The organism is Demequina sediminis (genome assembly GCF_039545075.1).
Taxonomy (GTDB): domain Bacteria; phylum Actinomycetota; class Actinomycetes; order Actinomycetales; family Demequinaceae; genus Demequina; species Demequina sediminis.
On record NZ_BAABRR010000008.1, the window covers coordinates 1 to 113237 of the forward strand.

General features: G+C 70.3%; 106 protein-coding genes and 3 tRNA genes (1 of these 109 running past the window's edge). 33 read left to right on the plus strand and 76 right to left on the minus strand.

Annotated elements, in window-relative coordinates; translation table 11 throughout:
* Positions 1-187: 187 nt before the first annotated feature.
* Positions 188-1201, plus strand: coding sequence for an IS481 family transposase (locus ABEA62_RS08295; protein WP_286216081.1), 1014 nt, complete (start codon positions 188-190; stop codon positions 1199-1201).
* 160 nt (positions 1202-1361) lie between these two features.
* Here the strand turns inward: ABEA62_RS08295 and ABEA62_RS08300 are convergent.
* A tRNA-Pro gene (locus ABEA62_RS08300) sits at positions 1362-1435 on the minus strand.
* Between the two features lie 148 nt (positions 1436-1583).
* Here ABEA62_RS08300 and ABEA62_RS08305 point away from each other — a divergent pair.
* Together ABEA62_RS08305 and ABEA62_RS08310 are read left to right on the plus strand one after the other, a co-directional pair.
* Positions 1584-2588 (plus strand): pyroglutamyl-peptidase I, encoded by a 1005-nt coding sequence (locus ABEA62_RS08305; RefSeq protein ID WP_345379581.1) that lies wholly within the window; start codon positions 1584-1586, stop codon positions 2586-2588.
* Positions 2589-2656: 68 nt separating this feature from the next.
* Positions 2657-3262, plus strand: coding sequence for a nucleoside deaminase (locus tag ABEA62_RS08310; protein ID WP_345379583.1), 606 nt, complete (start codon positions 2657-2659; stop codon positions 3260-3262).
* Positions 3263-3308: 46 nt separating this feature from the next.
* Here ABEA62_RS08310 and ABEA62_RS08315 read toward each other — a convergent pair whose 3' ends face one another.
* A complete protein-coding gene (locus ABEA62_RS08315; RefSeq protein WP_345379585.1) occupies positions 3309-4661 on the minus strand; it encodes an MFS transporter in 1353 nt (450 codons plus the stop codon).
* Positions 4662-4751: 90 nt separating this feature from the next.
* Between ABEA62_RS08315 and ABEA62_RS08320 the strand changes: the two genes are divergently transcribed.
* Genes ABEA62_RS08320 through ABEA62_RS08330 form a run of 3 tightly spaced genes read left to right on the plus strand, consistent with a single transcriptional unit; the run spans position 4752 to position 6910 of the window.
* Positions 4752-5675, plus strand: coding sequence for an alpha/beta hydrolase (locus ABEA62_RS08320; RefSeq protein ID WP_286216086.1), 924 nt, complete (start codon positions 4752-4754; stop codon positions 5673-5675).
* Entirely contained in the window at positions 5672-6442 is a 771-nt protein-coding gene (locus ABEA62_RS08325) for a glycerophosphodiester phosphodiesterase family protein (RefSeq protein WP_286216087.1), read from the plus strand. Before ABEA62_RS08320 ends, ABEA62_RS08325 begins: the two co-directional genes overlap by 4 nt.
* Before the next feature lie 51 nt (positions 6443-6493).
* Positions 6494-6910: a DUF1801 domain-containing protein gene (locus tag ABEA62_RS08330; RefSeq protein ID WP_286216088.1), complete on the plus strand. Its 417-nt coding sequence runs from the start codon at positions 6494-6496 to the stop codon at positions 6908-6910.
* A 15-nt stretch (positions 6911-6925) separates the two neighbouring features.
* Here ABEA62_RS08330 and der read toward each other — a convergent pair whose 3' ends face one another.
* From der to ABEA62_RS08385, 11 genes are read right to left on the minus strand one after another with little or no spacing between them, the layout of a single operon-like run.
* On the minus strand, positions 6926-8404 hold the full coding sequence (der, locus tag ABEA62_RS08335; protein WP_286216089.1) for a ribosome biogenesis GTPase Der: 1479 nt from the start codon (positions 8402-8404) through the stop codon (positions 6926-6928).
* A complete protein-coding gene (locus ABEA62_RS08340; RefSeq protein WP_286216090.1) occupies positions 8401-9099 on the minus strand; it encodes a lysophospholipid acyltransferase family protein in 699 nt (232 codons plus the stop codon). Before ABEA62_RS08340 ends, der begins: the two co-directional genes overlap by 4 nt.
* On the minus strand, positions 9096-9785 hold the full coding sequence (cmk, locus tag ABEA62_RS08345; RefSeq protein ID WP_286216091.1) for a (d)CMP kinase: 690 nt from the start codon (positions 9783-9785) through the stop codon (positions 9096-9098). The genes ABEA62_RS08340 and cmk overlap by 4 nt, the downstream gene beginning before the upstream one ends.
* A complete protein-coding gene (locus ABEA62_RS08350; RefSeq protein ID WP_345379590.1) occupies positions 9782-10837 on the minus strand; it encodes a prephenate dehydrogenase in 1056 nt (351 codons plus the stop codon). The genes cmk and ABEA62_RS08350 overlap by 4 nt, the downstream gene beginning before the upstream one ends.
* 6 nt (positions 10838-10843) lie before the next feature.
* Positions 10844-11206 carry a chorismate mutase gene (gene aroH / locus ABEA62_RS08355; RefSeq protein ID WP_345379592.1) on the minus strand — a complete coding sequence of 121 codons (363 nt, stop codon included), beginning with the start codon at positions 11204-11206 and terminating at the stop codon, positions 10844-10846.
* A 39-nt stretch (positions 11207-11245) separates the two neighbouring features.
* A complete protein-coding gene (locus ABEA62_RS08360) occupies positions 11246-11992 on the minus strand; it encodes a pseudouridine synthase (protein ID WP_286216096.1) in 747 nt (248 codons plus the stop codon).
* On the minus strand, positions 11992-12495 hold the full coding sequence (gene scpB / locus ABEA62_RS08365; RefSeq protein WP_286216671.1) for an SMC-Scp complex subunit ScpB: 504 nt from the start codon (positions 12493-12495) through the stop codon (positions 11992-11994). Before scpB ends, ABEA62_RS08360 begins: the two co-directional genes overlap by 1 nt.
* A gap of 38 nt (positions 12496-12533) precedes the next feature.
* Complete coding sequence (locus ABEA62_RS08370; protein ID WP_345379594.1) at positions 12534-13385, minus strand: segregation and condensation protein A; 852 nt, start codon at positions 13383-13385, stop codon at positions 12534-12536.
* Between the two features lies 1 nt (position 13386).
* A complete protein-coding gene (locus ABEA62_RS08375) occupies positions 13387-14211 on the minus strand; it encodes a ParA family protein (protein ID WP_425558003.1) in 825 nt (274 codons plus the stop codon).
* A gap of 24 nt (positions 14212-14235) precedes the next feature.
* On the minus strand, positions 14236-15153 hold the full coding sequence (locus ABEA62_RS08380) for a site-specific tyrosine recombinase XerD (protein ID WP_286216098.1): 918 nt from the start codon (positions 15151-15153) through the stop codon (positions 14236-14238).
* A 13-nt stretch (positions 15154-15166) separates the two neighbouring features.
* A complete protein-coding gene (locus tag ABEA62_RS08385) occupies positions 15167-16120 on the minus strand; it encodes a heme o synthase (RefSeq protein ID WP_345379598.1) in 954 nt (317 codons plus the stop codon).
* 160 nt (positions 16121-16280) lie between these two features.
* Here ABEA62_RS08385 and tkt point away from each other — a divergent pair, with 160 nt between their 5' ends.
* From tkt to pgl, 4 genes are all read left to right on the plus strand, one after another.
* Positions 16281-18344 carry a transketolase gene (tkt, locus tag ABEA62_RS08390; protein WP_286216100.1) on the plus strand — a complete coding sequence of 688 codons (2064 nt, stop codon included), beginning with the start codon at positions 16281-16283 and terminating at the stop codon, positions 18342-18344.
* Positions 18345-18499: 155 nt separating this feature from the next.
* On the plus strand, positions 18500-20017 hold the full coding sequence (gene zwf, locus ABEA62_RS08395) for a glucose-6-phosphate dehydrogenase (protein ID WP_286216102.1): 1518 nt from the start codon (positions 18500-18502) through the stop codon (positions 20015-20017).
* Positions 20014-20934 (plus strand): glucose-6-phosphate dehydrogenase assembly protein OpcA, encoded by a 921-nt coding sequence (locus tag ABEA62_RS08400; RefSeq protein ID WP_286216104.1) that lies wholly within the window; start codon positions 20014-20016, stop codon positions 20932-20934. Before zwf ends, ABEA62_RS08400 begins: the two co-directional genes overlap by 4 nt.
* Before the next feature lie 50 nt (positions 20935-20984).
* Positions 20985-21710 carry a 6-phosphogluconolactonase gene (gene pgl / locus ABEA62_RS08405; protein WP_286216105.1) on the plus strand — a complete coding sequence of 242 codons (726 nt, stop codon included), beginning with the start codon at positions 20985-20987 and terminating at the stop codon, positions 21708-21710.
* Between the two features lie 118 nt (positions 21711-21828).
* On the opposite strand, the gene ABEA62_RS08410 is transcribed toward pgl, so the two are convergent.
* From ABEA62_RS08410 to uvrA, 10 genes are all read right to left on the minus strand, one after another.
* Positions 21829-22191, minus strand: a complete 363-nt coding sequence (locus ABEA62_RS08410; protein ID WP_286216106.1) for an RNA polymerase-binding protein RbpA — start codon at positions 22189-22191, stop codon at positions 21829-21831.
* Positions 22192-22210: 19 nt separating this feature from the next.
* On the minus strand, positions 22211-22456 hold the full coding sequence (secG, locus tag ABEA62_RS08415) for a preprotein translocase subunit SecG (protein WP_286216107.1): 246 nt from the start codon (positions 22454-22456) through the stop codon (positions 22211-22213).
* Positions 22457-22543: 87 nt separating this feature from the next.
* A complete protein-coding gene (gene tpiA / locus ABEA62_RS08420) occupies positions 22544-23335 on the minus strand; it encodes a triose-phosphate isomerase (RefSeq protein WP_345379604.1) in 792 nt (263 codons plus the stop codon).
* A 5-nt stretch (positions 23336-23340) separates the two neighbouring features.
* On the minus strand, positions 23341-24531 hold the full coding sequence (locus ABEA62_RS08425) for a phosphoglycerate kinase (RefSeq protein ID WP_286216108.1): 1191 nt from the start codon (positions 24529-24531) through the stop codon (positions 23341-23343).
* A 102-nt stretch (positions 24532-24633) separates the two neighbouring features.
* Positions 24634-25638, minus strand: a complete 1005-nt coding sequence (gene gap / locus ABEA62_RS08430) for a type I glyceraldehyde-3-phosphate dehydrogenase (RefSeq protein WP_286216110.1) — start codon at positions 25636-25638, stop codon at positions 24634-24636.
* Positions 25639-25806: 168 nt separating this feature from the next.
* Complete coding sequence (gene whiA, locus ABEA62_RS08435) at positions 25807-26790, minus strand: DNA-binding protein WhiA (RefSeq protein WP_345379609.1); 984 nt, start codon at positions 26788-26790, stop codon at positions 25807-25809.
* 20 nt (positions 26791-26810) lie between these two features.
* Positions 26811-27758 (minus strand): gluconeogenesis factor YvcK family protein, encoded by a 948-nt coding sequence (locus tag ABEA62_RS08440; RefSeq protein ID WP_286216111.1) that lies wholly within the window; start codon positions 27756-27758, stop codon positions 26811-26813.
* Positions 27755-28675, minus strand: coding sequence for an RNase adapter RapZ (gene rapZ, locus ABEA62_RS08445; protein ID WP_345379611.1), 921 nt, complete (start codon positions 28673-28675; stop codon positions 27755-27757). Before rapZ ends, ABEA62_RS08440 begins: the two co-directional genes overlap by 4 nt.
* Positions 28672-30555 carry an excinuclease ABC subunit UvrC gene (gene uvrC / locus ABEA62_RS08450; protein WP_345379613.1) on the minus strand — a complete coding sequence of 628 codons (1884 nt, stop codon included), beginning with the start codon at positions 30553-30555 and terminating at the stop codon, positions 28672-28674. Before uvrC ends, rapZ begins: the two co-directional genes overlap by 4 nt.
* 9 nt (positions 30556-30564) lie before the next feature.
* Positions 30565-33405, minus strand: coding sequence for an excinuclease ABC subunit UvrA (gene uvrA / locus ABEA62_RS08455; RefSeq protein ID WP_345379616.1), 2841 nt, complete (start codon positions 33403-33405; stop codon positions 30565-30567).
* Positions 33406-33583: 178 nt separating this feature from the next.
* Here uvrA and ABEA62_RS08460 point away from each other — a divergent pair, with 178 nt between their 5' ends.
* Positions 33584-34009: a transcriptional regulator gene (locus tag ABEA62_RS08460; protein WP_286216117.1), complete on the plus strand. Its 426-nt coding sequence runs from the start codon at positions 33584-33586 to the stop codon at positions 34007-34009.
* Positions 34010-34067: 58 nt separating this feature from the next.
* A complete protein-coding gene (locus ABEA62_RS08465; protein ID WP_286216118.1) occupies positions 34068-34352 on the plus strand; it encodes a YciI family protein in 285 nt (94 codons plus the stop codon).
* A gap of 9 nt (positions 34353-34361) precedes the next feature.
* On the opposite strand, the gene ABEA62_RS08470 is transcribed toward ABEA62_RS08465, so the two are convergent.
* The 7 genes from ABEA62_RS08470 to polA form a co-directional block, all read right to left on the minus strand.
* Positions 34362-34496 carry a hypothetical protein gene (locus ABEA62_RS08470; RefSeq protein WP_345379619.1) on the minus strand — a complete coding sequence of 45 codons (135 nt, stop codon included), beginning with the start codon at positions 34494-34496 and terminating at the stop codon, positions 34362-34364.
* 27 nt (positions 34497-34523) lie between these two features.
* Positions 34524-35402 carry a TerC/Alx family metal homeostasis membrane protein gene (locus ABEA62_RS08475; RefSeq protein WP_345379621.1) on the minus strand — a complete coding sequence of 293 codons (879 nt, stop codon included), beginning with the start codon at positions 35400-35402 and terminating at the stop codon, positions 34524-34526.
* A 90-nt stretch (positions 35403-35492) separates the two neighbouring features.
* Entirely contained in the window at positions 35493-37562 is a 2070-nt protein-coding gene (gene uvrB / locus ABEA62_RS08480) for an excinuclease ABC subunit UvrB (RefSeq protein ID WP_286216120.1), read from the minus strand.
* Positions 37563-37604: 42 nt separating this feature from the next.
* Entirely contained in the window at positions 37605-38198 is a 594-nt protein-coding gene (gene coaE, locus ABEA62_RS08485) for a dephospho-CoA kinase (protein WP_286216121.1), read from the minus strand.
* A 124-nt stretch (positions 38199-38322) separates the two neighbouring features.
* Positions 38323-39810, minus strand: coding sequence for a 30S ribosomal protein S1 (rpsA, locus tag ABEA62_RS08490; protein ID WP_286216122.1), 1488 nt, complete (start codon positions 39808-39810; stop codon positions 38323-38325).
* Positions 39811-39963: 153 nt separating this feature from the next.
* Positions 39964-40986: a 6-phosphofructokinase gene (locus ABEA62_RS08495; RefSeq protein ID WP_286216123.1), complete on the minus strand. Its 1023-nt coding sequence runs from the start codon at positions 40984-40986 to the stop codon at positions 39964-39966.
* Between the two features lie 10 nt (positions 40987-40996).
* Positions 40997-43666 (minus strand): DNA polymerase I, encoded by a 2670-nt coding sequence (polA, locus tag ABEA62_RS08500; RefSeq protein WP_345379625.1) that lies wholly within the window; start codon positions 43664-43666, stop codon positions 40997-40999.
* A gap of 18 nt (positions 43667-43684) precedes the next feature.
* Between polA and ABEA62_RS08505 the strand changes: the two genes are divergently transcribed.
* The 5 genes from ABEA62_RS08505 to ABEA62_RS08525 are packed head-to-tail and all read left to right on the plus strand — an operon-like array spanning position 43685 to position 47763.
* Positions 43685-44101, plus strand: coding sequence for a PaaI family thioesterase (locus tag ABEA62_RS08505; RefSeq protein WP_286216124.1), 417 nt, complete (start codon positions 43685-43687; stop codon positions 44099-44101).
* A 55-nt stretch (positions 44102-44156) separates the two neighbouring features.
* Positions 44157-45227, plus strand: a complete 1071-nt coding sequence (locus tag ABEA62_RS08510) for a branched-chain amino acid ABC transporter permease (protein ID WP_345379628.1) — start codon at positions 44157-44159, stop codon at positions 45225-45227.
* Between the two features lies 1 nt (position 45228).
* A complete protein-coding gene (locus ABEA62_RS08515; protein ID WP_286216128.1) occupies positions 45229-46203 on the plus strand; it encodes a branched-chain amino acid ABC transporter permease in 975 nt (324 codons plus the stop codon).
* Positions 46196-47038 (plus strand): ABC transporter ATP-binding protein, encoded by an 843-nt coding sequence (locus tag ABEA62_RS08520; RefSeq protein WP_286216130.1) that lies wholly within the window; start codon positions 46196-46198, stop codon positions 47036-47038. Before ABEA62_RS08515 ends, ABEA62_RS08520 begins: the two co-directional genes overlap by 8 nt.
* The gene (locus tag ABEA62_RS08525) at positions 47035-47763 is read left to right on the plus strand and encodes an ABC transporter ATP-binding protein (RefSeq protein WP_286216131.1); all 729 of its coding nucleotides are present in this window, start codon (positions 47035-47037) and stop codon (positions 47761-47763) included. Before ABEA62_RS08520 ends, ABEA62_RS08525 begins: the two co-directional genes overlap by 4 nt.
* Before the next feature lie 341 nt (positions 47764-48104).
* Here the strand turns inward: ABEA62_RS08525 and ABEA62_RS08530 are convergent, their stop codons facing one another.
* Together ABEA62_RS08530 and ABEA62_RS08535 are read right to left on the minus strand one after the other, a co-directional pair.
* On the minus strand, positions 48105-49382 hold the full coding sequence (locus ABEA62_RS08530; protein ID WP_286216133.1) for an ABC transporter substrate-binding protein: 1278 nt from the start codon (positions 49380-49382) through the stop codon (positions 48105-48107).
* A 161-nt stretch (positions 49383-49543) separates the two neighbouring features.
* Positions 49544-50173: an ANTAR domain-containing response regulator gene (locus ABEA62_RS08535; RefSeq protein WP_286216134.1), complete on the minus strand. Its 630-nt coding sequence runs from the start codon at positions 50171-50173 to the stop codon at positions 49544-49546.
* 21 nt (positions 50174-50194) lie between these two features.
* Here ABEA62_RS08535 and ABEA62_RS08540 point away from each other — a divergent pair.
* Together ABEA62_RS08540 and ABEA62_RS08545 are read left to right on the plus strand one after the other, a co-directional pair.
* Positions 50195-50268, plus strand: a tRNA-Leu gene (locus ABEA62_RS08540).
* A gap of 184 nt (positions 50269-50452) precedes the next feature.
* Entirely contained in the window at positions 50453-50902 is a 450-nt protein-coding gene (locus ABEA62_RS08545) for a methylglyoxal synthase (protein ID WP_286216135.1), read from the plus strand.
* Positions 50903-50907: 5 nt separating this feature from the next.
* Here the strand turns inward: ABEA62_RS08545 and gtfA are convergent, their stop codons facing one another.
* The 21 genes from gtfA to ABEA62_RS08650 form a co-directional block, all read right to left on the minus strand.
* The gene (gene gtfA, locus ABEA62_RS08550) at positions 50908-52395 is read right to left on the minus strand and encodes a sucrose phosphorylase (RefSeq protein ID WP_286216136.1); all 1488 of its coding nucleotides are present in this window, start codon (positions 52393-52395) and stop codon (positions 50908-50910) included.
* A gap of 160 nt (positions 52396-52555) precedes the next feature.
* A complete protein-coding gene (pyk, locus tag ABEA62_RS08555) occupies positions 52556-53974 on the minus strand; it encodes a pyruvate kinase (protein WP_286216137.1) in 1419 nt (472 codons plus the stop codon).
* A 19-nt stretch (positions 53975-53993) separates the two neighbouring features.
* Positions 53994-55460: a glutamate synthase subunit beta gene (locus ABEA62_RS08560; protein ID WP_286216138.1), complete on the minus strand. Its 1467-nt coding sequence runs from the start codon at positions 55458-55460 to the stop codon at positions 53994-53996.
* A complete protein-coding gene (gene gltB, locus ABEA62_RS08565; RefSeq protein ID WP_345379635.1) occupies positions 55453-59988 on the minus strand; it encodes a glutamate synthase large subunit in 4536 nt (1511 codons plus the stop codon). Before gltB ends, ABEA62_RS08560 begins: the two co-directional genes overlap by 8 nt.
* A gap of 121 nt (positions 59989-60109) precedes the next feature.
* Positions 60110-61039, minus strand: coding sequence for a prolipoprotein diacylglyceryl transferase (gene lgt, locus ABEA62_RS08570; protein WP_286216139.1), 930 nt, complete (start codon positions 61037-61039; stop codon positions 60110-60112).
* On the minus strand, positions 61036-61836 hold the full coding sequence (trpA, locus tag ABEA62_RS08575) for a tryptophan synthase subunit alpha (protein WP_286216141.1): 801 nt from the start codon (positions 61834-61836) through the stop codon (positions 61036-61038). Before trpA ends, lgt begins: the two co-directional genes overlap by 4 nt.
* Positions 61833-63044, minus strand: a complete 1212-nt coding sequence (gene trpB, locus ABEA62_RS08580) for a tryptophan synthase subunit beta (protein WP_286216142.1) — start codon at positions 63042-63044, stop codon at positions 61833-61835. Before trpB ends, trpA begins: the two co-directional genes overlap by 4 nt.
* On the minus strand, positions 63041-63850 hold the full coding sequence (gene trpC, locus ABEA62_RS08585; RefSeq protein ID WP_286216674.1) for an indole-3-glycerol phosphate synthase TrpC: 810 nt from the start codon (positions 63848-63850) through the stop codon (positions 63041-63043). The genes trpB and trpC overlap by 4 nt, the downstream gene beginning before the upstream one ends.
* A gap of 73 nt (positions 63851-63923) precedes the next feature.
* Positions 63924-64160, minus strand: a complete 237-nt coding sequence (locus tag ABEA62_RS08590) for an HGxxPAAW family protein (RefSeq protein WP_286216143.1) — start codon at positions 64158-64160, stop codon at positions 63924-63926.
* Positions 64161-64189: 29 nt separating this feature from the next.
* Complete coding sequence (locus ABEA62_RS08595) at positions 64190-65773, minus strand: anthranilate synthase component I (protein WP_345379639.1); 1584 nt, start codon at positions 65771-65773, stop codon at positions 64190-64192.
* Positions 65770-66126 (minus strand): phosphoribosyl-AMP cyclohydrolase, encoded by a 357-nt coding sequence (gene hisI, locus ABEA62_RS08600; protein ID WP_286216145.1) that lies wholly within the window; start codon positions 66124-66126, stop codon positions 65770-65772. The genes ABEA62_RS08595 and hisI overlap by 4 nt, the downstream gene beginning before the upstream one ends.
* A gap of 95 nt (positions 66127-66221) precedes the next feature.
* Positions 66222-67985 (minus strand): ABC transporter ATP-binding protein, encoded by a 1764-nt coding sequence (locus ABEA62_RS08605; protein WP_345379641.1) that lies wholly within the window; start codon positions 67983-67985, stop codon positions 66222-66224.
* Positions 67986-67993: 8 nt separating this feature from the next.
* Positions 67994-69862, minus strand: coding sequence for an ABC transporter ATP-binding protein (locus ABEA62_RS08610; RefSeq protein ID WP_345379644.1), 1869 nt, complete (start codon positions 69860-69862; stop codon positions 67994-67996).
* Positions 69859-70629 (minus strand): imidazole glycerol phosphate synthase subunit HisF, encoded by a 771-nt coding sequence (gene hisF / locus ABEA62_RS08615; protein WP_286216149.1) that lies wholly within the window; start codon positions 70627-70629, stop codon positions 69859-69861. Before hisF ends, ABEA62_RS08610 begins: the two co-directional genes overlap by 4 nt.
* Positions 70629-71549: an FKBP-type peptidyl-prolyl cis-trans isomerase gene (locus tag ABEA62_RS08620; RefSeq protein WP_286216151.1), complete on the minus strand. Its 921-nt coding sequence runs from the start codon at positions 71547-71549 to the stop codon at positions 70629-70631. Before ABEA62_RS08620 ends, hisF begins: the two co-directional genes overlap by 1 nt.
* Positions 71550-71585: 36 nt before the next feature.
* Positions 71586-72995 (minus strand): Pup--protein ligase, encoded by a 1410-nt coding sequence (pafA, locus tag ABEA62_RS08625; RefSeq protein ID WP_286216153.1) that lies wholly within the window; start codon positions 72993-72995, stop codon positions 71586-71588.
* A gap of 15 nt (positions 72996-73010) precedes the next feature.
* Positions 73011-73193: a ubiquitin-like protein Pup gene (locus ABEA62_RS08630; protein WP_286216677.1), complete on the minus strand. Its 183-nt coding sequence runs from the start codon at positions 73191-73193 to the stop codon at positions 73011-73013.
* A gap of 9 nt (positions 73194-73202) precedes the next feature.
* The gene (gene dop, locus ABEA62_RS08635; protein WP_345379648.1) at positions 73203-74708 is read right to left on the minus strand and encodes a depupylase/deamidase Dop; all 1506 of its coding nucleotides are present in this window, start codon (positions 74706-74708) and stop codon (positions 73203-73205) included.
* 24 nt (positions 74709-74732) lie between these two features.
* Positions 74733-76139 (minus strand): proteasome ATPase, encoded by a 1407-nt coding sequence (gene arc / locus ABEA62_RS08640; protein WP_345379651.1) that lies wholly within the window; start codon positions 76137-76139, stop codon positions 74733-74735.
* Between the two features lie 2 nt (positions 76140-76141).
* Positions 76142-77137 carry a tRNA (adenine-N1)-methyltransferase gene (locus ABEA62_RS08645; RefSeq protein WP_286216158.1) on the minus strand — a complete coding sequence of 332 codons (996 nt, stop codon included), beginning with the start codon at positions 77135-77137 and terminating at the stop codon, positions 76142-76144.
* Positions 77138-77211: 74 nt separating this feature from the next.
* Positions 77212-78324 (minus strand): M50 family metallopeptidase, encoded by a 1113-nt coding sequence (locus ABEA62_RS08650; RefSeq protein ID WP_286216160.1) that lies wholly within the window; start codon positions 78322-78324, stop codon positions 77212-77214.
* Between the two features lie 85 nt (positions 78325-78409).
* Here ABEA62_RS08650 and ABEA62_RS08655 point away from each other — a divergent pair, with 85 nt between their 5' ends.
* Positions 78410-79252, plus strand: a complete 843-nt coding sequence (locus ABEA62_RS08655) for a RecB family exonuclease (RefSeq protein ID WP_286216162.1) — start codon at positions 78410-78412, stop codon at positions 79250-79252.
* Here ABEA62_RS08655 and ABEA62_RS08660 read toward each other — a convergent pair.
* Both ABEA62_RS08660 and ABEA62_RS08665 read right to left on the minus strand, forming a co-directional pair.
* On the minus strand, positions 79249-79863 hold the full coding sequence (locus tag ABEA62_RS08660; RefSeq protein ID WP_286216164.1) for a cache domain-containing protein: 615 nt from the start codon (positions 79861-79863) through the stop codon (positions 79249-79251). The two genes, ABEA62_RS08655 and ABEA62_RS08660, sit on opposite strands and share 4 nt — an antisense overlap.
* Positions 79864-79947: 84 nt before the next feature.
* Positions 79948-80637, minus strand: coding sequence for an HAD family hydrolase (locus ABEA62_RS08665; RefSeq protein ID WP_286216165.1), 690 nt, complete (start codon positions 80635-80637; stop codon positions 79948-79950).
* Between the two features lie 24 nt (positions 80638-80661).
* Between ABEA62_RS08665 and ABEA62_RS08670 the strand changes: the two genes are divergently transcribed.
* Complete coding sequence (locus tag ABEA62_RS08670) at positions 80662-81528, plus strand: PAC2 family protein (RefSeq protein ID WP_286216168.1); 867 nt, start codon at positions 80662-80664, stop codon at positions 81526-81528.
* Between the two features lie 57 nt (positions 81529-81585).
* Here the strand turns inward: ABEA62_RS08670 and ABEA62_RS08675 are convergent, their stop codons facing one another.
* Positions 81586-82446, minus strand: a complete 861-nt coding sequence (locus ABEA62_RS08675) for an undecaprenyl-diphosphate phosphatase (RefSeq protein ID WP_286216169.1) — start codon at positions 82444-82446, stop codon at positions 81586-81588.
* Positions 82447-82512: 66 nt separating this feature from the next.
* On the opposite strand from ABEA62_RS08675, the gene ABEA62_RS08680 reads away from it, so the two are divergent.
* A complete protein-coding gene (locus ABEA62_RS08680; protein ID WP_286216172.1) occupies positions 82513-83475 on the plus strand; it encodes an aldo/keto reductase in 963 nt (320 codons plus the stop codon).
* 28 nt (positions 83476-83503) lie between these two features.
* Here the strand turns inward: ABEA62_RS08680 and ABEA62_RS08685 are convergent, their stop codons facing one another.
* Positions 83504-83815 carry a primosomal protein gene (locus ABEA62_RS08685; protein ID WP_286216174.1) on the minus strand — a complete coding sequence of 104 codons (312 nt, stop codon included), beginning with the start codon at positions 83813-83815 and terminating at the stop codon, positions 83504-83506.
* Positions 83816-83857: 42 nt separating this feature from the next.
* Between ABEA62_RS08685 and ABEA62_RS08690 the strand changes: the two genes are divergently transcribed.
* Complete coding sequence (locus ABEA62_RS08690) at positions 83858-84127, plus strand: DUF5703 family protein (RefSeq protein ID WP_286216176.1); 270 nt, start codon at positions 83858-83860, stop codon at positions 84125-84127.
* Positions 84128-84149: 22 nt separating this feature from the next.
* Here the strand turns inward: ABEA62_RS08690 and ABEA62_RS08695 are convergent, their stop codons facing one another.
* The 6 genes from ABEA62_RS08695 to ABEA62_RS08720 form a co-directional block, all read right to left on the minus strand.
* Positions 84150-85448, minus strand: coding sequence for a M20/M25/M40 family metallo-hydrolase (locus tag ABEA62_RS08695; RefSeq protein ID WP_286216177.1), 1299 nt, complete (start codon positions 85446-85448; stop codon positions 84150-84152).
* Positions 85449-85468: 20 nt separating this feature from the next.
* On the minus strand, positions 85469-86869 hold the full coding sequence (locus ABEA62_RS08700; protein WP_345379663.1) for a glycosyltransferase family 39 protein: 1401 nt from the start codon (positions 86867-86869) through the stop codon (positions 85469-85471).
* Positions 86870-87029: 160 nt separating this feature from the next.
* Positions 87030-87117 (minus strand) — tRNA-Leu (locus ABEA62_RS08705).
* A gap of 102 nt (positions 87118-87219) precedes the next feature.
* Positions 87220-87366, minus strand: coding sequence for a GPGG-motif small membrane protein (locus ABEA62_RS08710; protein WP_286216181.1), 147 nt, complete (start codon positions 87364-87366; stop codon positions 87220-87222).
* 128 nt (positions 87367-87494) lie between these two features.
* Positions 87495-90902, minus strand: a complete 3408-nt coding sequence (locus ABEA62_RS08715; RefSeq protein WP_286216182.1) for an error-prone DNA polymerase — start codon at positions 90900-90902, stop codon at positions 87495-87497.
* Entirely contained in the window at positions 90895-92598 is a 1704-nt protein-coding gene (locus ABEA62_RS08720; protein WP_286216183.1) for a Y-family DNA polymerase, read from the minus strand. Before ABEA62_RS08720 ends, ABEA62_RS08715 begins: the two co-directional genes overlap by 8 nt.
* Before the next feature lie 325 nt (positions 92599-92923).
* On the opposite strand from ABEA62_RS08720, the gene ABEA62_RS08725 reads away from it, so the two are divergent.
* On the plus strand, positions 92924-93415 hold the full coding sequence (locus ABEA62_RS08725; protein WP_345379669.1) for a hypothetical protein: 492 nt from the start codon (positions 92924-92926) through the stop codon (positions 93413-93415).
* Between the two features lie 15 nt (positions 93416-93430).
* On the opposite strand, the gene ABEA62_RS08730 is transcribed toward ABEA62_RS08725, so the two are convergent.
* Entirely contained in the window at positions 93431-94129 is a 699-nt protein-coding gene (locus ABEA62_RS08730) for a hypothetical protein (RefSeq protein WP_345379671.1), read from the minus strand.
* Positions 94130-94314: 185 nt separating this feature from the next.
* Here ABEA62_RS08730 and ABEA62_RS08735 point away from each other — a divergent pair, with 185 nt between their 5' ends.
* Positions 94315-96165, plus strand: coding sequence for a glycoside hydrolase family 13 protein (locus ABEA62_RS08735; protein WP_345379673.1), 1851 nt, complete (start codon positions 94315-94317; stop codon positions 96163-96165).
* Positions 96166-96171: 6 nt separating this feature from the next.
* Here the strand turns inward: ABEA62_RS08735 and ABEA62_RS08740 are convergent, their stop codons facing one another.
* Positions 96172-96987, minus strand: a complete 816-nt coding sequence (locus ABEA62_RS08740; protein WP_286216189.1) for a TrmH family RNA methyltransferase — start codon at positions 96985-96987, stop codon at positions 96172-96174.
* 278 nt (positions 96988-97265) lie between these two features.
* Here ABEA62_RS08740 and ABEA62_RS08745 point away from each other — a divergent pair, with 278 nt between their 5' ends.
* A complete protein-coding gene (locus ABEA62_RS08745) occupies positions 97266-98267 on the plus strand; it encodes a DUF2157 domain-containing protein (protein WP_286216190.1) in 1002 nt (333 codons plus the stop codon).
* Positions 98268-98354: 87 nt separating this feature from the next.
* Here the strand turns inward: ABEA62_RS08745 and ABEA62_RS08750 are convergent, their stop codons facing one another.
* The 4 genes from ABEA62_RS08750 to glgA form a co-directional block, all read right to left on the minus strand.
* Positions 98355-99437 carry an SPFH domain-containing protein gene (locus ABEA62_RS08750; RefSeq protein WP_286216191.1) on the minus strand — a complete coding sequence of 361 codons (1083 nt, stop codon included), beginning with the start codon at positions 99435-99437 and terminating at the stop codon, positions 98355-98357.
* Complete coding sequence (locus ABEA62_RS08755; RefSeq protein WP_286216192.1) at positions 99437-99904, minus strand: NfeD family protein; 468 nt, start codon at positions 99902-99904, stop codon at positions 99437-99439. The genes ABEA62_RS08750 and ABEA62_RS08755 overlap by 1 nt, the downstream gene beginning before the upstream one ends.
* Before the next feature lie 72 nt (positions 99905-99976).
* Positions 99977-100762 carry an ABC transporter ATP-binding protein gene (locus tag ABEA62_RS08760; RefSeq protein ID WP_345379677.1) on the minus strand — a complete coding sequence of 262 codons (786 nt, stop codon included), beginning with the start codon at positions 100760-100762 and terminating at the stop codon, positions 99977-99979.
* An 11-nt stretch (positions 100763-100773) separates the two neighbouring features.
* Positions 100774-101976 (minus strand): glycogen synthase, encoded by a 1203-nt coding sequence (glgA, locus tag ABEA62_RS08765; RefSeq protein ID WP_286216193.1) that lies wholly within the window; start codon positions 101974-101976, stop codon positions 100774-100776.
* Positions 101977-102046: 70 nt separating this feature from the next.
* Here glgA and glgC point away from each other — a divergent pair, with 70 nt between their 5' ends.
* Both glgC and serB read left to right on the plus strand, forming a co-directional pair.
* Positions 102047-103288, plus strand: a complete 1242-nt coding sequence (gene glgC / locus ABEA62_RS08770) for a glucose-1-phosphate adenylyltransferase (RefSeq protein ID WP_286216194.1) — start codon at positions 102047-102049, stop codon at positions 103286-103288.
* Complete coding sequence (serB, locus tag ABEA62_RS08775) at positions 103285-103920, plus strand: phosphoserine phosphatase SerB (RefSeq protein ID WP_286216195.1); 636 nt, start codon at positions 103285-103287, stop codon at positions 103918-103920. The genes glgC and serB overlap by 4 nt, the downstream gene beginning before the upstream one ends.
* 50 nt (positions 103921-103970) lie before the next feature.
* Here the strand turns inward: serB and ABEA62_RS08780 are convergent, their stop codons facing one another.
* The 4 genes from ABEA62_RS08780 to fabG are packed head-to-tail and all read right to left on the minus strand — an operon-like array spanning position 103971 to position 106927.
* Positions 103971-104903 (minus strand): glycoside hydrolase family 88 protein, encoded by a 933-nt coding sequence (locus ABEA62_RS08780; protein WP_286216196.1) that lies wholly within the window; start codon positions 104901-104903, stop codon positions 103971-103973.
* The gene (locus ABEA62_RS08785) at positions 104900-105412 is read right to left on the minus strand and encodes a SixA phosphatase family protein (protein ID WP_286216197.1); all 513 of its coding nucleotides are present in this window, start codon (positions 105410-105412) and stop codon (positions 104900-104902) included. Before ABEA62_RS08785 ends, ABEA62_RS08780 begins: the two co-directional genes overlap by 4 nt.
* Before the next feature lie 5 nt (positions 105413-105417).
* Positions 105418-106185 (minus strand): enoyl-ACP reductase FabI, encoded by a 768-nt coding sequence (gene fabI, locus ABEA62_RS08790; RefSeq protein ID WP_286216198.1) that lies wholly within the window; start codon positions 106183-106185, stop codon positions 105418-105420.
* 37 nt (positions 106186-106222) lie between these two features.
* Positions 106223-106927 (minus strand): 3-oxoacyl-ACP reductase FabG, encoded by a 705-nt coding sequence (fabG, locus tag ABEA62_RS08795; protein WP_286216199.1) that lies wholly within the window; start codon positions 106925-106927, stop codon positions 106223-106225.
* Positions 106928-106990: 63 nt separating this feature from the next.
* On the opposite strand from fabG, the gene ABEA62_RS08800 reads away from it, so the two are divergent.
* On the plus strand, positions 106991-107791 hold the full coding sequence (locus ABEA62_RS08800; protein WP_286216201.1) for an SURF1 family protein: 801 nt from the start codon (positions 106991-106993) through the stop codon (positions 107789-107791).
* 37 nt (positions 107792-107828) lie between these two features.
* Here the strand turns inward: ABEA62_RS08800 and ABEA62_RS08805 are convergent, their stop codons facing one another.
* A complete protein-coding gene (locus ABEA62_RS08805) occupies positions 107829-109427 on the minus strand; it encodes an ABC-F family ATP-binding cassette domain-containing protein (protein ID WP_345379683.1) in 1599 nt (532 codons plus the stop codon).
* A gap of 130 nt (positions 109428-109557) precedes the next feature.
* Here ABEA62_RS08805 and ABEA62_RS08810 point away from each other — a divergent pair, with 130 nt between their 5' ends.
* The 3 genes from ABEA62_RS08810 to ABEA62_RS08820 are packed head-to-tail and all read left to right on the plus strand — an operon-like array spanning position 109558 to position 111680.
* Positions 109558-110241, plus strand: coding sequence for a biotin transporter BioY (locus tag ABEA62_RS08810; RefSeq protein WP_286216202.1), 684 nt, complete (start codon positions 109558-109560; stop codon positions 110239-110241).
* Between the two features lie 9 nt (positions 110242-110250).
* Entirely contained in the window at positions 110251-110958 is a 708-nt protein-coding gene (locus ABEA62_RS08815; RefSeq protein ID WP_286216203.1) for an energy-coupling factor ABC transporter ATP-binding protein, read from the plus strand.
* Complete coding sequence (locus tag ABEA62_RS08820) at positions 110955-111680, plus strand: energy-coupling factor transporter transmembrane component T family protein (RefSeq protein WP_286216204.1); 726 nt, start codon at positions 110955-110957, stop codon at positions 111678-111680. Before ABEA62_RS08815 ends, ABEA62_RS08820 begins: the two co-directional genes overlap by 4 nt.
* Here the strand turns inward: ABEA62_RS08820 and ABEA62_RS08825 are convergent.
* Entirely contained in the window at positions 111677-112102 is a 426-nt protein-coding gene (locus ABEA62_RS08825; protein ID WP_286216205.1) for a type II toxin-antitoxin system VapC family toxin, read from the minus strand. The two genes, ABEA62_RS08820 and ABEA62_RS08825, sit on opposite strands and share 4 nt — an antisense overlap.
* Complete coding sequence (locus tag ABEA62_RS08830) at positions 112099-112344, minus strand: type II toxin-antitoxin system Phd/YefM family antitoxin (RefSeq protein ID WP_286216206.1); 246 nt, start codon at positions 112342-112344, stop codon at positions 112099-112101. The genes ABEA62_RS08825 and ABEA62_RS08830 overlap by 4 nt, the downstream gene beginning before the upstream one ends.
* A gap of 136 nt (positions 112345-112480) precedes the next feature.
* On the opposite strand from ABEA62_RS08830, the gene ypfJ reads away from it, so the two are divergent.
* On the plus strand, positions 112481-113237 hold the 5' portion of the coding sequence (gene ypfJ, locus ABEA62_RS08835) for a KPN_02809 family neutral zinc metallopeptidase (protein ID WP_286216207.1). The gene runs 143 nt beyond the window's last position; the window shows 757 of its 900 coding nt (coding positions 1-757); its start codon is at positions 112481-112483; its stop codon lies beyond the right edge, outside the window.

The window sequence follows — 113237 nt, forward strand, 5'->3', positions numbered from 1 at the left end:
GCCGCCGACGCCACTCCGCACTCGGCTACCAGCGCCCCGACGAGGTCCACTACAGTTACCGACAGCCAGCCCTGGCAGCGTAAGAGAAACCACCAACTCCGCTGTCCGAAATCAGCGAAGCAGCCCATGGATCGTTTACACCTGTGTCGGGGCATCGTTTACACCCCTGGCAGTTTGACGATGGGCCATGGCGGATGGGGACAAGAACCGGGTCATCGTGCTGGCAATCGTCGAGGGCAGCCTGTCTGTCGCAAAAGCGGCCCGCCGCTTCGGTGTGACCCGCCAGTGGATCCACCGCCTCCTGACCCGCTATAGAGCCGGCGGACTCGAAGCGCTCGAGCCGCGTTCACACGCCGCGCATGCTCCCGCCGGGCGGATCCCTGACGACATGCGTGCCCGGGTCGTCGCGCTACGGGATCAACTCGTCAGCGGGGGACTGGACGCCGGTGCGGAGTCGATCCGCGACCGCCTCACCCGCGCCGACATTACCCCACCCGCGACATCCACGATCTACCGGATCCTGCGCGCTGCGGACCGAGTCACGCCGGAGCCCCACAAGCGACCCCGCTCCAGCTGGCAACGCTTCCAAGCCGCCGCCCCGAACGCCTGTTGGCAGTCCGACATGACCCACTGGCAACTCGGCGACGGCACCAAAGTCGAGATCATCTCCTGGCTCGACGACCACTCACAGTTCCTCCTGCACATCACCGTCCACCGCACCGTGACCGTCCGCACCGTCACCGACACCTTCCTCAGCGCTGGCCGAAACCATGGCCTACCAGCATCGACGCTGACCGACAATGGCCGGATCTACACGACCAGACTCGCGGGCCACCACGGCGGCCAGGGCCACTTCGAGCACCTGATCGACTCCCTCGGCATCGAACAGAGGAACGGCCGCCCCGGCCACCCCCAGACCCAAGGCAAGATCGAACGCTTCCACCAGACCCTCAAACGTTGGCTCACCGCGCGAACCGACGCCACCACCCTGGACGCCCTGCAAGCCCTGTTGCGCGCCTTCCAACACGTCTACAACCACGAACGGCCGCACCGCGCCAACGACCGCCGCACCCCCGCCGAGACCTACGAAGCAGTGCCCAAGAACGCACCCCGCGTCGGTCTACTCGGCAAGTTCTGGCGAGTGCGCCACGACACCGTCGACACCGTCGGCGTCATCACCCTGCGGCGCCGCGCTCGCTGACACACGAGTGCTCGTTCCTGGACGCTTTCGTGCACCTGTGTGTCAGCGAAATGACCTTGCGTTGCGGGGTGGCCGCAACCGTCCCTGCCCGCCGCGAAGAGGGCGACGAGAAAGGGCCGCCCTTCCCGGCATTTACCAGGAAGAACGGCCCTTCGTCACGTCGGGCTGACAGGATTTGAACCTGCGACCCCTTGACCCCCAGTCAAGTGCGCTACCAAGCTGCGCCACAGCCCGTGACAGCCAGATAATGCTACCGGACAATCGGGGGTGCCTTGCACCATCCGGCGCAATTCGGCGCGTCGCGCCTGGCCACACGCGGCGGGACACGCGTCCGTCACACCCGGCACATGAAACGGACACGCGGCGCCCGTATGCTCGATTCATGGCACGCGTCCTCATCACCGGATTCGAACCACGGCCCGGCATGGCAGCCGACTCAGCCGCCGACTCCGTCCACATCCTCGCGCAGACTTGGCACGGCGACGGTGCGCTGATCGCGCGAGGGCTGGTCCCCGCATTCGAGGAGGCGCCGCGCAGGCTTCGCGCCTCGATCGCGCGCCACCTGCCCGACGCCGTGATCCTGGTCGCCTCGCGGCCGGGCTCGGCGGAGATCACCATCGAACGTCTTGCGGTCAACCTCGACCACGCGGACGCGCCCGATGCCGCGGGCAACCGTCCCGTCGACGTCCCGGTGGTCCCCGGCGCCGAGGCCGGCCTGTGGACCACCCTGCCCACCCGCGAGATCCTCGACGCACTGCACGCGCGCTCGATACCCGCGCGCCTGTCCCTCTCCCCGACCACCGATGTCGCCAACCACGTCTTCTACTCGCTGCAGCGCGAGCTCGCGCAGTGGCAGGTCCCGAGCGGCCTCATCCACGTGCCCGCGAGCCCCGAGATGGCACTCGGCGGGCCCGCGCTGCCGGCCGAGGTGATCGCCGAGGCCCTCCGCGTCGTGGTCGAGGCGACGGTCGCGGTGCTCGAGGAAGAGTCCTCCACCGTCACCGCCGTCGCTCCCCCGGCACCGCAGGAGGACGATGCCCGGGCCGGGTTCCACGCCGAGTTCGACCCCGAGGCCACGCAGCCCTTCCTCATGCCGATCGCGGAGCCCATCGTCGAGCCGGTTGTCGCGGCACAGTCCAGGCCGTTCGTCCCCACGCTCGAGCCAGAGCCCGAGTTGGAGCCGGAACCCGAGCCGCTCCCCGCACCCGAACCCGCTCCGCACACGTCCCCTATCGCCGTCGCCGAGCCGCCCGCCGCCGCGGACGCCACGTGGCTCCACGACCACACGGACACTCAGGACGCAGCAGACAGCACGCACGACGACCACCCGGAACCTCCCCCCTCCAGGCCCCTCACCTGGGAGGAAATCATCACCGGCGGACGCTAGGCATCGTCCGTCACGCCTGTCGTCAACCGATCGTCCCCCAAGCCCGTCCCCCAGCCCCCGGAGAACCCATGGCCACCGGCCTCGCCACCACCGTCACCCTGTCCCTGCCGCAGTGGCTGGTCGCGGACATACCCGCGCTACCCTCCCACCTCGACACCCATGAGGAGCAGATGGCACTGGTGCACCGCCTCGCGGACCGCAACTGGCGCGAGGGCGGCGGCGGACCGTTCGCGGCGATCGTGGTCGACGCGGGCACCGGCGAGCTCGTGTCGGTAGGCGTCAACGTGGTGCTCGGCACCGGCGTGAGTTCGGGGCACGCGGAGGTCATGGCGCTCGGCCTCGCGCAGACCCGCCTGGGCACGTGGGACCTCGGGGCGGAGCGCGACCTCGCGCTCGTGGTCAACTGGCGCCCGTGCGTGCAGTGCTACGGCGCGACCCTGTGGTCGGGCGTCAAGCACCTCGTGGTCGCGGGCGACGGACCCGAGCTCGAGCGCCTCACGCGCTTCGACGAGGGCCCCATGGTCGCCGACTGGGCCGCTCAGTTCGAGGCGCGCGGCATCGAGGTCACCCAGGACGTGCTGCGCGAGGAGGCACTCGCCGTGTACCGCGCCTATGGCGACTCGGCGGCGACCGTCTATAACGCGCGCGGCACGGGCCCCATCGAGTCCGACTGACTCGAGTCCGACTGACTCGAGCCCGACTGACTCAGGCCCCCGGCGACTACCCGGTGGGCACCTTGACGAACAGCATCGCGACGAGACCCAACGCCACCACGGTGATGATCCCCACCACGCCCCAGATGGTCGCACCCGTGAGCGCGATCGCGAGCGTCCACAGCGCGGGCGCGAGGAAGGACACCGCGCGGCCGGTGGTCGCGTAGAGCCCGAAGATCTCGCCCTCCCTGCCGGGTGGGCTGACGCGCGCGAGCAGCGACCTGGATGCCGCCTGCACGGGCCCCACGAAGAGGCACAGCACCAGTCCGCCCACCCAGAACACCATCGCTCCCGCCTCGTGGAGGAATGCCACCGCGAGCCCCGCGATCACCATGCCCGTGAGCGAGATGAGGATGAGCCGGCGCGGTCCGATCCGGTCGTCGACCATGCCGGCGAACAGCGTCGCGACGCCCGCGACAAGGTTCGCGGCGATGCCGAAGATGATGACCTCAGTGGGCTCGAAGCCGAACGCCACGGCGGCGATGATCGCGCCAAACGTGAACACGCCAGCGAGGCCGTCGCGGTAGATCGCGCTCGCGAGCAGGAACCACAGCGTCGAGCGCGCGTCCCTCCACAGGCCCATGAGGTCGCTCCACAACCGCGCGTACCCCGCAAGGAGCGACACGGGTTCGCGCCCCGCGGCGGGCGCCTCTGGCACGTAGCGGAACAGCGGCCACGCGAACACCACGGCCCACAGGGCGCATCCGAGCGCGATAAGGCGGTACGCCATGCCGTTCGACGTGTCCATGCCCCACCAGTCGGCGCCGTCGGCGATGACGACGATCACGAGCGCCACGATCCCGCCCACGTAGCCCAGTCCCCATCCGAGGCCCGAGACGCGGCCCACGGTCGCGGGAGTGCTGACCTGCGTGATGAGCGCGTTGTAGTTCACGCCGGCGATCTCGGAGAACACGCTGCCCAGCGCGATGAGCCCCACGCCGAGCGCGAAGAACGCGGGCGAGGCCTCCACGAAGAACAACCCCACCATGCACGCCACCAGCAGCGCCGTCGCTCCCCCGAGCCACGCCTTGCGCTTGCCCGAGGTGTCCGCCCGCTGGCCCAGCACCGGAGCGAGCAGCGCGACCAGGATGCCCGCCACCGTGAGGCCCGTGCCGAGCCCTCCCGCGAGGCTCGACAGCGCGAGCTCATACGCCGGGTGGTCCTCTCCCAGCGCCGCGATCTCGGGATCGATGAAGGACTCCGAGGTCAGGTAGAGCGCCGTGAAGACGAACGTGATAATCACGGAATTGAACGGCTGCGTCGCCCAGTCCCACATCGCCCACGCGGTCACCCGGCCCCATCGCGAGCGTCGGGGCAGTGTCTCGAACGAGTGCGACGGCGCCGTCGCTTCGGTTGTCATGCGCCCAGCGTGCCCGTCCCGCGTGAACTGTGGGAAATCAACACGCGAACGGACCCTGAACTCGGACCCAGAAGATGGGAGCATCGGGTCATGGAAACGCTCACCGGGTGGAGGGACGATGCCCTGGCCGGGTACGCCTCGCGACCCGTCGGGGCGGCGACGCTCGTGCGGGGTCCCGCACCCTCGCAGCCGCGCGCCGCGGTGCTGCACGTGCACGGCTACAACGACTACTTCTTCCAGGACCACCTCGCGGGCTTCTTCGCGGAGGAGGGCCTCGCGTTCTACGCGGTCGACATGCGCCGCGCCGGCCGGTCCCTCCGCGCCGGCGACGTCCCCCACTTCATCGCGGACATCGCGGAACTCGGAGACGACATCGACGCGGCCGTCGCGGAGGTGGCGCGACTGCATCCCGGCCTCCCCGTCATCGTCCACGCGCACTCAAACGGCGGCCTGGCCGCCGCCATCTGGGCGCACGACCGCCCGTCCCCCGCGCTCGCGGGACTCGTCCTCGACAGCCCGTTCTTCGCCGCCCTCACCACGCGCCGCCAGCGGGCGGCCTCCTACTCGGTGCCCGCCCTCGCTCGGGCGCGCCCGTACGCCGTGGTCGCGCGGCACGAGTCCGCGTACGCACACCACCTGCTGAGCGCGAACGGCGGACGCTGGGACTTCGACACGGACTGGAAGACGCCGCTGGGGGTACCGATCCGCGCGGCGTGGCTCGCCGCGGTGCGCCGGGCGCAGTCACGCGTCGCGCGCGGGCTGGCGATTGAGGCTCCCGTGCTGGTGGCCCGCTCCCACTCGACGGGACCGGACGTGCTCGACAACCCCCTCCTCGACGCGCAGGACACGGTGGTGGACGTCCGCGCGATCGCGCGTCACGCCCACCGACTGGGTGCGCGCGTCGACGAGTCCGTCATCACGGGAGGCGTCCACGAGCTCTCGCTGTCCTCCCCCGTCCCCCGCGCCGCGTACCTCGACGCCGTGCGCGCCTGGCTCCCCAAGGTGATTCCATGACGCTCCCCGGTCCCTCGCATCCCTACTTCGCGCCTCGCGTGACGGCCCTCGCGCACCGAGGCTTCTCGCTCGACGGTCTCGAGAACTCGATGACGGCCTTCCAGGCGGCCGTGGACCTGGGCTTCACGCACGTCGAGACCGACGCCCACGGCACCGCGGACGGCGTCGCGGTCGCGCTGCACGACTCGTCTCTGGATCGCACCACGGACGGCACCGGCGAGGTCGCGGAGCTGCCGTGGGAGCGCGTCAAGGGCGCCAGGATCGGCGGCGTCGAGCCCGTCCCCCTGCTCGAGGACATCCTGGGCACGTGGCCGGAGCTGCGCGTGAACATCGACGTCAAGGGCGAGTCCGGAATCGTCCCGATCGCCGAGGCCATCGAGCGCACCGGCGCTCACGATCGTGTGTGCGTGGCCTCGTTCTCCGGTGCGCGTCGCGACGCGACCGTCGCGCGGCTCAGCAGGCCCGTGGCGACCAGCGCGGGCACGTCCGAGGCCGCGCGCTTCTTCCTGGGCGGCGCGCTCGGGCTGGGGACGCTGCGCTCGCTGCGCACGGTCGACGCGCTGCAGATCCCGTGGCGCGTGGGCGTCGTTCCGGTGCTCACCGCGCGGCACGTGCGGATCGCGCACGCCGCAGGCGTCGCGGTGCACGTGTGGACCGTCAACACCGCCCCCGAGATGGAGGCGCTGCTCGATGCCGGCGTCGACGGGATCGTCTCCGACCGCGCTGACGTGCTGCGCGACGTGCTCACCGCGCGCGGGCTGTGGTGAGCGCGCCGCAATCGTCGTGCGCTCAGCGCACGACTGAGGCATCCTGAGCCCATGGCCGTCACCGAGCCCACGAGCGTCCCCGTCGAGGCCTTCCTCGCCACCGTGGAGCCCGCGCGGCGCCGTTCCGAGGGCGAGGAGGTGGTGCGCCTCATCGGCGAGGTGACGGGGGCGCCGCCCGTGATGTGGGGACCCTCCATCATCGGCTGGGGAACGCTGCACTACCGCTACGCGAGCGGCCGCGAGGGCGACTGGATGAAGGTCGGATTCTCGCCGCGCAAGGCGCAGCTCACGTTCTACGGGCTCAAGGACACGCCCGAGGGCGAGGGCGAGCTCGCGAACCTCGGCCCGCACACGACCGGTGCGGGCTGCGTCTACGTCAAGCGCCTCGACCAGATCGACCGCGACGTGCTGGCCCGCCTGGTCGAGATCGCCTTCGCGCGGGGAGACGACGACGCCACACAGATGTGACGCCGCGTCTCCTCGCTACTTGCGCTTGGGTCCGCGCTTCTCGCGCACGCGCACCGAGATCTGGATCGGCGTGCCCTCGAAGCCGAACGCCTCGCGCAGGCGCCGCTCGATGAAGCGGCGGTACTGCGGCTCGAGGAAGCCCGAGGCGAAGATCACGAAGCGCGGCGGGCGCGTCGCGGCCTGGGTCGCGAACAGGATCTTGGGCTGCTTGCCGCCGCGCACGGGGTGCGGGTGCTCCGCGACCAGTTCGCCCAGGAACGAGTTGAGCCGTCCCGTCGACACGCGCTGGTCCCAGCTCGACAGCGCGAGGTCGATCGCGGGCAGCAGGCGGTTGGTGTGCCAGCCGGTGAGCGCGGACAGGTTCACGCGCGGCACCCACGTGTGCTGCACCAGGTCCTGCTCGATCGAACGTTCGAGCATGAAGCGCTCGTCCTCGCCCACCAGGTCCCACTTGTTGAACACGAACACGATCGCGCGGCCCGCGTCGACCACCTGCGAGATGACGCGCGTGTCCTGCTCGGTCAGCGGCACTGAGGCGTCGAGGAGCACCAGGCCGATCTCGGCGCGCTCGATCGCGGTCTGCGTGCGCAGCGAAGCGTAGAAGTCGGCGCCCTTGGACATGTGGACGCGGCGCCGGATGCCGGCGGTGTCCACGAGCGTCCAGGGGCGGCCGCCGATCTCGACCTGCTCGTCGACCGGGTCGCGCGTGGTGCCGGCCATCTCGTTGACCACCACCCGCTCGGTGCCAGCCAACTTATTGAGCAGCGAGGACTTGCCTACGTTGGGACGGCCCACCAGCGCGATCCGGCGCGGCGCGTGCTCGTCGACCTCGACCTGGTGCATCTCGGTGGGGAGCACCGCCATCGCGGCGTCGAGCAGGTCGCCCGTGCCGCGGCCGTGCAGCGCGGACACGGGGTGAGGCTCGCCGAGCCCCAGGTTCCACAGCGCGGCCGCCTCGAGCTCGCCCTGCGGACCGTCGACCTTGTTCGCCGCGAGCACGACGGGCTTCTCCGCCTTGCGCAACAGCCGGACCACCTGCTCGTCGGTCGCGGTCGGCCCCACCATGGCGTCGACCACGAAGAGAACGGCGTCGGCCATCTCGATCGCGGTCTCGGCGGCCTGCGCGACGGACAGGTCGATTCCCGTGACGTTCTTCTCCCAGCCGCCCGTGTCGAGCAGCGTGAAGTCGCGTCCCGCCCACTCGGCGCGATAGGCGACACGGTCGCGGGTCACGCCGGGCTTGTCCTCGACCACCGCGAGCCGCTTGCCGATGATGCGGTTGACCAGCGTCGACTTGCCCACGTTGGGCCGGCCCACGATCGCGAGGACGGGCAGCGCCTCCTCGGTCTCCGGCTCGGGCTCGCCGGCGAGCTCGGCGAGGTCCTCGTCGGTCAGCTCGTAGGCCTCGAGGCCCGCGCGCAGCGCGGCCTCGCGGATCTCGTCGAGCGTCTCGGGCGCGTCCGACTCGTGCGGCGCGGGGAGCTCGTCGTTCATGAAACGTCCTGTTCTGCGCGCCCATCACGGCGCGGGTCGTCGAGCGGAAGCTCGAGGTCTGTGGTCTCCAGGGTACGGGTCACCTGGGTGCGGAGCGCCTCCGCGAGCTGTGCGGCCGCCCAGGATTGCTTGGCGCGGCCGCCCCGCAGCTCCGCCGGAGGGGTGAGAACGATCGGCGTGCCGAAGCTCACGAGGATGCGCCGGCCCGGCCGCGGCCACACGTTCACCGACTCGCCCGTGTGCCGCGTGCCCACGATCGCCGTGGGCACCACGGGTGCCCCCGACTGCAGGGCGAGCCAGGCCGCCCCGCCGTGCACGGCATCGGCCGTCCCTCCCCCGCGGGTGCCCTCGGGGAAGACGCCCACGACGTCGCCGCGGCGCAACACGGCCAGTCCCCTGGCGAGTGCCTCGCGTCCCGACCCCTCGACCGCAATCTGCTGTGCGGCCCGCAGGAACACCCCCAGCGCGCCCGTCATCATGCCGGAGCGAATCAAGAAATGCGAGCCGCGCGGGATCGCGCCGTGCAGGACCGGTCCGTCGATGAGACCCACGTGGTTGCACACGACGATGACGGGCCCGGAAGTGGGAAGGGACGATGCCCCGCGCACCTCGGTGCGCCACAGCACGTGGGCGAGGAAGCGGCCCACGTGGCGGGACCAGCGCGGCCCCCAACGCGACGGGGCGCGTCCGCTCACTCGGACTCGTCCTCGCGGGCGGCCGCGACGAGCGTCAGCACCGCGTCGACGGCCTCCTCGATCGTGAGATCGGTCGTGTCGAGCGTCACCACGCCGTCCGCGGCGGTGTGGAACTCCACCACGGTCGCGTCCTTGCGGTCACGGCCCAGGACGGCCTCGCGCACGGTCGCGACATCGGCGCCCTCGCCGGCACGGCGCGCGACGCGCACCTCCTCGTCGGCGGTCATGAGGATGCGGACGTCGGCATCGGGGGCGATCACGGTCGTGATGTCCCGGCCCTCGGTCACCACTCCCCTGCCCTCGGAGTAGCCGCCCTCGAGCTCCGACGCGATGACGTCGCGCTGCCACTGACCCAGGGCCGCGCGCGCCTCGAGGTTGGTCGCGACCTTGGAGACCGTCAGCGCGATCGAATCGGCACGAATCAACGAGCTCACGTCCTCGCCCTCGAGGATCACGCGCGGGTTGCGCGGATCGAGCACGAGAGCGACGTTCATGGTCTCGACCATGGCCGCGACGTCCGACTCGTTCGAGAGGTCGACGCCCTCGCGCATGCACCACAACGTACCCACGCGGTACGTCGCCCCCGTGTCGAAGTACGCGAGCCGCAGACGGCGCGCGACCTCGCGCGCGACCGTCGACTTGCCGGTCCCCGCGGGGCCGTCGATGGCGATCGAAATTCCGGTCATGAGGCTGCGATCTCCCAACCGTGGCGCTCGAGCGCGGCCGCCAGGTGGGCGGCGCGCGACGGCAACACATAGAGCGTGGTGAGACCCACCGGCTGACGCGGCGAGTGCTCGATGGCGATGTCCTCGACGTTGACGCCCTCCTCGGCGGTGTGCGCGAGCAGGCGCAACAGCTGTCCGGGGGTGTCGGGCACGATGACGGTGACGGGCAGCCAGTCGCGCTTCGCGCCACCGTGCTTGCCGGGGATGCGTGCGACCTCGAAACGGCCGCGCTCGATGAGGTCGGTGATGGCCTCGCCGATGTCGCTCGCCTCCCTCACCTCGTCGAGGTCGTCGATGATGTGGTCGAGCGTCTCGATGAGGTGCGCGCGGTTGAGCCGCGCGATGTCGGCCCACATGTGAGGCGACGAGGCCGCGATCCGCGTCACGTCGCGCAGACCCTGACCCGCGAGGGAGACATCGTCGGCGTCCAGGATTCCCAGCGCGGCGGCGACGGCGGAGGCCGCGACCTGCGGCGCGTGCGAGACCCTGGCGACGGCGGCATCGTGCGCATGCGCCTCCATCGTCACCACGTCGCATTGCAGCGCGGCGGGCACGCGCGTGACGACGTCGACGGCGGCGGCGGTCGCGCCGTTCGGGCAGATCACCCACGGCCGAGCCTTGAACAGGTCTCCCTGGGCGCCGAGACCTCCCGACACCTCGCGTCCCGCCATCGGATGAGAGCCCACGTAGCGCTCTCCCGCGCCGGTCGCGTCGGCGGCCTCGGCGATGGGCGCCTTGACGCTCGCGACGTCCGTGACGACCGCGGTAGGCCAGCGGGTGAGCGAGTCGGCGACCACCCTGCCCGCGGCGGACGGGGGCACGGCGACGATCACGAGGTCGGGGGTCGCGCCCGCGAGGTCGCCCCCCGCGCCGATCGAGCGGGCGAGCGCCTGAGCGTCGGGATCGGCGTCCTCGATCGTGACGTCCCAGCCCTCGGCCGCGAGGCCGATGCCCAGGCTCGCGCCGATCAGCCCGGCGCCAACGATGTGGGTGCGCGGCGTGGTGGTGTCCATGGGGGCCTACTGCGCGAGATCGCGGCGCAGGCTCACGGCGTCGCGCAGGTACACGTGCGAGATCTCCTCGCGGGGGCGGTCGACCTGCGCGTGCATCATCACGCGGACCACGCGCGGCAGCGCGCCGGGCACGGCCATCTCCTGTGCGCACATGAGTGGCACGGCCCCGAAGCCCAGCTCCCGCGCGGCGGCGGCGGGAAAGTCGCTCACGATGTCGGGGGTGCATGTGAAGATCACCGAGATGAGGTCGTCGGTGGTCAGCGCGTTCTCCCGCATGATCGCCTCCACCAGTTCGGTGGTGCGGGCGTGCAAGTGGTCGCGCTCGTCGCGGTCCAGGGTGATGGCGCCACGGATCGCACGAATCGTCATGGCGACCATCGTATCGGGAGGGACATGCCCTCCCGTGCGTCACATGCCCGCGGCGTCCATGAGCCGGCCCACCTCGGTCGGGGTGAGCTCGCGCACCTCGCCGGGCGCCATCGTGCCGAGCCGCACGGGACCGAACTGGGTGCGCACCAGCTCGAGGACGGGGTGACCCACCTTGTCGAGCATGCGGCGCACGATGCGGTTGCGCCCCTCGTGCAGCTCGACCTGCACGAGCGAGGAGTCCGCGGCGAGGTCGAGCACGGTGCACGACGTCGCGCGCACCGGGCCGTCGTCGAGGTCGACGCCCGCCTTGAGCTGCGTGCACAGGTGCTTCGACACGCGGCCGCGCACCTTCGCGACGTACACCTTGGACACGCCGTGGGTGGGGTGCGCGAGGCGGTTCGCGAGCTCGCCGTCGTTGGTGAGCAGCAGCACGCCCGTGGTCTCCGCGTCGAGGCGGCCCACGTGGAAGAGCCGCTCGTCGTAGCCGCTCACGTAGCGGTCGAGGGCGGGACGGCCCTGCGGGTCGCTCATGGTGCTCACGACGCCGAACGGCTTGTTGAGGACCACCGTGACGTGCGACGAGTCCACCGAGATGCGCGCGCCATCGACCGCGATGACGACCTCGTCGGGGTTGACGCGCACGCCCAGCTGGTCGACCACCTCGCCGTTGACGGTCACGCGGCCCGCCTCGATGAGGTCCTCGCACTTGCGGCGCGATCCCACCCCCGCTGAGGCCAGCACCTTCTGCAGCCTGACGCCCTCGGGGCGGTGAATCTCGAGTTCCATCAGCGGTTCTCTCCATCGATGTCGGCGAGGTCGGGCAGGTACGGAGCGAGCGGCGGGAGGTCGTCGAGAGACGACAGCCCCATGCGGTCGAGGAACTCGGTCGAGGTGCCGTACAGCACCGCGCCGCCGGTCTCCCCAACCTCGGTGACGAGCCCGCGCGCCGCGAGCGTCTTCATCACGGAGTCGACGTTCACGCCGCGGATCTGCGAGACCTGTCCGCGGGTGACGGGCTGGCGATAGGCCACCACCGCCAGGGTCTCGAGCGCGGCCTGGGACAGTCGCGCGGACTGCCCGTCGACCACGAAGCGGCCCACGACGTCCGCGTAGAGACGCGACGAATACAGCCGCCATCCGCCGTCGACCTCGCGCAGCTCGAAGCCGCGCGGCGCGTCGGGGTCCGCGTACTCGTCGCGCAGTTCCGCCAGGGCCTCGGCCACCACGGACTCGGGCACCTCGAGGGCCACCGCGAGTTCCGCGGCGGGGACGGGCTCGTCGACCACCATGAGCACGGCCTCGAGCGCGCCGCGCAAGCCCACCTCGATCACGACTGCTCCCTCACCGTCTCGCCAGCTGCCTCGAGCCCTACGCCCATGGCATCGTCCTCATCGAACTCGGCGGAGACCTCGACCTCCGCGTCGCCGCCTGTCCACCGGACCGTCAGCTCGCCGAGCGAGCGTACCTGATCGAAGGCGACCACGGCCTCGCGGAACAGCTCGAGCAGAGCGAGGAAGCGCGCCACCACCACGCTCACGTGCCCGGCATCGTGCACGAGCGAGCGAAAGGACACCGCTCCCTCCCGCTGCAGGCGGTGCGTGATGAGAGCGGCCTGCTCGCGCACGCTCACGGCGGGATTGTGCAGGTGAGAGATCGACACGTGCGGCGCCTCTCGCGGCTGCAGCGCGTGGGCCGCCAGGCGCGCGAGCAGCTCGGGCGTGGCGGTCCAGATCAGCTCGGGCAGCAGCATCGCGAACTGCGGCTCGAGGGGAACGTCGCGGGGCACGCGCCGGGGCGCAGAGAGCATCGTCGCGAACTCCCCCGCCGCGACCTTGAACGCGCGGTACTGAAGGAGGCGCGCGAACAGCAGGTCGCGGGCCTCGAGCAGTTCGAGGTCCTCGAGGTCATCGACCTCTCCCTGCGGGAGCAGCCGGGCGGCCTTGAGGTCGAGTAGAGTCGCCGCGACCACCAGGAACTCCGAGGCCTGCGAGAGGTCCCACTCCTCCTCGCGGGAGGAGATGGTCGCGAGGAACTCGTCCGTCACGCGCGCGAGCGCGACCTCGGTGATCTCCATCTGGTGCTTCGAGATGAGGCTCAGGAGGAGGTCGAACGGTCCCTCGAAGTTGTCGAGGTGAACCTCGAAGCCGCGGGGCGCGTCCGGCAGGACCGGGGTGGTCACGCTAGGCGGCGACCTTGCGCGCCACGAGCTCGCGAGCGAGCTGGCGGTAGGCCTGAGCGCCCGCATGCGACGAGGCGAACGTCGTGATGGGCTCCGCGGCCACCGTCGCGTCGGGGAACTTCACCGTGCGGTGAATCATGGTCTCGGTGACCTTGTCGCCGAAGGCCTCGCGGACGCGCTCGACGACCTCCTGCGCGTGGAGGGTGCGGCCGTCGTACAGCGTCGGCACGATCACGTCGATCGTGAGACGCGGGTTGAGCCGGTCCTGGACCTTGCCGATCGTGTCGACCAGCAGCTTGACCCCGCGCATCGCGAAGAACTCCGCCGCGAGCGGGATGATCACGCCGTGGGCCGCGACCAGCGCGTTGACGGTGAGCAGGCCAAGCGACGGCTGACAATCGATGAGGATCGCGTCGTAGTCGTCGAGCACGGGACGCAGGGCGCGCGCGAGTGCGCTCTCCCGCGCGACCTCGCCGACGAGCTGGACCTCGGCCGCCGACAGGTCGATGTTCGCGGGCAGCAGGTCGAGCCCGGGCACCTTGGTCTCGAGGATCACGTCGCGCGTCGCGACGCCGGTCTCCATGAGCAGGTTGTACACGGTGTGCTCGAGCGCGTCGGCATTGATGCCGAGCCCGGCGGAGGCCGCACCCTGCGGGTCGAAGTCGATGAGCAGCACGCGGCGTCCGTACTCGGCGAGCGCCGCGGCCAGGTTCACCGACGTGGTGGTCTTGCCCACCCCGCCCTTCTGATTGCACAGCGCGATGACGCGGGCGGGACCGTGGCTGTCGAGGGGTGCGGGCACATCAAAGTCGGTCACGTGGGCCACCCTACCCCCGGGCGGGGACCGTTCTCAGCGGGCGCGCGGGTGGGTCGCGGCGTAGACCTCGCGCAACGTGTCGCGCGTGACGAGCGTGTAGATCTGCGTGGTCGCCACCGAGGCGTGTCCGAGCAGTTCCTGCACCACCCTGACGTCTGCACCGCCCGTCAGCAGGTGGGTCGCGAACGAGTGCCGCAGCGTGTGGGGTGAGACGTCCGGCACCCCCGCGCGCTCCGCGGCGGCACGCAGGATCGCCCACGCCGACTGTCGCGAGAGGCGTCCCCCGCGAGAGTTGAGGAACAGCGCCGCCTCGCCGCGGCCGGCTGCCGCGAGCGGCGCCCGCGCGCGCACCAGGTACGCGTCGAGCGCCCGCGCGGCATACGTGCCCACGGGGACGATGCGCTCCTTGCGCCCCTTGCCCCGCAGCAGGACGGACTCGGCACCGGGCTCCAGGGAGAGGTCGTCGACGTCGAGACCGGTCGCCTCGGAGATGCGGGCACCCGTCGCGTAGACGAGCTCGAGCAGTGCGCGGTCGCGCAGCGGCGCGATCCCGTCTCCCGCGCCGGCCTGATCGAGGATGCGCTCGACCGCGTCGATCGGGATCGCCTTGGGCAGCCGCTTGGGCACCGCGCGCGGCTTGACCTGCGCGGCCGGGTCCGCCGGCGTCCATCCCTCGAGCACCGCGAAGCGGTGCCAACCCCGTATCGCCACCACCGTGCGCGAGGCCGACGACGGCGCGAGGGCCCTCCCGCCATCGTCCCCCGTGCTCAGGGACTGCGCGAACTGCGCCACATGTTCCCTGCGCACGGACTCGAGCGCGTCGATCCCCTGGCCCCGCAGAAAGGCGGCGTACCGGTCGAGGTCGCGGCGATAGGCCGCGATGGTGTGCGGGCTCAGCCCGCGCTCGACGGCGACGTGCGCGAGGTAGGCGTCGCGCTGCCGCTCGAGCATCACCGCGCGCTCATCACCGGACGGAGAGGACGTCGCTCAGGAACGGGTCGACCATGATGGCCGCGAAGACGAGCGTGAGATAGGTGATCGAGTCGCGGAACAGCCGCATCTCCTTGAGGTGCGTCTCGCCCAGTCGCGTGCGGCGGTAGAGCTGGACGCAGCCGACGAGGAACCACACGCCCGCGGCGACCGCGACACCCAAGTAGACCCACGTCATGTCGGCGACCCACGCGAGAGCAACGGTGGTGACGACCATGGCGGCGGCGTACGCGATCATCTCGACCGCGACCTTGCGGGTGGGTGCGACCACGGGGAGCATCGGCACGCGCGCGGCGCCGTAGTCGCCCCTGAAGCGCATCGACAGCGGCCAGTAGTGCGGCGGCGTCCAGAAGAAGATGATGAGGAACAGCAGCACGGGCGTCCACGACAGCGACTGCGTGACGGCGGCCCACCCGATGAGCACGGGCATGCAGCCCGCCGCGCCGCCCCACACGATGTTCTGGGGGGTGCGCCGCTTAAGGATCATCGTGTAGCCCACGACGTACGCGAGGATCGCGAGGACGCTCAGCACCGCGGCAAGCGGCGAGCCCACCACCAACCAGAACCACGCCGTCGACACGATCGACAACGTCCACGCGAAGACGAGCGCGCCGCGCTCGCTCACGGCGCCCGTCACGAGGGGCCGGCGGCTCGTGCGCTTCATCACGGCGTCGATGTCGCGGTCGAGGTAGCTGTTGAAGGCGTTCGCGCCGCCCGCGGAGAGGCTACCGCCGACGAGCGTGCCGGCGAGCAAGCCGATCGACGGCCAGCCGTCGGCGGCGAGGACCATCGTGGGGATGGTGGTCACCAGCAGGAGCTCGATGATGCGCGGCTTGGTCAGCGCCACATAGCCCTTGACGACCGTCGCCGCCCGTCGCGGAGCCGCCTCGGATGCGGCGGAACTGGCCTTGAGGGGGGCGGTTGACATGCGCTCCAGTGTAGCCGCGCCGCACGGGACCAAAGGCCCCGATTACGGGGGTCTCACGTGCTCGGATGGGCCCGTGTGAAGTTCATGTGAACGGCATACATCGCGTGCACGCGCCGGTAGGCTGGGCCCGTACCCGCCACCTTTGTCGAGGGAGACACCTGTGACCATCAACTGGAACGACGCCGACCGCCGTGCGGTCGACACCCTGCGCGTGCTCGCGGCCGACGCCGTGCAGAAGGTCGGTAACGGCCACCCGGGAACCGCGATTTCGCTGGCCCCCGCCGCGTACCTGCTGTTCCAGAACGTCATGCGCCACGACCCGTCGGACTCGCACTGGCTGGGACGTGACCGCTTCGTGCTGTCCGCCGGCCACTCGTCGCTCACGCTGTACCTGCAGCTCTTCGCGTCGGGCTACCAGCTCACGCTCGATGACCTCAAGTCTCTGCGCACCGAGGGTTCGCTGACCCCCGGCCACCCCGAGTACGGCCACACCGACGGCGTCGAGGTCACCACGGGCCCGCTCGGCACCGGAATCGCCTCCGCCGTGGGCATGGCGATGGCGTCGCGCCGAGAGCGGGGTCTGCTCGACCCCGACGCCGCGCCCGGCACCTCGCCGTTCGATCACTTCGTCTACGTCATCGCGGGCGACGGCTGCCTCCAGGAGGGCGTGGCACACGAGGCCAGCGCGCTGGCTGGCACGCAGGAGCTCGGCAACCTCATCCTCATCTGGGATGACAACAAGATCTCGATCGAGCACGAGACCGACATCTCCTTCACCGAGGACGTCCTGGGTCGCTACGAGGCCTACGGCTGGCACACGCAGCGCGTCGACTGGGTGAAGCCCGACGGCTATGAGGAGGACCCCGCCGCGCTGTACGACGCGATCCTCGCGGCCAAGGCCGAGACCTCGAAGCCCTCGATCATCGCGCTCAGCACGATCATCGGCTGGCCGTCGCCCACCAAGCAGAACACGGGCGGCGTGCACGGGTCGGCCCTGGGCAAGGAGGAGGTCGCCGGCCTCAAGACCGTGCTCGGCTTCGACCCCGAGCAGGACTTCGCCGTCGAGCCCGAGATCATGGACCACATGCTCAAGGTGCGCGAGCGCGGACAGGCCGCCCACTCCGAGTGGAACGCGCAGTTCTCGCGGTGGGAGGCCGAGCAGCCCGAGCGCGCGGCCCTGCTCGCGCGCCTCACGGCACGCGAGCTCCCCGAGAATTGGGACGATGCCCTCCCCACCTTCGAGGTGGGGACGTCGGTCGCGACGCGCTCGGCCTCCGGCAAGGTGCTCGGCGCGCTCGCGCCGGTGCTGCCCGAGCTGTGGGGCGGCTCGGCCGACCTCGCGGGCTCGAACAACACGACCATGGCCGGCGAGCCGTCCTTCCTGCCCCCGCACCGCTCGACGCACTCGTTCCCCGACGGCCAGTGGTACGGCCGCACGCTGCACTTCGGCATCCGCGAGTTCGGCATGGGCGCGATCCTCAATGGCATCACGCTGCACGGCCTCACCCGCGTGTACGGCGGCACGTTCCTCGTGTTCTCCGACTACATGCGTGCCTCGGTCCGCCTCGCGGCGCTCATGCAGATCCCCACGACCTTCGTGTGGACGCACGACTCGGTGGGCCTGGGCGAGGACGGCCCGACCCACCAGCCGATCGAGCACATCGCCACGCTGCGCGCGATCCCCGGCCTCGACGTGATCCGCCCCGCGGACGCCAACGAGACCGCCGCGGCCTGGAAGGCCGTGCTCGAGACCACGGACCGTCCGTCCGCGCTGATCCTGTCGCGTCAGAACCTGCCCGTGCTCGAGGGCACGTCGACCGAGGGCGTCCTCAAGGGTGCCTACGTCATCGCGGGCGCCGACGAGGACGCTGACGTGCTGCTCATCGCGACCGGCTCCGAGGTTCAGCACGCGCTCGGCGCGCGCGAGCTCCTCGCCGCGGACGGAGTGAAGGCGCGCGTCATCTCGATGCCGTCGCGCGAGCGCTTCGAGCGCCAGGACGCGTCCTACCGCGAGTCGGTCCTGCCGTCCGCGATCAGGGCCCGCGTGTCCGTCGAGGCCGGCTCGGTCCTCGGCTGGCGCGAGATCGTCGGCGACGCCGGCCGCTCGGTGTCCATCGATCACTTCGGCGAGTCCGCCGACGGCGACCTGCTGCTGCGCAAGTACGGCTTCACCGCCGAGAACGTGGCGGCCAAGGCGCGCGAGAGCGTCGACGCGGCACGATGACACGCGCCGCGCGCCGGGTGGGCCCCACGGGGGTCCACTCGGCGCGCGCGTATTCTCTGTCCGTGCGACCACCCGGCACGAGGCGACTCCCCCACTCCGGCATCGTCCTCACCGCAGGCTGACGCCCCTTCACGTCCCCCCAGGAAGGCAGACCGTTGACCAATCCCCTGCGCGATCCCAGGGATCGCCGCCTCCCCCGCATCGCAGGCTCCTGCGGTCTCGTGATGTTCGGCGTCACGGGCGACCTGGCCCGCAAGAAGCTCATGCCGGCGGTCTACGACCTCGCCAACCGCGGCCTGTTGCCTCCCGCATTCGCGCTCACCGGCTTCGCGCGACGCGACTGGGACGAGCAGGACTTCGCGCAGGTGGTGCACGACTCGGTGAAGAAGCACGCGCGCACGCCGTTCCGCGAGGAGACGTGGCAGCAGCTGGCCGAGGGGATCCGATTCGTGCAGGGCACGTTCGACGACCCCGAGGCCTTCCAGCGCCTGCGCGAGACCGTCGAGGACCTCGACCGCGAGCGGGGCACGGGAGGGAACCACGCGTTCTACCTGTCGATCCCGCCCTCGGCGTTCCCCCAGGTGATCACGCAGCTGCGCAAGTCGGGGCTGTCCGACCCCCGCGAGGGCACGTGGCGCCGCGTGGTCATCGAGAAGCCGTTTGGGCACAACCTCGAGTCGGCGGAGGAGCTCGACGCGATCGTGTCCGACGTCTTCCCGCCCGACTCCGTGTTCCGCATCGACCACTACCTGGGCAAGGAGACGGTTCAGAACCTGCTCGCGCTGCGCTTCGCGAACCAGCTGTTCGAGCCGATCTGGAACTCGCAGTACATCGACCACGTGCAGATCACCATGGCCGAGGACATCGGCATCGGCTCGCGCGCGGGCTACTTCGACGGGATCGGCACGGCGCGCGATGTCATCCAGAACCACCTCCTGCAGCTGTTCGCGCTGACGGCCATGGAGGAACCCGCGAGCTTCGAGGCCGACGACCTTCGCATGGAGAAGGAGAAGGTGCTGCGCTCCGTCGTGCTCGCCGACGACCTCTCGCAGGCCACCGCGCGCGGCCAGTACGCGGCCGGCTGGCGCGGCGGCGAGCAGGTGGGCGGCTTCCTCGAGGAGGACGGCATCTCCCCCGACTCGACCACGGAGACCTACGCCGCGATCCGGCTCGACCTCCCCAACAGGCGCTGGGCGGGCACCCCGTTCTACCTGCGCGCCGGCAAGCGGCTGGGGCGGCGCGTTACCGAGATCGCGCTCGTCTTCAAGAAGGCGCCGTCGCCGTACTTCCAGCAGATCTCCGGTGGAGAGGTGGGCGCGAACGCGCTCGTCATCCGCGTCCAGCCCGACGAGGGCGTGACGCTGCGCTTCGGCTCCAAGGTGCCAGGCACCGCGATGGAGGTCCGCGACGTCACGATGGACTTCGCGTACGGCAATGCCTTCACCGAGAGCTCTCCCGAGGCCTACGAGCGCCTCATCCTCGACGTGCTGCTGGGCGACCCGCCGCTCTTCCCCCGCCAGGAGGAGGTCGCGCTGTCGTGGAAGATCCTTGACCCCATCACCGAATTCTGGGCCACGCAGGGCCAGCCGGAGCAGTACGGTAGCGGCACGTGGGGCCCCGCGGGCGCCGATGCCATGCTCGCCCGCGACGGACGCGTCTGGAGGCGCCCATGATCATCGACATGCCCCACACCACCACGGGCGCGATCAACAAGCGCCTCGTGGAGTCGCGCAAGGAGGGCGGCGTCATCACGCTCGCCCGCGTGATGACGCTCGTGATCGACGCCACCGGAGCGGACGCCGAGCAGGCGATCGCGACCGCCAACGTGGCGTCGCGAGAGCACCCCTGCCGCATCATCGTCATCGCGCCGGGCGACGCCGCTGAGGCGAGGCTCGACGCCGAGATCCGCGTGGGCGGCGACGCCGGCGCCTCCGAGGTCGTCGTACTGCGACCGTCGGGCGCGCAGGTGGGTCACGAGGACACCCTCGTCATCCCGCTCCTGCTGCCCGACGCGCCGATCGTCGTGTGGTGGCCCGCGGGCGTGCCGAACGACCTCGGCAGCCGCGCGCTGGGCCGCATGGCGCAGCGCCGCATTACCGACACCAAGGGCGAGGCCGACCCCGCGGGAACACTGCTGGGCCTCGCCGCGTGCTACCGCCCGGGAGACACCGACCTCGCGTGGACCAGGCTCACGCGCTGGCGCGCGCTGCTGGCCGCGGCCCTCGAGCAGGTGCCGGATCCGCAGGTCACCAAGGCGTGGATCCACGGCGACACCAACAGCCCGTCGATCCTGCTGCTGGGCTCGTGGCTCAAGGAGGCGCTCGACTGCGAGGTCGAGGCGCAATACGACGACTCGGTCGCCGCGCTCCAGCAGGTCGTGCTCGAGACGCGGTCCGGCCCCATCTCGATCGCCCGCCCCGACGGTCACAACGCGACCATCCGCCAGCCGGGTCAGCCGGACCACGTCATCGCGCTGCCCGCGCGGTCCCTCGAGGAGGCCCTCGCGGAGGAACTGCGCCGCCTCGACGACGACGCGGTCTACGGCGAGGTCCTCGCGGCCTTCACCACCGACACGGTCGTGCCGCTGTGAGCACCGAAAGTCACGGCGCCGCTGTGAGCACCGAAAGTCACGGCGCCGCTGTGAGCACCTCCACCACCCGCGTGGTCGTGCACCCGGACGCGACGGCGGTGGCCGAGGCTACGGCGGCGCGGCTCCTGGTCACGCTCGTCGACACGCTGTCGGTGCGGGACGTGGCGCATGTGGTCGTCACGGGCGGCACGGTGGGCATCGCGACGCTGGCCGCCGTGGCACGCTCCCCTCTGGCCGCGACCATCGACTGGACCAGCGTCCACGTGTGGTGGGGCGACGAGCGGTTCGTGGCGGCCGGCGACCCCGACCGCAACGAGGGCCAGGCGCAGCAGGCCTTGCTGGGCTCGCTCCCGCTTCCCGAGGAGAACATCCACCGCATGGGAGCCGCGGGCTCGTTCGCGACCGCCGAGGAGGCCGCCGCGGACTACGTCGCTCAGATCACCGCGGCGGGCACTCCCGCGTGGGACGTGCTGATGCTCGGGATGGGACCCGACGGTCACGTGGCCTCGCTGTTTCCCGGCCACGCGGGCTATGCGGCGCGCGGAGCGGAGTCGATCGCGGTACACGACTCGCCCAAGCCGCCGCCGACGCGCGTGAGCCTCACCCTCGAGTCGATTCGCCGCGCGCGTCGCGTGTGGGTCGTGGCAGCGGGTGCAGGAAAGGCCGACGTCGTCGCACGATCGCTGCACGGCGACCTCGAGCTGCCCGCCGCGGCGGTGCGTGGCACGCAGGAGACGCTGTGGCTGATCGACGCGGAGGCCGCCGCGCGCGTGTGAGGCCGGCCCCGGCGGCTCGCCCGCCTCCGCCGACCTGCGCTCCCAGCCACACCTCCCCTAGAGACGCCGACAGGGCCGCCTCCCCCAAGGGAAGCGGCCCTGTCGTGGTCGTGTGCGACTACTCCGCGGGAGCGAGGTCGCCGCGGCGCACGCGCAGCGAGGTGAGAGCCTCGTCGAGAAGCGCGGCGCCCTCGGCGTCCGTGCGACGCTCCTTCACGTATGCGAGGTGCGTCTTGTACGGCTCGTTCCGGATGGGCTCGGGAGGATTCTCCGAGTCCAGTCCCGCGGGGAGCCCGCAGCGCGGGCAATCCCACTCGACCGGAACCTCTTGATCGTCGCCCGTCGCAAAGCTGGGCGAGGTCACGTGACCCCGCGCGCAGTAGTACGAGACAACCTGACGCGGGGCGGATTCGCCCCGCTCGTCTTCACCCATAGGGCCCGCGCCGACGCGCGAGCCGCGGATGGCGTTGCCACCTGCCATTGGCTACGACCTCCGTTGGTTAGATCGAGAAACGGGACACGAGCCCGAGCAGCACCACGGCCGCCGCCCACACGATCGCGACGCCCCACGTGATGCGCGTGAGGTTGCGCTCGCCGACGGCGGACGACTGAATGCCGGAGGCGATGCCGCCGCCGAACATGTCGGTGATGCCGCCGCCGCGGCCACGGTGCACGAGCACCAGGCCGATGATGAGCAGCGAGGTCACGACAAGCATGACCCACAGGATGGTCTCGAGGATGTCCACGGTTCTCCCAGAAAGATGGATTGCGCTCTAAGGATACGCGACGCGCGCGACCGGACCGGCCGTGACACGGCCGGTCCGGTCAGCGGTTTACAGGCCGACCTGGTGGGCCTTGAAGCGCGCGATCTTCGAGAACTCCTCGGGGTCGAGCGAGGCGCCGCCCACGAGTCCGCCGTCGACGTCGGGCTCGGCCATGAGCTGAGCGATCGACGAGGACTTCACGGAACCGCCGTAGAGGACGCGCACGCCCGCGGCGAGTTCGGCGTCGTACAGCTCTGCGAGGCGCGCACGAATCGCACCGCAGACCTCCTGCGCGTCCGCGGGGGTCGCAACCTCGCCGGTGCCGATGGCCCACACGGGCTCATAGGCGATGACGACGTCCTTGGCGTGCTCGGCCGCGAGGCCCTCGAGCGCACCGTCGACCTGCGCGAGCGTGTACTCGACGTGGGTGCCGGCCTTGCGGATGTCCAGGCCCTCGCCGACGCACACGATCGGCACGATGCCGTTCGCGAAGGCCGCCTTGGTCTTGGCGGCAACCGTCGCGTCGGACTCGCCGTGGTACTGACGACGCTCCGAGTGGCCCACGGCCACGTACGAGACGCCCAGCTTCGACAGCTGCGTGCCCGACACCTCACCGGTGTACGCGCCCGAGGTGTGCTCGGAGATGTCCTGCGCGCCGTACTTGAGCTCGAGCTGGTCGGCGTCCACGAGCGTCTGCACCGAGCGCAGCGACGTGAAGGACGGGAGCACCGCGACCTCGACCTCGGAGAAGTCGTGCTTCGCGTCGCGCAGCAGCCACGCGAGCTTCTGCACCGTGTGCGTCGCCTCGAGGTGGTCGAGGTTGAGCTTCCAGTTGCCCGCGATCAGGGGGGTACGTGCCATGGGTATCAGTCCTCCAGTACGGCGAGGCCCGGCAGGACCTTGCCCTCAAGCAGCTCGAGCGACGCGCCGCCGCCCGTCGAGATGTGGCCGAAGCCGGCCTCGTCGAAGCCGAGCAGTCGCACCGCGGCGGCGGAGTCGCCGCCACCCACGACCGAGAAGCCGTCGGAGTCGATCATCGCCTGCGCGACGGCCTTGGTGCCGTTCGCGAAGGCCTCGAACTCGAACACGCCCATGGGGCCGTTCCACACGATGGTCTTCGCGTCGGAGAGCTTCGAGGCGAACAGCGCGGCCGAGTCGGGGCCGATGTCGAGGCCCAGGCGGTCCGCGGGGATCGCGTCGGCGGCCACCACGACGGCGTCGGCGTCGGCGGCGAAGGCCGTCGCGGCGACGATGTCGGTCGGCAGGACGATCTCCACGCCGTTCTCCTCCGCCGTGGCGAGGTAGCCCTTGACGGTCTCGATCTGGTCCTCTTCGAGCAGCGACTTGCCCACGCCGTAGCCCTTCGCGGCCAGGAACGTGAACACCATGCCGCCGCCGATGAGCAGGCGGTCGGCCTTGGTCAGCAGGTTCGCGATGACGCCCAGCTTGTCGGAGACCTTCGAGCCTCCGAGCACCACGGCGTACGGGCGTGCGGGGTCGGTCACGGCCTTGCTGAGCGACACGACCTCCTTCTCGACGAGCGTGCCGGCCGCGGCGGGCAGCACCTTCGCGATGTCGTACACGGAGGCCTGCTTGCGGTGCACGACACCGAAACCGTCGGACACGAAGGCGTCCGCGAACGCGGCGAGCTCGGCGGCGAGCGCCTCGCGGTCCTCGTCGACCTTCGAGGTCTCGCGCGCGTCGAAGCGCACGTTCTCGAGCATCGCGACCTGGCCGGGCTCGAGCGCCGCGACCACGGCCTTGGCGGACTCGCCCACGAGGTCCTCGGCGAGCGTCACGGGACGCTCGAGGAGCTCGGAGAGGCGCGCGGCGGCGGGGGCGAGCGAGTACTTGGCCTCGGGCTCGCCCTTGGGGCGGCCGAGGTGAGCCGTGACGATGACGGCGGCGCCGGCGTCGAGCAGCTTCTGGATCGTGGGAACCGAGGCGCGCACGCGGCCGTCGTCCGTGATGGTGGTGCCGTCGAGCGGGACGTTGAGGTCCGAGCGGACGAGCACCTTCTTGCCGGCGAGGTCGCCGAGCGAGTCGATGGTCTTCATGGGTTGTCCTGTCCTAAGGGGTGAAGGTGGGGCGGGGTGACGCGACGACGGCCGCACACGCGTGAGCGTGCACGGCCGTCGCAGCGATCACGGCGCGAATGCTTAGAGGCGCTCGCCGACGTAGGTGGTGAGCTTGACCAGCGAGGTCGAGTAGCCCCACTCATTGTCGTACCAGGCCACGATCTTGACCATGTTGCCCGACACCTTGGTGAGCTTGGCGTCGAAGATCGACTGGTGCGGGTTCGAGATGATGTCCGCGGACACGATGGGGTCCTCGGTGTACTCGAGCGTGCCGGCCATGGCGCCCTCGGCCGCAGCCTTGACGGCGGCGTTGACCTCGTCCACGGTCACCTCACGCGAGGCCTCGAAGGTGAGGTCGGTCGCCGAGCCGGTGATGGTGGGGACGCGCATCGCGAAGCCGTCGAGCTTGCCCTTGAGCTCGGGGAGCACGAGGGCGACAGCCTTCGCGGCACCGGTCGAGGTGGGGACGATGTTCTGCGCGGCGGCGCGGGCGCGGCGGAGGTCCTTGTGGGGACCGTCCTGGAGGTTCTGGTCGCCGGTGTAGGCGTGGATCGTGGTCATGAGACCACGCTCGATGCCGATCGCGTCGTTGAGGGCCTTGGCGACGGGCGCGAGGCAGTTGGTGGTGCAGGACGCGTTCGAGATGATCGTGTGCGCCGCCGGGTCGTAGTCGGTGTGGTTCACACCCACGACGAAGGTGGCGTCCTCGTTGCTCGCGGGAGCCGAGATGATGACCTTCTTGGCGCCGGCCTCGATGTGGGCCTTGGCCTTGGTCGCGTCCGTGAAGAAGCCGGTCGACTCGATCACGATGTCGGCACCGAGCTCGCCCCAGGGGAGGTTCGCGGGGTCACGCTCGGCGAGCGCGCGGATCGCCTTGCCGTCGACGTAGATGTTCTCCTCGTCGAAGGTGACCTCCTTGGGGAAGCGACCGAGCACCGTGTCGTACTTGAGCAGGTGCGCCAGGGTCGCGTTGTCCGTGAGGTCGTTGACGCCGACGATCTCGATGTCCGCGCCCTGCGCCTCGATGGCGCGGAAGAAGTTACGTCCGATGCGGCCGAAGCCGTTGATGCCGACCTTGATGGTCACAGTGTTTCTCCTCCTGTGCGTCGCCGAAGCGACACCTTTATGGATGATGGGCTGCGCACTCCGACGTGCGCCGGACGCCGCTGCAGAGCGGGCCACTGCTTCAGAGCCTACTACTTCGAGGCCTCCGTGCGAGCCGGACAGAGGTCCCGGATCACGGCCGCGAGAGGGTCAGTCGTCGTCGAGGAGTTCCTGGTTGATACCAGCCTCGGTATCGGGAATCCCGAGTTCCTCGGCGCGCTTGTCTGCGGTCGCGAGCAGGCGACGAATCCGCCCGGCCACGGCGTCCTTGGTGAGCACGGGCTCGGCCATCTTGCCCAGCTCCTCGAGCGAGGCGTCGCGGTGCGCAAGCCTCAGTTCGCCCGCCTCCCGCAGGTGGTCGGGGACGTCGTCGCCCAGGATCTCGAAGGCGCGCGCCACGCGGGCACCCGCGGCCACCGCGGCTCGCGCGCTGCGGCGCAGGTTGGCGTCGTCGAAGTTCGCGAGCCGGTTGGCCGTGCCGCGCACCTCGCGGCGCGTGCGCTTCTCCTCCCACGCGAGCACGGAGTCGTGGGCTCCCAGGCGCGTGAGCAGATTGGCGATCGAGTCGCCGTCGCGGATGACCACGCGATCGACGCCGCGCACCTCACGGGACTTCGCGGACACGCCCAGGCGCCTCGCGGCGCCCACAAGCGCGAGGGCCGCCTCGGGTCCCGGCGAGGTGACCTCGAGGGCCGACGACCGGCCGGGCTCGGTGAGCGAACCGTGCGCGAGGAAGGCGCCACGCCAGGCGGCGACGGTGTCCTCGATCGCGCCGCCCACCACGTGGGGAGGGAGCCCGCGCACGGGACGGCCGCGGTGATCGAGCAGCCCCGTCTGACGAGCGAGAGACTCGCCCTCCTTGACGACGCGCACCACGTAGCGGTTGCCCTTCTTCAGGGCCCCACCCGACACGACGATGATCTCCGAGGCGAGGCCGTAGGTCTCCTGGATGAACAGGCGCAGGCGGCGCGCCGCCGCGGCGGTGTCGAGCTCGGCCTCGATCACGATCCTGCCGGACACGATGTGCAGTCCCCCCGCGAAGCGGAGGGTTGCCGCGATCTCCGCCTTGCGTGCGGAGACCTTCTCGAGCGGGACGCGAGCGAGCTCGTCCTTTACCTGTGCCGTCAGAGCCATGGCGACAATCCTGCCACCAGTCAGCGCGCGAGGGCGCCGCCGCCCGCGACCCATGTCACCAGGTCGCGATACTGCTCGCGCAGCACGAGCGGATCGTGACGGTCCACGGTTCCCTCCGCGCGCATCGGCGCCGCGACAAAGCGCGCGCCCCACTGCTCCACCCGGCTCCTCAGCGCGGGCTCGTCGTGGCTCGAGTCGGCCAACACCACGGCGGGTGCGAAGCCGGGAGCGGCCGCGCGCAGCGCCTCGATGTCGTCGACGCGATCCGTGCCGGCCGTCTCCTCGTCCTCGTGCGCGATGTTGAGCGTGAGGATCGTCCGCGGCCCCGCGGCGGTCAGCGCCGCCGCAACCCTCGGCACCAGGAAGTGAGTGAGCACCGAGGTATACCAGCTGCCGGGGCCGAGGATGATGGCGTCGGCATCGGCGATCGCCTCGAGGGTCGCCGCAGGCACGGCCGGATCCGCCGGCTCGATCGCGAGCGACCGCATTCGACCCTCGGCGGTCGCGACGGCAACCTGACCCACGACCTTCTCCACACGGCCATCGCGGGCGACCTGGGCACTCACCGTGATGGGCTCGGTCGAGACGGGCAGCACGCGCCCTTCACAGCGCAACAGACGGGCGACCCAATCGAGGCCCTCGACGATTCCCCCGCTGCGGTCCCACAGGCCGGCGATGAGCAGGTTGCCGACCGCGTGCCCGTCGAGGGGTCCGTCCGTCGCGAAGCGCCACTGCAGCACATCGCGCCACGTGCGACCCCAGTCGGTGTCCTCGCACAGCGCGGACAGCGCCATGCGCAGGTCGCCGGGCGGCGGGACGTTCATCTCGGCCCGGATCCGTCCGGAGGATCCGCCGTCGTCGGCGACCGTCACCACGGCGGTGAGACCCTCGCACGTGCCGCGCAGCGCGGACAGCGTCGCGTAGAGGCCGTGGCCGCCGCCCAAGGCGACCACCTGCGGCCCTGTCATCGGGGCGACCTGTCCCGATGCGAGACGCGCACCTGGAAGCCGCGCTCGGCGAGGACTCGCCCCAGTTCCTCCGCGATCGCGACCGACCGGTGCTTGCCGCCGGTACATCCGACGCCAATCGTCACCGAGTGCTTGTCGTGCGCGCGATAGCGATCGAGGGCGCCCGCGATGACCGCGGCGTAGCCTTCGACAAACTCCGCGGCGCCGTCCGAGCCCAGCACGTAGTCGCGCACCGGCTCGTCGAGACCGGTGAGCGGGCGCAGCTCAGGCACCCAGTGAGGGTTCTGCAGGAAGCGGACGTCCGCGACGAAGTCGGCATCGTGGGGCGGACCGTTCTTGAATCCGAAGGACTGCACGTTGACCTGCAGCGGCAGCTCCGGCCCGCCGGCCAGGTTCGTCATCGCATCGCGGAGCTGGTGGACGTTGAGGTGGCTCGTGTCAAGGACCTCCGCCGCTCGCTCGCGCACCGCGGCCAGCGCCGCCCGCTCGCGTGCGATGCCCTCGAGCAGCGTGCCCTCTCCCTGAAGGGGATGCGGTCGCCTGGCCTCCTCGAAGCGGTGGACGAGAGCCGGATCGGAGGCGTCGAGGAACATCAGCCGCACGGGCACCCCGCGCGACTCGAGATCGTCGAGAACCGCCTCGACGTCCTGGAAGAAGCCGCCGCCACGCACGTCGACCACCGCGGCAAGCCTGCGGTATCCCCCGCTGCCCACCATCGCGACGAATCCACCCAGCAGCTGCGGCGGCAGGTTGTCGACCACGTACCAGCCCAGATCAGCCAGCACGGCGGCCGCGCGCGTCCGCCCCGCCCCCGACATGCCGGTGAGGACCATGACCTCGGCGTCGATTCCCGACATGTCGACGGTCGGCAGCGGAATCCCGGAGGGGAACGTGACAGGGGGGACCTCGTCCATCATGCGTCCAGCATGCCACCGTCGCCGTGCAGCGCCTGGTAGACGGCGCGGGCGGTGCCCGATCCCACGCCGGGAACCAAGGCGATCTGCTCGATCGACGCCTCCTTGAGGCGAGCGAGGGAGCCGAAGTGCGTCACGAGCGCCTTGGCGCGGCCGGGACCCACCCCCGGGACCTCGTCAAGACTCGACACCTTCATCGCCTTGGTGCGCTTGGCGCGGTGGTGCTTGATCGCGAAGCGGTGGGCCTCGTCACGCACGCGCTGCAGCAGGTACAACGCCTCCGACCCGCGCGGCAGGATCACGGGGAACGGGTCCCCGGGCACCCACACCTCCTCGAGGCGCTTCGCGAGGCCCACGACCGCGATGTCCGGCACGCCCACCTCGTCGAGCACCGCGCGCGCGGCGTTCACCTGCGGCAGGCCGCCGTCCACCACCACGAGTTGCGGCGGGTACGCGAAGCGCGCCGTCTCGCGTTCCTCGGGAGGCAACTTCGACTCCTCGAGGTAGCGCCGGAACCGCCGCGTCAGAACCTCGCGCATCGCCTGAGTGTCGTCCACCGCGTCCGCGATCGAGAACTGGCGGTACTCCGGCTTGCGTGGGATCGCGTCCTCGAACACCACCATCGACCCCACCTGGTGGGTGCCCTGGGTGTGCGAGATGTCGTAGCACTCGATCCGCAGCGGCGCCTCGGTCAGCCCCAGCGACTCCTGCAGTTCCTGCAGCGCGGCGGAGCGGGTCGTGAGGTCGGAGGCGCGCTTGAGACGATGCTGCGCGAGCACCTGACGCGCGTTGCCCAGGCCCGTGGCAGCGAGCTCGGCCTTCTTCCCCCTGGCCGGCACGCGCATCGTCACCCGCGACCCGCGCACGCCGCTGAGCCACGCGACCAGGCTGGGCGCGTCCTCGGGGAGGTGAGGCACCAGCACCTCCGCCGGGATCTCCTCGGGCTCCGCGGCGCCGTATGCCTCCTCGAGGAGGCGCATCACCAGTCCGGGTCCGTCGAGCGGCTCGGGCTTGTCGACCACCCAGCCGCGCTCCCCCGAGATGCGTCCGTCGCGCACGTGGAAGACGTGGGCCGCGGCCTCGAGCTCGTCGTCCTCGAGCGAGAAGATGTCGGCATCCACGCCCGCCGCGAGCACGATCGCGTTGCGCGCCATCACGGAGTCCAGCGCGCGCAGCCTGTCCCGCGCACGCGCCGCGGACTCGAAGTCCTCGCGCTCGGCCGCCGCGTGCATCGTCCCCGTGAGATCCCTCACGAGCGACTTCGCGTCGCCCGCGAGCACCTGACACACGCGCTCCGCGAGCTCGCGGTGGTCCTCGGGCGAGATGCGCCCCACGCACGGGGCCGAACACTTGTCGATGTACCCCAGCAGGCACGGCCTGCCCTGGCGCTCGGCCTTGCGGAACACGCCAGGCGCGCACGTGCGCACCGGCAGAGCGGTGAGCAGCGTGTCCACGGTCTCGCGGATCGCCCACGCCCTCGCGTATGGCCCGAAGTAGCGCACGCCCTTCTTGCGCTCTCCGCGCATGACCTGGATGCGAGGGAACTCCTCGTTCATGGTGACCGCGAGGTAGGGGTACGACTTGTCGTCGCGGAACACCACGTTGAAGCGCGGGTCGTACTGCTTGATCCACGTGTGCTCGAGGATGAGCGCCTCGACCTCGTTGCGCACGACGGTCCATTCGACGGACGATGCCGTGGTCACCATCGCGCGCGTGCGCGGGTGGAGCTGGGTGAGGTCCTGGAAGTAGTTGGCGAGCCGCGCACGGAGGTTCTTGGCCTTGCCGACGTAGACGACGCGCCCGTGGGGGTCCCTGAACCGATAGACGCCGGGCTTGACCGGGATGGTTCCCGGTGCGGGGCGGTACTCGGCGGGGTCGGTCACGGCGCCAGCCTAGGCCCGGGCAGGCACGCCCAGGATCTCGGCGAGGAACGCACCCGTGTGGGAGCCCTCCGCGCGCGCGACCTCCTCGGGCGAGCCCTCCGCGATGACGATTCCGCCGCCGGAGCCGCCCTCGGGTCCCATGTCGATCACCCAGTCGGACGACTTGATGACGTCGAGGTTGTGCTCGATCACGATCACGGTGTTGCCCTTGTCGACCAGCCCCTGCAGCACGCCCAGCAGCTTGCGGACATCCTCGAAGTGAAGGCCCGTCGTGGGCTCGTCGAGGACGTACACGGTGCGGCCGGTGGACCGGCGCTGGAGCTCCGAGGCGAGCTTCACGCGCTGCGCCTCGCCGCCGGACAGCGTGGGCGCGGGCTGGCCGAGCCGCACGTAGCCCAGGCCCACCTCGACCAGGGTCGTGAGGTGGCGCGAGATCGACGGGATCGCCTCGAAGAAGTGCGCGGCCTCCTCGATCGGCATGTTGAGGACGTCCGCCACGTTCTTGCCCTTGAAGTGCACCTCGAGGGTCTCGCGGTTGTACCGCGCCCCCTTGCACACCTCGCACGGCACGTACACGTCGGGAAGGAAGTTCATCTCGATCTTGAGCGTGCCGTCACCCGCGCACGCCTCGCATCGTCCGCCCTTGACGTTGAAGGAGAAGCGGCCCGGGCCGTAGCCGCGCACCTTCGCCTCTTGCGTGTCGGCGAAGAGCTTGCGCATCTTGTCCCACACGCCCGTGTAGGTGGCCGGGTTGGAGCGCGGCGTGCGCCCGATGGGTCCCTGGTCGACGTGGACGATCTTGTCGAGCTGGTCCACGCCCGTGATGCGCGTGTGCCGTCCCGCGACCTGACGTGCTCCGTTGAGCGTGTTCGCGAGGCTCGTGTAGAGGATCGAGTTCACCAGCGTCGACTTGCCGGAGCCCGACACCCCGGTGACGGCCGTGAGGACGCCGAGCGGGAAGGACACGTCGATGTCGCGCAGGTTGTGCTCGCGCGCGCCCACCACCGTGTCCGATCGACCCGGGTCGATCGGTCGGCGCTCGGACGGCAGCTCGATGGTGCGGCGCCCCGACACGTACGCGCCGGTCATCGACCGCTCGTTGGTCAGCAGGTCCTCGTAGGTGCCCGAGTGGACGACCTCGCCCCCGTGCTCTCCCGCGCCGGGGCCGATGTCCACCACCCAGTCCGCGGTGCGGATCGTGTCCTCGTCGTGCTCGACCACGATCAGGGTATTGCCCAGGTCGCGCAGGCGCGTGAGGGTGTCGATGAGACGGCGGTTGTCGCGCTGGTGGAGGCCGATGCTCGGCTCATCGAGCACGTACAGCACTCCCACCAGGCCCGAGCCGATCTGGGTGGCGAGCCTGATGCGCTGCGCCTCGCCTCCCGACAGCGTGCCCGCCGCGCGCGCGAGCGTCAGGTAGTCGAGGCCCACGTCGAGCAGGAAGCCCAGTCGCGCATCGATCTCCTTGAGCACCTGGACGGCGATCTGGCGGCCGCGTTCGTCGAGGTCGGCCGCGGTGAGGAATCCGCGTGCCTCCGCGATCGACAGTTCGCACACCTCCGCGATGGATTTGCCGCCGATCGTCACGGCGAGCACCTCGGGCTTGAGGCGCGCACCGCGGCACACCGGACACGGCACCTCGCGCATGTAGGACTCGTAGCGCTCGCGCGACCACTCGGACTCGGTCTGGCCGTGGAGGCGCTCGATCCACGTGATGACGCCTTCGAAGCCGGTCGTGTACTGCCGCTCGCGTCCGTATCGGTTCTTGAACTTCACGTGGACCTGGTAGTCCTTGCCCGTGAGGATCGCCGCCTGCACCTCCGCGGGCAGCTCCTTCCACGGCGTGTCCATCGAGAAGCCCAGGTCGGCGGCGAGCGCGGTGAGCGTGCGCGTGAAGTAGTCGGAGCTGGTCGCGGCCCACGGCGCCACGGCACCCTCGTTGAGCGACATCTCGCGGTCCGGGATCACCAGGTCGGGATCCACCTCGAGGCGGATGCCGATGCCCGTGCACTCGGGGCACGCGCCGTACGGGGCGTTGAAGGAGAAGGTACGCGGCTCCATCTCCTCGAGCGTGAGGACGTGGTCGTTGGGGCACGCGCGCTTCTCGCTGTACCGGCGTGGCTCCATGTCGCCGTCGACCGGGTCGATGATCACCAGACCGTCCGCGATCCGCAGGGCCGTCTCGACCGAGTCGGTGAGCCGCTGACGCACGCCGTCGCGCGCTACCAGGCGGTCCACGACGACCTCGATGTCGTGCTTGAGCTTCTTCTCGAGCGTGGGCGGCTCGGTGAGCTGGATGGTCTCGCCGTCGACCCGCGCACGCGCGAAGCCCTGCTGCTGAAGGTCCTGGAAGAGATCCTGATACTCACCCTTGCGACCGCGCACCACGGGGGCGAGCACCTGATAGCGCGTGCCCTCGGGTAGCGCGAGCACCGAGTCCACAATCTGCTGCGGCGTCTGCGCCTGGATCTGCTCGCCACACACCGGGCAGTGCGGGGTCCCGACGCGCGCGTAGAGCAGGCGCAGGTAGTCGTAGACCTCGGTGATCGTGCCCACGGTCGAACGCGGGTTGCGGTTGGTGGACTTCTGATCGATGCTCACCGCCGGGCTGAGCCCCTCGATGAAGTCGACGTCGGGCTTGTCCATCTGCCCCAAGAACTGGCGCGCGTAGGCGCTTAGCGACTCGACGTAGCGGCGCTGGCCCTCCGCGAAGATGGTGTCGAACGCCAGGGAGGACTTGCCCGAGCCGGACAGGCCGCTGAACACGATGAGTGCATCGCGCGGGAGGTCGAGGTCGACCCCCTTGAGGTTGTGCTCACGGGCACCACGGACGAGGAGACGGTCGTTCACCCGGCCATGCTACGCGGAAACCCGTTCGAACACACGTTCGATGCGCGCGTGTCGTGGGGACGATGCTTGGGTTGCGCGCCCGCGTGCCGCTGGGTTGCGAGTGTGGAGACTCACGAACCACCCGTCGCCGCGCTTCACGCCATCGAGGCCGTGCGGGCAAGGATGGCGGCGCGGGTGCGTGTCCCTCGCACTGGTCGGGCGAGATGCCTGGGCGTGGGCGAACGCCGCGATCGGCGTCATCGTCGCCGTCGCGACGTTCGCGATCTTCACCGTGTGGAACGCTCGGCTCGCGCGACCGGTCCAGTCTCGAGCCACCGACATCCCTCAGCTCGACGCCACCCTCGCCGATCCGCTCGGACTCCGGATCATGGCCACTCTCGCGTCGTACGAGGGCCACATCGACACGGCCGTGCTTGAGGAGGCTCTCGAGACGCCCGCGAGCGAGGTCGGACCCGCGCTCGCTCCCCTTATCGCCGCCGGCTACGCCGAGTACACCCGGTCAGACGTTCCCTGGGGGCGTGAGCGCATCTGGCTCCGCGCGACGCCCGACGGCCGCGCCGCCTTCGACGGCCACGTCGCCGCGCTGCGCGCTTCCGCCTCGTGACGCGCGCGAGGGGCGACGGGCATCGTCCCGCAGTCCCTGGATGCGGCAGGATGGCGGCATGAGCCTCTTTGCGATCCACTACACGTATGACGACCGCGCCGCCGAGCGGGACGCCGCTCGCCCCGAGCACCGCGCGTACCTCCTCGACCTCGCCGCACAGGGCAAGGCACCGGTCTTCGGCCGCTACGAGGACGAGGGCACGCCGGGCGCGCTGATCGTGTTCGAGGCCGCCCCGCTCGAGGAGGCGCAGGCGATGGTCGCTGCGGATCCCTACGTGCGTGCCGGCCTGGTGCCCGAGCACTCGGTCAGGGCGTGGCCGGCCTCGGGTCCCTGGACGGCCTGAGCACCCCTCTCAACCGCGGTCGTGGTCGGCCCGTACCTGCTCGGCGTGGTCGTGCTCGGCGAGGCGTGCCGTGCGGTGGTCCCTGCCGCCCCGCGTCGCGATCATGCTCGCGGCGGCGGCCACGCCGATCACACCCAGAATCACGGCGAGCGACACTCCTGAGGAGGGCAGTCACACCTCGACCGGTTCCCCACCGTTGAGGAACGGCAGCGAGTTCTGGTGGAGCGCCTCGAGCACGAGCTTCACGCCGATGAATCCCAGCACCACGGCGAGGCCGTAGGAGAGGTACACGAGGCGCGCGAGCAACCCATCCACGAGGAAGAAGAGTTGACGCAGGCCCAGGAGCGCGAAGGCGTTCGCGGTGAACACGATGTAGGGATCCTGGGTGAGCCCGAAGATCGCGGGGATCGAGTCGAGTGCGAAGAGCACGTCCGTGCCGCCGATCGCGAGGATCACCAGCACCATGGGCGTGATCATGCGGCGTCCCGCCTCGCGCACCACGAACCGGCCGTCGCGGTAGCCGTCCGTGACGGGCATGAGCCTCTTCACGCCCCGCACGAGGGCGTTCTCCTTGTACTCGACGTCACCCTCCTCGGCGCCACCCTCGCGCGCCACCGCAACCGCGGTGTACAGGAGGAACGCGCCGAACAGGTAGAACGTCCAGCTGAACGTCGACAGGGCTGCCGCACCCGCCGCGATGAACACGCCACGCAGCACCAGCGCGATCGCGATGCCGATCAGCAGCACTCGCTGCCGCTGCGCGGGCGGCACCGCGAAGCGGGACAGGATCACGAGGAAGACGAAGAGGTTGTCGACGGACAGCGATTTCTCGGTGATGAAGCCCGCGAGGAACTCCGTCCCCTGGCCGGGCGAGTTCCACAGCCACATCGATGCGCCGAACGCTAGCGCCAACACGATGTAGAACACGGACCACAACGCCGACTCACGAAAGGTGGGCACGTGAGGCTTCGCCACCACGACCACGAAGTCGAAGATGAAGAGGCCGAGGATGCCGATGAGCGTGAGGGTCCAGACGAGCGGTGATTCCACCGAGCCATCCTAGGTCGCACGCGAGCGTCGGAGGTGCGCCGCACGTCCCGGCGCCACCGGCGGGGCAGCCGCCCGCGCGCCCGCGTGCCGTCAGCCCGCGTCGATCATCTGCCGCAGCTCCTTCTTGAGCTCGCCGATCTCGTCGCGCAGGCGCGCCGCGATCTCGAACTGCAGGTCGCCGGCCGCGACACGCATCTGGTCCGAGAGGTCCTCGATGAGCTGTGCGAGCTCGTCGGCGGGACGCTGCGCCATGAGCGAGCGCCCTCCGGGCCCCGCGCCTCCCGACGTGGCCCCCGCCTTTGCCCGCTCGAGGGTCTCGACGGTGTCCGCCTCCTCGCGCGCGAGCATCTCGGTGATGTCGCCGATGCGCTTGCGCAGCGGCTGGGGGTCGATCCCGTGCTCCTCGTTGTACGCGACCTGCATCTCGCGGCGCCTGTTGGTCTCGTCGATCGCCGACGCCATCGAGTCGGTGATCGAATCCGCGTACATGTGCACCTCGCCGGACACGTTGCGCGCCGCGCGGCCAATGGTCTGGATGAGCGAGGTCCCGGACCGCAGGAAGCCCTCCTTGTCCGCGTCGAGGATCGCGACGAGCGACACCTCGGGCAGGTCGAGACCCTCGCGCAGCAGGTTGATGCCCACGAGCACGTCGAAGCGCCCCATGCGCAGCTCGCGCAGCAGCTCGACGCGCCGCAGCGTGTCGACGTCCGAGTGCAGGTACTCGACCCTCACGCCGCGATCGCCCAGGTACTCGGTGAGATCCTCGGCCATCTTCTTGGTGAGCGTGGTGACAAGCACGCGCTCGTCACGCTCGACGCGCGAGCGAATCGCCTCGAGGAGATCGTCGATCTGGCCCTCGGTGGGCTTCACGACGATCTTGGGGTCCACGAGCCCCGTGGGACGGATGATCTGTTCCACCACGCCGTCCGCTCGCTCGAGCTCATACTTGCCCGGGGTCGCCGAGAGATAGACCGTCTGCCCCACGCGCTCCTGGAACTCCGTCCACTTGAGCGGCCTGTTGTCCATCGCGGACGGGAGCCGGAAGCCGTGTTCCACCAGGGTGCGTTTGCGCGAGGTGTCGCCCTCGAACATGGCCCCGATCTGTGGGACGGTCACGTGCGACTCGTCGAGGACCAGCAGGAAGTCGTCGGGGAAGTAGTCCAGCAGCGTGTGCGGCGGCGTGCCCGGCGCGCGCTGCTCGATGTGGCGCGAGTAGTTCTCGATGCCCGAGCACGTCCCCACCGAGCGCATCATCTCGAGGTCGAACGTGGTGCGCATCTTGAGGCGCTGGGCCTCAAGCAGCTTGTTCTGCTTCTCGAGTTCCTGCAGCCGCTCCCCGAGCTCGATCTCGATGGTCGTGATCGCGCGGTTCATGCGCTCCTCGCTCGCGACGTAGTGCGAGGCGGGGAAGATGTGGACCCGCTCGCGTCGCTCGACTACCTCTCCCGTGAGGGGGTGCAGCGTGTAGAGCGCCTCGACCTCATCGCCGAACATCTCGATGCGGATCGCGAGCTCCTCATACACGGGGATGATCTCCACCGTGTCGCCGCGCACGCGGAACGTTCCCCGCGTGAACGCGAGGTCGTTGCGCGAGTACTGCATCTGGACAAACTCGCGCAGCAGCGAGTCGCGGTCGACCACGTCACCCACCCCGAGCGTCACCATGCCCTCGATGTACTCCTCGGGGGTGCCCAGGCCGTAGATGCATGAGACGGACGAGACGACGATCACGTCGCGCCGCGTGAGCAGCGAGTTGGTCGCCGAGTACCGCAGCCGCTCGACCTCCTCATTGATCGAGGAGTCCTTCTCGATGAAGGTATCCGTCTGTGGCACATACGCCTCGGGCTGGTAGTAGTCGTAGTACGACACGAAGTACTCGACCGCGTTGTTCGGCATGAGGTCGCGGAACTCGTTCGCGAGCTGCGCCGCGAGCGTCTTGTTATGCGCCATGACCAGCGTGGGCCGCTGCAGGCGCTCGACGAGCCACGCGGTGGTCGCCGACTTTCCGGTTCCGGTCGCACCCAGCAGCACCACGTCTCGCTCCCCCGCCTCGATCCTGCGGGCGAGCTCGTCGATCGCCTTGGGCTGGTCGCCGGAGGGCTTGTAGTCGGAGATCACCTGGAAGGGCGCCTCGCTGCGGCGGAGATCGGGTCGGCTCATGCGACTACGGTACGCCGGGCCTCCGACAGGACGATGCCGCGGTCACCGAGGAACGTGCAGCGACCAGAAGGAGTCGATCTGGGCCTCGAGGTCGGCCACGCTGCCGGAGCCATCGAGCACCACGTCCGCCGCGGCCGCCCTCTCGCCATCCGACGCCTGCGCGCGAATCCGCGCCACGGCATCGTCCCTGCGCAAGCCGCGCGTGGTGACGAGCCTGTCGACGCGCACCTCCTCGGGGGCCGCAATGGTGACCACCAGGTCGAAGTCCGCACCCTGGCCCGTCTCGACGAGCAGCGGAATGTCATGGACGATCACGGCGACGCCGTCGCGGCGCGCCTGCTTGTCCGCGGCCGTGCCCATCGCGATCACGTAGGGGTGCACGATCCCGTTGAGGCGCTGGCGCGCGCCCTCGTCGCGGAAGACGATGTCGGCGAGTGCCGGGCGGTCCAGCGCCCCGTCGACGATCACCCTGTCGCCGAACGCGCCGGCGATGTCGGCCAGCGCCGCCGAGCCGGGCTCGACCGCGCGTCGCGCGAGGGCGTCGTGGTCCACGACGCGGGCACCCAACGCTCCAAGGCGCGCGGCAGCGGTCGACTTGCCCGAGGCGATTCCGCCCGTGAGACCGATGCGCAGCACGGGAAGCAGTGTCACACGCCGCGCGAGTGGGGACCAAACGCGGCGAAGGCCGCCGCGCTGCAGCCGTATGCGACGAAGGCCGCCGCCCCAGATCGGGGCGACGGCCTTCGGGTGAGTCGTGAGACTAGTTGCCGGTGAGCTTCTCGCGCAGCGCGGCCAGACGCTCGTCCGAGGCGAGCGTGCCGCCGTCGGTCGTCGACTCCTCCTGCGAGGAGTACGAGGTCGGGCCGTCGGCCTTGCGGCCACCCTTGGCGGCACGCGGCGCCGCGGGGGCGGCAACCTCGGCCTCGGCGGCGGCGGCGTCCTGCTTGAGGACGAACGCCTTGTGCGCCTCCCAGCGCTCGTGCGCCTTGGCGTACTCGGCCTCCCAGGCCTCGCGCTGCTCCTCGAAGCCCTCGCGCCACTCCTGGGTCTCCGGGTCGAAGCCCTCGGGGTACTTGTAGTTCCCCTGAGCGTCGTACTCGGCCGTCATGCCGTAGAGCGCGGGGTCGAAGTCCTCGCCCTGCGGGTCGACACCCTCGTTGGCCTGCTTGATGGACAGCGAGATGCGGCGACGCTCAAGGTCGATGTCGATGATCTTGACGAAGACGTCCTCATCGGCCGACACGACCTGCTCGGGCAGCTCGACGTGGCGAAGCGCCAGCTCGGAGATGTGCACCAGGCCCTCGATGCCCTCGAACACGCGCACGAACGCGCCGAACGGGACGAGCTTGGTGACCTTGCCCGGGACGATCTGGCCGATCGCGTGGGTGCGGGCGTAGACCGCCCACGGGTCCTCCTGCGTCGCCTTGAGCGACAGCGAAACGCGCTCGCGGTCCATCTCGACGGTGAGGACCTCGACCTCGACCTCCTGGCCGACCGAGACGACCTCGGAGGGGTGGTCGATGTGCTTCCAGGACAGCTCGGAGACGTGCACGAGGCCGTCCACGCCGCCCAGGTCCACGAACGCACCGAAGTTGACGATCGAGGAGACGACACCCTTGCGGACCTGTCCCGGCGCGAGCGCGGTGAGGAACGACGAGCGCACCTCGGACTGGGTCTGCTCGAGGAACGCACGACGCGACAGCACCACGTTGTTGCGGTTCTTGTCGAGCTCGATGATCTTCGCCTCGATGGCCTGGCCGATGTACGGGGCCAGGTCACGCACGCGACGCATCTCCACCAGCGAGGCGGGCAGGAAGCCGCGCAGGCCGATGTCGACGATCAGGCCGCCCTTGACGACCTCGATGACGGTGCCGGAGACGACTCCGTCCTCCTCCTTGACCTTCTCGATCGAGCCCCAGGCACGCTCGTACTGCGCGCGCTTCTTGGACAGGATCAGGCGCCCCTCCTTGTCCTCCTTGGTGAGGACCAGAGCCTCGATGGTGTCGCCGACGTTGACGACCTCATCCGGGTTGGCGTCGTGACGGATCGACAGCTCGCGCGAAGGAATCACGCCTTCGGTCTTGTAACCGATGTCGAGCAGGACCTCGTCGCGGTCGACCTTGACGATGGTGCCTTCAACAAGGTCGCCGTCGTCGAAGTTCTTGATGGTCGCGTCAACGGCCGCGAGGAAATCCTCAGCAGTTCCGATGTCGTTGACGGCGATGATGGAGGGGGTGGATACGGACATTAAGGAGGTGCTCCGATGGACAGGGAATCGTATGGATAGGAATGACCGGGCGCGCGGGCGCGCCAGACCACCCGAAATCCTACCTCTTCACACCGTCCAGGCACAATGCGACGCGCCCGGCCACGCGACTCGCGCGGGACCGGGCGCGAGACATCACAGCCCGCGGGCAGCCGCCAACAGCTCCTCGGGAACCCACTTGGTCTTGCCCATCATCGTCTCGAAGGGCTCGAGCACGACCTTCTCGCCCTGCTGCGCGGTGAACTTGTGCGTCTCACCGGCGACGATGCCGTCGATCGCGGCCACGCCCATCCGGGTGCCCAGCAGGCGGTCCGCAGCCGTCGGCACGCCGCCACGCTGGACGTAGCCGAGCACCGTGAGGCGCGTCGAGAAGCCGGTGGCCGCCTCGATCGCCTTCGTGACCTCGTGACCGATCGAGCCGGCGATCGGGTTGCCCTTGGCGTCGAGGGTGGCCTTGCCCTCCCAGCGCGAGCCCTCGGCGGGAACCGCGCCCTCGGCGACGGCCACGATCGAGAAGTTCTTGTAGCGGTGACGGTGCTTGATGCGCTTGGCGATCACATCGATGTCGAAGGGCTCCTCGGGCGCGAGGATGATGTCCGCTCCGCCAGCGATACCGGCGGTGACGGCGATCCAGCCGGAGTGGCGGCCCATGAGCTCGACCACCATGACGCGGTTGTGCGACTCCGCCGTCGAGTGGAGGCGGTCGATCGCCTCCGTGGCCACCGACACCGCGGTGTCGAAGCCGATCGCGGCGTCCGTGCCGACCACGTCGTTGTCGATGGTCTTGGGAATGCCGATCACGGGCACGCCCAGCGCCTGCGAGACCTTGCCCGCGGCCTTGAGAGTTCCGTCTCCGCCGATGCAGATGAAGCCGTCCAGCTTCTCGTTCTCGAACGTGTCCTTAACGGCCTCCATGCCGCCCTCGACCTTGTGCGGGTGGCACCGGGCCGTGCCGAGCATCGTCCCCCCGTGCACGAGGATGCCCGATACGTCGTCACGGGTCAGCGGCTTGGCGTCGCCGTCGATGACGCCCTGCCAGCCGTTGTTAAACCCGACGATCGAGCACCCGAGTTCCGAGGTACCCCGCTTGACGACGGCACGAATCGCCGCGTTCAGTCCGGGGCAGTCCCCGCCTCCAGTGAGAAGTCCGATGCGCATGCCACCAACCCTAGTGTCCAGCGGTGCGCCAGTCAGCGCCCGTTCCGACGTTGACCTCGAGAGGAACGCTGAGATCGCCTGCGGCGTGCATCTCCTCCCTGAGAATGTTCTCGACGGCGTCCTGCTCCCCCGCTGCCGTCTCGATCACGAGTTCATCATGCACCTGAAGTACCTGCCGGGATGCCAGACCTTCGTCCCTCAAACGGCGCTCAACTCCGAGCATCGCGCGCTTGATGAGGTCCGCCGCGGAGCCCTGAATGGGCGCGTTGAGCGCCATCCGCTCCGCGATGTCCCTGCGCTGACGGTTGGTCGAGGTGAGGTCGGGGATGTAGCGCCTGCGGCCAAAGATGGTCTCGGTGTAGCCGTCCGCCCGCGCCTGCTCGACGACCGACCTGAGGTAGTCGCGCACGGCGCCGAATCGCGAGAAGTAGTCGTCCATGAGCGCCTGGGCCGCGCCCACCGGAAGCCCCAGCTGCCGCGCGAGGCCAAAGGACGACAGCCCGTACGCGAGCCCGTAGGACATCGCCTTGACCTGGGAGCGCATCTCGGGGCTCACGTCCTCCGGAGCCACGCCGAACACGCGTGAACCCACGAAGCGGTGGAGGTCCTCCCCCGCGGCAAACGCCTCGACCAGCGCGGCGTCGCCCGACAGGTGGGCCATGATCCGCATCTCGATCTGCGAGTAGTCCGCCGTCACGAGCGTGTCGAAGCCCTCGCCGACGACGAAGGCCTCGCGGATGCGGTGCCCCTCCGCCGTGCGGACGGGGATGTTCTGCAGATTGGGATCCTTCGAGCTGAGGCGGCCCGTCGCGGCCACCACCTGGGAGAACGTGGTGTGGATGCGGCCGTCCGGCTGCACGGCCTGAGCCAGCGTCTCGATGATCTGCGACAGCTTCGAGGCGTCGCGGTGAGCCAGCAGCGCGGTGAGGAACGGGTGGGGCGCCTTCTCGCTGAGATCGTGAAGGGACGATGCGTCGGTCGAGTAGCCCGTCTTGATCTTCTTGGTCTTGGGCATGCCGAGGCGCTCGAACAGCACCTCCTGAAGCTGCTTGGGCGACCCCAGATTGACGCGCTCGCCGCCCAGGGCGTCGTACGCATCCTCGGCCGCGCGGTCGGCTCGAGCGCGCGCCTCGTCGGCGAGCGTCGACAGGTGCGCCCTGTCGACGGCCATGCCCGCATGCTCCATGCGCGCGAGGACCGTGATGAGGGGAATCTCGAGCTCGCGATAGAGCGCGCCCATGCCGCGTTCGTCGACCATGGGCTCGAGGACGCCCGCGAGGGTTCTCACGTGTGCGGCGCGCTCACCTGCCCGCTGGCCGGCGTGGTGCGCGCCACCGCCGTCGAGGCCGAGGTCGAGTTCTCCTGCGGTCGGCCCCGACTCGAGGGCGAGACCCAGGTGACGCTGGAGGATCTGTTCGAGCTCGAATCCACGCTGGTCGGGGTTGACCAGGAAGGCGGCGATCTGGGTGTCGCCCGCGATTCCCGCCAGCTCCCACCCGCGCGCCGTGAGCGCGTGCCACCCGTCCTTGGCACCGTGAAGGACCTTCGCGATGTTCGGGTCGGCGAGCCACGCACCGAGGGTCGACTCGTCCTCGGGTGAGAGGTCGGCAAGATCGACGCCCCAGGCGGCGTCCGCGGCATCGGCGGCGCCCAGCGCCCAGGCATCGGCGTCGACGCCGCCGCGACCGTCCACGTGTAGCGCGACGGTGCCCGTCATCGCGGCGATCGCCGCGACGGCGCCCGCGGTCTGCACCACGACCGGGGGTGCGGTCTCGGGACTGGCCTCCCCGGCATCGGTCGCCAGCGGCAGGAGCTTGTCGCGCAGCGTGCGGAACTGCAGCGCGTCGCAGACCTCGTGAATCGCGGCCGCGTCCGCGCCGGGATACTCGAGATCCGCGAGCGGGACGGCGACCTCGAGATCCGTGAGCAGGTGGTTGAGCTCCCTGTTGAGGCGCACCTGCTCGAGGTGCGCGCGCAGGCTCTCCCCCGCCTTCCCGGGGACGTCGTCGGCGCTGTTGAGGATCCCCTCGAGCCCGCCGTAGACCCCGATCCACTTCGCGGCGGTCTTGGGGCCCACCCCCGGAACACCGGGAAGGTTGTCGCTCGTCTCACCGACCAATGCGGCGAGGTCGGGATACTGGCCGGGGTCGACGCCGTACTTCTCGCGCACCGCGTCGGGCGTGAAGCGCACCAGGTCGGAGACGCCCTTGCGCGGATACAGCAGCGTGACGTCGCCGTTGACGAGCTGAATCGTGTCCCGGTCTCCCGACACGACGAGCACGCGCATGCCGGCCTCGTGGCCCAGCCGCGCATACGTCGCGAGCAGGTCATCCGCCTCGTAGTTGGGCTTGTCGACCGCCGGCACCCTGAGGGCCCCCAGCACCTCGCGAATGAGCGGGACCTGCGGCTCGAACTCGGGCGGCGTGGCGTCGCGGGTGCCCTTGTACGAGGGAAGACGTTCGGTGCGGAAGGTGCCGCCCGGGAGGTCGAAGGCGACCGCGACGTGCGTGGGCTCGTGCTCCCGCAGGAGCGTCGCGAGCATCGTCGTGAAGCCGTAGACCGCGTTGGTCGGCACCCCTGTCGAGGTTGCGAAGTTCTCCACCGGAAGGCCAAAGAAGGCGCGGAACGCCATCGATAGACCGTCGACCAGCAGGAGTGTTCCCTTGGTGGATTCGCTCACAGATGCCAACCTATCCCTATGTCTGACGCCGATGTCGCCGCCGCCGCGCCCTCCGATGGGCTCATCGCCCGGATGGGCATCACCATTGTGGAGGTCACCGCAGACACCGCCGTCGGGACCATGCCGGTCGCCGGCAACACCCAGCCCTACGGCCTTCTCCACGGCGGGGCATCGGCTGTCCTCGCGGAGTCGCTCGGGTCGCTTGCGGCGATGGCGCACGTCGCGACCGTCGACCCCGAGGGCATCGCGGTGGGGGTCGACCTGTCCATCACTCACGTGCGCAGCGCGCGTTCCGGGGTCGTGACCGGCACCGCGACGGCGATTCACCGGGGCCGCACCGTGGCGGTTTACGGCGTTCGAATCGTGAATGAACGAGGCGAAATCGTCTCCGAAGCGCGACTGACGTGCGCGATTCGTGCTCGGCGTGCCACATGAACGAAACATGTCTGCGATAGGTTGACCCGCAACCTTGACCTTGAGAGGGGCATCCGTGCTGGCGACTCTTGACCGACGAGCCCTGCTGAGAGCAGCGCTCGTCCTCACGATCGCGGTGGCAGGCGCCATCGCGGTCCTTGCAATGGGGGGCGTGGCCGAGGCCACCACCCCCGACCCCGAGGTGGCAACCACCGCCACTGGAGGCGGGACCAACCTGCTGCTCCAGAACCTCTTCAACGGCGTCGTCTTTGGCCTGCTGCTGGCACTAGCCTCAGTGGGCCTTTCGCTTATCTACGGCACCACCGCGCTGAGCAACTTCGCTCACGGCGAGATGGTGACGTTCGGCGCGGTGCTGACGTGGTTCCTCGCGACGCCCCAACCCGTGACCGTGCCCCTGGTGCCGGTTGAGTTCCACATCGGGTTGCCTCTCATCCCTGCCGCCCTGCTCGCGATCGCGATCTCGGCCGCACTCGGCTGGGTGCAGGACAAGGTCGTGTGGAGCCAGCTCCGGCGCCGCAGGGTGGGCCTGGTCCAGCAGATGATCGTGAGCATCGGCCTCTCGCTCGCGCTCGTGAACTTCATCCAGTGGTGGATCGGCGGCCGGCCCGTGCGACTCACGACCTCGATCGACCCCCGCGTTCAGTACGGGCCCATTTCGGTCGGCAACGTCACGCTCATCTCGATGGCGATCGCGATCACCGCGCTCTTGGGCGTCGCGTTCTTCCTGCAGCGCACCCGCCTGGGGCGCGCGACCCGCGCGGTCTCGGACAACCCGGCCCTGGCATCGGCCTCGGGCATCAAGGTCGACTCGATCATCCGCATCGTGTGGGTGATGGCCGCGGGGCTCGCGGCCCTGGGCGGCATCCTGCTCGCGCTGTACCAGCAGGGATTCTCGTTCGACGACGGCACACGGCTGCTGCTCATGATGTTCGCCGCCGTCACGCTGGGCGGGCTCGGCCATCCCTACGGTGCGCTCGTCGGCTCTCTCGTCATCGGCATCGTCGCGGAGGTCTCGACGGTCTGGCTCCCGCCGGACCTCAAGTTCGCGACAGCGCTCGGCATCCTCATCATCGTGCTGCTGGTACGCCCGCAGGGCATCCTCGGCAAGGCGGAAAGGGTCGGCTGACATGGACATTCTTCTCGACGTACTTCGCACGGCCATCGCGCCGTCCACCGCGGCCTTTGCGCTCGCGGCGATCGGCCTCAACTTCCACTTTGGCCTCACGGGTCTGCTCAACATGGGTCACGCGGGCTTCATGCTGCTCGGCATGTACGGCTTCGCGATCTCGATCCAGCAGGGGTGGCCCATCTGGCTCGCCGTGCTGGTGGGCCTCGCGGCCGCCGCGATCTTCGGCCTGCTGCTCGGCTGGCCCACGCTCAAGCTCCGCGGTGACTATCTGGCGATCGTGACCATCGCGGCAGCAGAGATGATCAGGTTCCTCGGGCGCTCGCAGAGCCTCTCGGGGCTCACCGGGGCTTCGAGCGGCATCCGCGGCTCGGACTTCAAGCCGCCCTTCGAGGAACTCTCGCCCTTCCCCGACAGCATCGTCCAGATCGGGCCGCTCGAGATGCACGGCTCCCGGTCGTCCTCGTGGTGGCTGACGCTCGTGACCTGGAGCCTCGTCATCATCTTCGCGATCATCTACTGGCGCCTCGCCGGCTCGCCCTGGGGCCGCGTGCTCAAGGGCATCCGCGAGGACGAGGACGCCGTGCGTTCGCTCGGCAAGAACGTGTACTCGTACAAGATGCAGGCGCTCGTGATCGGCGGCGCGATCGGCGCTCTCGGCGGCATCACGTGGGCCCTGGGCAACTCGGTGCAGCCGGACTCGATGGGACGCCCCACGACGTTCTGGATCTGGACGCTGCTGCTCCTGGGTGGCGCAGCCACGGTCTTCGGGCCCGTACTCGGTTCGATCCTGTTCTGGTCCGCGCTGACCCTGGTCAAGAGCGTGGCGTCCGCGGTTCTGCCGCCCGAGGTGCTGGCACCCACCGACCTCGAGCCGTTCTCGCTCGTCCTCGTGGGCGTGACCCTCATGCTGCTCGTGGTGTTCAGGCCCCAGGGTGTGCTCGGCAACAAGAAGGAGCTGGCGTTCAATGGCTGACAACGCATTCGCCGCCGTGCCGCACGAGGCAGGCGCGCCCAAGCCCGACGCGATCCTGGTCGCGGACGGCGTCGTGAGGCGCTTTGGAGGCCTCACCGCCGTGAGCGTCGACCACTTCGAGGTGCAGCGCAATTCGATCACCGCGCTCATCGGCCCCAACGGCGCAGGCAAGTCGACGTTCTTCAACCTGCTCACCGGATTCGACTTCGCCCAGGAGGGCGAGGGCGTCTTCAACGGTCGCGCGCTCAAGGGCATGTCCTCGGCCAAGGTCGCACGGGCGGGCATGGTGCGCACCTTCCAGCTCACCAAGGCCCTCAACCGCATGACGGTGATCGAGAACATGCGGCTGGGCGCTCAGGCTCAGCCCGGTGAGAACTTCGCACGAGCCTTCGTGCCGCCCCTGTGGCGCGCGCGCGAGCGAGAGATCACGGAGCAGGCGCATGCGCTGCTCCACCGCTTCAAGCTCTATGAGAAGCGCGACGACTACGCCGGCTCGCTCTCGGGCGGACAGCGCAAGCTCCTCGAGATGGCACGCGCGCTCATGACCAAGCCTACGATGGTGATGCTCGACGAGCCGATGGCGGGCGTCAACCCCGCGCTGACGGAGTCCCTCCTCGACCACATCGTCGAGCTCAAGGACGACGGCATGACGGTGCTCTTTGTCGAGCACGACATGCACATGGTGCGGCGCATCTCCGACTGGGTGGTGGTGATGGCCGAGGGCCGCATCATCGCCGAGGGCCCGGCGGGCACCGTGATGTCCAACCAGGCGGTGCAGGACGCCTATCTGGGCGCGCACCACGACACCGATCTCTTCGAGGAGCGTGAGGCATGACCTCGAATCCCGTGATCCTCCACGCCGACAACCTGATCGCCGGCTACCTTCCCGGCATCAACATCCTCAACGGCTGCTCGATGGAGGTGCGCCAGGGCGAGCTCATCGGAATCATCGGTCCCAACGGCGCCGGCAAGTCGACCTTCCTCAAGGCGCTCTTTGGCCTCGTCCCGGTGCGCGACGGGTCCGTCACCCTCGCGGGTGAGGACATCACCAACCTGCGTGCCGACCAGCTGGTGAGCCGCGGCGTGGGCTTCGTGCCTCAGACCAACAACGTGTTCCCCTCGCTCACCATCGAAGAGAACCTCGAAATGGGCGCATACAGGGCGCACAAGAGCTTCAAGAAGCAGCTCGAGAGGATCGGCGACCTCTTCCCCGTGCTCATCGAGCGGCGCCACCAGCGCGCCGGCTCGCTGTCCGGCGGCGAGCGCCAGATGGTCGCGATGGCACGCGCGCTCATGATGGACCCGCAGGTGCTGCTCCTCGACGAGCCCAGCGCCGGCCTGTCCCCCGTCCGCCAGGACGAGACGTTCGTGCGCACGCGCGACATCAACCGCACGGGTGTCACGGTCATCATGGTCGAGCAGAATGCCCGTCGCTGCCTGCAGATCTGCGACCGCGGCTACGTTCTCGATCAGGGCACGTCCGCGTACACCGCCACCGGCCAGGAACTGCTCAAGGACCCCAAGGTGATCGAGCTGTATCTGGGCACGCTCGGCGCGTAGCGCGCACGCTGCCTCGGGAACCCACCAACGGTGCCCGCCCCGCTTCGGCCGGGCGGGCATCGTCGTGTGCGCGCGTCCTGGGCTGCCGTGCTGCCGCCATGACGCCGCGTCGCCGCGCCGCCCCCTCCTGCGCAAGTCACACATCTGGCGACCGGTATCTCCGGATCCCCGTTCAGCGCGGCCACACCCGTCGCCAACGGTGTGACTTCCGCACAACGGGGCGGCGACGGGCGCGGAGGACAGACCACCCGGCCACGCGCCCAGGTCCCCCAGGCACAGCACAACGGCCCCCGACCGAAGCCGGGGGCCGCCGCGCGAATGAACTGTGAGAACCGCTCAGATCACTCCGAGGGAACCTCGCCGAACACCGAGGTCAGCAGCGAGTAGGTGTTGTCCTCGCCGTACTGGTAGACGCCGATGTACGCGCTCGACGGGTCGTTGGCCTCGTTGAACGGACCCACTCCGGAGACCGCCTGGTAGAAGATCTCCTCGCCTGCCTCGAGCAGCTCGACGCACTCCGCGAAACCGGTGCACTCCGTGCCGCCCGTGGCGCCGGAGACCGCCGCCATGTTGTCCGCGATGGTCTGGCCATCGTTCGCGCCGCCCTTGACTGCGGCGAGCGCCGCGAGCATGACCGCGTCGTAGGACTCGGCGCCATAGGCGTACTCGGACAGCGGCTCGCCGTTGGCCTCGTCGAGCAGCGCGCGGAAGTCGTCCGCGGGGCTCGCGCCGGGCAGGGTGCCCTTGGCGCCGGTGAGGGCGCCCGCCTCGAGCTCGTCGGAGTAGTCCGCGAGGTTGCCGTCCACCAGGTAGAGCTTCGAGGTGTCGAAGCCGGCCGCGACGAGCTCGGGGATGATCAGCGCCGTCTGGTCGAACGCGATGAGCGCGATCGCCTCGGGGTTGGTCGCGAGGATCGCCTGCACGTCGGAAGCGAAGCTCGACGCCGCGGGGTCGAACTCCTGGCCCGAGGTGCCATAGGTCAGCGAACCACCCGCGGCCTCGACCGTCTGCTGGACCACGTCGCGCAGCGAGGTGCCGTAGTCGTCGTTGAAGACCAGGACGCCGATGTTCTTGTAGCCGTCCTCGAGGATGAGGTTGCCGAGCGCGTTGCCCTGGACGGTGTCCGGCGGGGCGGTACGGAAGTAGAACGGCGAGTAGCCGGAGAGGCTGGTCGCGGTGTTGGCGGGCGAGATCTGCACCACGCCTGCGTTGGTGATGTCGTCGATCGCGTTGAGCGTGACGGACGACGATGCCGCACCGATCACGACCGAGACGTCACCCGCGAGGAGACGCGAGACCGAGTCGGACGTGATGTTCGGGTTGTCCGTGTCGGACGAGTCTTCGTGCTGGATGGAGACATCGGCGCCATTGACGCCGCCCGCCTCGTTGATCTCGCTGACAGCGAGGTCAACTCCAGCGATCTCGGGCGGGCCGAGGAACGCGAGCGAGCCGGTGATCGGCAGCAGCGAGCCGATCTTCAGTCCGTCTCCGGACGCACCGACGGTGGTCGGGTCCTCACTGGAGCCACCCTCGCTGGACGTGGTGGCGCACGCCGCGAGGGACAGGGTCGCAACGGCGGCAAAGGCCGCGCCGCGAGCGATGGAATTCCATCGTGCCATGTTTCTTCCTCCCAGTCGGCGAGAAGATCTCGCCTCGGTTAGTTCGCGACCAGGAGTGTCCTCGCCGCGGTAACCGTCACGCTAGCGCGCAAACGTTTCGCGTTCGCGTCGGCTCTATCACAATTTCGTGACCGAACCGTGCGCCAGCGGAGAGGAAAACGCTACTTTCCGCCCATTTGCTCGATGACGGCCTCGGCCACCTCGCGCATCGTCAGGCGCCGGTCCATGGACGTCTTCTGGATCCAGCGGAAGGACTCGGGCTCGTTGAGCTTCATCTTCTCCATGAGCAGACCCTTGGCGCGCTCGACCTTCTTGCGTGTCTCCATGCGCTCGGTGATGTCGGCGATCTCCGACTCCAGCGCGCGGATCTCCTGATACCGCGAGGCGGCAATCTCGACCGCGGGCAGCAGGTCTCCAGGGGTGAAGGGCTTGACGACGTATGCCATCGCGCCGGCGTCGCGCGCCCGCTCGACCAACTCGGTCTGCGAGAACGCGGTGAGCAGCACCACGGGCGCCAGGCGCTCCTTCGCGATGGTCTCCGCGGCGGTGATGCCGTCCATGACGGGCATCTTGACGTCCATGACCACCACGTCGGGCTTGTGCTCGCGCGCGAGCGCGATGCCTTCCTCGCCGTTGCCGCCCTCGCCGACGACCTCATAGCCGCCCTCACGGAGCGTCTCGACGATGTCCATGCGGATCAGCGCCTCGTCCTCCGCGACGACGGCGCGGCGCGCGCGCTTGGGGGCCTGGGTCTCGGTCTCCTCCAGGGGAGTGTCGTTCGCATCAGTCACAGGCGATAGCCTAGTGCCCCCGCCCCGGTAGCCCAACTGGCAGAGGCACGCGGCTCAAACCCGCGGTGTTGTGGGTTCGAATCCCACCCGGGGCACTGGCACTGAGTGCCACTACGTCAGCTTGGTGTACCAAGTGTCGTGCCGCCGCATTCAAAGCCCCGCCCGCACGAGTTGCCCCGGCGGTGCTGGTGTCACGCCGCGGCGCCTGACGCGGGATACTCGAGGCGACACCGCTGCACCCCCCACGCGGCACCACCCTGACACCTCGAAGGAGCGCTCATGTCGCACCGCCCCCTGCACATTGCGCTGGTCGCCCACGACCACAAGAAGGCCGAGCTCCTCGAGTGGGCCTCATACAACAAGGGCACCCTGTCGCCGCATCGGCTCTACGCCACCGGCACCACGGGGACGATGCTCGAGTACGAGTTGGGCCTGCGCGTCACCCGCTTCCTGTCGGGTCCCGTGGGCGGCGACCAGCAGATCGGCGCCGGCATCGCCGAGGGCCGCATCGACATGCTGATCTTCTTCTGGGACCCGCTGGAGCCCCAGCCGCACGACCCCGACGTCAAGGCGCTGCTGCGCCTGGGCGCGCTGTGGAACATCCCGATGGCCTCGAACATCGCGACGGCGGACCACCTCATCTCCTCGCCGCTGTTCTCCGACGGCTACGAGCGCAAGATCCCCGACCTCGGTCCGCGCGACTGGGAGGCCATGCGCGAGGACTCGTAGCGGGTTTACACCCGGGGAGGATCGGCAAGAAGGTCGTCCGTGGCTCCTTCGGCGCCCGCCTCGCTCCACGCGAGGCCTGCACGATGGCCGAGCAGGTCGACCGTGAGCCGCGCGTGATCCTCTCCCGCCCGCCACAGCATCGTCATGATGCCGTCCTCGAGCGACCAGCTGAAGTCGCCGTCGAACGCGCTCAACCGGGATCGCAGCGCGCACAGCGCGAAGAGAGCGCGCACCACCGGGCGGTCCAGGTCCGCCGCGATCTCCTCGGGCGTGTAGCGGTGCCGATTGATGTCGCGTCCTACCCCCGAGCGCCGCAACAGCTCGACGTCGTTGCGACCGGCGAGAGCGCCCACGTAGTACACCTGCGGGATCCCCGGCGTGAAGAACTGCAGGGCACGGGCGGCGAGGTACGCGTGGTCGTCCGCGCCGAGCGCGTCGTAGAACGTGCAGTTGACCTGGTAAAGATCGAGATTCGAGGCGGCGGTACCCGTGGCGAGGCGCGACGTATCGCCCGACGCCGCATGCATGCGCTCGACGAGCGCGTCGATCTCGTGCGGAGCGAGCAACCCCGGCGCCTCGGCAGCCGTCTGATCCGCGCCCACATCGATCACGCCGATTCCGTCGTGCGTGTCGAGCACCGTCACCGCATTCGCGGGTCGCACGTCGAGCCACCGCGCGAGCGGGCCGCCGTCTCCCGTGCCGAGCGCGTGGAGGATGAGCGGCGGCAGCGCGAAGTCGTAGACGCGGTCCACCGCCGCGCCGATCTCGATCTGGCGGCGGTAGTACGAATGCACCTCGACCAGCACCTCGAGCCCGCGCGAGCGTGCCTGCGCGGTGAAGTCCTCGATGAACGCGAACGTGTCGCGCGTCATGAACGACGTCTCCCCCGCCGTCTTGACCGCGTATCCCACCGCGTCGAGGCGCACCATGGTTGCGCCGGCGTCCGCCACCGAGTCGAGGATCGACTCGAGATACGCGCGGGCGCGCGGATGAGTGACGTCGATGTCGATCTGCTGCGGCGTGAACGTGGTCCACACCAGCCGGCGGCGGCCCGCGACCGTGTACGGCGTGAACGGCAGCCCGGGGCGGGGCCGGTAGATGCGCGTGAGATCGTCCTCCGTCGCGCCGCGCGGGAACACCGAGGACATCGTGAGGAACATCCCGGCCGACTCCGACGCATCGCCGCGCGCGCACCAGTCGCGGAAGGCCTCCGAGTCGGCGGAGACGTGATTGACGATCACGTCGACCATGAGGTCGCCGTCACCGGCCACCGCCCGCACGTCCTGCCACGTCCCCAGCCGCGGATCCACGGCGGTGTGATCGACGGGATCGAAGCCCGCGTCGGCACCGTCATGCGGCGTGAAGAACGGCAGGATGTGCACGCCCGCGAAGGCGCTCGACCACGGCTCGGTGCGCATCAGCCGCGCGAGACCGGGTAAGTCGCCCGCGAGACGGTCGGCATACGTGATGAGCTGCACTGCGTTGCGGGACATCGCGACTCTCCTCGCCGGGCGCCACGCTGCGCCCTCTCCTCACCTTAGGGCTCACCCGCGGGCGACGTCGCGCGAGAAGGGACGATGCCCCGGTCACCCGGTCGCGGACGGCAACAGGGGCCCGCCGGCGTGCGCCGGCGAGCCCCTGTGTGAACGGCTGCTAGCCGCGGACCTGGCCCACCTTGTGGACGAAGATCGAGTTGGTGGTGCCGGGGACGCCCACCGGGGTGCCCGACACGACCACGACGTAGTCGCCGTCGACCGCGCGGCCGGACTGCTTGAGGTAGGAGTCCACGAGGTGCACCATCTCGTCGGTCGACTCGACCTTCTCGACGAGCTCGGCATGCACACCCCACGACAGCGCGAGGCGCTTCTGCGTTGCCGGGTCCGGCGTGAAGGCGAGCATCGGGGTCGACGGACGCAGGCGCGACATGCGCAGCGCCGAGTCACCCGACTGCGTGAACGTGACGATGTACTTGATGTCGAGGTTCTCCGCGATCTCGGCCGCCGCGTGGGTGACCGCGCCGCCGCGGGTGTGCGGGGTCGAGAGATACGGCGCGATGCGCGAGTACCCCTTCTCCTCGGTGTTCTTGATGATGCGCGCCATCGTCTCGACCGTGATGATCGGGTAGTCGCCCACCGAGGTCTCGCCCGAGAGCATGACGGCGTCGGTGCCGTCGAGGATCGCGTTGGCGCAGTCCGAGGTCTCGGCGCGGGTCGGCACCGGCGAGTGCGTCATCGACTCGAGGACCTGGGTCGCGACGATCACGGGCTTGGCCTGCGAGCGGCACAGCTCGATCGCACGCTTCTGGACCAGCGGCACCTCCTCGAGCGGAAGCTCGACGCCCAGGTCACCGCGGGCGACCATGACGCCGTCGAACGCGTCGACGATCTCCTCGAGGTTGTCGACGGCCTGCGGCTTCTCGACCTTGGCGATGACGGGGACCGTGCGGCCCTCCTCGGTCATGATGCGTGCGACGTCCTCGTAGTCGGCGGCGTTGCGCACGAAGGACAGCGCGATGAAGTCGGCGCCGAGCTTGAGGCCCCAGCGCAGGTCGGCCTCGTCCTTCTCGGACATCGCCGGCACGGACACCGCGACGCCGGGCAGGTTGATGCCCTTGTTGTTCGACACGGGTCCGGGAACCACGACCTTGGTGACGACGTCCGTGTCGGTGACCTCGGTCACGACCAGGCGCACCTTGCCGTCGTCGATCAGCAGCGTGTCGCCGATGTTGCAGTCACCCGGGAGGCCCTTGAACGTGGTGCCGCAGATCTCCTTGGTGCCCACGACGTCGCGCGTGGTGATGGTGAAGACGTCGTCGACCGCGAGGTCGTGCGGACCGTCGGCGAACTTCTCGAGACGGATCTTGGGGCCCTGCAGGTCAACGAGCACGGCCACGTTGCGGCCGAGCTCCTCCGCCGCCTGGCGGATGTTGCGGTAGACCTGCTCGTGCTCCTCAGCAGAGCCGTGGCTGCGGTTGATGCGGGCGACATCCATGCCCGCCCCCACCAGCTTGCGCATCTGGTCGATCGGCGCGGTGGCCGGTCCGATCGTGCAGACAATCTTCGCGTTACGCATGTTCTCCAACCTCGGGTTATCAGGCGCGAAGCGCCGACGTGTGCGCCGTCACCGGCGCCGGGAGCTCGGTGCTCCCTGTCAAGTATTCGTCGATGGCGGCCGCGGCCGCCCGTCCCTCAGCGATCGCCCAGACCACGAGCGACGCACCGCGACCGGCATCGCCGGCCACGAACACGCCCTCCTGGGTGGTCGCGTAGTTGTCCGCACGCTCGATCTGAGCGCGCGGGGTCAACGCTACCTGGGACTGTGCCTCGAGGCTCGTGACCTCAGGCCCAGTGAAGCCCATTGCAATGAGCACCAGGTCCGCCGGAATGTCGCGCTCCGTGCCCGCGGTGGGGGTGCGCGATCCGTCAGCGTTGTACTGCGTCTCGGCAACACGCAGCGCGACCACGTGGCCGTCCTCGTTGCCGACAAACTCGACGGTCGACGCCAGGTACTGGCGCTCGCCGCCCTCCTCGTGGCTCGAGGACACCTCGAACAGGCGCGGATCCGTGGGCCACGGCTGCGACTCGGGGCGCTCGGTCGGGGGCTTCTTGCCGATCGCGAGCGTCGTGACGCTCGCCGCGCCCTGGCGCAGCGCCGTGCCGATGCAGTCGGAGCCGGTGTCGCCGCCGCCGATCACGATCACGTGCTTGCCCTCGGCGTGGATCTGGTTCTCGACCTCGTCACCCGCCGCGGCCAGGTTGCCCTGGTGCAGGTACGGCATCGCGAAGTGGATGCCGTCGAGCTCGCGGCCCGGAAGGGGCAGCTCCCGCGGCACGGGTGCGCCGGTGGCGATCAGCACCGCGTCGTAGCGCGCGCGGAGGTCGTCCCACGTGATGTCGGTGCCGATCTCGATGCCCACCCGGAAGCGCGTGCCCTCGCGCTCCATCTGCGCGAGGCGCCGGTCGATCACGTGCTTCTCCATCTTGAAGTCCGGCACGCCGTAGCGGAGCAGCCCGCCCACGCGGTCGTCCTTCTCGTACACGGCCACGGTGTGGCCCGCACGCGTGAGCTGCTGCGCGGCCGCGAGACCCGCGGGTCCCGAGCCGACCACGGCGACGGTCTTGCCGGTGTGGCGCTGCGCGATGTGCGGCGTGACGTTGCCGTCCTCGAACGCGTGCTCGATAATCTCGACCTCGACGTTCTTGATCGTGACCGCGGGCTGGTTGATGCCCAACACGCACGAGGTCTCACACGGCGCGGGGCAGATCCTGCCGGTGAACTCGGGGAAGTTGTTGGTCGCGTGGAGTCGCTCGATCGCGTCGGCGTACTGACCGCGCCACACCAGGTCGTTCCACTCGGGGATGAGGTTGCCAAGCGGGCAGCCCTGGTGGCAGAACGGGATGCCGCAGTCCATGCAGCGTCCCGCCTGGCGCTTGAGCACGACCTCGTCGCGGCCCAGCTCGTCCTTGACCTCGGCCCAGTCGCGCAGGCGCACCGGCACGGGACGGTACGGCGGCACCTCGCGCTCGCGCACCTTCAGGAATCCACGGGGATCAGCCACCGGTCACCTCCAAGAACTCGGCCCAGGCGCCGGGGGCGGACAGGTCGCCGCCCTTGGCCTCGAGCTCGGACAGCGCCACACGGACGCGTGCGTACTGGGCGGGCAGGACGCGAGTGAAGCGCCTTGCCGTGGACGGCCAGTCGGCGAGCAGCTCGCGCGCCACCGGCGAGTGGGTCTCGGCGGCGAAGCGCTCGACGAGGCCGCGCACGATGACCTCGTCCTCGGGGTCGAGCGGGCTCAGCGTGAGCTCGCCGGAGGACAACGCCTGCGCGTTGACGCGCTCCGGACGCAGGTCGAGCACGTACGCCGTGCCGCCCGACATTCCCGCGCCGAGGTTGCGTCCGGTGCGTCCGAGGATCACCGCGGTGCCGCCGGTCATGTACTCGAGGGCATGGTCGCCCACGCCCGACACCACGGCCGTCGCACCGGAGTTGCGGACCAGGAAGCGCTCGCCCACCTGGCCGCGGAGCAGGATCTCTCCCCCCGTCGAGCCGTAGCCGACGACGTTGCCCGCGATGACGTCGCGGGTCTCGTCGAGCATCGACTCGCGGGCGGGACGGACGATCACGCGGCCGCCCGACAGGCCCTTGGCCACGTAGTCGTTCGCGTCGCCCTCGAGGCGCAGCGTGATGCCCCGCGGGACGAAGGCGCCGAGCGACTGGCCGGCGCTTCCCGTGAAGGTAACGTCGATCGTGTCATCTGGGAGCCCCGCTCCCCTGTACCGGCGCGTGACCTCGAAGCCGAGCATCGTCCCCACCGTGCGGTGAATGTTGCGGATCTCGCGCTCGATGCGCACGGGCTCGCCGCGCTCGAGGGCGGGCTCGGCGGCCGCGATGAGCGCGTTGTCGAGCGCCTCCTCGAGGCCGTGATCCTGCGTGGTCGTGTTGCGCAGCGCGGCGCCCTCGCGGGGGGCCGCCAGGATCGGCGTCAGGTCGAGGCCGCTCGCCTTCCAGTGGTCGATCGCGGCGCGGGTCTCGAGCACCTCGACGTGGCCTACGGCCTCCTCGATGCTGCGGAAGCCCAGCTGGGCGAGGTGCTCGCGCACCTGCTGCGCGATGAACTCGAAGAAGGTCTCCACGAACTCGGGCTTGCCCGAGAAGCGCGCGCGCAGCTCGGGGTTCTGGGTCGCGACGCCCACCGGGCACGTGTCGAGGTGACACACGCGCATCATGATGCAGCCCTCGACAACGAGGGGCGCGGTCGCGAAGCCGAACTCCTCGGCGCCGAGCAGCGCCGCGATGATCACGTCGCGGCCCGTCTTCATCTGGCCGTCGACCTGCACGACGATGCGGTCGCGGAGGTCGTTGAGCACGAGCGTCTGCTGGGTGTCGGCGAGGCCGATCTCCCAGGGCGCGCCGGCGTGCTTGAGCGAGTTGAGCGGGCTCGCGCCGGTGCCGCCGTCGTGGCCCGAGATGAGCACCACGTCCGACTTGCACTTCGCGACTCCCGCCGCGATGGTGCCGACGCCGACCTCGGCCACGAGCTTCACGTGAACGCGAGCACGCGGGTTCGCGTTCTTCGCGTCGTGGATGAGCTGCTTGAGGTCCTCGATCGAGTAGATGTCGTGGTGAGGCGGCGGCGAGATGAGTCCGACGCCGGGCGTCGAGTGTCGCGTCTCCGCGACCCACGGGTACACCTTGTTCGCGGGAAGCTGGCCGCCCTCGCCAGGCTTGGCGCCCTGCGCGAGCTTGATCTGGATGTCGTCCGAGTTCACGAGGTACTCGGACGTCACGCCGAACCTGCCCGACGCGATCTGCTTGATCGCGCTGCGCCGCGCGGGGTCGTACAGGCGCTCGACGGACTCGCCGCCCTCGCCGGTGTTCGACCGACCGCCCAGGCGGTTCATCGCGATCGCCAGCGTCTCGTGGGCCTCCTGCGAGATCGAGCCGTACGACATCGCTCCCGTGTTGAAGCGCTTGACGATCTCGCTCACGGGCTCGACCTCGTCGAGCGGAATCGGCTCGCGGTTCGACGCGAACTCGAGCAGACCGCGCAGCGTCATGAGGCGCTTGGCCTGGCCGTCGACGCGATCCGTGTACTGCTGGAAGACGTCGTAGCGGCGCGTGCGCGTGGCGTGCTGGAGCTTGAACACCGTCTCGGGGTCGAACAGGTGCTCCTCCCCGTCGCGACGCCACTGGTACTCGCCGCCGGTGCGCAGGCGCTGGTGGGGAGGCAGCTCTCCGGACGCGGGGTAGGCATCGGCATGGCGCGCGGCGACCTCGGCCGCGATCACGTCGAGACCCACACCGTCGATCTGGCTCGGCGTTCCCGCGAAGTGCAGGTCCACCAGCTCGCGCGACAGACCGATCGCTTCGAAGACCTGAGCGCCGCGGTACGACGCCATGGTCGAGATGCCCATCTTGGACATGATCTTCAGGACGCCCTTGCCGAGCGCCTTGATGAGGTGCCGGGTCGCCTGGTCGGGGGTGACGTCGCCCAGGTAGCCGCGCTTGGAGAGGTCCTCGACGGACTCCATCGCGAGGTACGGGTTGACGCAGCCCGCGCCGTAACCGATCAGCAGCGCGACGTGGTGGACCTCGCGCACGTCTCCCGCCTCGACGACCAGCGACAGCTGGGTGCGCCGGTGCGTGCGCACCAGGTAGTGGTGCACCGCGGAGGTGAGCAGCAGCGAGGGGATCGGTGCGAGGTCCGGGTTCGAGTCCCGGTCCGAGAGCACGAGGAAGGACACGCCGTCCTCGATGGCCTCGTCGACCTCACGGAAGATCTCCGCGAGGCGCCCGTCGAGGGCCTCGGCGCCGCCCTTGACCGGGTAGAGGCCGCGGATCTTGCGCGCGGAGAACACCCCACGGCGCTTGGGGTCACGGTCGATGTGGAGGATCTTCGCGAGCTCATCGTTGTCGATGACGGGGAAGTCGATGATGATCTTGCGCGCGTGCTCGGGCGTGGCCTCGAGCAGGTTGGGCTCCGGCCCGAGGGCGCCGCCGATCGCGGTGACGATCTCCTCGCGGATCGAGTCCAGCGGAGGGTTGGTCACCTGCGCGAACATCTGCACGAAGTAGTCGAAGAGCAGGCGCGGGCGCTGCGACAGGACAGCGATCGGGGTGTCGGAACCCATCGCGCCGATCGGCTCGATGCCGTGCTGGGCCATGGGGCCGAGCAGGATCTTGAGCTCCTCCTCGGTGTAGCCGAACGCGCGCTGCCTGCGCGCGACCGAGCGCGGCGAGTGCGAGATGTGCTCGCGGTCGGGCACCTCGGACAGGCGAATCGCGTTGTCGGCAACCCACTGCTCGTAGGGGTGCTCCGCCGCGAGAGTCGACTTGATCTCCTCGTCCTCGACGATGCGTCCCGCGCCGGTGTCGACCAGCAGCATGCGCCCGGGCTGAAGGCGTCCCTTGCGCACGACCTTTGCCGGATCGATGTCGAGCAGGCCGGCCTCGGAGCCACACACGACGAGGCCGTCGTCGGTGACCCAGAAGCGTCCGGGGCGCAGTCCGTTGCGGTCCAGCGTCGCGCCGATCACGGTGCCGTCCGTGAAGTGCAGCGCGGCGGGCCCATCCCACGGCTCCATGAGTGCCGAGTGGTACTCGTAGAACGCGCGGCGCGCGGGGTCCATCTCGGCGTTGTTCTCCCACGCCTCGGGGATCATCATGAGCAGCGCGTGGTGGATCGGACGTCCCGCGAGGTGAAGTAGCTCGAGGACCTCGTCGAAGGACGCGGTGTCGGATGCGGACGGCGTGCACACGGGCATCAGCGGCGCCATGTCGCCCAACAACTCCGAGCGCAGCATGCCCTCGCGGGCCGCCATCCAGTTTCGGTTGCCGCGCACCGTGTTGATCTCGCCGTTGTGGGCGATGCCGCGCAGGGGCTGCGCGAGGGGCCACGACGGGAACGTGTTGGTCGAGAAGCGCGAGTGCACGAGCGCGAGCTCCGAGGCGAACAGCGGATGAGTCACATCCGGGAACACCTTCTCGAGCTGATACGTCGTGAGCATGCCCTTGTAGGTGAGCGTGCGGGCCGAGAGCGACGCGAAGAACGGTCCTCCCGCGTTCTCCGCACGCTTGCGCACGCGGTAGAGACGGCGGTCGAGCGCGATGCCCGACAGTCCGTCGCACGCGGCGAAGACCTGGCGGAACGTGGGCATGGCCGCACGCGCGCTGGGGCCAAGGGAGGACGGGTCGACGGGGACGTCGCGCCAGCCCAGCACCGTCACGCCCTCGTCGGCTGCGGCCGACTCGAAGGCGGCGACCTGCGCGGCCTCTGCACCCGGCACGAGGAAAGCGATGCCGACGCCGTACTCGCCCGCCGCCGGCAGCTCGAAGTCCGTGACCTCGCGCAGGAACGCGTCGGGGACCTGCGTGAGGATTCCCGCGCCGTCGCCCGTCTCGGTCTCGGCTCCCACGGCACCGCGGTGTTCGAGGTTCTTGAGAGCCGTGAGGCCCGCATCGACGATGTCCCGACCCGCCGTTCCGCGCAGCGTCGCCACGAAGGCAACGCCGCAAGCGTCGTGCTCGTACGCGGGGTTGTACAACCCGCTCGGGGGCTGGGGAGCGCCAAGATGCGCGACCATCACACCGTCCTTAAGCGTCCCCAGACATGCGGGGACATCGTTGATTTCGGGGCGCCGTCGACCCGGTGTTGACACGGGCGTTCAGCCTACCGCGAACGGCGGCAGGCGCGTGAATCCCGCTTTAGGCGCCCGTGGGGTGATCGCCGGGGGTGTCGGCGGCATCGGACACAGTGTCGGCATCCGTTTCCGGCTCGTCCTCGGGGTGGGAGGCCTGCGCCGCGAGTTGCGACCGTGGCGGCCGCTCGGCGGCAGCACGCTGCCGCACACCCAGGATAGTGAACGCGGCGACCGCTCCGGACAGCACCACGATCGACACCCACTCGTTGATGCGCAGCCCCGCGATCGTGACGGCCTCGTCGATGCGCACGCCCTCGATCCACAGGCGGCCGGAGACGTACACGATCACGTAGAGCCAGAAGACCCTGCCGCCACGCAGGTCGAGGCGACGATCGAGGTAGATGATGAGTGCGGCGCCCGCGAGGTTCCACAGCAGTTCGTAGAGGAAGGTCGGGTGGAACGTCGCGAACTGCTCGTATCCCTCGGGGCGGAACGCCGGGTCGATCTCGAGACCCCACGGCAGCGTCGTGGCACCGCCGAAGAGTTCCTGGTTGAAGTAGTTGCCCATGCGGCCGATCGCCTGAGCGATGAGCACGCCGGGGGCGGCCGCGTCGATGAAGGCCGTGAAGCTCGCTCCGGCGCGGCGCGCGCCGATCCATGCACCCAGCGCGCCCAGCGCGACGGCGCCCCAGATGCCCAGGCCGCCCTCCCAGATGCGCAGCGCGGCCCAGGGGTTGCCGCCCTCGCCAAAGTAGGCGCCAGGGGAGGACACCACGTGATAGATGCGACCGCCGACGATTCCGAACGGGATCGCCCAGAAGGCGATGTCGCTGACGACCTCCGCATCACCGCCCCGCTCGACCCAGCGGCGCGTCGTGAGCCACAGGGCGACAAAGATGCCCAGCAGGATCCACAGCGCGTACGCGTGGATCGTGAGGGGGCCGATGCTGATTGCGCTCCACTCGACGGGAGGGCTGGGAATCGACGTCGTCATCGCGCGCTCCTCACGCCGTCCGCGAGCTCGGCGACCTTCACCCGCAGGGCGGCCAGGGCATCGTCCTCATCCTCGTGCTCGAGGAGGCAGCGCACCAGGGCCGATCCCACGATCACCCCATCCGCATACGCGCCGACCATCCGCGCGTGCTCCCCCGTCGTGACGCCGAGTCCGACGCAGACGCGCTCGGCTCCGGCGGCGCGGGTGTCGGCCACCAGCTGCTCCGCGGCGGCGCCCACCGATGCGCGCTCGCCCGTCACGCCCATGAGGGACGCGGCGTAGACGAAGCCCGTGGTGTGGGCCACGGTGTAGTGCAGGCGCTCCTGCGTCGAGGAGGGTGCCACCAGGAAGATCGTCTCGAGGCCCCGAGCGGACGCGGCCGCGAGCCACTCCCCCGCGACGTCAGGAGTGAGGTCGGGCAGGATCACCCCCGAACCGCCCGCCGCGACCAGGTCGTCGGCGAAACGCTCGACTCCGTACTGGAAGATCGGGTTCGCATAGCTCATCACGACGGCGGGTGCGCCCGCGTCGACCACGGCCTTCACGGCCGTGAACGCGTCACGGACCCGCACGCCGCGCTGGAGCGCGGCCTCGGCGGCCTGCTGAATGGTCGCGCCGTCCAGCACGGGGTCCGAGTAGGGCACCCCGACCTCGACGATATCGACGCCGGCCTCGACCATCGCGACCATCGCGCGCGCGGAACGCTCGACGTCGGGGTATCCCACCGGCAGGTAGCCGATGAGCGCGGCGCGACCCTGGGCTCGAGCCGCGTCGAGCCTGTCGGTGAGGAACGTCACGCCTTCTCCTCCGGGAGCATTCCGAACCACCGTGCGGCGGTCTCGACATCCTTGTCGCCACGGCCGGACAGGCTCACGAGGATGGTCGCCTCGGGTCCCAGCTCGCGGCCGAGCTTGATCGCGCCGGCGAGCGCGTGCGAGGACTCGATGGCAGGCAGGATCCCCTCGGTGCGGCACAGCAACTGGAAGGCCTCCATCGCCTCCGCGTCCGTCACCGCCCAGTACTCGGCCCGACCGATGTCGGCGAGGAACGCGTGCTCGGGTCCCACGCCCGGGTAGTCGAGCCCCGCGGAAATCGAGGTCGACTCGATGGTCTGGCCGTCCGCGTCCTGCAGAATGAACGACCGCGAGCCGTGCAGCACGCCCGCCCTCGCACCGCCCGCGATGGTGGCAGCGTGGTGGCCCGACTCGAGGCCGAGCCCGCCGGCCTCGCATCCGATGAGGCGCACGTCCGAGTCGTCGAGGAACGCGTCGAAGATGCCGATCGCATTCGACCCGCCGCCCACGCACGCGATGACCGCATCAGGGAGGCCGCCGCGCTCGAGCATCTGCGCCCTGGCCTCGACGCCGATCACCCGCTGGAAGTCGCGCACCATCGCCGGGAACGGGTGCGGCCCGGCGGCGGTGCCGAAGAGGTAGTTGGTCGTCTCGACGTTCGCGACCCAGTCGCGATACGTCTCGTTGATCGCGTCCTTGAGGGTGCGCGAGCCGGACGTCACGGGAACGACCGTCGCGCCGAGCAACTTCATGCGCGCGACGTTGAGTGCCTGGCGACGCGTGTCTTCCTCGCCCATGTAGACCGTGCACTCGAGACCCATGAGCGCGGCGGCGGTCGCGGACGCGACGCCGTGCTGACCCGCTCCGGTCTCGGCAATCACGCGGGTCTTGCCCAGGCGCTTCGTCAGCAGCGCCTGTCCGAGCACGTTATTGATCTTGTGCGAGCCGGTGTGGTTGAGGTCCTCGCGCTTGAGGATGATCCGCGCTCCCCCGGCGTGCGCGGCAAACCGGGGCGCCTCGGTGACGATCGACGGACGGCCCGTGTAGTCCCGTGCGAGCCTCGTGAGCTCTCGCTCGAACTCGGGGTCGACCTTGGCCTTCTCATACGCGTCGGTGAGCTCATCGAGCGCGGCCACGAGCGCCTCGGGGACAAAGCGCCCGCCGAAGTCACCGAAGTACGGCCCGGGGGCCGCCTGGAGCGATTCGGTCACGGGCGCACCGACCGCAGCGCGGGGTGGGCTCCGGCGGCGACCATCTCCGCGACGGTCGCGCGGGGGTCACGGTCCTTGACCAGCGCCTCGCCCACAAGCACGGCATCGGCCCCCAGGCGCGCGTACTCGACCACGTCGTGGCTGTCGCGGATGCCCGACTCGGCGATCTTGAGCACGCCGTCGGGGATCGTGGGTGCGACGCGGGCGAACGTGCCGCGGTCGACCTCGAGCGTGCGCAGGTTGCGCGCGTTGACGCCGATCACGGTGGCACCGGCGTCGACGGCACGGGCAACCTCGTGCTCGTCGTGGACCTCGACCAGGGCGAGCATGCCGAGCGAATGCACGCGCTCGATGAGGCTCTCGAGCGCCATCTGCTCGAGGGCGGCGACGATCAACAGCACGACGTCGGCGCCGTGCGCACGCGCCTCCCATACCTGGTACGGGGTGACGATGAAGTCCTTGCGCAGGATCGGGACGTCGACCTTCGCGCGGACCGCGTCGAGGTCGGACAGCGAGCCGTTGAAGCGGCGCTGCTCGGTCAACACCGAGATGACGGACGCGCCTCCCGCCTCATACTCAGTCGCGAGCAGCGCGGGATCGGTGATCTCGGCCAGGTCACCCTTGGAGGGGCTCGAGCGCTTGACCTCGGCGATGATCGCGACCTCGTCGCGTGCCAGGATCTGGCGAGCGTCAATCGCGCTGGGCAGCCGCGAGGCGCGCTCCTTCAGGGCATCCATCGTGGTGAGTTCCTTGCGGACCGCGAGGTCCTCCAGCACACCTGCGACGATGCTGTCGAGCACGGTCATTCCACCCTCTCCCATGCGCCCATGCTACCGCCGCGACGGGACGCCAACCGACGTGCCCACCGCGACGTGCGGCTCACGCGAGGGGCTGTCCGTGGCCCAGCGCGCGCAGCACCGCGCCGGCGGCGAGGGACAGCACCGCGAGGCCGATGCCCGTGAACGTCACCGCGTGGACGGGAATGGCGATCCCCACCGCGGCAAGGATCGCGGCGATCACGAGACCCGTGTTGGTGACCCAGGCGGCGACGGTGCGGCCGTGGTTGTGCGGGGCGATCTCGGGCAGATCCTGCGGCTCCAGGTGGACGCTCGACATGGGGACTCCTTGGGTACTGAGGGACGGCGTCAGTCTAGCGAAGGCACGGGTGCGGACGTTGACCCCGGCGACGCGGCGGGCGGCGCGTCCACCAGGCGCGACGCGGTCGCGATCGCCCGAATCATCGCGGCGGCCTTGTGGCGCGTCTCCGCGGCCTCGGTCGCGGGAACCGAGTCGGCGACGATTCCGGCGCCCGCCTGCACGTGTGCGACGCCGTCCGCGATGAGTGCCGTGCGGATCGCGATCGCCATGTCCATGTTGCCCGCGAAGTCGAGATAGCCCACCGCGCCGCCGTAGAACGCGCGCCGGGTCGGCTCGATCTCGTCGATCAGCGTGATCGCACGCGGCTTGGGCGCTCCCGACAGCGTGCCCGCCGGGAACACCGCGGTGAACGCGTCGAGCGCGCCGTACTGCGGCTCGAGCGTGCCGACCACCGTCGAGCAGATGTGCATGATGTGCGAGTAGCGGTTGACGGCCATGAACTCGGCCACCTCGACCGAGGTGGGCTCGCAGACCTTGACGAGGTCGTTGCGCGCGAGGTCGACGAGCATCACGTGCTCGGCGATCTCCTTCGGATCGGCGAGGAGCTCCTCCTGGAGCCTGCGGTCCTCCTCGACCGACGCCCCGCGCGGTCGCGAGCCCGCGATCGGGAACGTCGAGACGCGGCCATCCTGCACCGAGCACAGCGATTCGGGGCTCGCGCCCACCACCGCGAACTCGCGTCCGCGATCGTCCTCGAGCTGGAAGTAGTACATGTACGGGCTCGGGTTGAGGGTGCGCAGCACGCGATACACCTCGAGAGGGCTCGCGTCGCACGGCACGTCAAAACGCTGCGAGGGCACCATCTGGAACACCTCGCCGTCACGGATCGCCTCCTTGGCGAACTCGACGGCATGCTCGTACTCCCCCGGCGCGCTGCGCTGCGTGATCTCCGGCTCGTCGCCCGGCCCCAGGATGGATACCGGGCCCGCCGTCGCCCCCTCGAGCTCGTGTTGCATGCGGTCGAGCCGCGCCACTGCCGCCTCGTAGGCACCCTCGATGCCCGACTCCCGTGCATCGACGTTGACCGCATTCGCGATGAGCCACACCGATCCGTCGCGGTGATCGATCGCCGCAATGTCCGTCGCGAGCAGCAGCAGCACGTCGGGAACGTCGACCTCGCGGGGCGCCTTCATGGGCAGCGTGGGCTCCCACTGGCGGATGATGTCCCAGCCGAGCACTCCGACGAGTCCGCCCGTGAGCGGCGGCAGTCCCTCGATCGCCTCGGAGGCGAGCTCGCCCAATGCCGCGCGAATGCTCGTCAGCGGCGCACCGTCGGCGAGGCCAACCGGCACGTCACCCGACCACCGCGCATCGTCCCCATCGACGGTGAGCATCGCGCGCGAGCGCACGCCCACAAAAGAGAACCGCGCACGCGACCCGTCCGGCTCAGCGGACTCGAGGATGAACGTGCCGGGACGCTCCTGCGCGAGGGCGCGATAGACGGCGACGGGCGTGAGGGAGTCGGCGAGCAGGCGTCGCACGACGGGCACGACCCGATGCGACGCGCCCAGGTCAATGAAGCCGTCAAGCGACGGCCAGGTCTCGCCCCACTCGGGCGTCACGCGGGTCATGCCGCCCCCTCCACCGCGCCAAGATCGCCGCCCGCCTCGAAGCACGTACGTGTCCCGGTGTGGCATGCGGGTCCGGTCTGGTCGACCTCGACCAGCAGGGCGTCGCCGTCGCAGTCGAGCGACACGCGCACCACGCGTTGGGCGTGTCCCGACGTGTCGCCCTTGCGCCACAGCTCGCCGCGCGAGCGGCTCCAGTAGACCGCGCGACCGCTCGTGAGGGTCTCGTGCAGGGCATCGTCATTCATCCACGCCACCATGAGCACCTCGCGCGTGTCGTGCTGCTGCACCACGGCGCACACGAGTCCGGCGGAATCGCGCTTGAGGCGCGCGGCAATGTCAACGTCGAGCGGCATGGCGACCATCCTTCCACGAGCGGACGCGGCCACGCGCCGAGAGGGCGACGCGACGATGCCGGGACGGCGTCGCGCGGCGATCTCGCCGTGTCGCGTCAGTCCCTGGTCTGCGCGACCCACGCGGCGTGCAGGCTCGCGTAGATGCCCCCCGCTGCCACGAGGTCGTCGTGGTGGCCGAGCTCGACGAGTTCGCCCTGCTCCATCACGCCCACCACGTCGGCACGTTCCGCGGTCGACAGCCGGTGGGCGATGACCACCGCGGTGCGGCCCTGCATGAGAGACTCGAGGGCGCGCGAGATGCGCACCTCCGTCGCGGGGTCGACGGCCGATGTCGCCTCGTCGAGGATCAGCAGGTCGGGGTCGCGCAGATACGCCCGCGCGATCGACACGAGTTGGCGCTCGCCGGCGGAGAGCAGCTCTCCGCGCGGACCCACGTGCGTGTCGAGGCCCGCGGGCAGCCGCTGGATCCAGCCGTCGAGTCCGAGCGACTCGAAGGCCGCGAGGCAGCGGCGCTCGAGGTCATCGTGGGACGCGTCCGGCAGCGCGTACGCGAGGTTGCTGCGCAGCGTGCCGTCGAACAGGAACCCCTCTTGGGGCACCACCGCGACGGAGCGTCGCAGCGAGTCCATCGGGACGTCGCGCAGGTCGACGCCGCCCACGCGCACGGTGCCCTCGGTCGGATCGAAGAAGCGGGACATGAGCCTCGCGAGCGAGGTCTTTCCCGATCCCGTCTGCCCCACGAGTGCGAGGCGACGCCCCGCGGGGAGTTCGAGGTCGATTCCCCTCAGCACCTCGGGGCCGCCGGGGTACGTGAGATGCACGCCCTCGATGCGCAGGTCTCCGCGACCGTGCGGGATCGGGGTGCCATCGCCTCCCGGGTCCGCGACGGTGAGTTCCTCATCGACCAGGCTCACGACGCGCCGCCAGCCGACGATCGCGCGCTGCATCTCCGCGAGCATCTCGATGATCCACATCAGCGGTCCCGAGAACATGTAGACGAGGAACGCGAAGGCCACGACCGTGCCCACGGTGATCTCGCCGCGCAGCGCGAGGTGGGTGCCGCCGATGAGCGCGATGCCCGTCGCGAGGGACTGACCCAGCACGGTCGAGGAGAAGTTCAGCGAGGCGAGCAGGGACGCGCGCTTCTCCGCCTTGAGAATTCCGTCGATCTCCTCGCCGAGCTGGTCGCGCATGCGCTGTTGCACGCCGTAGGCCCGGATGGTCGAGATGCCCACGAGCTGCTCGGAGACCCGACCCAGCAGGTCCGCCATGCGCGAGCGCACCGTCTGGAAGGCCGCGCGCACACGGGGTTGGATCCACAACAGCGACATCACCATGGGGATGAAGGCCAGGAGCACCAGGAGCGATAGCTTCCACGAGTACAGCAGCATCACGAGGAACACGACGGCAGACTCCATCGCGGAGATGATCATCGCCGCGCCGGTCCACTGCATGAGGTCGCGGATGGTCTCGACGTCGCCCGTCACGCGTGACACGTAGCGGCCGCGCTGTTCCTCGTTCTGCGTGAGCACCGACAGCTCGTGCACCTTGCCGAACGCCCTGATGCGCAGCGTCGCGAGGCCCGCCTCGGACGCGGCGACCATGCGGCGCCTGACGCGCCACGCAACCATCGCCGACATCACGAGCACGACGACGCCGCCGAGCGCATAGAGGACCACGACCTCCATGTCGACCCCGCCGGGCGCGAGCAGGCCGAGGTCGGTGATGCGCTGTGTCAGGAAGGGCGTCGCGGCGCGACCCGTCGCGGCGACGGCCGCGAGGGCGAGGGTCACGCCGAGTCCGCGACGGAACTCGGGGCTCAGTTCGAGCCCGCGGCGCAGGAGGTGCCGCGTGGTCATGTCGTCGCTCATCCCACGTACCCCGCCTGCTCCTCTGCCTGACGCTTCGAGTCCTCCTCGTAGGCGAGCACCAGCTCGCGATAGCCACGGTCACGGGCGAGGAGGTCCGCGTGAGTGCCCGAGTCCACCACCCGTCCCCGGTCGAGGTGGACGATGTGGTCGGCGAGGGTGATCGACGCGAGGCGATACGCGATGACGAGCACGGTGGGACCGTCCTCGCCTGCCAGCCCCGTGAGGATCTCGCGCTCGACGCGCGGGTCGACCGCGCTCGTGGCGTCGTCGAGCACCAGCACGCGCGGGCGTCGCACCAAGGCACGTGCGAGCGCGAGCCGCTGCCGCTGACCGCCGGACAGGTTCATGCCGCGCTCGGCGAGCACCGCATCGAGTCCCGTGCGGCCGTCGCGCGACAGCCGCTCGACCACGTCCACGACATTCGCGCGGCGCAGCGCGTCCCACACCTGGGAGTCGTCGTAGTCCTCGCCCAGCGTGACGTTGTCACGCACGGTGCCGGCGAAGACAAACGCGGTCTGCGGCACGAGTGCGACGTGGTCGCCGAGCCGCGCGATGGTCGCGAGGTCGGTGCCGTCGAGGTCGACCTCTCCCTCGACGGGCCGCGCGAGGCGAGCAGCGGCGAGCGCCAGGGTCGACTTGCCCGAGCCCGTCGAGCCGACGAGCGCCGTCACGGTTCCCGGCCGCAGGTCGAGGGTGATGTCACGCAGGATGACCGAGAGCTCGCCGTCGCCGTCGTCCGCCCCGATCGAGGCGCGGTCGAAGGTCAGCGCGGCCGCACCCGACGTCGGGATCGTGACGTGACCGGGCTCGTCGACCTCGGTGGCCGCCGTCGCGATCTCGCCCACACGACGGAACGCCACGAGCGCCTGCGGCATCTGACCCAACACCCATCCGAGCCCGCGGATGGGCACCGCCATGAGCGTCACCAGGTAGATCGCGGACACGACGTTGCCGACCGACACCGCTCCCTCGGACGCGCGCAACGCCCCGACCACCATGAGCGCGACCGCTCCCAGCGGAACGATGAGGTCCATGAGCGGCTCGAACCAGGCCGACGTGTGGCCCACCTTGGTGTCGGCGTCACGCAGCCCGTTCGTGACGCGCGCGAAGCGCTCCGTCTCCCGTGCCTCGGCGCCGAGCGCCTTGACCACTGTGCCGCCCTCGAAGCTCTCGTGGGCGATGGTCGACACGTCGGCGCGCAGGCTCTGGCCCGCGTCCCAGCGGGGCGTGATGACGCGCTCATACGCGACATTGATCGCGAAGATCACGGGCACGACCGCGAGACCCGTGAGAGCGAGCCACGGGTCCATGCGCCACATCGTCACTCCCGCGGCGATCATCATGACGAACGAGCCGACGGTGAAGGCGAACGGGTGCAGCGGGGACGTCGCGGTCTCGGAGTCCGAGGACATCGCGGACAGCATGCGGCCCGACGGGTTCGAGCGGTGCCATCCGAGCGGAAGCGACGCGAGGGCATCGGCCACCACCCTGCGGTGGCGCGCACCCACGCCGGCCACGGCGAATCCCTGCATCGTGCGGCGCACGCCCACGAGGATCGCGTTGAGCACGCCGATGCCGAGGAACACGGCACCTGCCAGCCAGATTGCCGTCGAGGGGTCCTGGGTCAGCGTTCCCCAGTAGCCCTCGATCGGCTCGCCCGCCACCCCGGGGATGACCACCTGGTCGGTGATCTCGCCGAGCAGGGTTCCGAATGCCACGGTGAGCAGGCTGAAGGCCGCGGCCGCGGCGACCGCCACCCCGAAGTGCAGCGGCTGGTCACGAACCGCATGGGCGAGCAACTGGCTCGCCTTGTGGGTGAACCGCCCGGACAGCGCGTATCGCGTGGCCTGATCGCGGGGCGTCATCGCACCTCGATTCCGGCGGCGCGCATCGCGTCCTTGACCTCCCCGATGGTGAGCGTGCGGAAGTGAAAGACCGATGCCGCGAGCACGGCGTCGGCACCCGCGCGGGCGGCCTGCACGAAGTGGTCGACCGTGCCCGCGCCGCCCGAGGCGATAAGGGGCACGCGCACCTCCTCGCGCACGCGGGAGAGCATCTCGAGGTCGAAGCCGTCCGTCGTGCCGTCCGCGTCCATCGAGTTGAGCAGGATCTCCCCCGCGCCCAGCTCGGCCCCGCGGCGCGCCCACTCGATCGCGTCGATGCCGGTGCCGGTGCGGCCACCATGGGTGGTGACCTCGTATCCCGAGTGCGTCACGGTGCCCGGACGGCAGCGGCGCGCATCGACGGACAGCACGAGCACCTGGTTGCCGAACCTTCTGGCGATGTCGGAGATCAGCTCGGGACGCGCGATCGCGGCCGTGTTGACCCCCACCTTGTCCGCGCCTGCGCGCAAGAGCCTGTCGACGTCCTCCGGAGAGCGCACGCCGCCGCCGACAGTGAGCGGCACGAAGACCTGCTCGGCGGTCCGCCTGACCACGTCGAAGGTGGTCTCACGGTCGGATGAGGACGCGGTGACGTCGAGGAACGTGAGCTCGTCCGCGCCTGCCGCGCCGTAGACCGCTCCCAGTTCGACGGGGTCGCCCGCGTCGCGCAGGTTCTCGAAGTTGACGCCCTTGACCACGCGGCCGGCATCGACATCGAGGCAAGGGATGACACGAACGGCGACACCCATCAGCCGCTTCCTTCCGGATTCCAGACGTCGAGGATGTCCACGACGAAGACGAGAGTGCCCTTGGTCGCGTAGCCGTAACTGGCGGGCACCACCAGCAGGACCTGCGAACCGGCGGTCTGGTCGAGGAGTCCCTCGTCCCAGCCGCGAATCACCTGACCCGAGCCGATCTGCAGCTCGAAAGGAGCCGCCTCGATCGGCCACGACGAATCGAGGACGTCGCCCGCCGACCACTCGCCATCGGCGTCGCTGCCATCCGACCAGTACCAGCCGGTGTAGTTGACGGTGAGGTACGAGCCCGCGCGCACCTGCGGGCCGGTGCCCTGGATGAGGGTCGCGACCGTGAGCTCGGCCGGCGGCTCGCCCTCGGGCAACTCGATCGAGGGCTCACCCGTGACGTCCAGCGTCACCGCAGGAAGATCTGGGTTCGGGGCAACCTCGTTGCCCTCGGCGCGGTCGGAGAGGACGTCGACCACCATGGCGATCGGCGGCTCGCCATCCGAGTCGAACGAGGGCGGAGCGACCACGAGCAGACGCGCTCCCACGCGCACGTCGAGGAGCCGCGTATAGAGCTCCTCGCCCACCACCTCGGGGGCCAGGATGAATGACCTCGGCAGTCCGTCGTAGGTGTTGATGAGCGTCGTGCCGTCGTCGAGAGAGGCCCCGTAGATGTCGAGCAAGAGCGGCTGCCCCGACTGCAGGTAGCTGCCCTCGCCGTCCCACACGACACGCGACTGTTCCGTTCCGTAGGACAGGCCGGGCGTGAACTCGAGGGACGGCGCGAGCGAGTCGGAGCCGCCGATCACAATGTCCGAGATGTCGCCCATCGGCGTCGCGGTGGGCTCGACCGGCTCCGCGGCCGGAGTGCAGGCCGCCAGCACACCCGCCACGAGGGCGAGCGTGAACACGGCAAGACGACGCATGTTTTTCCTTTCGGGACCGTAAGAGTCTACGTGCCCCTACGCGAGGGTCAGCGCGTCCAGGAGCGTGTCGACGCGAGCGTCCTCGTGGCGGAAGGGGTCCTTGAGCAGGACCGTCGTTCCCGACGAGCCCGCAATCTTGAGATGCACCCAGTCGACAGTGAAGTCGCGACCCACGGCCAGCGCGCGCTCGACGAACTGGCCGCGCAGGCGCGCCCGCGTGGTCTGCGGCGCGGTCGTCATCGCACGCTCGATCGCGGCATCGGTGACGATGCGCCGCACCAGTCCCTGTGCCTGGAGCCGGTAGTACAGGCCCCGGTCGGGCGACACGTCGTGGAACGCGAGCTCGAGCCGCGCGAGACGCGGGTCACCGAGGTCGCAGCCCAGCCGATCGCGATAGCGCATCACTAGGCGGTGCTTGATCGCCCAGTCGAGCTCGGTCTCGACGGCCGAGAAGTCCTGCGTGCGCACGGCGTCGACGCCGCGCTGCCACAGGTCGAGGATGTCCTCGACCTCGGGGGTGACCGCGATGACGCCGCCCAGATGGGAGCGCACCAGGTCGATGTACGTCTGCTGCACCTCGACCGCGGTGAGGTGGCGGCCATCGGCGAGCTCGACGGTCGCGCGACCCGGGAGGTCATGCGCAACGTCGCGGATGGACTGCATCTCGCGCGCGAGCGTCAGCTCGGGCATCACCACGCGCGCCTCCATGAGGCGCAGGATGAGGTCGGTCGTGCCCATCTTGACGAGCGTGGTGGGCTCCGCCATGGTCGAGTCACCCACGATCACGTGCATGCGCCGGTAAAGCTCGGCGTTGGCGTGCGGCTCGTCGCGCGTGTTGATCATGGGACGCGACCGCGTGGTGGCCGAGCTCATGCCCTCCCACATGTGATCGGCGCGCGGCGAGAAGCTGTAGTGCGCGCCCGACGGGGTGCGCGTGATGCATCCCGCCCCCGTGACGATCTGCCGGGTGACCAGGAACGGCAGCAGCGCAGACGCGAACGCCTTGAAGTCGGCGCGCCTGCGCACCAGGTAGTTCTCGTGGCAGCCATAGCTGTTGCCCGCGGAGTCGGTGTTGTTCTTGTAGAGGTGGATGGTGCCGTCGACCCCCGCGGCACGCAGCCGCTCCTCGCCTCGAGCGATGAGGTCGTGGACGATCCTCTCCCCCGCCTTGTCGAGCGCGATCAGGTCCGTGAGGGTGTCACATTCCGCGGTCGCGTACTCGGGGTGTGCCCCGACGTCGATGTAGAGGCGCGACGCATTGGTGAGAAACACGTTCGACGACCGCCCCCACTGGACCACGGAGTGGAACAGGTGGCCCGCGACCTCCTCGGGCGTCACGGGACGGCCCGCACCGGTGTCGAGGTGAAGGCCGAACTCGGTCTCGAGTCCGAAGATGCGCCGCGCGGGGTCGACCTCGAGCGGCGGCGGGATGTCGGTGGCGATCATGGGTGCAGCGCGGGGCTACTCGCCGCCCTTCTGCACGAACGAGCGCACGAACTGCTCGGCATTGACCTGCAGCGAGCCGTCGATCTCCGCGAGGAGGTCATCGATCGCGTCCGTGCTGGCCTGCGTGGCGGCTGTCGGCGCCTCGGGCTCGGGTGCGTCGTCCTCGTAGGGCTGTCCTTGAGCATTGATCTGGGCCATGTCGCGAGTCTATCCAGCGATGAGTCGGTCCAAGAGGGGGTGACGCGCCGCGAGCGGCTCGTCGAGGTGGACCACCTCAAGGTGGCCGTGATCGGTCTCGCGGTCGAGCACGACGGTCGACCACCCGGCGGCGTCCACCAGCTCGGGACGCGCCGCGACGATTCCCCCGCGCAACCGGGCACGCGTGTCCTGCGGCGCGCGGGTCATGGCCTCCGCGACCTCGTCATCCGACACGAGTCTCTCAACGGCCCCCGCCGCCTCGAGCCGCGCGACAAGTCCATCCCCGAGCCTCGACCACTGGAGGTCCATCGCCGCGAGCCGGGCATCGTCCCATCTCAAGCCCTCGGGGGCCTCGGGCGTCGCGTGCCGCGTCCTCATCCTGCCCAGGAGCTGCAGCTTCGCGACCCACTCGACCTCGCGGGCGGCGGAGAAGATGTCGCCAGCGAGGCGCTCGAGCACGGCCTCCCAGCGTGCGAGCACCGCGGCATCGCCCGCATCGCTCGCGTACGAGCGGCAGATCTCCAGCAGCGCCCGCTGCACCTCGAGCGCGCTTGCCTCCTCGCCCGAGGCGAGGCGCAATCGAGCGCGCAGCGTGAGGTCCCTGGACACGGTTCGCACGGCGTCGACCGGCTCCGCCAACTCGAGCGCGTCGAGGCGATCGTCGTCTGCCTCGATCGCGGCAAGCACGAGCGACGTGGTGCCGACCTTGAGGAAGGTCGCGACGTCGAAGAGCGTGGCGTCGCCGATGATGACGTGGAGGCGGCGGTAGCGGTCACGGGCGGCGTGGGGCTCGTCACGCGTGTTGATGATCGGCCGGCGCAGCGTGGTCTCGAGGCCCACCTCCGCCTCCATGTAGTCCGCGCGCTGCGAGAGCTGGAATCCCGCCTGCTCGCCGAACTGGCCGAGTCCCACGCGTCCCGCGCCCGTATAGACCTGACGCGTCACCAGGTGGGCCGTGAGGCGCCTCGCGAGGTCGTCGAAGTCGGTGGCACGGCTCACGAGGTAGTTCTCGTGAGTGCCGTAGCTCGCGCCCTTGCCGTCGACGTTGTTCTTGTACAGCGCGATGTTCTCGTGCTCCTCCTCGACGTAGCGGGCCGCGGCCGCACGCGCGATCGCGTCCCCCGCGCGGTCCCACACGACGGCGTCCCGCGCGTTCGTCACCTCGGGGCCCGAGTACTCGGGGTGTGCGTGGTCCACATAGAAGCGCGCGCCGTTCGCGAGCACGGCGTTGAGGTGTGCGGGGTCCTCCCACGAGCCGCGGCGCCTGCGCAGCGTGACCGCGCGCGCGGCCTCGTCGTACTCGTGGTCCTCCGTGAGCATGTCGGGTGTCGCCGCGGTGCGCGACCGGCGAAAGCCCCGCTGATCCTGGAGCGGGTCCTCGCCGCCGTAGTCCCAACGGGTCGTGTGCTCCCCCGCCCACGCCCTGCACGCCGTAATCAGGCGCGAGGACAGCAGGATCGGATTCGCCCGCGGCTCGTCGGGGTTGACGATTCCGTACTCGGTCTCGATGCCCACCACGCGCACGTCAGCACCGCCCCTTCACTGCGTGGCGAGGGTGCCGGACGCGACGGCCCGCGCCTCGGCGAGCTCCTGGTCCGCCGCGGTCACGAGGTGCTCGCGCGTGAGGCCCTTGGCATGACCGGCGACCACACCCTTGATCGCGGCGGTCTTGGCGCGGTCGACGATGTTGCGCACGACGGCGCCCGACACGTGCCGGTCGGCGTCGGCGTGCGCGAAGATCCGCTCGACCGCGGTATCGATGAGTCCGCGGACGGTCGCCTCGCGGTCGCCGTCGTGGGCGTCCAGTTCGGACTGCGCCAGCGGCAGATCCGCCCGCAGGTACTTGCCGAAGATGTCGGCCGTCGCGGCCGGGCTCGGACGCGAGATCTCGATCTTGACGTCGAGCCGTCCCGGGCGCAGGATCGCGGGGTCGATCATGTCCTCGCGGTTCGACGCGCCGATCACGATGACGTTGCCCAGCGCCTCGACGCCGTCGAGCTCGGTGAGCAGCTGCGGCACGATCGTGGTCTCCATGTCCGAGCTCACGCCGGACCCACGCGCGCGGAACAGCGCGTCCATCTCGTCGAAGAACACCACGACGGGCGCGCCGGAGTGCGCCTTCGCGCGCGCCCGCTCGAAGATCGTGCGGATGTAGCGCTCGGTCTCACCGACGTACTTGTTGAGCAGTTCGGGGCCCTTGACGGACAGGAAATACGAGCGGTCGGCGCCCACGGCGTCAGCCAGGGAGTGCGCGACGGCCTTCGCGATGAGCGTCTTGCCGCAGCCAGGCGGGCCGTAGAGCAGCAGCCCCCGCGGGGGACGCAGCGCGTGCTCGCGGTAGAGCTCGGGGTGCGTGAGCGGCAGCTCGATGGCATCCCTGATGCGCTCGATCTGCGGAGTGAGTCCTCCGATCGATGCGTAGTCGATGTCGGGGACCTCCTCGAGCAGCAGTGCCTCGACTCCCGTGCGCTCGACTTTCTCGGTTGCGAATCCCGTGCGGGGGTCGATGATGACGGTGTCGCCCTCGTGCACGCGCCGCGCGGCGTCCCCTCCCACAAGGGTCACCACGCGCTCGTCCTCGCCGCGGGAGACCACGAGCAGGCGATCGTTGTCGACCACCTCGCGCACAATCGCTGCCTGGCCCGTGCGGTCGGGCTTCGCGACGCCGACGACGACGCTCATGGGGTTGAGCAGGACCTCGTCGCCCGGCTCGAGATCGACCTCGAGAGTGGGCAGCACCGCGACACGCATGCGCCGCCCGGACGCGACAACGTCGGCATGGCGACCCGACCACTCGACGAAGGTCGCGAACGTCTGCGGCGGCTGGGACGCCTCCGCGAGCTTCTCGCGCATCTCGCCCAGCTGGTCGCGCGCGAGCGTGAGCAGCCGCTGGAGTTCAGCGTTGTTGCGCTCGAGTCGCGCGATCACGTCCTGTGCCTCGGCCACCATCACTCCTCCCCCGCGGGCGTGTCGCGGGTCGCGGTCACGTCGCGCCGCACCCTGCGGATCTTCTTGTCGCTGACGGCGCGCTCGCCCAGGTCCTCGGGGGTCCACTCCTCCGCGACCGGATACGAGCCCTTCGCGGGCCGACGGTGTCGCAGCGGCGCCTCGACTCCGGGCGCCATGCGCCGCGTGGTGAGCAGGAAGCCCGTGTGACCGACCATGCGGTGGTCCGGCCGCACCGCGAGGCCCTCGAGGTGCCACGTGCGCACCATGGTCTCCCACGCGCGCGGCTCAGTGAAGCCGCCGTGCTCGCGCAGGTCCTCGGCGAGGCGCGACAGCTGGGTCGTGGTGGCGACGTAGGCCAGCAGCACGCCCCCGGGGGCGAGGGCCGCGGCGGCCTCCTCGATGTTCTCCCACGGCGCGAGCATGTCGAGCACGATCCGGTCGACCGTGCCCGGCTCGAAGACCTCGCCCACGCGGTCGGCGAAGTCGCCGATCTCGATGCGCCACGCCGGGTGGGGCCCGCCGAAGTGTGACTCGACATTGGCGCGTGCGATGTCCGCGAAGTCCTCGCGCCGCTCGATCGACACGAGCTCGCCGGCGTCGCCGGTCGCCCTCAGCAGGGACATCGTCAGGGCACCGGAGCCGACCCCCGCCTCGACCACACGTGCGCCGGGGAAGATGTCCGCCATCTGGATGATCTGGCCCGCGTCCTTCGGGTAGACGACGGCGGCGCCGCGCGGCATCGACAGCACGAAGTCGCTCAGCAGCGGGCGAAGCACCAGGTATTCGACGCCGGCGGTGTTGCGCACCACGGTGCCCTCGGGCTTGCCGATGACGTCGTCGTGCGTGAACATGCCGCGATGCGTGTGGAACTGCTTGCCGGGCGCGAGGACGATGGTGTGGTGGCGTCCCTTCGCATCGGTGAGTTGGACGCGGTCGCCGGCGCGCAACGGGCCCCTGCGTTCGGACGCGCCCGTGGGCTCGGAGGTGAGGGTCATGCGGCCAGTCTAGGGCGCGCCTTCGGTGCCATCCGCGGGTCCGGTGGCGCGGCATCGTCCCTTGTGGGCGGCTCCTAACTCAGCGCCGCACGCAGGTCCTCGACGTGCGCGATGCCCACCGGCACGTCTCCGTTCATGATCACCACGACGTCCGTGCGGCCGAGCCACGGCACGACGGCCTCGACGAGCGCCTGGCCCGACGCCGAGGCGGGAATCTGTGCGCCGCGCGCGAGGGGCATCGTCACGGACATCAGCGTGGTCGTGGCACGTGCTTCCTCGGGAACCGCCTCGGTCAGCGCGACGGGGAAGTGCCCGGCGGGCTGACCGTCTGCCGCCAGGACCACGACCTCGCGGGCATCGGCCGCCTCCGCGTGTGCGCGGGCCTGTGCGACCGTCGCGTCGTACGGGACTCCCACGGCGACGACGGCCAGGGAGCCCGCGGTCGTGCCCTCGCGGCGTCCCAGCACGGTGGCCGCCCGCAGCTCCGCCGAGGCCGCCGGCCAGATCACGGAGAACAGGAAGGCCGACCAGATCACGGTGATGAGGTCGGGGCTGTTGCCGGTCACGAGCGGACCAGCGATCGCGACCACCACGACTCCCACCGCGACGATCCTGCCGCCGTGCGCAGCCCACCGGTGGCCCTTCCACCTGTCGCTCGTCGCGCCCCACACGATGGCGTTGACGACGCGGCCGCCGTCGAGCGGCGAACCCGGCAGCGCGTTGAAGGCGGCGAGGATCAGGTTGAGGACCCCCGCATAGAAGACGATGCGCCCGGCGATGCCGTCGACCGCACCGGACGCCGCGAGGGCGGCGCCGCCGATCGCGGCGTTGGCGGCGGGACCAGCGGCGGCGATGAGGCCGATCTCGAGCGGACGCGGATCCTCGCTGCGAAACTGCGTGTGGCCGCCGAAGAAGGTCAGCACGATCTCGTCGACCTCGCGGCCGAACCCGCGCGCCACCGCGGTGTGCGCGAGCTCGTGGAGGAAGACCGATCCGAACAACAGGACGGCCACCGCGAGACCGAGGGAGAAGCCCTGCCTTGAGAAACCGTCCTCCCCCGCCGCATAGAACACCGCAAGGATAAGCGCCATCACGAGCGTCGACGGGGACAACACCACGCGAGCACCCAGCACGCGCCCGAGCGAGATGCCGCGCGTCCGCGGGTGGTTCACGGGTGGCCTGTTCATGGCTCCACGGTAGTGCGCGGCTCGGACACCACCGCGCGCCACGTTCCGTCCGTGGACTGTCGCACCCGACGCCTAGGGTGAGGGCATGCCTCGCAAGCCCGCGTTGTCGCCCTCTCGAGCCGGCGACTTTCAGCAGTGTCCCCTGCTGTTCCGCTATCGGACCGTCGACCGCCTCCCGGAGCCGCCTTCCCCTGCGGCGACGCTCGGCACGCTCGTGCACGCCGTGCTCGAGAGGCTGTACGACCTCCCGGCGGCGCAGCGCACGGTGGACGCCGCACACGCGCGCCTCGAGCCGCAATGGCGCGCGATGATCGATCAGGACCCGCGACTCGCGGATCTGCACGCCGACCCTGCCGCGGAGTCGGCGTGGCTCGCGGAGGGCCGTCAGCGCCTCGCGACCTACTTCGATCTCGAGAACCCGCAGCGACTCGAGCCGGCGGCCCGCGAGGAGATGGTGGAGGTCCAGCTCGAGGATGGTCCCCTCCTGCGAGGAATCATCGACCGCATCGACATCGCCCCCGACGGCTCGATCAGGATCGTGGACTACAAGACCGGCAAGACCCCCGATCCTCGCTGGGGAGAGCGCAAGGAGCGGTTCCAGATGCGCTTCTATGCGCTCGTCGTGGAGCGCATTCGCGAGCGCAGGCCCGCGCTGCTCCAGCTCCTCTTCCTGCGCGACGGAGGCCGCCTCGAGATCCGCCCGACGGGCGACGACATCGCGAAGGTCGAGCACGAGATTCGCGAGCTGTGGGCGGAGATCACCGCGGCCGCGTCCGCGGGACGCTTCCGCCCGCGCACGTCCAAGCTGTGCGGCTGGTGCTCGTTCCAGGAACAATGCCCCGAGTTCGGGGGCATCGAGCCGCCCCTCGACCCCGACGCGGTCGAGCGCGCGCTGGGCGTGAGGCCCGTCGCGGGCGCCCCCTCCTAGGAGGTCACCGCGGCGCTGAGCCGTCGCGAAGTCTCCGCGAGCGCCTCGGTTCGGGCGGCGGCCTCGACATCGTCCACAGAGATGCCGGATCCGACCACCCAGCCCCACTCGGGCACCCCGGCCACGTACGACACCTTGGGGGCCGACTCCTCCGAGCCTGGCTTGGGCCAGGTGGAGGAGACGAACCCGGCACCCTGCTCCTGCACAAGCGCGACGAACTCGACGAAGATCGCGGTGCCGTGGGTGTCGAGCGTGCCGCTCACATCCGTGCCCTCGAGCTCGGGCTTGATGGGGTGCATCACCATCACCGGGCCCTCGTCGTTGATCCAGAAGTACTCCTCGCCCGAGTAGCGCAGATCGCGCAGCTTGGCGGCGGCGAAGGACTGCGCCTGCTCGAGCGTCAGTTCACCCGACGCGGCCTGGGCGACGTACGAGTCCACGATCTGCACGCCGACCTCGACTACCTGCCGCGTCGCATTCTCGCGTTCGGTCATCATGCGATCGCGCACCGTGAGCGCGCCTACCAGAATGATGGTCGCCATCCCCAGCGCGATGAGGGCCACGATGGCCCAAATCCGCGCCTGAATCGACATCGCCCGCACTGCCTTCATCGCGATCGCTCTCCCTGACGGTTGCGTACTGGCCGTCACATCGGCCACGCGGACAGGTTGGTGAGGGATGACCTCGGGACGGGCCTAGACGTCCGCCCCGAGCTCGTCGATCATCTCGCCGCCGACGATCCGTGACAGGGCCGCGACGTCGAGACCCTCGAGCGAGCGCACGCGGCTGAGACCGGGGCGGGGCTCGAGGGGAGTGAGGCGGCGGACGCCGATCGTCGCTGCCCCCGAGGTGTAGGCCGACCCCACTCCGGCGGGAGAGTCCTCGATCGCGACGCACTGCGTGATGTCGACGCCCAGGCGGGCCGCCGCGGTCAGGTACGGCTCGGGGTGGGGCTTGCCGTGGGTGACCTGGTCTCCCGTCACCACGACGGCGAACGCGTCGGGAGCGCGCGACACGAAGGCATCGGCAAGCATCGAGTAGGACATCGTCACGAGCGCACACGGGATGCCTGCGGTCACGACCGCGTCGAGAAGGGCCCGCGCATCGGCGTTCCACGGCACGTCCTGACGCACCTGGGCCGTGACGCGCCCCAGCAGGTAGGAGATGACATCGTCGGGCGCGAGGTCGACCCCGCGATCGATCATCGCGAGGGCCGACACGGTGAGCGGATTGCCCACCAAGGCGAGTCCATCCTCGTGCGTCCATTCGATGCCGAACCTCGCGGCGAGCTCGGTCTCGGCACCGATCCAATAGGGCTCGGAATCGATCAGCGTGCCGTCCATGTCCCACAGGACCGCGGCAGGTGGCGGCGCCTTCTCATTCATATGGGGCCAGTCTAGGCTGGCCGAATGACCCCCGACAGCGACCCCGCAGCCCTGGCCGCCGACCAGTCCGTGATGATCGCGGCCTTCGAGGGCTGGAACGATGCCGGGTCCGCCGCCTCCTCCGCTCTCGACCACTTGGCCCGCTCCTGGAACGCGCGCGAGTACGCCACGCTGGACCCCGAGGAGTATCACGACTTCCAGGTGAGCCGCCCGAGCATCCAGACAGTGCCGAGCGGCGAGCGCGTCGTGTCATGGCCGGGGACCGTCATCTCGACCGCGAACGGCCCGTGGGTGGGCGACCGCGAGATCGCTCTCGTGCGCGGCATCGAGCCGTCGATGCGGTGGCGGCGTTTCTGCGGAGAGGTGCTCGACTACGCCGAGGACCTCGACATCAAGACCCTCATCGCATGCGGTGCGCTGCTGGTCGACGCGCCGCACACGCGCCCCCTGCCCACGTTCGTCACGAGCGAGGATGCCGCCGCGCGCGAGGCCTTCGACCTCGAGCGCTCGGACTACGAGGGACCCACGGGCGTCCTTGGAGTCCTGGGTCACGAGGCGGCCCTGCGCGGCATCACCGTGATCTCGGTGTGGGTGGGCGTCCCGCACTACATCGCGCACCCGCCGAGCCCCAAGGCCACCATCTCGATCCTGTCCCAACTCGAGCGATTCCTGGGCGAGCCGATCGAGCTGGGTGAGCTTCCCGACGAGGCCGAGGCGTGGCAGCACGGTGCCGACGAGCTCATGGATGACGACGACGAGATCGCGGCGCACGTCGAGCAGCTCGAGGCCGTCATGGATGAAACGAGCCTGCCCGAGGCGTCGGGTGATGCGATCGCTGCCGAGTTCGAGAAGTTCCTGCGCCGCAGGGACCTGGGCAACGGCAAGGCCTGAGTCGCCCCGGTCCCGTTTCGGGCGCTCGGGCGACGGGCGAATGGACGATGCCCGTGGCTAGGTCGCGCTGATGACCCCGGCAGCGAGCAACGCGACGATCACACCGGCCGCCAGGATCCGGTACACCACGAACGGCAGGTAGCTGCGCTGCGTCACGAGGCGCAGGAACCACACGATGACCGCGTAGCCCACGCCGAAGGCCACGGCAGCCGCGATCGCCGTGTTCACCAGGCCCGGAGCCCCCGGGGCCTGCAGCGAGTCGAACTCCGTCACGAGCTCGAACACTCCGGAACCGAGCACGGCGGGGATCGCCAGCAGGAAGGACATGCGCGCGGCCGCCTCCCTGGTCATGCCCAGGAACAGGCCCATCGTGATGGTGCCGCCCGAGCGCGAGACACCGGGAATGAGCGCCATCGCCTGCGCCGCGCCCAGCAGCACGGCGTCCTTCACGGTGAGCGAGTCCAGCTCCCGGCGCTTGGCGCCCACGCGGTCGGCGAGCCACAGCACCAAGGCGAAGACCGCGAGCACCGTCGCGGTGATGTAGAGGTTACGCAGGCTGGTCTCGATCGCGTCCTTGAACAGCAGGCCGCCGGCCACGATCGGGATCGAGCCGAGGATCACCCACCAGCCCATCCGGGCGTCCGCGCTGTGCGCACCCAACCGGGCCTTGGCATCGGCCCCATCCCGGCCCGCGAGAGCGCGGAACCACGCCGCGACGATCCGCGTGATGTCCTTCCAGAAGTACACGAGCACCGCGGCCTCGGTGCCGATCTGGATGATCGCGGTGAACGCCGCTCCGGGGTCCTCGCCGTGCGGGAGCAGCGGCCCGATCACGCGAATGTGCGCGCTCGAGGAGATCGGCAGGAACTCCGTGAGTCCCTGCACCAGACCGAGGATGACCGCTTCCCACCAACCCATGGCGCAACACTAATGCCCGCGCGTCGCGCCCCGGCGCCGCCGCGCGGGTTCGGTAGCGTCGCTCCCATGCAGCGCGCGAGGATCGGGACCACGGGACTCGAGGTGTCGCGCCTGACGCTGGGCACCATGACCTGGAGCCGCGACACGGACGAGGACGAGGCGGGGGCGCAACTCGACGCGTTTCTCGATGCCGGCGGCACCCTCCTCGACACGGCGGCGTCCTACGCGGACGGCGGCTCGGAGGAGCTGATCGGGCGCATGCTGGGCGGCACGGTCGCGCGCGCGGACGTGCAGATCTGCACCAAGGCTGGCATCCGGAGGACGACCCACGGCGGCGTGGTCGACGCCTCCCGCGACACGATGCTCGACACGCTCGACGCCTCGCTCGCGCGCCTGGGCACCGACCACGTCGACGTGTGGCTCGTGCACCAGTTCGACGCCGGGACGCCGCTTGACGAGACGCTGCACGCGCTCGAGATCGCGGTCAACAGCGGCCGCGCGCGCTATGTGGGCGTGTCGAACTTCCCCGGCTGGGCGACCGCGAGGATCGCGACGCTGGCCGATCGCCGGCCGTCAATCGCCGCCACACAGGTCGAGTACTCGCTGCTCCAGCGCGGCATCGAGCGCGAGGTCGTCCCGGCGGCCGCGGCGCTCGGCATGGGCGTGATGGCGTGGTCGCCACTCGGACGCGGCGTGCTTACCGGCAAGTACCGCTCGGCGATCCCCGCGGACTCGCGGGCCGCCTCCGAGCACCTCGCGGGCTTCGTCGAGCCGTATCTCGACGACCGGGCGGGATCGATCGTCGAGGCGCTGGCGATCGCGTCGGAGGGGCTCGGCGTGAGCGCGCAAGAGACTGCCCTCGCGTGGGTGTTGTCGCGGCCCTTCGTGGCGACCGCGGTCGTCGGCGCGCGCACCGCCGAGCAGCTCGTGCCCTCGTTGCGGGCCACGCAGTTGCGGCTGCCTCCCGCAATCGGAGACGCTCTCGACGAGGTCTCCGCGATCGATCTGGGATACCCGGAGCGGCGATGACTCCCCCGGCCTGGCGGTACGGCGAGCCTCAGCGCAGCTCGAAGTCGTCCAGGTCGTCGTCGAGGATGTCCTCGTCCTCCTCGGCGTGGGGATCGAGTTCGTCCTCGGCCAGGCCGTCCTCGTCGGCGTCGGAGTCGTCCGCATCGTCGAGCAGCATCGGCAGGGTCTCCCCGTACTCGACGTCCAGGACCGCCTCATACCTGTCAAACGCCTCGGCGAGAGCGTCGTACGCGTCGTCGACCGAGGCATCGGCCTCTCCTCGACGGGCGAGGACGGCGGCGAGGTGCTCCTCGTACGCCGCGACGAGCACCCTCAGCGCCTCATGCGCGTTCGAATCCATGGCTATGACGTTACCCGGACACCGGGTTGAATGGGAGGCGAGATGAACCAGCACAGCGAGCGCTCCACCCACATCGTCACTCCGACGCGCCGCGTCGCCTCCGCGGACAGTCGCTTCGACTGGCGCGTGGTCGACATTCCGCGCGAGGTCACACGCGCCGAGGCGCGCGCGCTGCTCACCGAGCAGGCCGAGTACGGGCGCTGGGACCTCATCCGTTCGCAGACGTTCATCGGCGGCGCGCGACGCGTGTGGCTGCGGCGCCGCGTCATGAACGTCCGCCGCACGGACCTCGCCCGGACGGACGCCGCGTAGGAACCCGCGGCCTCGAGACGCCTCAGCAGTCCGCGAGGAAGCGCACCATCACGTCGGTGCCGAACTCGAGCGAGTCGATCGGCACGCGCTCGTCGATCCCATGGAAGAGCGCGGGGAAGTCGAGCTCGGGAGGCAGGCGCAGCGGCGCGAAGCCGTAGCCGGCGATCCCGATCTGGGCGAGATGCTTGTTGTCCGTGCCGCCCATCATCATGTACGGCAGCACTACCGCGTCCGGATCGTCAGCGGTGACCGCCGCGATCGCCTTGCGCACCAGCGGGACGTCGAACGGCAGGTCGATCGCGGGCTCCGTGATGTACTGCTCGACCTTGACGTGCGTGCCCGCGAGCTCCTCGATCTGGCGCAGCACCTGCTCCTGCTGACCCGGCAGGAAGCGCGAGTCGACGTAGCCGCCCGCGGTGTCGGGGATCACGTTGGTCTTGTATCCCGCGTCGAGCATCGTCGGATTCGAGGTGTTGCGCAGCGAGGCCTCCACCATGCGACCGACCGATCCGAGCCCCGCGACGATCCTGTCGATGGTCTCGGCGTCGTCGGCGTACTCGATTCCCATGAGCTCGCCCGCACCCCGCAGGAGCGTCTCGACTGTCGGATTCACGTCGAGCGGCCACGGGAAGTCGCCGATCCTCGACATCGCGCCCGCGAGGTGAGTGACCGCGTTGTCGCGATGCACCAGGCTGCCGTGTCCCTGGACCCCCGAGGCGGCGAGCCGCAGCCACTGGATGCCCTTCTCCCCCGTCTGGAACAGGTAGACGCGCCGGCCCGCGACCTGAATCGAGAAGCCGCCGACCTCGGAGACGGCCTCGGTCGCGCCGTGGAAGTCCTCCGGGTGGTTGTCGACCATCCACTTCGCCCCGTGGGCGCCGCCGTGCTCCTCGTCCGCGAAGAATGCGATGACGATGTCCCTGGCGGGCTTGATCCCGTCGCGGACCATGCGCGACACGGCCGCAAGGTACATCGCGTCGACGCCCTTCATGTCGACGGCACCGCGGCCCCAGATCATCCCGTCGCGGACCTCGGCACCGAAGGGATCGACGCTCCAATCCTCGGCAAAGGCCGGCACGACATCGAGGTGTCCATGCAGCACGAGCGGTTCGCGCGTGCGGTCGGCGCCCTCCCACAGCGCGGTGAGGCTCGCGCGGCCGGGCTCGGACTCGCGGATCACGGGGTCAAGCCCGAGTCCCTCGAGGACGTTTGCGACGTAGTCGGCGGCCACACGCTCGCCAGGGCCGGGAGCTTCCCCGTAGTTGGAGGTATCGATGCGCATCAGGTCGCGCGCCATGCGGACCACGTCGGACTCGGTCATGCGCCCCAGGCTATCGGGCGTCAGATGACCCGCCAGCCGTTCACGATCACGATTCCCAGCACCACGAGGCCCGCGAGCGAGAGCAGGTAGACGAGCCGTCGATAGCCGGCCTTCTGGGCCGCGATGACGATGCACGCGACGGCGCCAGGAATCAGTGCGAGTCCGTAGCGTCCGGTGACCTGGAGGAAGTACTGGGGCACCGCGGTGTTGAGGTACGCCTGGGCCTGGACGATGGTGGGGTAGAGAACCGCTCCGGCCAGCAGCATCCAGCCCAGCGACCTGCGCGCGGGCTCCTTGGCGCACGCGACGATGACGGCAAACACGGCGCCGATCAGCAGCAGGTTGAGCAGCCTGGTCCACGACACCATGAGCGCGACGTCGAGCGGCTCCTGAAGGTAGTAGTCAGAGACCAGGTTGAGGCCGCTGAAGGCCGTCTCGAGCCACTCCGAGCCAGGCAGCCCAAGGACATCGCGCGTGTTAAGTCCCACGAGCGGGTTCTGCCAATTCGGATCGCCGCGTCCTCCCTGCCATGCCTGCCACAGTGCGTAGGGCACCAGGATCGCGGCAGCCATGGCCCCCACGAGCGCCACGTCCTTGCCGCGCGGGTGTGCGCGACGCCAGCCGCGCACCACGCGGTACGTGAGCAGCGCGCCGAGCGCGATGAAGGGAATGGCGCCGATCGTCTTGGTCATCCCCGCCACCCCGGCGAGCGCGGCGGCCACCCGCCAGTCGGCATCGTCGTCGACGAACACGCGCGCGGCCAGCCAGATGGCCGATGCCCCGATGACGATCGCGGCGGTGTCCGGATTGACGGTGGTCACCGCGTGCAGCACGCGCGGGAAGGCGGGCAGGAGGAGCGGCGCGATGATCGCGGCGGCGGGGTCGATCCGCCACCGCCGCAGCGCGATGAAGGTCATGTACATCCCGGCCGCGAGCCACAGCACGCCGAAGAGTCGCGCCGCGGTGACGAAGTCGATCCCGTCGATCGCCGCGTCCATGGTGCGCGCCGGCACCCCGACCGACACGTAGTAGAGCGGGGGGTGGCTGAAGTTGTATTGCTGACCCGAGTAGGGGAACTGCCATGCCTGTGCGTCCTCGCCACACGCCGGCAGCACGTAGCGCTCCTGGCCGACGCACGCCCAGATGTCGCGGATCTCGGGGGCGATCACCGAGCCCGCGAATGGCACCTCGAGGTGCGCTGCTTTCCAGGCATAGTCCGCGTGGGTGGGCTCGTCGATGCGGGACATCGCAGAGCCGGGGCCCAGCACCACGGGGATGACGATGGCTGCCGCGACCGCGAGGTAGAGCGCGAGAACGCCGGTGCGCGCGCGCCAGGTGTCGCGGAAGGAGGCGGCCCAGTGCTCGGCCATGCCGATCCACTCGGAGGGCAACAACGCCCTCCGTTGGGTCGTGACTGTCACCGGCGCTCCTTGTCGGCCTGCAGGGGCGCCGAACTGGCGCGCTCCTCGCATGGTACCGGCGCCTTTGCGCGAACCGCGCGCGACTCCCCGCGCGCTGCTCGCGGCCGCGATGGGGGCGAGAATGCGAGAGGACCCGACCGTGTGATCGGGGCCTCTCATGTGGTGTCCGAGGGGGGACTTGAACCCCCACGCCCTATACGGGCACTAGCACCTCAAGCTAGCGCGTCTGCCATTTCCGCCACCCGGACAGGTGAACCAAGGTGCTCCGCGGAGCGCCTCAGCGCGAGAAGAACTGTAGCACGGCAGGACCGGCCCAGATTCCACTCGCGCCGTGGCGCCCCGCGGTCACGTCAGGTGAAGAGGCTCACGCCTCCGGGGCCGATCAGCAGTGCGACGACGATCAGCACGATGCCCCACAGAATCTGCTTCTGGAACAGTCGGATGACGCCGATGATGCCGATGATCGCGGCGATAATCCACAGGATGAGATCCCACATGGTTCTTCTCCTTCTCGTTTGTCTTGCATGTTCTGCATGATGCACAAGGGTCAACCGCACGTGACGTCCCAGGTATTCCCGACTCCGTTGGATGACACGTCATCGACCGCCCCCGAATCGGGGCTTCTCTAACGGAAGTCGCGACTGCGTGAGGGGACCCTCAGCGACATCGGAGATAGGTGTTCCGCCACCAGGTTTGTGGAGCCGTCCGCCCTCTCGATGCGGCCCCGAATCACCAGCGCGGGGGACCTCCTGGCGACCGCCTGAAACCTCTTCCACACCCCCACCGAACAGATCACGTTGAGGAAGCCCGTTTCATCCTCAAGCGAGATGAACGTGACGCCGCGCGCGGTGCCGGGGCGCTGGCGATGAGTGACGATTCCGGCGACGGTGATGCGCCGCTCGGCCTCGTGAGTGAGGACGTCGGCGACGCGCAGCACGCCCGCCTTATCGAGCCCCTCGCGCACGAACGCGGTGGGGTAGCCATCGACCGAGACGCCGGAGGCCCACACGTCCGCGACCGCCTCCTCGACCTCGCTCATGCCCGGCAGCATGGGCGCCTTCGCGCCCGGCGCGGTGCCGGGCAGCGTGTCGGGACCCTCCCGGGACAGCACGCCCGAGGCCCACAGCCCCTCGCGGCGGGTCACCCCGAACGTCTCGAGTGCTCCCGCGGTCGCGAGCGTCTCCCACTGCGGCGTCGACAGTCCCTTCTCGGGCGCGAGCCCCGCCTCCCCCGAGACCCCCTTGGGGCGGATCCTCACGCGGCGCGCCATGTCCTCGAGCGACTCGAACGGGCCCGCGGCGCGCGCCGCGACAATCGCCGCCGCGGCATCGTCCCCCAACCCCCTCACCGCCCCCAGGCCCATCCTCACCGCAAGGGTCGGGTCCACGTGCACGAGCCGCGCGAGTTCCTCGCGCCTCTCCCCCGGCGGTTCGAAGGGTGCGTCGAGCTGCTCGATGCGTGCGCGCACCTCGGAGCGGGCCACGCACGGTCGCAGGATCGCCTGTCCGTGGCGGCGAGCGTCCGCCGCGAGGGACTGCGGCGAGTAGAAACCCATGGGCTGCGCCGCGAGCAGCCCCGCGTAGAAGGCCGCCGGCCGGTGCACCTTGAGCCAGCTCGAGGCGTACACCAGGTAGGCGAAGGAGAACGAGTGCGACTCGGGAAAGCCGAAGTCCGAGAAGGCCTTGAGCTTGTCGAAGATCTGGTGGGCGACGTCCGCGGTCACGCCACGCGCATTGGCGCCCACCATGAACCGTGCGCGCAGTGCCTCCATGCGCTCGGGGCTGCGCTTGGAACCCATCGCGCGGCGCAGCTGGTCCGCGAGCGCGCCATCGAAGCCGGCGCAGTCCATCGCCATCTGCATGAGCTGCTCCTGGAACAGCGGCACCCCCAGCGTCTTTCCCAGGGACTTCTCGAGCAGCGGATGGAGGTAGGTCACGGGCTCGCGACCGCGCGCGCGGTTGATGTACGGATGCACGGAGCCGCCCTGAATGGGCCCGGGACGGATGAGCGCAACCTCGATGACGATGTCGTAGAAACGGCGCGGCCGGAGGCGGGGCAGCGTCGCCATCTGTGCGCGCGACTCGACCTGGAACACGCCCACGGTGTCCGCCGCGCACAGGAGGTCGTAGACCTCGGGATCCTCCTGCGGCAGCGAGTGCAGCCCGAGGTCCTCGCGGCGGATGTCCTGCAGGTCCCTGAACGCGTACTTGAGCGCGGACAGCATGCCCAGGCCCAGCAGGTCGAACTTCACCAGCCCAGCATCGGCGCAGTCGTCCTTGTCCCATTGGAGGACCGTGCGACCGGGCATGCGCGCCCACTCGACCGGGCACACGTCGATGACGGGGCGGTCGCACAGGACCATGCCGCCGGGGTGGATGCCCAGGTGGCGCGGCAGGCGCAGGAAGCGGTCCGCGAGGTCAAGGACGGTCGAGGGGATGTGCTCGAGGTCCTGCGTGGGGGGCGGCTCGGGCCACATCGCGTCGCGCTGCTTCGCCGCCCACTCCTCCTGCTTCTCTGGTGGCACCCGCAGCGCACTCCACCGGTCGATCGACTTGGACCAGGCATCCTGCTGCCCCACGTCGAAGCCCAGCGCGCGGGCGGCGTCGCGCACCGCGGAGCGCGGCCGGTATTGGATGACATTTGCAACCATGGCCGCGTTGATGCGACCAAACCGCGCGAAGACGTACTGGATGACCTCCTCGCGGCGGTCGGACTCGATGTCGACGTCGATGTCGGGTGGGCCGTCGCGCTCGGGGGCGAGGAAGCGCTCGAACAACAGCCCGTGCGTGACCGCGTCCACCGCGGTGACGCCGAGCGCGAAACACACGGCGCTGTTGGCCGCGGAGCCGCGCCCCTGGCACAGGATGTCCGCGCGGCGGCAGAACGCCACGATGTCGTGGACGATCAGGAAGTAGCCGGGGAAGTCGAGCGCCTCGATCACCGCGAGTTCGTGCTCGATCTGCTTCCATGCGCCGGGGACCCGTTCCGCGTCGGGCGGCCCGTAGCGCTCCCGCGCGCCGCGGTACGTGAGCTCGCGCAGCCAGCTGGCCTCCGTGTGGCCGGGCGGGACGGGATAGGGCGGCAGGTTCGGGGCGACCAGGTGGAGGTCGAACGCGCATTCGGCGGCCAGTCGGGCCGCGGTGGTGACGGCCTGGGGATGACGCCGATGCCGGAACAGCATCTCTCCCGCGCTGCGCAGGTGCTGTCCTGGCGAGCCGGGCAGCCAGCCGTCCATCGCGTCGAGGGAGGAACGTGCGCGCACCGCGGCGAGCGCGCCGGCAAGGTCGGCATCGCGCGGGGTCGCGTAGTGCGCGTTGGTGGTCGCGACCAGCGGCAACGATGCGTCGAGGGCCAGGTCCGCGAGTGCGGCGTTCACCTCGGAGTCGTGAGGAGAGCCGGAGTCCGTGATCTCGACCGCGACCCCCTCCCTGCCGAACATCGCGACCAGCCGGTCGAGCTCGAGGCGCGCCGCGGCGTAGCCGTCGCGCGAGACGCCCCCCGCCAGGGCATCGGCTCCCGCCCTGCGCGCTCCCCCCACGCCGGAGCCGCCCATGCCCGTGAGGGCGGCACGCACGGGGCCCTTGCGGCAGCCGGTGAGGACCAGCAGATGGCCGGCACCCGCATCCGCGAGAGTCTCGAGGGTGTAGCGCGCAAGGCCTTTCTCCCCCGTCGCGAGGTGTGCCATGCCGATCGCATGACTGAGCCGCGAGTAGCCCTCGGCGCCGCGCGCGAGGACCACGAGGTGGGACGCGCGTGGGTCGGGCACCCCGGTGGGCGGGTCGAGCACGGGGCGTCCGCCGGGGCCGTCGACGGCGAGGCTGAGCTCCGCGCCAAAGACGGTGGGCAGTCCGATTGCCCGCGCGGCACCGGCGAAGCGCACCGCGCCGTAGAGTCCGTCGTGGTCGGTGAGCGCGAGCGCGCTGAGTCCCAGGCGGCCGGCCTCCGCCGCCATCTCCTCGGGCATGCTGGCGCCGTCGAGGAAGCTGAAGGCGCTGTGGGCGTGCAGCTCCGCGTAGTCGGGCACGTCAGTCATAGATGGCCTCAAGCGTCCAGCGCCCCTCGCCGTACGCGAGCAGCACCGCGAGGTCGCCCTCGTCGCCCTCACGCAGCGCGACCTGGAGGTAGACACGCCGGGACGCATCCTCGGACCACCAGCGCTCGGCGACCGGCCAGGGACCCGCCCACGACTCCACGGGGCGTGCGCGGTCCCACACGGGCCCCTCGAGGCGGCCCACATGCCCTGCGGACGGGTGGCGCTGAGCCGCGCGGGCGCGTTCGTCGGAGGGGTCGGCCTCGAGCCGCACCCACGTGGGCGGAGCGCTCACGGCGAGGCGTCGGCTCACGCTGACCGGGGCGCCGCCCGCGTCGAGCACGAGCGCGGGGCGGGGTGCGGGGGGCACCGTCGCGGGCGGCGGGTCGGGAATGCGTCCCGGCCATGGATGGGCGATCGCACGAGCAGGGGGTGCCTCCTGGCCCCAGGGCACCACGTGTGCCCTGTCACGGGGAGAACGCCCGCCCTGTTCGGCGACCGCGAGCACGCCCTCGGGGCCCAGCAGCCCCTGGACGCGTTCGAGGGCGCGGTGCGCGCGGGAGTCCGCCCCCGACACCCCGCCCCACAGATAGGACTGCTCCGCGCCCAGCGGCAGGACATCCTCCGCCACGAGCGCGAGGGACGCGAGGGGCGCTGGCTCCGGATCGACCGCACCGGCGCCCGCACCGGTGGCGGTGCCGGACAGCCACCCCTCGAGCTGCCACCGCACGCGGTCGGTCATGTGACGGGCGAAGGCACCCGCGCGCGTGCCCACATCCGTGCGCCACACCCGCTCGAGCTCGTGACCCTTCTCGGTGCGAGCGACGATCCGCACGCGTCCGCACCGCATGCCCGCGTCGAGCAGCGCGCGGTCGAGGCTCGCCGCGGCCTCCGCCGCGAGGGAGGTGAGTTGTTCGACGCGCTCCGCGGGGTCCTCGAACACGAGCTCGACGGCGATGTCCTCCTCGCCGCGCCGCACCACGGGCGGCGCGAGGTCCTCGCCACCCGCGAGCCGGTGGGCCCACGCACCCACGGGACCAAACCGCGCGAGAACGTCCGCGGAGGGCAGCGCAGAGAGGTCCCCGAGCGTCACGATCCCCAAGCGCGTGAGCACGCTCGCGAGACGCTCGACCTCGTCTCGCTGGGTCCGCTCCATGGCCGCGAGCGCGAGCGTCCCGATGGGCGCGGGAGCCAGGTAGTCGCGCGAGGCGCCCTCCGGCACCAGCATGCTCTCGCGCGCGGCGAGCACCGCGGCCAGCAACCCGTCCGCGGCCCCCACCGCGCACTCCACCCCCGCGTACTCCGCCACCGCGCTCACGAGCGCCTCGGCAAGGGCCTCCTCCGAGCCGTGAAAGCGCGCGGCACCCTCGGCGGGGATCATGAGCAGCCCCGGGCGGGAGATCTCGACCCCCGACACGGCCTGCTCGGCGGCGGCCGCCACGGCCTCGAACAGGCGCGAGTCGCGTCCCTCGTCGTGAGCGAGGATCGCGAGCTCGGGACAGGCCCGCTGCGCGAGCCTGCGCGTGCTGCCACGGCGGACCCCTGCCGCGCGGGCCGCCGCGGACACCGCCACCAGGGAGCGCCCGTGCAGGACCGCCGCGGGCGCGTCCGCCCCCAGGCCGGCCTCGGTCATGGCGGCGACCACGGGCCAGTCGGGAACCCACAGCACGGCACGGCGCGTCACCGTCACAACAGCCATGCCACACCTCCCAGCGATTCGAACATATGTTCGAGTGTGACACGAGCGTCCGACAGGACGCTAGTCGCCGAGAGGCCTCTCGCGCCGAGCACGGCGCGAACTCCTGCACTACCGTGACGCCATGAACCCGCACCCGAGGCCACCCAGCCAAAGGCGCCCAGCCCGAGCGCCCGTGAGACCGCTACCGCGCGCGCTCACCCCCCTCGCCCTCCTTCCGCTCGTCGTGCTCGCAGGCTGTCAGAGCGCGCCCTCTGTGGATCTCTGGAGACAACTTCCCGAGCCCACGAGCTTTCGGGAGGACACCATTGACAACCTCTCTGAACTCGTGGAGCGATCGGATCTGGTGATCGAGGGTGAGATCGTCGACATTGCGATTCGCGACCGCGGAGTCTGGTCAGAACCCCAGGGGCCCGACGATCTCGCCATCTTCGCCGAGGACATCGTGCTGACAGTGCACGCCACCGATTCCAAAGATTCAGAAGATATCGAGATCCGCATTGAGCGTCTCTATGACGAGCAACCTGGGTCAGGCCCTCTCGATGAGCGCTCCCTCAAGGTGGATTCCGACATGTACGTGTTTGCACTCATCAACGACGAGCATGCGGTCGCACTCGAGGCAGACGGCCCCGGATATCGATGCACCGACGAAGCGGATTTCTGCGGACTGACATTCAGCGATGGCATCCTCTACACCACTCCACGCCACACCGGCGAAGCCGTGCCCGTGAGCACGCTCCTCCCGGACGCCGGCGCGGTCACATCGTTCGCCGACATTCACGCCCTCGCAGCCGAGAGTGGCGTCACCGCCCTGAGCTGAGCCGCGTGCCACCCCTCATGCCGCGCCGCCGAGCGCACGCAAGGGCGCGGGCCCCGTCGGGACACCCGCGCCGTGACGCGCCGGGAGCCCGCCACCATCGAGCGTCAACGTGACCAGCCGCGCGCGGCCCGCCTGACGGCCCTGGGCCCGCACCGTCAGATCGCGCGTGCGCAACCGACCGTCCCCCGCCCCGAGTCCGCTCCAGCGTGACTCCACGACGGTCAGGCTCACGTGAGCCCCCGCCCAGGCACCCCCCGCGATCATCACCACGCCCCGCTCGCGTGCACGTGAGGCGAGCCGCCGCCTGTCGGAGTCGGACAGCGCCAGCCCCTCACCAAGCAGCACCACGTCCATGCCGTCGATGCACGCACCCGCGGCCGCGGCGGCCTGCACCCCGGGGTGAGGAATGAGCCCCACGCGCGCGAGGTCCAGCCCGCGTCGCGCGGCCGCCACCACCCCGAGAGAGGGGATCCCCACCACCGCGGTCCACGAACCCGCTGCCGAGGCCGCGGCGGCAAGCGCCAGCATGAGCGAGGTCGATCCCTCGACCGAGATCACCTGGCCGCGTCGCAGCCCCTGCGGCAGCACCGCGTCGAGGCCCGTGGCGAGCGGCAGCGTGGGCGCCTCCCACCGGTCCCGGCTGGTGCCCACCCGGAGCTGGACCTCACCGAGAGCGGCGCGCGCCTTGGCGATCCTCGCCTCGACCGTCTCCATGCTTCCTCACCCCCGGCATCGTCCGTACACCTGATCCAGCCGCCCGATTCATTCGAACGTATGTTCGATTATGACCCCGCCCTCCGACACTCGGCAAGGCGGCCCCCGCGGCCGCGCCGGCGCGGCCGCGGCGGTCCCATGGGCACGGTCACGGCCCGGAGGAAAAGGCCCTACTATGGCTGACCATGTCGACAATGCAAGCGCTTGCACGGGCCCACCACGACGGCTCGGCGCTCTACGCCCCCGACGGACCAGTGGACCTGGGCGACACCGTGACCCTGCGCATGCGCGCGGACGCAAAGGCCGGCGTGGACCGGGTGTGGATCCGCACCGTGCGCGACGGCGAGCCCGTCTACCTCGAGGCGCAGGCGGATGGCGAGCGCGACGGCGAGCGCTGGTTCGCCGCGGACCTCGAGCTTCACAACCCGCTCACCTCCTACCGCTTCCTGCTCGAGGCGGGCGGCGAGGTCGCGTGGCTGAACGGCACCGGCGTGTCGCATCGCGACGTTCCCGACGCCCACGACTTCAGCATCCACACGGAGGACTCGGCGCCGGCATGGCTCCGTGACTCAGTCGTTTACCAGGTATTTCCCGACCGCTTCGCACGCGATCCCGAAGGCGGGCCGACCACCACCCTCCCCGACTGGGCGATCCCTACCGCGTGGGACGCGGAACCGGCGGCGCTGCCCCCGCGCACGGGCAAGGAGGTCTTCGGCGGCACGCTGGGCGGCATCGAGTCGCGGCTCGATCACCTGCTCGGCCTGGGCGTCACCACGCTGTACCTCACGCCGTTCTTCCCCGGCCGTTCCAACCACCGCTACGACGCGAGCACGTTCGATCACGTCGACCCGCTCCTGGGGGGAGACGCCGCCCTCGCGTCGCTCACGCGCGCGGCGCACGCGCGCGGGCTCCGCGTCATGGGCGACCTCACCACCAATCACACGGGCGCGGGTCACGACTGGTTCGCCGCCTCCGCGGATGCCTCCGCACCCGAGGCGGCGCACTACCTGTGGAACGAGTCCCGCGACGACTGGGTGGGCTGGCTCGGCCACCGCAGCCTGCCCAAGCTCGACTGGCGCGATCAGGCGCTGCGCGAGCGCATGATCGCGGGAGATACCTCAGCGGTGCGCCGCTGGCTCGCACCCCCGTATGGGCTCGACGGCTGGCGCATCGACGTCGCCAACATGACGGGCCGCCACGGCGCCGTGGACCTCAACGCGGAGGTCGCGGAACACCTGCGCGGAACCGTCGCCGCGATGAACCCCGACGCCGCCGTGGTGGCCGAACACTGCCACGACGCGACCGCTGACCTGCGGCGCGGCGCGTGGGACGCGACCATGAACTACTCGGGATTCATGCGCCCCGCGTGGCAGTGGTTCGCCGCGCCGGGCACGGGCGCCCGCTACTTCGACGCCCCGGTCACCATTCCGTCCCGCACGGGAGGCGAGGTCGCCGCCACGATGCGCGACTTCCTCGCGGGCGTGCCGTGGCGCGTCGCGGCCAGGAACTGGAACCTGCTGTCGACCCACGACACGGCGCGGATCCGCACCATCACGGGCTCGCCGGAGCGCCAGCGCGCGGCCGCCGCGCTGCTCTACACGTACCCCGGCGTGCCGTTCGTCTTCGCGGGCGACGAGGGCGGTCTCGCCGGCGTCAATGGAGAACACGCACGGGTGCCGATGCCGTGGCACGACATCGACAGCGGCGGCCCCCGGTGGGATGGGGCCACTCACGCGACGTATCGCGAGTTGGGGCGCCTCAGGGCGGACTCGTGCGCGCTGCGCCACGGCGGGCTCAGGTGGGTCTACGCGGGGGACGATGCCCTGGTGTTCCTGCGCGAATGTCCTCACGAGCGACTCGCGGTGCTCATCGCGCGGGATGCCTGCGGCCCGGTCACGGTGGGCCTGGGCCCGGGCGTGCGTCGCCTCGAGACGCTCTACGGCGAGCTCGACGCGCGTCACGGTGTCGACAACGGGCTCGGGCGCATCACCCTTCGCACCGAGGGACCCGCCGCGCAGGTCTGGCGGCTGACGTAGGGGGCGTCAGCGGGCGCGCAGCGCCCACATCGCGACGGCCGATGCCGCGGCGACGTTGAGCGAGTCCACTCCCCCGTGCATGGGGATGACCACGGCCTCGTCGACGTGCGCGAGCGCCTGACGCGTGAGGCCGTCGCCCTCGGTTCCCATCACCAGCGCGACCCTCGCCTCACCCTCCGCCGCGCTCACCCGCGCCGCGAACTCGTCCAGGCCCACGGCATCGTCCGCGAGCGCGAGGCCGGCGACGGTGAAGCCCAGCGCACGGAGCTCATCGAGCGCTCCCGGCCAGGACTCGGCACGGGTCCACGGCACCTGGAAGACGGTGCCCATCGAGACCTTGACGGAGCGGCGGTAGAGCGGGTCGGCACACGTGGGCGACACCACCACGGCGTCCGCACCGATCCCCGCGGCCGAGCGGAAGATCGCCCCCACATTGGTGTGGTCGACGATCCCCTCGAGCACCACCACGCGCGACGCGCCGCGCACGAGCTCCGCGAGGCTGGGCAGCTCGGGGCGCTCCATCGACGCGAGGGCTCCGCGATGCACCTGGTATCCGGTGACATCCTCGAGCAGCTCCGCGGGAGCGACGTAGACAGGCACGTCCTCGCCCACGAGCGGCGCCACCGAGTCGAGCCATCGCTCACTCACCAACACCGCGCGCGGCGCGTGTCCCGCCGCGATCGCGCGCGCGATTACCTTGGCCCCCTCCGCCATGTAGAGGCCTCGCTCGGGCTCGAGCGCACGCCTCAGGGCGACGTCCGTGAGGTCGCGGAAGTCGGCCAGGCGGGGGTCGGTGGAATCGCCGATGCGGAGAACGGGCATGCCCCCATCCTCCCAGGGACTGGGGTGGGGTCGGGTGTGTGGGGCCGGGCGTGCCGGGTCGGCGACGCGGACCCGACCCGAATCCCGGACGATCTCCGGATCGACCCGCCAACGGAGCCGGCGGCGCCCCTGACGCGGAGGAATCGGCCAATCGTCCGCGATCGGGGTCGCGTCGCGCGCGGATCCGATCCCGCCCCCACCCACCCGGCGCGCGCGGACCCGCGGGCGTAGCCTGGAGGTGTCGACGGTGACGTCGGCGTCGCTGGAGGGAAGCGGTCATGCGCGAACTCGACGCGAGGATCGACCGGTGGGTTGAGGCGGGAGTCATTTCCCCCGCCACCGGCGAGGACTTGCGTCGCTTCGAGGCCGCTCACGCCGACGCCGACTCACCGCCCTCACTCGACGCGGAGCCCTCACCCACCCCACCCGCACCGCCGCGCGCGCTCGCGCTCGTCGGTGAGGTCGTGGGCTACCTGGGCGCCGCGCTGGTGGTCTCGGCGGTGTCCTTCCTCGTGAGCCGCACGTGGGGAGACCTTCCGACGGCAGGGCGCATCGGACTCGTCGGCGCCCTGCTCGCGGTGGTCGCCGTGGGAGGCACCCTCGCCTCTCGTCCGCCCTCCGCGCCCGCCCAGCGCCTCGCCTCGGTGCTGCTCGCGGCGACGGTGGGGCTGTCCGCGTGGTTCGCGTGGGTCGTGATCGACGCCGCCACCGTCTCCGACGACCTCGAGGCCCCGCTCGTGAGCGGGATCGCCCTGGCGGTCGCCGCGACCGTCTACGCGCTGCGCAGGCGCGCGCTCGCGCAGCTCGCCCTGCTCGTCACGCTGTGCGTCTTCGTGTCCCTGACCCTCGCCGCCGCACTCGAGCCCCGCGAGCAGCTCATCTCCCTGATCATCGGACTCGCGATCGCGGCAATCGGGCTCGCCTGGGTGGGGCTGGCCGTGACGCGGCGCCTCGAGCCCGCGCGCCTCGCGCTCGTGACGGGAGGACTGGTCGCGGTGTTCGGGCTGCAGGCGGGGTCGTTCGAGGAGGGTCGGTGGTGGATGTTGGCTCTCGCCGTGGCACTCTCGGTCGCCATGATCGTGATCGCCATCACTCGCTCGCCGCTCACGCTGCTCATCGTCCCCGGCGGGCTCGGGATGCTCGTCGCGGTGCCGCGACTCATCGAGAGGCTGGTGGGCGACGCGCTCGCGACCTGGGTCGCGGTGATGGTCACGGGGGTCGCGCTCGTGGTCGCGGCGGTCATGATGGTGCGCGAACGCGGCCGCCCGCGCACGCCGTAGGCACGCGAGCATGCCCGAGGCGAGCCAGACGCACGACGGGCCCCGAGGGATCGCTCCCCCGGGGCCCGTCGCATCGTCGCCGTGGACCTACTGGCCCTTCTCGGCGTCCGGGTCGAACGGCTTGCCCGAACGCGAGCCCGCCTGGTCGGCCTCGGCCGCGAAGCCCTCGGCCTGACGGCGCGCCTCCTCGAGCGCAGCACGCGGGTCCGCGAGCGCCGAGGTGATGCGCGACGCACGCGTCTTCGCCTTCTCGGGGTCCCGCGTGAGAGGCTCGGGCGACTCCTCCATGCCGAAGCCCGCGGCGACGGCCTTGAGCGCACCGGTGAACTCGGTGGGCACGAACCACATCTGGTTGTTGGTGCCCTTGGCGATCTCCGGGAGCATCTGCAGGTACTGGTACGACAGCAGCTTCGAGTCGGCGTCGCCCTCGTGGATGGCGTCGAATACCTGGAGGATCGCGCGGGCCTCACCCTCGGCGCGCAGGATCTTCGACTGCGCCTCACCCTCCGCGGTGAGGATCGCGGACTGCTTCTCACCCTCGGCCGTGAGGATCTTCGACTGCTTGACGCCCTCGGCCGTGAGGATCGCGGCGCGACGGTCACGCTCGGCACGCATCTGCTTCTCCATCGAGTCCTTGATGGACATCGGCGGCTCGATCGCCTTGAGTTCGACGCGGTTGACGCGGATGCCCCACTTGCCCGTCGCCTCGTCGAGCACGCCGCGCAGCTGACCGTTGATCTGGTCACGGCTCGTGAGCGTCTGCTCGAGGTCCATCGTTCCGACGATGTTGCGCAGCGTGGTGGTCGTGAGCTGCTCGACACCCGTGATGTAGTTCGCGATCTCGTAGACCGCGGACTTCGGGTCCGTCACCTGGAAGTAGATGACCGAGTCGATGTCGACCACGAGGTTGTCCGACGTGATGACGGACTGCGGCGGGAACGAGTAGACCATCTCGCGCAGGTCGACCTTGGCGCGCACCTTGTCGATGAACGGCACCAGCAGGTGAAGACCGGCCTCCATCGTGGTGTGATAGCGGCCCAGGCGTTCCACCAGGTAGGCCTGGGTCTGGTTGACCACGACGATCGCCCTCGCGATCGCGGTGATGACGAACAACGCGAGGACCGCAAGCGCGATCCACACGATGATCGTGAAAATGTCGGTGTCACCCATCAGTTCTCCTCTTCACGGGCGACCACAGCGATCGCCCCATCGATCCTCACGACGCGCGCCCGGGATCCCTCGCGCACCGGCGGTGCGCCGTCCTCGGTGCGCGCGGTCCACACCTCTCCATTGAGCTTGACGCGGCCGGCCATCACGGTGACCTCGTCGAGCGCCCACGCGTCGCGGCCCACGAGCGCCGCGGTGTTCGTCAGCGGCGCTCCCTCGCCCTTGGTGCGCAGGCTCTGCAGCAGGAACGGGCGCAGCAGCCCGATCAGCGCGGCCGACACGGCCAGCGCGATGATGACGCTGAGCCACCACGGCGCGCCCAGCCAGGCGGCGACTCCGCCGGCAATCGCTCCGCCTGCCAGCATGACGAAGAGCAGGTCGAGCGTGAACAGCTCGATCGCCCCCAGCACCATCGCGCCGATGAACCACCACAGCCATTGTTCGTCCACGATGACCTCCTTGTTTGCCAACGTACCAGGGATAACCCAGCCACGGCATCGTCCGCGGGGACGATGCCCGTCCTCCCGGGGACGGACGCGGAGTTAGGAGGCGCGACGGGCCGCGTAGCGGCCGCCAGAGGCGGCCAGCTCGACGGGCATGCCGTACGTATCGGAGAGGGCCTGAGCGGTGAGTGTCTCGCCGAGCGGGCCGGCGGCGACGATGCGCCCCTCGCGCAGGAGCATGACGTGGGTGAAGCCGTCGGGGATCTCCTCGACGTGATGCGTCACCATGACGATCGCGGGCGAGCGGTGGTCTCCAGCGAGCTCGGTGAGCGCGCCGAGCAGCTCCTCGCGGCCGCCCAGGTCGAGGCCGGCGGCGGGCTCGTCGAGGAGCAGCAGCTCGGGGTCCGGCATGAGGGCGCGCGCGACCTGCACGCGCTTGCGCTCGCCCTCACTCAGGGTCGAGAACTCGCGCTGCGCGAAGTCACCCATCCCGAAGGCCCACAACAGGGCATCGGCGCGATCCTCGTCGAGCCCCTCGTACTCCTCCTGCCAGCGGCCCGTGACGCCGTGCGCGGCGGTCATCACCACGTTGCGGACGGTCTCGTGCGGGGGGATGCGGTCGGCGAGCGCGGCGCTCGACAGTCCGACCCTCACGCGCAGCTCGCGCGTGTCGGTGTCGCCCAGGGTCTCGCCGAGCACGGTCACGGTGCCCTCGGTGGGGTGCAGGCGCGCGGATGCCATCGACATGAGCGTGGTCTTGCCCGCGCCGTTGGGGCCCAGGATGACCCATCGGTCCTGGTCCGAGACGGTCCAATCGATCTCCCTCAGGATCTCGTTGTCGCCTCGACGCACCCTCACGCCCTCGAACCTGAGCACCTCAGTCATGGGACGTGAGCCTATCCAAGAATCGACCGGTAGACGGCCAGGGTGCGCTCCCCGATCGCCTCCCACGAGAAGCTCTCGGCGGCCCGCTCACGACCCGCCTCTCCCATGCGGCGCGCGCGCTCGGGGTCGGACACCATGTCCGTGAGCGCCGCGGCGAGGTCACGCGCGAAGCCCTCGGGGTCGAGCGGCGTGCCGGTGCCGTCGTCGACCTGCGCGATCGGCACCAGGGTGCCCGTCACGCCGTCCACGACCACCTCGGGAATGCCGCCCGTCGCGGTCGCGACCACCGGCAAGCCCACGGCCATGGCCTCGAGGTTGACGATTCCCAGCGGCTCGTAGACCGAGGGGCACACGAACGCGGTGCACGCGTCGAGCACCGCCACGAGCTCCTTGCGCGGGAGCATCTTCTCGATCCAGATCACGCCATCGCGCTGCGCCTGGAGCTTCTCGACCGCGCCCGAGACCTCGGCCGCGATCTCCTTGGTGTCCGGGGCGCCCGCGCACAGCACCACCTGGATGTCGGCCGGGAGCTGCTCGACGGCCTTGAGGAAGTAGGGCAGACCCTTCTGGCGCGTGATGCGGCCCACGAACACGATCGCGGGGCGCGAGGGGTCGATCCCGTGGTCGGCGACCACGGCCGCGGCCGCCGCGCGCTCCTCATCGGTCGAGGGCGCGGCCCACGCGTCCACGTCGATCCCGTTGTGGACCACCTGGACCTTGGCGGGGTCGATGCTCGGGTAGCAGCGCAGCACGTCCTTGCGCATACCCTCGCTCACCGCGATCACGGTGTCGGCGGCCTCGTAGGCGGTCTTCTCGATCCAGCTCGACACGCGGTAGCCGCCGCCCAGCTGCTCGGCCTTCCATGGGCGAAGGGGCTCGAGCGAGTGCGCCGACAGCACGTGCGGGATGCCGTGCAGCCGTGCGGCGAGGTGTCCGGCCATGTTGGCGTACCAGGTGTGCGAGTGCACCAGGTCCGCACCCGCGCAGTCCTTGGCCATGGGCAGGTTGTGCGCGAGCACGTCGAGCGACGCGTCCCCGACGCCGCCGCCAAGCGCGTCGTATCCGGTCACGCCCGGCTCCTCGCGCGGGCCGTCGAACGCCCGCACGCGCACGTCAAGATGCTCACGCAGCACCGCAGCAAGCTCGGTCACATGGACGCCCGCTCCTCCGTAGATGTGGGGCGGGTACTCACGGCTGAGGATGTCGACGCGCATGACTCCCACGCTAGCGGTTCCCTCCGGCGTGGACCGGCGCTGGCGTCCGCTTTCCCCCTATGCTGGCCATATGTCAGCGCCGAAAGTTCTCGCCATTGTCCTTGCAGGAGGTGAGGGCAAGCGACTGATGCCCCTCACCGCTTCTCGCGCGAAGCCCGCGGTCCCCTTTGGGGGCACCTACCGGCTGGTCGACTTCGCCCTGAGCAACCTGGTGAACTCGCGGTATCTCCATATCGTGGTGCTGACGCAGTACAAGTCGCACTCGCTGGACCGCCACATCGCCCGCACGTGGCGCATGTCGCCGCTGCTGGGCAACTACGTGGCTCCGGTCCCCGCTCAGCAGCGCCGCGGCCCGCACTGGTACCTCGGCAGCGCTGACGCGATCTATCAGACCGTCAACATCATCGAGGACGAGCAGCCCGACATCGTGGTGATCGTGGGCGCCGACCACGTCTATCGCATGGACTTCTCGCAGATGGTCGACGCGCATATCGCGTCGGGTGCCGAATTCACGGTGGCCGGCATTCGCCAGCCGATCGAGATGGCGGACCAGTTTGGCGTCATCGACGTCGACCCGGCCACGCCCGACCGCATCCGCGCATTCCTCGAGAAGCCCAAGGACCCCGAAGGCCTGCCCGACAGCCCGCACGAGATCCTCGCGTCGATGGGCAACTACGTCGCCAACGCCGACGCCCTGCTCGCCGCACTCACGGCCGATGCCGACAACCCGGCCTCGAAGCACGACATGGGCGGGGACATCGTCCCGTGGTTCGTGGACCGCGGCACGTGCGGCTTCTACGACTTCATCCGCAACGACGTCCCCGGCTCGACCGACCGCGACCGCGACTACTGGCGCGACGTGGGAACGCTCGACATGTACTACGACGCCCACATGGACCTCATCGCGGTGCAGCCGGTCTTCAACGTCTACAACGAGGACTGGCCCGTCCACCAGGGACTCATCACGCACCCGCCGGCGAAGTTCATCCACTCGGAGGAGGGCCGCCTGGGCCACGCCGCCGACTCGATCGTGTCTCCCGGCGTGATCGTGTCGGGCGCGACCGTCACGGGTTCCGTGCTCTCCCCCGGCGTGCGGCTGCACTCGTGGTCGACCGTGTCGGACTCGGTGCTGCTCGACAACGTGCAGATTCACCGCCACGCCCAGGTTCACCGCGCGATCCTCGACAAGAACGTCGACGTTCGGGAGGGCGCGCGCGTGGGCATCGACCGCGAGGCGGATCTGGCTCGCGGCTACACCGTCACGGAGAGCGGCATCACGGTGGTCGCGAAGGGCACGGTCGTCACGGCATGAGGTTGTGCGTCCTCGACGTCGATTCCACCCTGATCACCGCCGAGGTCATCGAGCTCATCGCCGCTCGGGCCGGCACGCGTGAGATGGTCGCCGACATCACCGAACGCGCGATGCGCGGCGAACTCGACTTCTCGGAATCCCTGCGCGAGCGCGTGGCCACACTGGCCGGGGTGCCCGACACGGTGTTCGGCGAGGTCCTCGCGGAGGTGTCTTTCACCCCCGGCGCGCCCGAACTCATCGCGGCGCTTCAGTCGCGTGGCTGGGAGGTCGCGCTCGTCTCGGGCGGCTTCGTCGAGGTGGTGGCTCCCTTGGCTGCCAGACTCGGCATCACCCGCTTCCGCGCCAACCGCCTCGAGGTCGAGAACGGCGTCCTCACCGGTCGCACCACGGGGCTGGTGGTCGACCGCGCGGTCAAGGCCGCGACGCTGCGCGAGTTCGCCGCCGAGGTGGGCTGCGCGATGGGAGACACGGTCGCGATCGGTGACGGCGCGAACGACCTCGACATGATGGCGGCCGCAGGACTCGGCATCGCGTGGCACGCCAAGCCCGTGGTGCAGGAGAAGGCGGACTACGCGCTCAACGGCCCTCGGCTCGACGCGGCACTCGACATCATTCTCGACCGCGCGTCATAGGCGACGGGTCGAGACGACCCATCGCGGCGGCGGGTCGAGGGTCTCTAGCCCTAGCCCACCCGCTCCCGCGCAGCGATCCCCATGATCGCGAAGGCCTGCGCCTCGACGCTCACGCCCGGACGATCGAAGCCGGGCGCCCCGCACACCTCGCGCACAAGCCCGTGTTCGTCGACGCGCGCGAGTGACGCATCGGCCCACCGTGCAGCAACCTCGGCGTACTCTCCCGGCAGCCAGCCGTCGGCGACACCGGTGAATGCCGCATACGCGAACATCAGTCCCGCGGCGCCGTCCACAAACGACTCCGCGTCGTCGAGCACGTCGTGGAACCGCCCGTCGGCGCGTTCGTGGCGCGCGACCGCGTCCAGCAACGCGCGCGTCTCCGACTCCCACCGCACCCGCACGGACTCGGCCTCGACGCCCAGGTGCAGCGCGCGCGAGAGACCGGCCGCGATCCATCCGTTGCCGCTCGCCCACGGCTCGGCGCGCGTCAGCGTGCCGGTCGCCATGTCGTAGCGGTGCGCGTAGAGCCCCGTCGAGGGATTCCACAGCTGCTCGCGGTGCATGCGGTACTGCATGTCGGCGGGCGCCAGGTCCCCCGACGCCACGAGTGCGGGCACCACCATGTAGACCGAGTCGGCCCACACCTCCGACGAGCCCTTCAGGTGGTGCAGCACGCCCCAGTCGTCGCGCGGCGCATGCCGCAGCAGCCACCAACGCTCGCGCTGGGCCGCCTCCGCGGCACCCGAGTCGGCCTCACCCAAGAGCAGCGCCGCCTCGAGCAATGCGCCGGAGTTGACGGCCCCGGCATCGTCCATGCCGCCCAACTGGCCGTCGGAGTCGGCGCGCACCACCGCATCGCGCGCGAGGGCGCGCGCGAGGTCAAGGTCACCCGAGTCGATCGCGGCGTGCGACGCGACGCCCTGCTCCCAGGCGAAACGCTGCATCGAGAGCAGCGCACGCCAGAGCGAGGACGTGGCGGTCACTCCTCGACGTCGCGGCCGGACAGGACGTGCAGCAGGCGGCCGCAGCGCGAGTCCACCTGGGCCCATGGCACGTCGATCTCGAGCACGGCGGCAGTCCCGGTCGGCAGTCCGTGAGCGACGCGCTGCAGCGCGGTCTTGTCCGAGCCGGAGCCCGCGAGATACGCGGCCACGGCGGAGGAGGTGGGCTCGTGACCCACGACCACCACGGTGTCGGCGTCGCCCGCCTCGCGCAGGACGTCGAGCACGCCCGCCACGTTGGTCTCGTAGAGGTCCTCGAGGAAGCGCTCCTCGGCCGGCGCGAACGCCGGCGCCATGAGCTTCCACGTCTGCTGCGTGCGCACGGCCGAGGACACGAGCGCCAGGTCGGGGCGGATCCCGGCGCGCGCGATCACCTCGCCAAGCTTGGTGGAGGCCTTACGGCCGATCAGCGCGAGCGCGCGATCCATGTCCTGAAGACCGGGCGCGGGGGCCTCGGCCTTGCCGTGACGAGCGAGAATGAGCGTAGGCACGTCAGCTACTGTCCCATGGCGTGGACGCCGCCGTCCACGTGGATCATCTCGCCGGTGGTGGCGGGGAACCAGTCGGACAGCAGGGCGGTCACGGCGCGAGCGGTGGGCTCGGTCGCGGAGGAATCCCAGCCGAGCGGCGCGCGCTCCGACCAGCGGCCCTCCATCTGGTCGAATCCGGGGATGTGCTTGGCCGCGGTGGTCTTGATGGGGCCCGCAGACACGACGTTGCAGCGGATCCCGAGCGGACCCAGGTCGCGCGCCACGTAACGGTTGACGGCCTCGAATGCGGCCTTCGCCACTCCCATCCAGTCGTACACCGGCCACGCAAAGCGACCGTCGAACGTGAGGCCGACGATCGAGCCGCCGCCGGTGAGCAGCGGCTGGGTGGCCTGCGCGAGCGCCTTGAGCGAGTACGCGGAGATGTGCACGGCCGTGGACACGTCCTCCCACTCGCCCGACATGAAGTTGCCGCCCATGACGGACTGCGGGGCGAAGCCGATCGAGTGGACCACGCCGTCGAGGTGCGGAACGTGCTCGCGCACGCGGTCGGCGAGCGCCTCGAGGTGGGCGGGATCGGTGACGTCGAGCTCGACCACGGGCGCCTCGACGGGCAGGCGGCGGCCCATGGCCTGCGTGATCTTGAACGTGCGACCCACGCCGGTGAGCACCACGGTGGCGCCCTGCTCCTGGCACAGTCGCGCCACGTCGAATGCGATCGAGCCCTCGGTGAGCACTCCGGTCACGAGGATGCTCTTGCCTTCAAGGATGCCCATGGTTCCTCCTGGGGATTGGGACGATGCTGGGGCTGGCTTAGTGGCCCATGCCGAGTCCGCCGTCGACGGGCAGCACGGCGCCGGACACGTAGCCGGCCGCGTCGGACGCGAGGTAGACGGCGGCGGCGGCGACCTCGGCGGTAGAACCGAAGCGCTTGGCAGGAATGGTCGACTCGTACTGCTTGACGGTGTCCTCGGGCAGCTCCGCCGTCATGTCGGTGGTGATGAAGCCGGGTGCGATGACATTCGCGGTGATGCCGCGGGCGCCCACCTCGCGCGTGATCGAGCGCGCCATGCCGACCAGGGCGGACTTGGAGGCCGAGTAGTTGACCTGGCCTGGGTTACCCATGAGGCCCACGACGGAGCCGATCAGGATGATCCGCCCGTAGCGCTCGCGCATCATCGAGTTCACGGCGCGACGCACGCAGCGGAACGTGCCGGTGAGGTTGACGTCGAGCACCTGCGAGAAGTCGTCGTCGGACATGCGCATGAGCAGCCCGTCGCGCGTGATGCCGGCGTTGGCCACCAGGACGCGGACGCGCCCGTGCTGGGCCTCGAGTTCGTCGAAGGCCGCGTTGACGGCATCGGTGTCCGTGACGTCGGCGATCGCTCCGGTCACTCCGTCGGGGAGGTCTCCCCCGCGGTAGATGGTCGACACGGTGTCGCCATTGGCGACGAACGCCTCGGCGAGGGAGCGGCCGATGCCGCGCGCGGCTCCGGTGACAAGGACGTGGCGGGTCATGGGGGCCACGGTAGCGGAGCGCCGGGGCCGCGCGCGAAAAGCGCGCCCACTAGCATCGTGCGGGTGACCACCGCCTCCCGCGCCGCGCGCATCGTCCGCGTGATCGGGGCCGTCCTGCTCATCGCCGCGATCTCGGCGGTCGCCGTGCGGGCGGGGTTCTGGCAGTGGGGCCGGCACGAGGCGCGCGCCGAGGCGATCGCGCTCTACGAGGCCAATGCGCAGGCCGATCCTGTCCCGCTGGCCGCCGCAGTGCCTCCCGGCGCGGCCGTGGGCGACGCCGAGTGGACCACGGTCTCCGTGTCGGGCATGTTCGACTCCGACTCGCTGACGCTGCTGCGCAATCGGCCCATCGACCGCGAACGCGTGTATCAGGTGCTGGTGTGGTTCGACACCGAGGACGGCCGGTCGCTGCTCCTCAACGCCGGCTACGTGCCGGTGCCGGGGCCCGACGAGGATCTCGCGCTCGCGGACTTGCCCACCGGTGAGGTCGAGGTCACGGCCGTGCTGCGCGTCGCGGAGCCCGACGACGGCCGCCGCGACGACGGCGCCACGCGCGTCACGCCGCTCCAGATGCCCCCGCCCTCGCTCGAGCCCATCGACGGCTACGCGATGGTGCGCGAGGCGTGCTTCGACGGCACGTGTGTCGACTCGTTCGGCGGGCAGGTGCCGTTGCCCACGCTCAGCCTGGGGCCGCACCTCGCGTATGCATGGCAGTGGTTCGCCCTCGCGCTGTTCGCGCCCGCGGCGGGCATCGTGATCGCCCGGCGCGGTTCCCGCGGCGACACAGACGATGCCCCGCGCACCGCCGCGCGCGCGTCCCGCCGGTCCGGCCCCACCGACGAGGAGATCGAGGACGCGCTGTAGCGTCCCCGCGTCCCCGCGTCGCCCAGTGGCCGACCCGCTACGCCAGGGAGATGAGCTCCTTGTAGGATTCGTTCCACAGGTCCTCGACGGCGTCGGGCAGCAGCAACACGCGCTCGGGCTCGAGCGCCTCGACGGCGCCCTCGTCGTGCGTGACGAGCACCACGGCGCCCTCGTAGGTGCGCAGCGCACGCAGGATCTCCGCACGCGAGGCCGGGTCCAGGTTGTTCGTCGGCTCGTCGAGGAGCAGCACGTTCGCCTGCGACACCACCAGGGTCGCGAGCGCGAGCCTGGTCTTCTCGCCGCCCGAGAGCACCTTGGCCGGCTTGTAGGCATCGTCCCCGATGAACAGGAACGAGCCGAGCACGTTGCGCACCGCGGTGTCGTCGAGGTCGGGGGCCGCGTGGCGCAGGTTCTCGAGCACCGTCGCGTCCATGTCGAGAGTGTCGTGCTCCTGCGCGTAGTAGCCCAGCTTGAGGCCGTGCCCCGGCTGCACCTCGCCGGTGTCGGGGTCTTCAACGCCTCCCAGCAGGCGCAGCAGCGTGGTCTTGCCGGCACCGTTGAGTCCCAGCACCACGACGCGCGAGCCGCGGTCGATCGCCAGCTCGACATCGGTGAACACCTCGAGAGAGCCGTACGACTTCGACAGCTCGGCGGCGCGCAGCGGCGTCTTGCCGCACGCCGCCGGCGTCGGGAAGCGCAGCGACGCGACGCGGTCCTGCACGCGCTCGCTCTCGACACCCGCCAGCATGCGTTCGGCGCGCTTGGCCATGTTCTGCGCCGCGACGGCCTTGGTGGCGGTCGCCTTCATCTTCGCGGCCTGCGCCATCAGCGCGGCGGCCTTCTTTTCGGCGTTGTCGCGCTCGCGTCGCCTGCGCTTCTCGTCCGTCTCCCGCTGGCGCAGGTACAGGTCCCAGCCCAGCGCGTACTGGTCGAGCTCGCCGCGGTTCGCGTCGAGGTGGAACACGCGCGTCACCGACGCCCTGAGCAGCTCGACGTCATGGGAGATCACCACGAGTCCACCGGGGAAGGACGCGAGGAAGCCGCGTAGCCACACGATCGAGTCCGCGTCAAGGTGGTTGGTGGGCTCGTCCAGCAGCAGGGTCTCGGCGTCGGAGAACAGGATGCGCGCGAGTTCGACACGGCGGCGCTGACCGCCGGACAGGGTTCCGAGCGGCTGACCCAGGATGCGCTCGTCGAGCCCCAGGTTCGCGGCGATCCGCTGCGCCTCGGACTCGGCCGCATAGCCGCCTGCCGCGCGGAAGCGCTCCTCGATGCGCGGATACGCGTCCATGGCCTTCTCCATGACCTTCGGGTCGGGGCTCGCCATGCCCTCCTCCGCCTCGCGCATCTTGGAGGCGAGCGCGGCCAGGTCCCGCACGGCCAGAATGCGATCGAGCGCGAGCTGCGTGGGCTCGCCCTCGCGCGGGTCCTGAGGCAGGTAGCCGATGCTGCCCTTGTGGGACACCGAGCCTCCCGTGGGCTGCGCCTCGCCCGCGAGGATGCGCGTCATGGTGGTCTTGCCGGCGCCGTTGCGCCCGACCAGTCCCACCCGGTCGCCGGGTCCGATTTGGAAGGTCGAGGGGTGCAGCAGCACACGGGCGCCGATGCGGACCTCCAGATCCTTGGCGATGATCACACGTTCTCCCTGCGGCTGATGACTGGTGATGGTGGGGTTCCCACAACGTTTGCGCACCCCCGGCGAAACCCCGGTGCGTGGACCGGGCGCGCGGCTAGGGTTGCCGCGTCCATTATCCCAGGGGGTTCCCATGGCTCAGCACCGCGGCCTCGCCGGCCAGTCCATCGCACTCATCGCCGTCTTCGCGGGCCTCATCGCCGCATCGACGCTCGTGCCCGAGATCACGCTCGTGGGCGGCGTCCCGCTCACGCTGCAGACGTTCGCAATCGTGCTCTCCGGCCTGGTCCTGGGTGCATGGCGCGCGCTGGCCGCGGTGACGCTCTACCTGATCCTTGGCTTCGCCGGGCTGCCCATCTTCGCGAACGGAGCCGCCGGTCTCGCGGTCCTCACCGGCCCCACGGGCGGCTACCTGATCGGCTTCATGCTCGCCGCCGTGGTCCTGGGCGCGAGCGCCTCGGCGCTGGCGCGTGCCGGGATCCTCGCACGCCGCGGAGTCGCCGCTGCCGCGCTCATCGGGGTGGGATTGCTGTCCCTTCCCGCCGTCTACATGGTCGGCGTGCCGTGGCTGGCCTGGCGCACCGGCATGACGATCATGCCCGTGGGCTGCAGCGGCCTCACCGACCCCGACTGCGTGTCCGCGGTGACCGTGGGCGTCATCCCCTTCCTGGTGGGCGACCTCATCAAGGTGGTGCTCGCCGGACTGGTCGCCGCGACCATCCACCGTGCCTACCCCGGCCTGCTGGGATCGGCCCGCGCCGTCGTCGCGGCCTCCTGCGACGGTGCGGAGGACAAGGCGGCGGCCGCCACCGCTTAACCTTGACGCATGATCGAGTTCAAGGAGGCGGCGGTCGTCGCGCCCGATTCGGGTGTGCCGATCCTCGAGCCCACCACGCTCACCCTCACCGAGGACCGCATCAGCATCATCGGCGCGAACGGTTCGGGCAAGTCCACGCTGGCGCGTCTCATCAACGGCCTCGTGCTGCCGGTGACCGGCTCCGTCGAGGTGGACGGCCTCGACACGCAGAAGAACGGGGCGCAGGTGCGCCGTAAGGTGGGCTACCTCTTCACGGACCCCTCCGCGCAGCTCATCATGCCCACGGGCGTCGAGGACGTGGCGCTCTCGCTGCGGCGCGTGATCAAGAACCGCAAGGAGCGCGAGGAGGCCGCGATGGCCGCGCTCAAGGAGATCGGCCTCGCCGCGAAGGCCGACGTCTCGGTCAACGCGCTCTCGGGAGGCCAGCGCCAGCTGCTCGCGCTCGCGGGCGTGCTTGCGTGCACCCCCGAGATCGTTGTCGCCGACGAGCCGACCACACTGCTCGACCTGCGCTGGCGCGCCCACGTGGGCGCGCTGTTGCGCTCGCTGCCGCTCCAGGTCATCGAGGTCACGCACGACCTCGACTCGGCGGCGCGTGCCGAGCGCACGCTCGTGGTCGACCTGGGCCGCGTGGTCTTCGACGGCGATCCCAAGGAGGCCGTGGGGATCTACCGCGACCTCATGTTCGGCCGCGCGACGCAGGGCGCCACCGCGTGATCTCGCTGCTCGGGCTGTACCGGCCGCGGCGCACGCCGCTGCACCGGGCACCCGTGTGGTTCAAGATGCTCCTGCTGCTGGGCATCTCGATCACGACCATCGCCGTGTCGGATCCCGTCACGACCATCGGCATCACGGCCGCGTGCCTCCTCCTGCTCGCCTCGACCCTCCCTCCCCTCAAGGCGACGCTCAAGGGCATGGCGTTCATCATCGTGATCGCGGCGCTCACCACGCTCTTCCAGTTGTGGCGCGGGGAGTACGTGCGCGCTCTCGACCTCGCGGGCGACCTCATTTCGATCGCGGCGCTCGCCCTCGCGATCACGAGCTCGACCTCCATGGGCGCGATGCTCGACTTCATCACCACCCTCGCGACGCCGCTCAAGTGGATCCTGCCGCCCGAGACCATTGGCGTGATGGTCTCGCTCACGCTGCGCTCGATCCCCGAGGCCGCCCGCATCCTCACCGAGGCCAGGGTGGCCGCCCGTGCCCGCGGCCTTGATCGCGACGTCCGCGCGATCCTGTTCCCCTCCGCGTCACGCACCGTGGGCTTCGCGCTCCAGTTGGGGCAGGCGCTTCACGCCCGCGGCATCGCGGAACACGGCCGCGCGGCAAAGGCCACCCCTCGCCCGGCCCCGCAAGGGGACGATGCCGTGGCCCCGGTTCTTCCGTCGCCTCCCGTGCGCGAGGCCGTCCCTGGGGACCCCGAGAACTCCACGAGTTAGGGCGCGAGTTCAGGGCCGTCCCAAGGATTGATCCACGGGACGCCGGTGCGGGCGAAGTCCTGAGCGTTTCCGGTCACGACCGTCGCCCCGTGCACGTGTGCGACCGCGGCGATCATGCAGTCGGCCATGCCGGGCGCCTGGGGATGGGCGAGGAGTCGGCCCGCCACGATCGCCGCCTCGGCCGTGAGGTCGAGGACCCGTCCACCGAAGGTGTGGACGAGCGCCTCGAGCCACGCGTCGAGCGTCCGCGCCTGTGCCTCGTCCCCACGCAGCCGCAGCCTGTCGATCCCGTACCGGATCTCCATCAGCACCGGTGCAGGCACGTAGGTCGCGTCGGCCTCGACGCCGCCCGCCCATCGCTCCACCGCCGAATCCCGCTTGCGCAGCGCGGAAAGCACGTTGGTATCGAGCGCGAAGATCACAGGTCGACCTCGCGCATGGTTCCAGCGACGTGATCGAAATCGACGTCGACTCCGCCGGAGTCCGGCAACACCCTCATGACCTCGAGGAGCGTCGCGCGCTCGACCGCGGATTCGATGGCACTCAGCCGGTAGACGACCCGCCCATGTTTGGTGATGAGGACCTCGTTGCCCTCATCAACTGCCTGCGTCACCACGCTCGTGCGCTGATTCAGATCCCGTGCAGTGAACATCTTGACCGCCATGCGCGCGCTCCTTCACCGTTGTCGCTACATCGCTACTTTACGACCGACGCCCAGTCGGCACCAGAGCGTGGCGGACACCTTCGCACCGCCACGGGCTGGGCGCGCGCTAGCCTGGAGCCACCACGGGAGGTAACTCATGTCCTTCGATGACGGCGCACGGCTCGACCCCGGGCGCGTGCGGGCAGGCGGGCGCGGCCGACGCGCGGGAGGCATCGCCGTCGGCGGCGGACTCGGCGGACTCGCGCTGGTCCTGCTGGTGATGTTCCTGGGCGGTAACCCCGGTGACCTGGACGCACTCATGGGCGGCGTGGGCGAGGCACCCGTCGACGAGACCGCCCAGGGCGACCTCGCAACGCGTTGCCAGACGGGCGCGGACGCCAACGAGTACACCGACTGCCGCATGGTGGGCGCCGTCAACTCCCTCGACGCGTACTGGGTCGACGCCCTGCCCGCCGCGGGCTTCGAGCTCGAGTTCCCCGGCGTGACCCTCTTCGAGGCAAGCGCGCAGTCGGGCTGTGGCACGGCATCGTCCTCGACGGGGCCCTTCTACTGCCCTCCCGACCAGACCATCTACCTCGACGTCGCGTTCTTCGACGTGCTCGAGAGCCAGTTCGGGGCGTCGGGCGGACCGCTCGCGCAGATGTACGTCATGGCGCACGAATACGGCCACCACCTGCAGAACCAGATGGGGGTGTTTGAGATCGCGGACCGCTCGGGCGCGGGGGCGGACTCGGACTCCGTCAAGGTCGAGCTCATGGCGGACTGCCTCGCCGGCGTGTGGGCGAGCCACGCGGCGACCGTACCCGACGCGTCGGGCACGCCGTTCCTCGAGCCGCTCACGGCCGCGGATGTCGCGGACGCCGTCTCCGCCGCGGAGGCCGTGGGTGACGACC

What these genes read in the sequence shown, in the direction of transcription:
- ABEA62_RS08630 (WP_286216677.1), bottom strand. Translation starts at nt 73,193, where the DNA reads ATGGCCCAGATCAATGCTCAAGGACAGCCCTACGAGGACGACGCACCC.
- ABEA62_RS08610 (WP_345379644.1), bottom strand. Translation starts at nt 69,862, where the DNA reads ATGACGCCCCGCGATCAGGCCACGCGATACGCGCTGTCCGGGCGGTTC.
- ABEA62_RS08440 (WP_286216111.1), bottom strand. Translation starts at nt 27,758, where the DNA reads ATGACAGGGCCGCAGGTGGTCGCCTTGGGCGGCGGCCACGGCCTCTAC.
- ABEA62_RS08525 (WP_286216131.1), top strand. Translation starts at nt 47,035, where the DNA reads ATGACCTCGAATCCCGTGATCCTCCACGCCGACAACCTGATCGCCGGC.
- ABEA62_RS08515 (WP_286216128.1), top strand. Translation starts at nt 45,229, where the DNA reads ATGGACATTCTTCTCGACGTACTTCGCACGGCCATCGCGCCGTCCACC.
- ABEA62_RS08830 (WP_286216206.1), bottom strand. Translation starts at nt 112,344, where the DNA reads ATGGCGGTCAAGATGTTCACTGCACGGGATCTGAATCAGCGCACGAGC.
- whiA (WP_345379609.1), bottom strand. Translation starts at nt 26,790, where the DNA reads ATGGCTCTGACGGCACAGGTAAAGGACGAGCTCGCTCGCGTCCCGCTC.
- ABEA62_RS08520 (WP_286216130.1), top strand. Translation starts at nt 46,196, where the DNA reads ATGGCTGACAACGCATTCGCCGCCGTGCCGCACGAGGCAGGCGCGCCC.
- trpC (WP_286216674.1), bottom strand. Translation starts at nt 63,850, where the DNA reads ATGACCGTGCTCGACAGCATCGTCGCAGGTGTGCTGGAGGACCTCGCG.
- uvrB (WP_286216120.1), bottom strand. Translation starts at nt 37,562, where the DNA reads ATGAGCCGACCCGATCTCCGCCGCAGCGAGGCGCCCTTCCAGGTGATC.
- ABEA62_RS08325 (WP_286216087.1), top strand. Translation starts at nt 5,672, where the DNA reads ATGACGCTCCCCGGTCCCTCGCATCCCTACTTCGCGCCTCGCGTGACG.
- ABEA62_RS08730 (WP_345379671.1), bottom strand. Translation starts at nt 94,129, where the DNA reads ATGGAGACGGTCGAGGCGAGGATCGCCAAGGCGCGCGCCGCTCTCGGT.
- ABEA62_RS08505 (WP_286216124.1), top strand. Translation starts at nt 43,685, where the DNA reads ATGTCTGACGCCGATGTCGCCGCCGCCGCGCCCTCCGATGGGCTCATC.
- ABEA62_RS08400 (WP_286216104.1), top strand. Translation starts at nt 20,014, where the DNA reads ATGATCATCGACATGCCCCACACCACCACGGGCGCGATCAACAAGCGC.
- ABEA62_RS08695 (WP_286216177.1), bottom strand. Translation starts at nt 85,448, where the DNA reads ATGACCGAGTCCGACGTGGTCCGCATGGCGCGCGACCTGATGCGCATC.
- ABEA62_RS08720 (WP_286216183.1), bottom strand. Translation starts at nt 92,598, where the DNA reads ATGGCTGTTGTGACGGTGACGCGCCGTGCCGTGCTGTGGGTTCCCGAC.
- ABEA62_RS08590 (WP_286216143.1), bottom strand. Translation starts at nt 64,160, where the DNA reads ATGTCGAGCGTCCACCTGGAGCCGCAGGATCTGCCCGAGATCGCCCCG.
- ABEA62_RS08315 (WP_345379585.1), bottom strand. Translation starts at nt 4,661, where the DNA reads ATGACAACCGAAGCGACGGCGCCGTCGCACTCGTTCGAGACACTGCCC.
- ABEA62_RS08620 (WP_286216151.1), bottom strand. Translation starts at nt 71,549, where the DNA reads ATGCGTCGTCTTGCCGTGTTCACGCTCGCCCTCGTGGCGGGTGTGCTG.
- ABEA62_RS08710 (WP_286216181.1), bottom strand. Translation starts at nt 87,366, where the DNA reads ATGTGGGATCTCATCCTGTGGATTATCGCCGCGATCATCGGCATCATC.
- ABEA62_RS08655 (WP_286216162.1), top strand. Translation starts at nt 78,410, where the DNA reads ATGCCTCGCAAGCCCGCGTTGTCGCCCTCTCGAGCCGGCGACTTTCAG.
- ABEA62_RS08385 (WP_345379598.1), bottom strand. Translation starts at nt 16,120, where the DNA reads ATGTCAACCGCCCCCCTCAAGGCCAGTTCCGCCGCATCCGAGGCGGCT.
- ABEA62_RS08815 (WP_286216203.1), top strand. Translation starts at nt 110,251, where the DNA reads ATGATCGAGTTCAAGGAGGCGGCGGTCGTCGCGCCCGATTCGGGTGTG.
- fabI (WP_286216198.1), bottom strand. Translation starts at nt 106,185, where the DNA reads ATGGGCATCCTTGAAGGCAAGAGCATCCTCGTGACCGGAGTGCTCACC.
- glgC (WP_286216194.1), top strand. Translation starts at nt 102,047, where the DNA reads ATGTCAGCGCCGAAAGTTCTCGCCATTGTCCTTGCAGGAGGTGAGGGC.
- hisF (WP_286216149.1), bottom strand. Translation starts at nt 70,629, where the DNA reads ATGGGTGTCGCCGTTCGTGTCATCCCTTGCCTCGATGTCGATGCCGGC.
- ABEA62_RS08350 (WP_345379590.1), bottom strand. Translation starts at nt 10,837, where the DNA reads ATGGACACCACCACGCCGCGCACCCACATCGTTGGCGCCGGGCTGATC.
- serB (WP_286216195.1), top strand. Translation starts at nt 103,285, where the DNA reads ATGAGGTTGTGCGTCCTCGACGTCGATTCCACCCTGATCACCGCCGAG.
- gltB (WP_345379635.1), bottom strand. Translation starts at nt 59,988, where the DNA reads ATGGTCGCGCATCTTGGCGCTCCCCAGCCCCCGAGCGGGTTGTACAAC.
- ABEA62_RS08715 (WP_286216182.1), bottom strand. Translation starts at nt 90,902, where the DNA reads ATGACTGACGTGCCCGACTACGCGGAGCTGCACGCCCACAGCGCCTTC.
- ABEA62_RS08670 (WP_286216168.1), top strand. Translation starts at nt 80,662, where the DNA reads ATGACCCCCGACAGCGACCCCGCAGCCCTGGCCGCCGACCAGTCCGTG.
- pyk (WP_286216137.1), bottom strand. Translation starts at nt 53,974, where the DNA reads ATGCGTAACGCGAAGATTGTCTGCACGATCGGACCGGCCACCGCGCCG.
- scpB (WP_286216671.1), bottom strand. Translation starts at nt 12,495, where the DNA reads ATGGTGGTCGACGAGCCCGTCCCCGCCGCGGAACTCGCGGTGGCCCTC.
- ABEA62_RS08530 (WP_286216133.1), bottom strand. Translation starts at nt 49,382, where the DNA reads ATGGCACGATGGAATTCCATCGCTCGCGGCGCGGCCTTTGCCGCCGTT.
- ABEA62_RS08545 (WP_286216135.1), top strand. Translation starts at nt 50,453, where the DNA reads ATGTCGCACCGCCCCCTGCACATTGCGCTGGTCGCCCACGACCACAAG.
- pafA (WP_286216153.1), bottom strand. Translation starts at nt 72,995, where the DNA reads ATGATCGCCACCGACATCCCGCCGCCGCTCGAGGTCGACCCCGCGCGG.
- ABEA62_RS08685 (WP_286216174.1), bottom strand. Translation starts at nt 83,815, where the DNA reads ATGGATTCGAACGCGCATGAGGCGCTGAGGGTGCTCGTCGCGGCGTAC.
- ABEA62_RS08360 (WP_286216096.1), bottom strand. Translation starts at nt 11,992, where the DNA reads ATGGAACTCGAGATTCACCGCCCCGAGGGCGTCAGGCTGCAGAAGGTG.
- glgA (WP_286216193.1), bottom strand. Translation starts at nt 101,976, where the DNA reads ATGCGCGTCGACATCCTCAGCCGTGAGTACCCGCCCCACATCTACGGA.
- ABEA62_RS08425 (WP_286216108.1), bottom strand. Translation starts at nt 24,531, where the DNA reads ATGAAGACCATCGACTCGCTCGGCGACCTCGCCGGCAAGAAGGTGCTC.
- rpsA (WP_286216122.1), bottom strand. Translation starts at nt 39,810, where the DNA reads ATGTCCGTATCCACCCCCTCCATCATCGCCGTCAACGACATCGGAACT.
- ABEA62_RS08465 (WP_286216118.1), top strand. Translation starts at nt 34,068, where the DNA reads ATGAGCCTCTTTGCGATCCACTACACGTATGACGACCGCGCCGCCGAG.
- hisI (WP_286216145.1), bottom strand. Translation starts at nt 66,126, where the DNA reads ATGCCGCTCGACGTTGACATTGCCGCGCGCCTCAAGCGCGATTCCGCC.
- ABEA62_RS08305 (WP_345379581.1), top strand. Translation starts at nt 1,584, where the DNA reads ATGGCACGCGTCCTCATCACCGGATTCGAACCACGGCCCGGCATGGCA.
- ABEA62_RS08330 (WP_286216088.1), top strand. Translation starts at nt 6,494, where the DNA reads ATGGCCGTCACCGAGCCCACGAGCGTCCCCGTCGAGGCCTTCCTCGCC.
- gtfA (WP_286216136.1), bottom strand. Translation starts at nt 52,395, where the DNA reads ATGTCCCGCAACGCAGTGCAGCTCATCACGTATGCCGACCGTCTCGCG.
- ABEA62_RS08605 (WP_345379641.1), bottom strand. Translation starts at nt 67,985, where the DNA reads ATGACCACGCGGCACCTCCTGCGCCGCGGGCTCGAACTGAGCCCCGAG.
- fabG (WP_286216199.1), bottom strand. Translation starts at nt 106,927, where the DNA reads ATGACCCGCCACGTCCTTGTCACCGGAGCCGCGCGCGGCATCGGCCGC.
- ABEA62_RS08650 (WP_286216160.1), bottom strand. Translation starts at nt 78,324, where the DNA reads ATGAACAGGCCACCCGTGAACCACCCGCGGACGCGCGGCATCTCGCTC.
- der (WP_286216089.1), bottom strand. Translation starts at nt 8,404, where the DNA reads ATGAACGACGAGCTCCCCGCGCCGCACGAGTCGGACGCGCCCGAGACG.
- cmk (WP_286216091.1), bottom strand. Translation starts at nt 9,785, where the DNA reads ATGACCGGAATTTCGATCGCCATCGACGGCCCCGCGGGGACCGGCAAG.
- ABEA62_RS08645 (WP_286216158.1), bottom strand. Translation starts at nt 77,137, where the DNA reads ATGACCCTCACCTCCGAGCCCACGGGCGCGTCCGAACGCAGGGGCCCG.
- ABEA62_RS08310 (WP_345379583.1), top strand. Translation starts at nt 2,657, where the DNA reads ATGGCCACCGGCCTCGCCACCACCGTCACCCTGTCCCTGCCGCAGTGG.
- ABEA62_RS08750 (WP_286216191.1), bottom strand. Translation starts at nt 99,437, where the DNA reads ATGGGTGACACCGACATTTTCACGATCATCGTGTGGATCGCGCTTGCG.
- ABEA62_RS08380 (WP_286216098.1), bottom strand. Translation starts at nt 15,153, where the DNA reads ATGCTCGAGCGGCAGCGCGACGCCTACCTCGCGCACGTCGCCGTCGAG.
- rapZ (WP_345379611.1), bottom strand. Translation starts at nt 28,675, where the DNA reads ATGATGGACGAGGTCCCCCCTGTCACGTTCCCCTCCGGGATTCCGCTG.
- lgt (WP_286216139.1), bottom strand. Translation starts at nt 61,039, where the DNA reads ATGACGACGTCGATTCCCAGCCCTCCCGTCGAGTGGAGCGCAATCAGC.
- ABEA62_RS08675 (WP_286216169.1), bottom strand. Translation starts at nt 82,446, where the DNA reads ATGGGTTGGTGGGAAGCGGTCATCCTCGGTCTGGTGCAGGGACTCACG.
- ABEA62_RS08320 (WP_286216086.1), top strand. Translation starts at nt 4,752, where the DNA reads ATGGAAACGCTCACCGGGTGGAGGGACGATGCCCTGGCCGGGTACGCC.
- ABEA62_RS08680 (WP_286216172.1), top strand. Translation starts at nt 82,513, where the DNA reads ATGCAGCGCGCGAGGATCGGGACCACGGGACTCGAGGTGTCGCGCCTG.
- ABEA62_RS08495 (WP_286216123.1), bottom strand. Translation starts at nt 40,986, where the DNA reads ATGCGCATCGGACTTCTCACTGGAGGCGGGGACTGCCCCGGACTGAAC.
- ABEA62_RS08735 (WP_345379673.1), top strand. Translation starts at nt 94,315, where the DNA reads ATGTCGACAATGCAAGCGCTTGCACGGGCCCACCACGACGGCTCGGCG.
- ABEA62_RS08595 (WP_345379639.1), bottom strand. Translation starts at nt 65,773, where the DNA reads ATGACCCGCGTGACGCCCGAGTGGGGCGAGACCTGGCCGTCGCTTGAC.
- ABEA62_RS08760 (WP_345379677.1), bottom strand. Translation starts at nt 100,762, where the DNA reads ATGACTGAGGTGCTCAGGTTCGAGGGCGTGAGGGTGCGTCGAGGCGAC.
- ABEA62_RS08690 (WP_286216176.1), top strand. Translation starts at nt 83,858, where the DNA reads ATGAACCAGCACAGCGAGCGCTCCACCCACATCGTCACTCCGACGCGC.
- tpiA (WP_345379604.1), bottom strand. Translation starts at nt 23,335, where the DNA reads ATGGCACGTACCCCCCTGATCGCGGGCAACTGGAAGCTCAACCTCGAC.
- ABEA62_RS08740 (WP_286216189.1), bottom strand. Translation starts at nt 96,987, where the DNA reads ATGCCCGTTCTCCGCATCGGCGATTCCACCGACCCCCGCCTGGCCGAC.
- ABEA62_RS08745 (WP_286216190.1), top strand. Translation starts at nt 97,266, where the DNA reads ATGCGCGAACTCGACGCGAGGATCGACCGGTGGGTTGAGGCGGGAGTC.
- ABEA62_RS08810 (WP_286216202.1), top strand. Translation starts at nt 109,558, where the DNA reads ATGGCTCAGCACCGCGGCCTCGCCGGCCAGTCCATCGCACTCATCGCC.
- aroH (WP_345379592.1), bottom strand. Translation starts at nt 11,206, where the DNA reads ATGACGATTCGTGCGATCCGTGGCGCCATCACCCTGGACCGCGACGAG.
- ABEA62_RS08660 (WP_286216164.1), bottom strand. Translation starts at nt 79,863, where the DNA reads ATGAAGGCAGTGCGGGCGATGTCGATTCAGGCGCGGATTTGGGCCATC.
- ABEA62_RS08295 (WP_286216081.1), top strand. Translation starts at nt 188, where the DNA reads ATGGCGGATGGGGACAAGAACCGGGTCATCGTGCTGGCAATCGTCGAG.
- ABEA62_RS08410 (WP_286216106.1), bottom strand. Translation starts at nt 22,191, where the DNA reads ATGGCAGGTGGCAACGCCATCCGCGGCTCGCGCGTCGGCGCGGGCCCT.
- ABEA62_RS08665 (WP_286216165.1), bottom strand. Translation starts at nt 80,637, where the DNA reads ATGAATGAGAAGGCGCCGCCACCTGCCGCGGTCCTGTGGGACATGGAC.